At 63.2% G+C, this 110,981-nt stretch carries 110 protein-coding genes and 1 tRNA gene (1 of these 111 running past the window's edge); 54 read left to right on the top strand and 57 right to left on the bottom strand.

Translation table 11 applies throughout. The features are described 5' to 3' along the window. The 4 genes in view from rnr to dapE are tightly spaced (at most 51 nt apart) and all read right to left on the bottom strand, a layout consistent with a single transcriptional unit that may run on beyond the window. Positions 1–869: the start of a ribonuclease R gene (gene rnr, locus AC58NV_RS14395; RefSeq protein WP_497227743.1), read on the bottom strand. Its footprint begins 1,405 nt before the window's first position; the window shows 869 of its 2,274 coding nt (coding positions 1–869); it begins with the start codon at positions 867–869; the stop codon falls past the left edge of the window. Positions 870–920: 51 nt separating this feature from the next. Next, positions 921–1,493, bottom strand: coding sequence for a TIGR04282 family arsenosugar biosynthesis glycosyltransferase (locus AC58NV_RS14390; protein ID WP_497227742.1), 573 nt, complete (start codon positions 1,491–1,493; stop codon positions 921–923). Further along, positions 1,490–1,915: a GNAT family N-acetyltransferase gene (locus tag AC58NV_RS14385; protein ID WP_497227741.1), complete on the bottom strand. Its 426-nt coding sequence runs from the start codon at positions 1,913–1,915 to the stop codon at positions 1,490–1,492. Before AC58NV_RS14385 ends, AC58NV_RS14390 begins: the two co-directional genes overlap by 4 nt. Then, positions 1,912–3,057: a succinyl-diaminopimelate desuccinylase gene (gene dapE, locus AC58NV_RS14380; protein WP_497227740.1), complete on the bottom strand. Its 1,146-nt coding sequence runs from the start codon at positions 3,055–3,057 to the stop codon at positions 1,912–1,914. The genes AC58NV_RS14385 and dapE overlap by 4 nt, the downstream gene beginning before the upstream one ends. Before the next feature lie 442 nt (positions 3,058–3,499). Here dapE and AC58NV_RS14375 point away from each other — a divergent pair, with 442 nt between their 5' ends. After that, complete coding sequence (locus AC58NV_RS14375) at positions 3,500–4,504, top strand: transporter substrate-binding domain-containing protein (protein WP_497227739.1); 1,005 nt, start codon at positions 3,500–3,502, stop codon at positions 4,502–4,504. A gap of 9 nt (positions 4,505–4,513) precedes the next feature. Here AC58NV_RS14375 and AC58NV_RS14370 read toward each other — a convergent pair whose 3' ends face one another. Further along, complete coding sequence (locus AC58NV_RS14370; protein ID WP_497227738.1) at positions 4,514–4,861, bottom strand: DUF8846 family protein; 348 nt, start codon at positions 4,859–4,861, stop codon at positions 4,514–4,516. Between the two features lie 145 nt (positions 4,862–5,006). Here AC58NV_RS14370 and AC58NV_RS14365 point away from each other — a divergent pair, with 145 nt between their 5' ends. Continuing rightward, on the top strand, positions 5,007–5,540 hold the full coding sequence (locus AC58NV_RS14365) for a HutD/Ves family protein (protein WP_497227737.1): 534 nt from the start codon (positions 5,007–5,009) through the stop codon (positions 5,538–5,540). Here AC58NV_RS14365 and AC58NV_RS14360 read toward each other — a convergent pair. The 4 genes from AC58NV_RS14360 to AC58NV_RS14345 all read right to left on the bottom strand — a co-directional run bounded on the left by AC58NV_RS14360 (position 5,537) and on the right by AC58NV_RS14345 (position 9,550). Continuing rightward, positions 5,537–6,904: a formimidoylglutamate deiminase gene (locus tag AC58NV_RS14360; protein WP_497227736.1), complete on the bottom strand. Its 1,368-nt coding sequence runs from the start codon at positions 6,902–6,904 to the stop codon at positions 5,537–5,539. The two genes, AC58NV_RS14365 and AC58NV_RS14360, sit on opposite strands and share 4 nt — an antisense overlap. Positions 6,905–7,043: 139 nt before the next feature. After that, a complete protein-coding gene (gene dapD / locus AC58NV_RS14355) occupies positions 7,044–7,871 on the bottom strand; it encodes a 2,3,4,5-tetrahydropyridine-2,6-dicarboxylate N-succinyltransferase (RefSeq protein ID WP_174146888.1) in 828 nt (275 codons plus the stop codon). A 120-nt stretch (positions 7,872–7,991) separates the two neighbouring features. Further along, entirely contained in the window at positions 7,992–8,591 is a 600-nt protein-coding gene (locus AC58NV_RS14350) for a GntR family transcriptional regulator (protein ID WP_497227735.1), read from the bottom strand. 38 nt (positions 8,592–8,629) lie between these two features. Beyond that, the gene (locus tag AC58NV_RS14345) at positions 8,630–9,550 is read right to left on the bottom strand and encodes a threonine/serine dehydratase (RefSeq protein ID WP_497227734.1); all 921 of its coding nucleotides are present in this window, start codon (positions 9,548–9,550) and stop codon (positions 8,630–8,632) included. 148 nt (positions 9,551–9,698) lie between these two features. On the opposite strand from AC58NV_RS14345, the gene AC58NV_RS14340 reads away from it, so the two are divergent. Next, positions 9,699–10,547 (top strand): LOG family protein, encoded by an 849-nt coding sequence (locus tag AC58NV_RS14340; protein WP_497227733.1) that lies wholly within the window; start codon positions 9,699–9,701, stop codon positions 10,545–10,547. Positions 10,548–10,574: 27 nt separating this feature from the next. Here the strand turns inward: AC58NV_RS14340 and AC58NV_RS14335 are convergent, their stop codons facing one another. After that, a complete protein-coding gene (locus tag AC58NV_RS14335) occupies positions 10,575–10,775 on the bottom strand; it encodes a hypothetical protein (RefSeq protein WP_497227732.1) in 201 nt (66 codons plus the stop codon). 341 nt (positions 10,776–11,116) lie between these two features. On the opposite strand from AC58NV_RS14335, the gene AC58NV_RS14330 reads away from it, so the two are divergent. Then, positions 11,117–12,358, top strand: coding sequence for a type I secretion protein (locus tag AC58NV_RS14330; RefSeq protein ID WP_497227731.1), 1,242 nt, complete (start codon positions 11,117–11,119; stop codon positions 12,356–12,358). Positions 12,359–12,397: 39 nt separating this feature from the next. Here the strand turns inward: AC58NV_RS14330 and rlmN are convergent, their stop codons facing one another. The 3 genes from rlmN to AC58NV_RS14315 form a co-directional block, all read right to left on the bottom strand. After that, entirely contained in the window at positions 12,398–13,585 is a 1,188-nt protein-coding gene (gene rlmN / locus AC58NV_RS14325) for a dual-specificity RNA methyltransferase RlmN (RefSeq protein ID WP_497227730.1), read from the bottom strand. Between the two features lie 105 nt (positions 13,586–13,690). Further along, the gene (locus AC58NV_RS14320) at positions 13,691–14,086 is read right to left on the bottom strand and encodes a lysozyme inhibitor LprI family protein (protein ID WP_497227729.1); all 396 of its coding nucleotides are present in this window, start codon (positions 14,084–14,086) and stop codon (positions 13,691–13,693) included. A gap of 100 nt (positions 14,087–14,186) precedes the next feature. Beyond that, the gene (locus AC58NV_RS14315; RefSeq protein ID WP_222477169.1) at positions 14,187–14,717 is read right to left on the bottom strand and encodes an invasion associated locus B family protein; all 531 of its coding nucleotides are present in this window, start codon (positions 14,715–14,717) and stop codon (positions 14,187–14,189) included. 192 nt (positions 14,718–14,909) lie between these two features. Between AC58NV_RS14315 and AC58NV_RS14310 the strand changes: the two genes are divergently transcribed. After that, on the top strand, positions 14,910–15,908 hold the full coding sequence (locus tag AC58NV_RS14310; protein WP_497227728.1) for an asparaginase: 999 nt from the start codon (positions 14,910–14,912) through the stop codon (positions 15,906–15,908). Positions 15,909–15,946: 38 nt separating this feature from the next. Here AC58NV_RS14310 and AC58NV_RS14305 read toward each other — a convergent pair whose 3' ends face one another. The 5 genes from AC58NV_RS14305 to serB all read right to left on the bottom strand — a co-directional run bounded on the left by AC58NV_RS14305 (position 15,947) and on the right by serB (position 18,760). Then, complete coding sequence (locus AC58NV_RS14305) at positions 15,947–16,267, bottom strand: YciI family protein (RefSeq protein ID WP_366660146.1); 321 nt, start codon at positions 16,265–16,267, stop codon at positions 15,947–15,949. A 33-nt stretch (positions 16,268–16,300) separates the two neighbouring features. Next, positions 16,301–16,738, bottom strand: a complete 438-nt coding sequence (locus AC58NV_RS14300; protein ID WP_497227727.1) for an SRPBCC family protein — start codon at positions 16,736–16,738, stop codon at positions 16,301–16,303. Next, on the bottom strand, positions 16,735–17,055 hold the full coding sequence (locus tag AC58NV_RS14295) for an ArsR/SmtB family transcription factor (RefSeq protein ID WP_497227726.1): 321 nt from the start codon (positions 17,053–17,055) through the stop codon (positions 16,735–16,737). The genes AC58NV_RS14300 and AC58NV_RS14295 overlap by 4 nt, the downstream gene beginning before the upstream one ends. A gap of 63 nt (positions 17,056–17,118) precedes the next feature. Then, positions 17,119–17,877, bottom strand: coding sequence for a TSUP family transporter (locus AC58NV_RS14290; protein WP_497227725.1), 759 nt, complete (start codon positions 17,875–17,877; stop codon positions 17,119–17,121). Between the two features lie 7 nt (positions 17,878–17,884). Beyond that, positions 17,885–18,760 carry a phosphoserine phosphatase SerB gene (gene serB / locus AC58NV_RS14285; RefSeq protein WP_497227724.1) on the bottom strand — a complete coding sequence of 292 codons (876 nt, stop codon included), beginning with the start codon at positions 18,758–18,760 and terminating at the stop codon, positions 17,885–17,887. Positions 18,761–19,040: 280 nt separating this feature from the next. Here serB and AC58NV_RS14280 point away from each other — a divergent pair, with 280 nt between their 5' ends. Continuing rightward, positions 19,041–20,195, top strand: coding sequence for a phosphoserine transaminase (locus tag AC58NV_RS14280; protein WP_497227723.1), 1,155 nt, complete (start codon positions 19,041–19,043; stop codon positions 20,193–20,195). Positions 20,196–20,258: 63 nt separating this feature from the next. Further along, entirely contained in the window at positions 20,259–21,854 is a 1,596-nt protein-coding gene (gene serA, locus AC58NV_RS14275; protein WP_497227722.1) for a phosphoglycerate dehydrogenase, read from the top strand. Here serA and AC58NV_RS14270 read toward each other — a convergent pair. Continuing rightward, positions 21,826–22,305 (bottom strand): hypothetical protein, encoded by a 480-nt coding sequence (locus AC58NV_RS14270; protein ID WP_497227721.1) that lies wholly within the window; start codon positions 22,303–22,305, stop codon positions 21,826–21,828. The genes serA and AC58NV_RS14270 overlap by 29 nt on opposite strands. Positions 22,306–22,460: 155 nt before the next feature. Here AC58NV_RS14270 and AC58NV_RS14265 point away from each other — a divergent pair, with 155 nt between their 5' ends. Next, on the top strand, positions 22,461–23,189 hold the full coding sequence (locus tag AC58NV_RS14265) for a metallophosphoesterase family protein (RefSeq protein ID WP_497227720.1): 729 nt from the start codon (positions 22,461–22,463) through the stop codon (positions 23,187–23,189). 134 nt (positions 23,190–23,323) lie between these two features. Here the strand turns inward: AC58NV_RS14265 and tdh are convergent, their stop codons facing one another. Together tdh and AC58NV_RS14255 are read right to left on the bottom strand one after the other, a co-directional pair. Beyond that, the gene (gene tdh / locus AC58NV_RS14260) at positions 23,324–24,352 is read right to left on the bottom strand and encodes an L-threonine 3-dehydrogenase (protein WP_497228149.1); all 1,029 of its coding nucleotides are present in this window, start codon (positions 24,350–24,352) and stop codon (positions 23,324–23,326) included. A 17-nt stretch (positions 24,353–24,369) separates the two neighbouring features. Further along, positions 24,370–25,554, bottom strand: coding sequence for a glycine C-acetyltransferase (locus AC58NV_RS14255; RefSeq protein ID WP_497227719.1), 1,185 nt, complete (start codon positions 25,552–25,554; stop codon positions 24,370–24,372). Between the two features lie 161 nt (positions 25,555–25,715). On the opposite strand from AC58NV_RS14255, the gene AC58NV_RS14250 reads away from it, so the two are divergent. Then, positions 25,716–26,117: a VOC family protein gene (locus AC58NV_RS14250; protein WP_497227718.1), complete on the top strand. Its 402-nt coding sequence runs from the start codon at positions 25,716–25,718 to the stop codon at positions 26,115–26,117. Between the two features lie 64 nt (positions 26,118–26,181). On the opposite strand, the gene AC58NV_RS14245 is transcribed toward AC58NV_RS14250, so the two are convergent. Together AC58NV_RS14245 and AC58NV_RS14240 are read right to left on the bottom strand one after the other, a co-directional pair. Beyond that, positions 26,182–26,388: a cold-shock protein gene (locus AC58NV_RS14245; protein WP_039184356.1), complete on the bottom strand. Its 207-nt coding sequence runs from the start codon at positions 26,386–26,388 to the stop codon at positions 26,182–26,184. 245 nt (positions 26,389–26,633) lie between these two features. Continuing rightward, positions 26,634–27,200 carry a helix-turn-helix domain-containing protein gene (locus AC58NV_RS14240; protein WP_497227717.1) on the bottom strand — a complete coding sequence of 189 codons (567 nt, stop codon included), beginning with the start codon at positions 27,198–27,200 and terminating at the stop codon, positions 26,634–26,636. A gap of 198 nt (positions 27,201–27,398) precedes the next feature. Between AC58NV_RS14240 and AC58NV_RS14235 the strand changes: the two genes are divergently transcribed. Next, positions 27,399–28,574 (top strand): acetyl-CoA C-acyltransferase family protein, encoded by a 1,176-nt coding sequence (locus AC58NV_RS14235; RefSeq protein ID WP_497227716.1) that lies wholly within the window; start codon positions 27,399–27,401, stop codon positions 28,572–28,574. Between the two features lie 212 nt (positions 28,575–28,786). After that, positions 28,787–29,173: a response regulator gene (locus tag AC58NV_RS14230; protein ID WP_497227715.1), complete on the top strand. Its 387-nt coding sequence runs from the start codon at positions 28,787–28,789 to the stop codon at positions 29,171–29,173. Between the two features lie 13 nt (positions 29,174–29,186). On the opposite strand, the gene AC58NV_RS14225 is transcribed toward AC58NV_RS14230, so the two are convergent. The 5 genes from AC58NV_RS14225 to ubiE all read right to left on the bottom strand — a co-directional run bounded on the left by AC58NV_RS14225 (position 29,187) and on the right by ubiE (position 36,807). Then, positions 29,187–30,314: a sensor histidine kinase gene (locus AC58NV_RS14225; protein WP_497227714.1), complete on the bottom strand. Its 1,128-nt coding sequence runs from the start codon at positions 30,312–30,314 to the stop codon at positions 29,187–29,189. A 122-nt stretch (positions 30,315–30,436) separates the two neighbouring features. Next, a complete protein-coding gene (locus AC58NV_RS14220; RefSeq protein ID WP_497227713.1) occupies positions 30,437–33,712 on the bottom strand; it encodes a chemotaxis protein CheB in 3,276 nt (1,091 codons plus the stop codon). Positions 33,713–33,811: 99 nt separating this feature from the next. Further along, positions 33,812–34,201 carry a response regulator gene (locus AC58NV_RS14215; protein ID WP_366660117.1) on the bottom strand — a complete coding sequence of 130 codons (390 nt, stop codon included), beginning with the start codon at positions 34,199–34,201 and terminating at the stop codon, positions 33,812–33,814. A 320-nt stretch (positions 34,202–34,521) separates the two neighbouring features. Further along, the gene (gene ubiB / locus AC58NV_RS14210) at positions 34,522–36,051 is read right to left on the bottom strand and encodes a 2-polyprenylphenol 6-hydroxylase (RefSeq protein ID WP_366660115.1); all 1,530 of its coding nucleotides are present in this window, start codon (positions 36,049–36,051) and stop codon (positions 34,522–34,524) included. Between the two features lie 3 nt (positions 36,052–36,054). Then, positions 36,055–36,807 carry a bifunctional demethylmenaquinone methyltransferase/2-methoxy-6-polyprenyl-1,4-benzoquinol methylase UbiE gene (gene ubiE / locus AC58NV_RS14205; RefSeq protein WP_497227712.1) on the bottom strand — a complete coding sequence of 251 codons (753 nt, stop codon included), beginning with the start codon at positions 36,805–36,807 and terminating at the stop codon, positions 36,055–36,057. 86 nt (positions 36,808–36,893) lie between these two features. Here ubiE and mutM point away from each other — a divergent pair, with 86 nt between their 5' ends. The 5 genes from mutM (at position 36,894) to rarD (ending at position 42,092) form a co-directional block, all read left to right on the top strand. Next, positions 36,894–37,745 (top strand): bifunctional DNA-formamidopyrimidine glycosylase/DNA-(apurinic or apyrimidinic site) lyase, encoded by an 852-nt coding sequence (mutM, locus tag AC58NV_RS14200; RefSeq protein WP_497227711.1) that lies wholly within the window; start codon positions 36,894–36,896, stop codon positions 37,743–37,745. Positions 37,746–37,808: 63 nt separating this feature from the next. Next, the gene (acuK, locus tag AC58NV_RS14195; protein ID WP_174146863.1) at positions 37,809–38,585 is read left to right on the top strand and encodes an acryloyl-CoA hydratase; all 777 of its coding nucleotides are present in this window, start codon (positions 37,809–37,811) and stop codon (positions 38,583–38,585) included. 212 nt (positions 38,586–38,797) lie between these two features. After that, positions 38,798–39,061, top strand: coding sequence for a 30S ribosomal protein S20 (gene rpsT, locus AC58NV_RS14190; RefSeq protein ID WP_019295144.1), 264 nt, complete (start codon positions 38,798–38,800; stop codon positions 39,059–39,061). A gap of 545 nt (positions 39,062–39,606) precedes the next feature. After that, on the top strand, positions 39,607–41,019 hold the full coding sequence (gene dnaA / locus AC58NV_RS14185) for a chromosomal replication initiator protein DnaA (RefSeq protein WP_497227710.1): 1,413 nt from the start codon (positions 39,607–39,609) through the stop codon (positions 41,017–41,019). A gap of 170 nt (positions 41,020–41,189) precedes the next feature. Further along, positions 41,190–42,092 carry an EamA family transporter RarD gene (gene rarD / locus AC58NV_RS14180; RefSeq protein ID WP_497227709.1) on the top strand — a complete coding sequence of 301 codons (903 nt, stop codon included), beginning with the start codon at positions 41,190–41,192 and terminating at the stop codon, positions 42,090–42,092. An 8-nt stretch (positions 42,093–42,100) separates the two neighbouring features. Here the strand turns inward: rarD and AC58NV_RS14175 are convergent, their stop codons facing one another. Together AC58NV_RS14175 and rbfA are read right to left on the bottom strand one after the other, a co-directional pair. Next, the gene (locus tag AC58NV_RS14175) at positions 42,101–42,829 is read right to left on the bottom strand and encodes a phosphodiester glycosidase family protein (protein WP_497228148.1); all 729 of its coding nucleotides are present in this window, start codon (positions 42,827–42,829) and stop codon (positions 42,101–42,103) included. 17 nt (positions 42,830–42,846) lie between these two features. After that, positions 42,847–43,242, bottom strand: coding sequence for a 30S ribosome-binding factor RbfA (gene rbfA / locus AC58NV_RS14170; protein WP_019295139.1), 396 nt, complete (start codon positions 43,240–43,242; stop codon positions 42,847–42,849). Between the two features lie 86 nt (positions 43,243–43,328). On the opposite strand from rbfA, the gene dapB reads away from it, so the two are divergent. Further along, complete coding sequence (gene dapB, locus AC58NV_RS14165; RefSeq protein ID WP_497227708.1) at positions 43,329–44,138, top strand: 4-hydroxy-tetrahydrodipicolinate reductase; 810 nt, start codon at positions 43,329–43,331, stop codon at positions 44,136–44,138. Here dapB and AC58NV_RS14160 read toward each other — a convergent pair whose 3' ends face one another. Further along, positions 44,139–44,471, bottom strand: a complete 333-nt coding sequence (locus tag AC58NV_RS14160; RefSeq protein WP_497227707.1) for an NIPSNAP family protein — start codon at positions 44,469–44,471, stop codon at positions 44,139–44,141. Positions 44,472–44,492: 21 nt separating this feature from the next. Next, positions 44,493–44,684, bottom strand: coding sequence for a DUF1674 domain-containing protein (locus AC58NV_RS14155; protein WP_497227706.1), 192 nt, complete (start codon positions 44,682–44,684; stop codon positions 44,493–44,495). A gap of 77 nt (positions 44,685–44,761) precedes the next feature. On the opposite strand from AC58NV_RS14155, the gene AC58NV_RS14150 reads away from it, so the two are divergent. From AC58NV_RS14150 to AC58NV_RS14105, 10 genes are all read left to right on the top strand, one after another. Beyond that, the gene (locus AC58NV_RS14150) at positions 44,762–46,024 is read left to right on the top strand and encodes an RsmB/NOP family class I SAM-dependent RNA methyltransferase (protein WP_497227705.1); all 1,263 of its coding nucleotides are present in this window, start codon (positions 44,762–44,764) and stop codon (positions 46,022–46,024) included. A gap of 98 nt (positions 46,025–46,122) precedes the next feature. Continuing rightward, complete coding sequence (locus AC58NV_RS14145) at positions 46,123–47,865, top strand: heparinase II/III family protein (protein WP_497227704.1); 1,743 nt, start codon at positions 46,123–46,125, stop codon at positions 47,863–47,865. A gap of 24 nt (positions 47,866–47,889) precedes the next feature. Then, positions 47,890–49,479 carry a bifunctional phosphoribosylaminoimidazolecarboxamide formyltransferase/IMP cyclohydrolase gene (gene purH, locus AC58NV_RS14140; RefSeq protein ID WP_497227703.1) on the top strand — a complete coding sequence of 530 codons (1,590 nt, stop codon included), beginning with the start codon at positions 47,890–47,892 and terminating at the stop codon, positions 49,477–49,479. Positions 49,480–49,495: 16 nt separating this feature from the next. After that, on the top strand, positions 49,496–49,978 hold the full coding sequence (gene lspA, locus AC58NV_RS14135) for a signal peptidase II (protein ID WP_497227702.1): 483 nt from the start codon (positions 49,496–49,498) through the stop codon (positions 49,976–49,978). Positions 49,979–50,033: 55 nt separating this feature from the next. Then, a complete protein-coding gene (locus AC58NV_RS14130; RefSeq protein WP_366660097.1) occupies positions 50,034–50,555 on the top strand; it encodes a DUF3035 domain-containing protein in 522 nt (173 codons plus the stop codon). Positions 50,556–50,730: 175 nt separating this feature from the next. Continuing rightward, positions 50,731–52,074, top strand: a complete 1,344-nt coding sequence (locus AC58NV_RS14125) for a M16 family metallopeptidase (RefSeq protein WP_497227701.1) — start codon at positions 50,731–50,733, stop codon at positions 52,072–52,074. Beyond that, positions 52,071–53,390 carry a M16 family metallopeptidase gene (locus tag AC58NV_RS14120; RefSeq protein WP_497227700.1) on the top strand — a complete coding sequence of 440 codons (1,320 nt, stop codon included), beginning with the start codon at positions 52,071–52,073 and terminating at the stop codon, positions 53,388–53,390. The genes AC58NV_RS14125 and AC58NV_RS14120 overlap by 4 nt, the downstream gene beginning before the upstream one ends. Positions 53,391–53,613: 223 nt before the next feature. Further along, positions 53,614–55,758, top strand: a complete 2,145-nt coding sequence (gene pnp, locus AC58NV_RS14115) for a polyribonucleotide nucleotidyltransferase (protein ID WP_497227699.1) — start codon at positions 53,614–53,616, stop codon at positions 55,756–55,758. Between the two features lie 81 nt (positions 55,759–55,839). Then, a complete protein-coding gene (locus tag AC58NV_RS14110) occupies positions 55,840–56,718 on the top strand; it encodes a glycosyltransferase family 2 protein (protein WP_497227698.1) in 879 nt (292 codons plus the stop codon). A 51-nt stretch (positions 56,719–56,769) separates the two neighbouring features. Continuing rightward, positions 56,770–57,924 carry a rhamnan synthesis F family protein gene (locus AC58NV_RS14105; protein WP_497227697.1) on the top strand — a complete coding sequence of 385 codons (1,155 nt, stop codon included), beginning with the start codon at positions 56,770–56,772 and terminating at the stop codon, positions 57,922–57,924. Between the two features lie 69 nt (positions 57,925–57,993). Here the strand turns inward: AC58NV_RS14105 and AC58NV_RS14100 are convergent, their stop codons facing one another. Further along, on the bottom strand, positions 57,994–58,644 hold the full coding sequence (locus AC58NV_RS14100) for a peroxiredoxin (protein WP_174146847.1): 651 nt from the start codon (positions 58,642–58,644) through the stop codon (positions 57,994–57,996). Positions 58,645–58,911: 267 nt separating this feature from the next. On the opposite strand from AC58NV_RS14100, the gene AC58NV_RS14095 reads away from it, so the two are divergent. Beyond that, positions 58,912–60,351, top strand: coding sequence for an aldehyde dehydrogenase family protein (locus tag AC58NV_RS14095; protein ID WP_497227696.1), 1,440 nt, complete (start codon positions 58,912–58,914; stop codon positions 60,349–60,351). A gap of 169 nt (positions 60,352–60,520) precedes the next feature. On the opposite strand, the gene AC58NV_RS14090 is transcribed toward AC58NV_RS14095, so the two are convergent. Then, entirely contained in the window at positions 60,521–60,814 is a 294-nt protein-coding gene (locus tag AC58NV_RS14090; RefSeq protein ID WP_497227695.1) for an AzlD family protein, read from the bottom strand. Then, positions 60,807–61,520, bottom strand: coding sequence for an AzlC family ABC transporter permease (locus tag AC58NV_RS14085; protein ID WP_497227694.1), 714 nt, complete (start codon positions 61,518–61,520; stop codon positions 60,807–60,809). The genes AC58NV_RS14090 and AC58NV_RS14085 overlap by 8 nt, the downstream gene beginning before the upstream one ends. A gap of 105 nt (positions 61,521–61,625) precedes the next feature. On the opposite strand from AC58NV_RS14085, the gene AC58NV_RS14080 reads away from it, so the two are divergent. Next, positions 61,626–62,180 carry a helix-turn-helix domain-containing protein gene (locus AC58NV_RS14080; RefSeq protein WP_497227693.1) on the top strand — a complete coding sequence of 185 codons (555 nt, stop codon included), beginning with the start codon at positions 61,626–61,628 and terminating at the stop codon, positions 62,178–62,180. A gap of 9 nt (positions 62,181–62,189) precedes the next feature. On the opposite strand, the gene AC58NV_RS14075 is transcribed toward AC58NV_RS14080, so the two are convergent. Beyond that, entirely contained in the window at positions 62,190–62,843 is a 654-nt protein-coding gene (locus AC58NV_RS14075) for an RluA family pseudouridine synthase (protein ID WP_497227692.1), read from the bottom strand. Positions 62,844–62,980: 137 nt separating this feature from the next. Here AC58NV_RS14075 and truB point away from each other — a divergent pair, with 137 nt between their 5' ends. Further along, a complete protein-coding gene (truB, locus tag AC58NV_RS14070; RefSeq protein WP_497227691.1) occupies positions 62,981–63,907 on the top strand; it encodes a tRNA pseudouridine(55) synthase TruB in 927 nt (308 codons plus the stop codon). Between the two features lie 106 nt (positions 63,908–64,013). On the opposite strand, the gene AC58NV_RS14065 is transcribed toward truB, so the two are convergent. Beyond that, on the bottom strand, positions 64,014–65,303 hold the full coding sequence (locus AC58NV_RS14065; RefSeq protein ID WP_497227690.1) for a calcium-binding protein: 1,290 nt from the start codon (positions 65,301–65,303) through the stop codon (positions 64,014–64,016). A 118-nt stretch (positions 65,304–65,421) separates the two neighbouring features. On the opposite strand from AC58NV_RS14065, the gene AC58NV_RS14060 reads away from it, so the two are divergent. The 3 genes from AC58NV_RS14060 (at position 65,422) to rpsO (ending at position 67,508) form a co-directional block, all read left to right on the top strand. Continuing rightward, on the top strand, positions 65,422–65,943 hold the full coding sequence (locus AC58NV_RS14060) for a DUF1643 domain-containing protein (RefSeq protein ID WP_497228147.1): 522 nt from the start codon (positions 65,422–65,424) through the stop codon (positions 65,941–65,943). Positions 65,944–66,063: 120 nt separating this feature from the next. After that, the gene (locus AC58NV_RS14055) at positions 66,064–67,074 is read left to right on the top strand and encodes a calcium-binding protein (RefSeq protein ID WP_497227689.1); all 1,011 of its coding nucleotides are present in this window, start codon (positions 66,064–66,066) and stop codon (positions 67,072–67,074) included. Positions 67,075–67,238: 164 nt separating this feature from the next. After that, positions 67,239–67,508: a 30S ribosomal protein S15 gene (rpsO, locus tag AC58NV_RS14050; protein ID WP_019295116.1), complete on the top strand. Its 270-nt coding sequence runs from the start codon at positions 67,239–67,241 to the stop codon at positions 67,506–67,508. Positions 67,509–67,770: 262 nt separating this feature from the next. Here rpsO and AC58NV_RS14045 read toward each other — a convergent pair whose 3' ends face one another. Next, positions 67,771–70,107 carry an aldehyde dehydrogenase family protein gene (locus tag AC58NV_RS14045; protein WP_497227688.1) on the bottom strand — a complete coding sequence of 779 codons (2,337 nt, stop codon included), beginning with the start codon at positions 70,105–70,107 and terminating at the stop codon, positions 67,771–67,773. A gap of 11 nt (positions 70,108–70,118) precedes the next feature. After that, a complete protein-coding gene (gene deoC / locus AC58NV_RS14040) occupies positions 70,119–71,108 on the bottom strand; it encodes a deoxyribose-phosphate aldolase (protein WP_497227687.1) in 990 nt (329 codons plus the stop codon). A gap of 244 nt (positions 71,109–71,352) precedes the next feature. Here deoC and mutL point away from each other — a divergent pair, with 244 nt between their 5' ends. The 4 genes from mutL (at position 71,353) to AC58NV_RS14020 (ending at position 76,429) form a co-directional block, all read left to right on the top strand. After that, on the top strand, positions 71,353–73,299 hold the full coding sequence (gene mutL / locus AC58NV_RS14035; protein ID WP_497227686.1) for a DNA mismatch repair endonuclease MutL: 1,947 nt from the start codon (positions 71,353–71,355) through the stop codon (positions 73,297–73,299). 31 nt (positions 73,300–73,330) lie between these two features. After that, positions 73,331–74,713 carry a DNA recombination protein RmuC gene (locus tag AC58NV_RS14030; protein ID WP_497227685.1) on the top strand — a complete coding sequence of 461 codons (1,383 nt, stop codon included), beginning with the start codon at positions 73,331–73,333 and terminating at the stop codon, positions 74,711–74,713. Beyond that, complete coding sequence (locus AC58NV_RS14025; protein ID WP_497227684.1) at positions 74,714–76,018, top strand: adenylate/guanylate cyclase domain-containing protein; 1,305 nt, start codon at positions 74,714–74,716, stop codon at positions 76,016–76,018. Between the two features lie 87 nt (positions 76,019–76,105). After that, positions 76,106–76,429, top strand: a complete 324-nt coding sequence (locus tag AC58NV_RS14020) for a DUF3775 domain-containing protein (protein ID WP_366660068.1) — start codon at positions 76,106–76,108, stop codon at positions 76,427–76,429. A gap of 70 nt (positions 76,430–76,499) precedes the next feature. Here AC58NV_RS14020 and AC58NV_RS14015 read toward each other — a convergent pair whose 3' ends face one another. From AC58NV_RS14015 to AC58NV_RS13995, 5 genes are read right to left on the bottom strand one after another with little or no spacing between them, the layout of a single operon-like run. Further along, positions 76,500–77,642, bottom strand: coding sequence for a saccharopine dehydrogenase family protein (locus tag AC58NV_RS14015; RefSeq protein ID WP_497227683.1), 1,143 nt, complete (start codon positions 77,640–77,642; stop codon positions 76,500–76,502). After that, the gene (locus AC58NV_RS14010; protein ID WP_497227682.1) at positions 77,639–77,905 is read right to left on the bottom strand and encodes a SemiSWEET family sugar transporter; all 267 of its coding nucleotides are present in this window, start codon (positions 77,903–77,905) and stop codon (positions 77,639–77,641) included. The genes AC58NV_RS14015 and AC58NV_RS14010 overlap by 4 nt, the downstream gene beginning before the upstream one ends. Further along, positions 77,902–78,954: a saccharopine dehydrogenase gene (locus AC58NV_RS14005; protein ID WP_497227681.1), complete on the bottom strand. Its 1,053-nt coding sequence runs from the start codon at positions 78,952–78,954 to the stop codon at positions 77,902–77,904. Before AC58NV_RS14005 ends, AC58NV_RS14010 begins: the two co-directional genes overlap by 4 nt. Positions 78,955–78,965: 11 nt before the next feature. Continuing rightward, positions 78,966–79,580 (bottom strand): glutathione S-transferase family protein, encoded by a 615-nt coding sequence (locus AC58NV_RS14000; RefSeq protein WP_497227680.1) that lies wholly within the window; start codon positions 79,578–79,580, stop codon positions 78,966–78,968. 21 nt (positions 79,581–79,601) lie between these two features. After that, the gene (locus AC58NV_RS13995) at positions 79,602–80,252 is read right to left on the bottom strand and encodes a histidine phosphatase family protein (RefSeq protein WP_497227679.1); all 651 of its coding nucleotides are present in this window, start codon (positions 80,250–80,252) and stop codon (positions 79,602–79,604) included. A 144-nt stretch (positions 80,253–80,396) separates the two neighbouring features. On the opposite strand from AC58NV_RS13995, the gene AC58NV_RS13990 reads away from it, so the two are divergent. After that, entirely contained in the window at positions 80,397–81,596 is a 1,200-nt protein-coding gene (locus tag AC58NV_RS13990; protein WP_497227678.1) for a hydantoinase/carbamoylase family amidase, read from the top strand. A 73-nt stretch (positions 81,597–81,669) separates the two neighbouring features. Here AC58NV_RS13990 and AC58NV_RS13985 read toward each other — a convergent pair whose 3' ends face one another. From AC58NV_RS13985 to AC58NV_RS13970, 4 genes are all read right to left on the bottom strand, one after another. After that, the gene (locus AC58NV_RS13985; RefSeq protein WP_222504269.1) at positions 81,670–81,897 is read right to left on the bottom strand and encodes a WGR domain-containing protein; all 228 of its coding nucleotides are present in this window, start codon (positions 81,895–81,897) and stop codon (positions 81,670–81,672) included. 41 nt (positions 81,898–81,938) lie between these two features. Further along, on the bottom strand, positions 81,939–82,337 hold the full coding sequence (locus tag AC58NV_RS13980) for an MAPEG family protein (protein ID WP_497227677.1): 399 nt from the start codon (positions 82,335–82,337) through the stop codon (positions 81,939–81,941). 67 nt (positions 82,338–82,404) lie between these two features. Continuing rightward, complete coding sequence (locus tag AC58NV_RS13975; RefSeq protein ID WP_497227676.1) at positions 82,405–83,109, bottom strand: response regulator transcription factor; 705 nt, start codon at positions 83,107–83,109, stop codon at positions 82,405–82,407. After that, positions 83,106–85,007 (bottom strand): PAS-domain containing protein, encoded by a 1,902-nt coding sequence (locus AC58NV_RS13970; protein ID WP_497227675.1) that lies wholly within the window; start codon positions 85,005–85,007, stop codon positions 83,106–83,108. The genes AC58NV_RS13975 and AC58NV_RS13970 overlap by 4 nt, the downstream gene beginning before the upstream one ends. 455 nt (positions 85,008–85,462) lie before the next feature. On the opposite strand from AC58NV_RS13970, the gene AC58NV_RS13965 reads away from it, so the two are divergent. After that, the gene (locus tag AC58NV_RS13965; protein WP_497228146.1) at positions 85,463–87,427 is read left to right on the top strand and encodes an AMP-binding protein; all 1,965 of its coding nucleotides are present in this window, start codon (positions 85,463–85,465) and stop codon (positions 87,425–87,427) included. A 53-nt stretch (positions 87,428–87,480) separates the two neighbouring features. On the opposite strand, the gene AC58NV_RS13960 is transcribed toward AC58NV_RS13965, so the two are convergent. Beyond that, positions 87,481–87,666: a hypothetical protein gene (locus tag AC58NV_RS13960; RefSeq protein WP_174146817.1), complete on the bottom strand. Its 186-nt coding sequence runs from the start codon at positions 87,664–87,666 to the stop codon at positions 87,481–87,483. A gap of 88 nt (positions 87,667–87,754) precedes the next feature. Here AC58NV_RS13960 and AC58NV_RS13955 point away from each other — a divergent pair, with 88 nt between their 5' ends. Next, on the top strand, positions 87,755–88,573 hold the full coding sequence (locus AC58NV_RS13955; protein ID WP_366660048.1) for an ABC transporter ATP-binding protein: 819 nt from the start codon (positions 87,755–87,757) through the stop codon (positions 88,571–88,573). Between the two features lie 102 nt (positions 88,574–88,675). Then, entirely contained in the window at positions 88,676–89,662 is a 987-nt protein-coding gene (locus AC58NV_RS13950; protein ID WP_174146815.1) for a branched-chain amino acid ABC transporter permease, read from the top strand. Positions 89,663–89,689: 27 nt separating this feature from the next. Here the strand turns inward: AC58NV_RS13950 and AC58NV_RS13945 are convergent, their stop codons facing one another. Next, a complete protein-coding gene (locus AC58NV_RS13945) occupies positions 89,690–90,022 on the bottom strand; it encodes an SHOCT domain-containing protein (protein WP_174146814.1) in 333 nt (110 codons plus the stop codon). A gap of 102 nt (positions 90,023–90,124) precedes the next feature. On the opposite strand from AC58NV_RS13945, the gene AC58NV_RS13940 reads away from it, so the two are divergent. From AC58NV_RS13940 to AC58NV_RS13915, 6 genes are all read left to right on the top strand, one after another. Then, positions 90,125–90,388: a hypothetical protein gene (locus AC58NV_RS13940; RefSeq protein ID WP_260016919.1), complete on the top strand. Its 264-nt coding sequence runs from the start codon at positions 90,125–90,127 to the stop codon at positions 90,386–90,388. A 74-nt stretch (positions 90,389–90,462) separates the two neighbouring features. Beyond that, positions 90,463–91,539: a branched-chain amino acid ABC transporter permease gene (locus AC58NV_RS13935; protein ID WP_497227674.1), complete on the top strand. Its 1,077-nt coding sequence runs from the start codon at positions 90,463–90,465 to the stop codon at positions 91,537–91,539. 94 nt (positions 91,540–91,633) lie between these two features. Beyond that, complete coding sequence (locus AC58NV_RS13930; RefSeq protein WP_497227673.1) at positions 91,634–92,917, top strand: ABC transporter substrate-binding protein; 1,284 nt, start codon at positions 91,634–91,636, stop codon at positions 92,915–92,917. 118 nt (positions 92,918–93,035) lie between these two features. After that, positions 93,036–93,884, top strand: a complete 849-nt coding sequence (locus AC58NV_RS13925) for an ABC transporter ATP-binding protein (protein WP_366660042.1) — start codon at positions 93,036–93,038, stop codon at positions 93,882–93,884. A gap of 17 nt (positions 93,885–93,901) precedes the next feature. Next, positions 93,902–95,119: a phenylacetate--CoA ligase family protein gene (locus AC58NV_RS13920; protein WP_497227672.1), complete on the top strand. Its 1,218-nt coding sequence runs from the start codon at positions 93,902–93,904 to the stop codon at positions 95,117–95,119. 159 nt (positions 95,120–95,278) lie between these two features. Next, complete coding sequence (locus AC58NV_RS13915) at positions 95,279–96,958, top strand: ABC transporter permease (RefSeq protein WP_497227671.1); 1,680 nt, start codon at positions 95,279–95,281, stop codon at positions 96,956–96,958. A gap of 21 nt (positions 96,959–96,979) precedes the next feature. Here the strand turns inward: AC58NV_RS13915 and AC58NV_RS13910 are convergent, their stop codons facing one another. The 4 genes from AC58NV_RS13910 to AC58NV_RS13895 all read right to left on the bottom strand — a co-directional run bounded on the left by AC58NV_RS13910 (position 96,980) and on the right by AC58NV_RS13895 (position 99,657). Further along, the gene (locus AC58NV_RS13910; RefSeq protein WP_497227670.1) at positions 96,980–97,840 is read right to left on the bottom strand and encodes a CobW family GTP-binding protein; all 861 of its coding nucleotides are present in this window, start codon (positions 97,838–97,840) and stop codon (positions 96,980–96,982) included. A gap of 221 nt (positions 97,841–98,061) precedes the next feature. Beyond that, positions 98,062–99,078, bottom strand: coding sequence for a Fe(3+) ABC transporter substrate-binding protein (locus AC58NV_RS13905; RefSeq protein ID WP_497227669.1), 1,017 nt, complete (start codon positions 99,076–99,078; stop codon positions 98,062–98,064). A 299-nt stretch (positions 99,079–99,377) separates the two neighbouring features. Then, positions 99,378–99,503, bottom strand: coding sequence for a type B 50S ribosomal protein L36 (gene ykgO / locus AC58NV_RS13900; RefSeq protein WP_005648635.1), 126 nt, complete (start codon positions 99,501–99,503; stop codon positions 99,378–99,380). A gap of 79 nt (positions 99,504–99,582) precedes the next feature. Further along, positions 99,583–99,657 (bottom strand) — tRNA-Val (locus tag AC58NV_RS13895). Positions 99,658–99,820: 163 nt separating this feature from the next. Here AC58NV_RS13895 and AC58NV_RS13890 point away from each other — a divergent pair. Beyond that, positions 99,821–100,681: an N-formylglutamate amidohydrolase gene (locus AC58NV_RS13890; RefSeq protein WP_497227668.1), complete on the top strand. Its 861-nt coding sequence runs from the start codon at positions 99,821–99,823 to the stop codon at positions 100,679–100,681. A 15-nt stretch (positions 100,682–100,696) separates the two neighbouring features. Here AC58NV_RS13890 and AC58NV_RS13885 read toward each other — a convergent pair whose 3' ends face one another. Further along, positions 100,697–101,950, bottom strand: a complete 1,254-nt coding sequence (locus tag AC58NV_RS13885) for a DNA polymerase IV (RefSeq protein WP_497227667.1) — start codon at positions 101,948–101,950, stop codon at positions 100,697–100,699. 87 nt (positions 101,951–102,037) lie between these two features. On the opposite strand from AC58NV_RS13885, the gene AC58NV_RS13880 reads away from it, so the two are divergent. Beyond that, positions 102,038–102,460: an NUDIX hydrolase gene (locus AC58NV_RS13880; protein ID WP_497227666.1), complete on the top strand. Its 423-nt coding sequence runs from the start codon at positions 102,038–102,040 to the stop codon at positions 102,458–102,460. Between the two features lie 396 nt (positions 102,461–102,856). Here the strand turns inward: AC58NV_RS13880 and pyrF are convergent, their stop codons facing one another. Continuing rightward, the gene (gene pyrF, locus AC58NV_RS13875) at positions 102,857–103,573 is read right to left on the bottom strand and encodes an orotidine-5'-phosphate decarboxylase (RefSeq protein WP_497227665.1); all 717 of its coding nucleotides are present in this window, start codon (positions 103,571–103,573) and stop codon (positions 102,857–102,859) included. Between the two features lie 341 nt (positions 103,574–103,914). On the opposite strand from pyrF, the gene clpB reads away from it, so the two are divergent. The 3 genes from clpB (at position 103,915) to AC58NV_RS13860 (ending at position 108,520) form a co-directional block, all read left to right on the top strand. Beyond that, positions 103,915–106,533, top strand: a complete 2,619-nt coding sequence (clpB, locus tag AC58NV_RS13870; protein WP_497227664.1) for an ATP-dependent chaperone ClpB — start codon at positions 103,915–103,917, stop codon at positions 106,531–106,533. A 159-nt stretch (positions 106,534–106,692) separates the two neighbouring features. After that, positions 106,693–107,466 carry a hypothetical protein gene (locus tag AC58NV_RS13865; protein WP_497227663.1) on the top strand — a complete coding sequence of 258 codons (774 nt, stop codon included), beginning with the start codon at positions 106,693–106,695 and terminating at the stop codon, positions 107,464–107,466. Between the two features lie 412 nt (positions 107,467–107,878). Then, positions 107,879–108,520, top strand: coding sequence for a TVP38/TMEM64 family protein (locus AC58NV_RS13860; protein ID WP_497227662.1), 642 nt, complete (start codon positions 107,879–107,881; stop codon positions 108,518–108,520). A 33-nt stretch (positions 108,521–108,553) separates the two neighbouring features. On the opposite strand, the gene AC58NV_RS13855 is transcribed toward AC58NV_RS13860, so the two are convergent. Next, the gene (locus AC58NV_RS13855) at positions 108,554–109,123 is read right to left on the bottom strand and encodes a hypothetical protein (protein ID WP_497227661.1); all 570 of its coding nucleotides are present in this window, start codon (positions 109,121–109,123) and stop codon (positions 108,554–108,556) included. A 276-nt stretch (positions 109,124–109,399) separates the two neighbouring features. Here AC58NV_RS13855 and msrP point away from each other — a divergent pair, with 276 nt between their 5' ends. Together msrP and msrQ are read left to right on the top strand one after the other, a co-directional pair. After that, positions 109,400–110,320: a protein-methionine-sulfoxide reductase catalytic subunit MsrP gene (gene msrP, locus AC58NV_RS13850; RefSeq protein ID WP_497227660.1), complete on the top strand. Its 921-nt coding sequence runs from the start codon at positions 109,400–109,402 to the stop codon at positions 110,318–110,320. An 11-nt stretch (positions 110,321–110,331) separates the two neighbouring features. Beyond that, positions 110,332–110,955, top strand: a complete 624-nt coding sequence (gene msrQ / locus AC58NV_RS13845; protein ID WP_497227659.1) for a protein-methionine-sulfoxide reductase heme-binding subunit MsrQ — start codon at positions 110,332–110,334, stop codon at positions 110,953–110,955. Positions 110,956–110,981 lie beyond the last annotated feature (26 nt).

Here is a 110,981-nt window from a genome sequence, read left to right as displayed (position 1 = left end):
ACCCAGATCACATGGCCGCCGGGGTTCTTCGGGTCGTCGTCGGCGTGGGCATAACACGCGTCGTCATGATCGCGCGCGTCCGCCGGGTCAATGGTGACCAGCGGCAGTTCGCGCAGGTCCTCGCGGCCCTTCAGGCCCACCGGCTTGGCGGCATCGGCCTCTGCCATCACAGGATCGGGGAAGTGGTCTGGAATGCCGTGCTGGTGAATGGCGATCAGCGACACTGCCTTGGGCGCCGTCGGGTCGCCCAGCCGTTCCACGATGCGCGCACGCGGCAGGCCCATGCGGCCCTTGGGGCCGGCCTGCTCGGCCTCGACCAGTTCGCCGTCCCGGGCGCCGTTGATGGCGTCCGGCGCCACCATCCATTCATTCGACGCAGCCTTGTCGATCGGCACGATCCGCCCACCCTCGGATCCTTTGCGGAAGATGCCCAGCACCCGCTTGGGGTTTGTTCCGATCCGGCGGATCAGGCGCGCCTCGTAATTGTGATCCTGATCCGGGACCATCTGCAGCTTCACCAGGATCTTGTCGCCCTCTCCCAGTGCCGAGTCCGACGCCTTGGTCAGGATCAGGATGATGGGTTCAACGCCTTCGCCATGCCATTCCAGCGGCCGTCCGTACAGGTCGCCGTCCTCGTTCGGCGCCTTCACCTGCAGCACTGTCACCGGCGGCAGCTGGTCCGGGTCGCGGTAGGTCTTCTTGCGCTTTTGCAAATGCCCTTCGGCCTCCAGCTCCTTGAGGATGCGCTTGAGGTCGATGCGATCGGCGCCCTTGATGCCAAAGGCCTTGGCGATGTCGCGCTTGGAGGTATGGGTCGGGTTGGCGGAGATCCAGTCGAGGATTTCGGCTTTGGAGGGAATACGGCTCATACTTCCCGCGTAGCATGGCGCGGGGGCGGCGTCATGGTGAAAAGCGAAGCGTCACCACCGCGGCAGATCCGCGGCGGTGTCGACATCCCGCAGGGTATCGGTCAGCGCTATGCGCCAGCCGGGCAGGGTTTGCAGCGTGTCGGCAAGGGCGTGTTCAGTGGACCAGCGGACGTTCTCGAACATGTCCTGCGGCAGGCGGGAGGGATGTTTGGCGCCGACCAGCCAATAGCCGCCGTCCGCTGCCGGACCGAACACCGCGTCATGATCGCCAAGGGCTGCAAAGGCGCGGGTGATATGGGCCCGGGTGATACCGGGGATGTCGGCGCCGATGAGGCAGACTGGACAGGTCACGGATTGAAGCATCCGTTTCATCCGCTGTCCAAGATCGCCATTGCCCTGAGGCAGGCGTGCCAGGTCCGCTGGCCAGTATTTGGAACTCACCGCATTGTCCGGCGCGACAGCCAGCACAATCTGCCAGCGCGGGTCCCGCAGGGACCGGATCAGCCGGGCGGACTGATGCCGGAACCACCAGGTGGCGGGGATCACACCGATATCCCGTCCCAGCCGGGTTTTGACCCGGCCCGGGCGCGGTTCCTTAACCATGATGATCAGGGTGCGTTTCACGTGAAATCGCGCACCATGTCCCGGTGGTCGATACCCGCATCGTCATAGTCCGGGCCAAAGGCGGTGAAGCCGAGCTTCTCGTAAAACCCGACGGCGTGCAGCTGCGCGCCCAATTTCGCTCTGGCAATGCCGGGGATGGCCTGCGCTGTTCCCATGGCCGCCTCGATCAGCTTGGCACCCAACCCGGTGCCGCGGGTGGAGGGCAGCACGCAAACCCGGCCGATTTTGGCGGTATCACCTTTGAACACAATCCGTGCCGTGCCCACCGGGACGCCGTCCTGCACCGCCAGCAGGTGCGTGGCAGTGGCGTCCAGCGCATCCTGTTCCTCCTCCAGCGGCACGCCTTGTTCCTCGACAAACACCTGGTGGCGCAGAGCGAAACAGGTCTCCAGATCCTCAGTGACCGAAATGTTCAGGTTCATGCGAAATAGTCCTGCAGAATGCGGGAATAGATGGCTTTCAGTTGGTGGATCTGCGCAACCTCGACCCGCTCATCCACCTGGTGCATGGTCTTGCCGACCAGCCCGAATTCGACCACCGGGCAGAGGTTCTTCACGAACCGCGCATCCGATGTACCGCCCGTTGTCGACAGCTCCGGCTTACGGCCGGTCTCTGCTTCAACTGCTGCTGACACCAGATCAGACAGCGGCCCCGGCGGGGTGATGAAACTCTCGCCGGAGACTTTCACCTTCATACCGATCTTCACGTCAAATTCCGCGGCCACTTTGTCCGCCTCGCCCTGCAGCCAATCCGTCAGGCTGGCGCCGGAATGGGCGTCGTTGAAGCGGATGTTGACGGCAGAGGTGACCTGCGCCGGGATCACGTTGGTTGCTGCGTTTCCGGTGTCGATGGTGACAACGGCCAGGGTGGACGCATCGAAATGCTCGGTCCCCTGGTCCAGCTCATGGCTCGCCAGCCGGTCCATCAGCCGCGCCATTGCGTTCAGCGGGTTATTGGCGCGGTGAGGATATGCCGAATGCCCCTGCACACCGGTCACCGTGAACCATGCCGTCATTGAGCCGCGGCGGCCGATCTTTATCATTTCGCCCATCTCATTGGGGCAGGTCGGCTCGCCCACCAGGCAAACTGACATCTGCTCACCCTCCCGGTCCATATAGTCCAGCAGCGCGGTGGTGCCGTCCACTGCGTCGCCTTCTTCGTCGCCGGTGATGGTCAGAATGATGGCCCCGTCCGGCGGTGTTTCCCGCACGAAGTCCACAGCAGCCGCGGCAAAGGCCGCAACCCCCGATTTCATGTCGGTGGCGCCGCGCCCGTACAGGAAGCCGTCCTGCTCATCCGCACCAAAGGGCGGCATGGTCCAGGCGGCCTCATCCCCCAGCGGCACCACATCGGTGTGGCCGTTGAAGCCGAAGGTTCTGGCGTGGCCCTTGGCGCCCCAGCGGGCAAACAGGTTGGAGACTTCGCCGCGGTCGGTTCGGGTGCAGGTGAAACCAGCCTCGCTCAGCAGTTTTTCCAGCAGCACCAGCGCGCCGCCTTCTTCCGGCGTGACCGACGGGCAGCGGATCAGATCTGCGGTCAGGCGGGCGGGATCGGTATGCGGCATCGGCGGGCTCCTCAGGTTCCGGTTGGCACAGGCCTAGCGCGGATCGGGACGCGGTGCAATTCACTGGGGCTGCCGTAAATGCGGCTTTAGAGCAGCGGTTTTGAATGGAGCTGAGAAGTGCCTGACGAGAAGCGCGGATTTTTGATTTCATCACACCCCAGGCAGAAAACCCCGGGAGGAGAAGCGCCGCAATTGCGGGGCGCTAACAATAGACTCACGGGCCGCACACCCGCCGCAGCAGGTCCGCCAGTGCTGCTGAGCCGGCCGCACGGCGGGCGGTCTGACACAGATGCAACCGCATTTTCGGCTTCCACGGCCAAGGCGCTTGCGTGAAAACCGCGATCCGCCTAAGGACGTTGAAACCCTTTCAGAGGCCAACCCGAGCGTTTCCGTGTCGTATCTCCGCCTGATTCCTGCTGTCCTCTTTCTTTTTTGGGGGCAAATGCTGCCGGCGCAGGTGCTGACGGTCAATACTGTCACCCGGCCGCCGTTTTCCATGCTGGAAGAAGGGCGCGACACCGGGTTCTCATTGGAACTGTTCAAGATCCTGGCAGAGCGTCTGGATTGGGATTACCGCATCAACCGCACCGGCAGTTTTGCGGACATGCTGGAAGGTGTCCGCAGCGGCGAGGCAGACCTGGCCGCCGCCAATATCTCGATCACCGCTTCGCGCGAGATTCAGATGGACTTCAGCCATCCGATCTTTGAAAGCGGGCTGCAGATCATGGTGCAGGCCGATGACATTCGCGAACCGTCGCTTCTGCGGGCGCTGCTGTCCTGGGACCTGGCCGCGGCCATCGGCATCGCCTTTCTGCTGCTGTTCGGCGGCGGCATGATGATGTGGACCTTTGAACGCCGCGCCCAGCCCTATTTCGACCGCCCCCTTAACGAGGCCTGGTTTCCCTCCTTCTGGTGGGCTCTGAACCTGGTTGTGAACGGCGGCTTCGAGGAACGGGTGCCGCGCACGCCCGTCGGACGCATGTTCGGCGTGGTGCTGGTTGTCTCATCGCTGTTTATCGTCTCGATCTTCGTCGCCAAGATCACTGCGGTGATGACGGTGGAGGCGATCAGCGGTTCTGTGAATTCGGTGAATGATCTTTATGGCAGATCGGTCGGCACCATCGGCGGCTCAACCGCAGCCGGTTTCCTGGACCGGCGCGAGATCGACTACGCAGCCTTCTCCGGGCTGGAGGAGATGATTGCTGCGTTCGAGGCGTCTGAAATCAAGGCGGTGGTCTTCGACGCGCCGGTGCTGAACTTTTACGAGCAGCAAGGCGGGCACAAATTCGGCCAGACCATCGGACAGCCGTTCCTGCGGGAAAACTACGGGCTGGTGTTTCCGGCTGGTTCACCGCTGGTGGAAGAGGTCAACCAGGCGCTGCTGACGATGCAGGAGGACGGCAGCTATGACGCCCTCTACCGCAAGTGGTTCGGCAGCCAGAAATGACGCCGACCCTCAGTGATATACCGGTTCTTCGCCGTCGAAGAACGGTGTCATCTGCGCGACAATCACCGCGTTCTCTTCCAGCGCCCGCTGCATCAGATCGCGCTCCTCGTCACCGATTTCATGGCCTTCGGCCTCGCGCTCTTCCAGCGTGCCGTATCCAGTGACATCCAGCGGCGCGGTGTCGGCCTGTTTGAGAATCGCCACGGTTTCCCGCACCGCCTCTGCTTCGTCAATGCCCGAGGCATAGATCATCAGCGCCGCGCCGGTGGCGCCGTCGGGCAGGCCGTCGCCGTCCTTGCGGCCGATCTGGACAAGCAGGGTATAGACTTGCTGGCGGGAGGGTTTCTTCTTTTCCATGCCGCCGCCATAGCGCCGGGGCAGGGGGATGGTCAATCAAATAGCGCGGGCGGCGCGGGCCGGATGAGCGGGAAACGGAAGCCTTGCGGTCTTTTACCATCGGGCTTTATGTCCAAGCTTAATGATTGACCTTAAGGATACCCCGATGCGCATCTCTGCTCTCACCGCCCAGGCAGTGCCCTGGAAGAACGGCGGCGGCGTGACCCGCGAGATGGCCGTGCACGAAGCAGACGGCCGGATGGTCTGGCGCCTCAGTCTGGCGGATATTGCCCGGAGCGGCCCGTTTTCCGCCTTTCCCGGCCTCGCCCGCATCCATTGCGTGGTCGAAGGCGCTGGTCACACCCTGTCAAATGAAAGCATGCGGCTGGAGGCCCGGCCGCTGGAGCCGTTAAGCTTTGATGGCGGAGCGGACTTGCACTGCCGCTTGCGCGACGGGCCCTGCAGGGCGTTCAACGTGATTTATGACCCGGAGCGGGTGACGGCAGACCCCAGGATACTGGCAGACGGCACGGTTCCGGATGCTGCAGGCTGGCTAGTGCTGTTCGTGGTCTCCGGCAGCCTGGACATGGCAGGCTCAAACCGTCTCGGCCCAGGAGAAGGGATCGTGACAGAAAGCGCCGCCGGCGCGGTGGTCACCGGCGGCGGTGCTGTTATCCAAGTGCGGTTTTTGCCTGTTTAGAGACTGTTCAACAGCTCTTTGACCGCGGTTTTGTAGCCTGCAACCACGCTGTCCCGTGCGATATGCCGGCCCTGCTGCACCACATGGCGGCCGGCACTCCAGACGTCGGTCACAGTGTCATCGCCTGCCACAAAGCAGAGGCCGTCCAGCATCTGCTCCGGTTTCAACGCGCAAAGAGCGGGCACGCCGCTGTCAATTGCCACCAGATCCGCCAGCGCGCCATCCTCGATCCGCCCGGCATCGCGGCCCAGGGCCTGCGCCCCGCCTTTGGCCGCGCCCAGGTACAGGGTTTCGCCAACCGAGCCCTCGCCCGGCACCAGCACGTTGCGGGCCAGGTCGCGCAGGCGCTGGGAATACTCCAGCGTGCGCAGCTCTTCCGGCAGCGAAATCCGCACGTTAGAGTCGGATCCGACCCCGAAAGCACCGTCATGCGTCAGGTATTCCACCCCGTTGAACGGCCCGTCGCCCAGGTTGGCTTCGGTGATCGGGCAGAGGCCGGCGACTGCGCCGGAGCGGGCCATGCCGACGGTTTCGGAGCTGGTCATATGGGTGGCGTGAATCAGGCACCAGTTGCCATCCACAGGCGTGTTATCCAGCAGCCATTCAACAGGCCGCGCACCCAGCCAGTCGCTGATATCCGCCACTTCCTTGGGCTGTTCGGCGATATGGATGTGCACCGGCAGCCCGTCCTGGATCCGCAGCACTTCCGCCAGATCCTCGGCGCAGGTGGCGCGCAGCGAATGCGGCGCGATGCCGACGCGGGCATCTTCGGGCAAGTCCCGTGGGGCAATGTCCCGGGCGCGGGTTACGAGCTCTGAGAATTCCGCTACCGAGTTGCAAAAACGCTGCTGGCCCCCGTTTAGTGTCTGTTTCCCGGCCCCGCCGTAGGTGTAAAGCACCGGCAGATGGGTGAGACCGATGCCGGTCTGGCTGGCAGCGGCAAACACCCGTTCGCTGAGCTCCGTCATGGACCCGAAATGCGCACCGCCCGGCTGGTGGTGGACATAGTGGAACTCTCCCACCGAGGCATAACCGGCCTCCAGCATCTCCATGAACACCAGCGCTGCAATGGCCTCGTACTGCTCAGGCGTGATGCGGTCCATGAAACGGTACATCAGCTCGCGCCAGGTCCAGAAGCTGTCCTTGCCGGCCGCGCGGTATTCGGTCATGCCGGCCATGGCGCGCTGGAAGCTGTGGGAGTGCAGGTTGCCCAGCGACGGCAGCAGCACGTCCACCCGTGCGTCCTCAGGCTTTGGTCCGGTCCCGGTTTCGATGGAAGAAATCCGGCCGTTAACAACCGTCAGCCGGAGGTTCTCAACCCATCCCTGGGGCAGGCGGGCGCGCTGGGCAAATATGGTCTGCATCTGACTCTCTTATGTGTAGATGTAATACCATTAGCGCCATGTTTATTTTGCGGCAAGAGTTTTACTCAGGAGAGGAAGCAGCCCAACAAAAAACGCGCCCGTGCAGGGCGCGTTCAATGGGCTGGCGTTGCCGTGCGGATCAGTCGCGCAGCAGCTCGTTGATGCCGGTCTTGGAGCGGGTTTTTTCGTCCACCCGCTTCACGATCACCGCGCAGTAGAGGCTAATGTTGTTCTTCGACGGCATCGAGCCGGCCACAACCACCGAGTAGGGCGGCACTTCGCCGTACATCACTTCGCCGGTTTCGCGGTCGACGATCTTGGTCGACTTGCCGATGAACACGCCCATGCCCAGGACCGAGCCTTCGCGCACGATGCAGCCTTCGACCACCTCGGAACGGGCGCCGATGAAGCAGTTGTCCTCAATGATGGTCGGGCCTGCCTGCATCGGTTCCAGCACGCCGCCGATGCCGACGCCGCCCGACAGGTGCACGTTCTTGCCGATCTGGGCGCAGGAGCCGACGGTGGCCCAGGTGTCGACCATGGTGCCCTCATCGACATAGGCGCCGAGGTTCACGAAAGAGGGCATCAGCACCGCACCGGGCGCGATATAGGCGGATTTGCGGACGACGCAGTTCGGCACTGCGCGGAAGCCTGCGGATTTCCAGTCAGCTTCGCCCCAGCCGGCAAACTTGCTGTCGACCTTGTCCCACCAGCCGCCGGCCTGCGGGCCGCCTTCGTGGATTTCCATGTCCTTGATGCGAAAGCCCAGCAGCACCGCTTTCTTGGCCCACTGGTTCACATGCCAGTCGCCGTTCTCCAGCTTTTCGGCCACCCGCAGCTGACCGGAGTCGAGCGCGTTCAGGGTGTCTTCGATGGCTTCACGCTGCTCGCCGGTGGTGGCGGGGGTGATGGTGTCGCGCGCCTCCCAGGCGGCTTCGATCGCTGCTTCCAGCTGGGCGTTGGACATGGGTGTTCCTCCGGCATCGGTTAGATTCGCAGCTTCATACCGGCAAACCGCCCGCAGGTCATGTCCGGATTGCGTCCAAAATGCCGCGCCTGACGGCGTTTTGCCCGCTGCCTGGGGCCGTCAGCGCACCCGGCGCAGGTGGCGGCGCAGAATCTCGCAGGCTCCGGCGGCATCGCGCCGGGCCATTGCTTGAACGATGGCGGCATGGTCCGCATCCACGCGGCGGTTCCATTGGTGCTGCCAGTTGGCAAACAGGTGGCGCGCAGCGGCAATATGCAGGTCGTCGATGGACGCAAGCAGCCGGGGCATTGCGCAGGGTGCCAGGATCACGTGGTGAAAGGCGCGGTTGAGCCGTTCCCAGCTGGCCATGTCCTCAGCAGCATCGCAGGCCAGGCGGGCGGCGTCGGCGGCTTCTATGTCCTCCGCTGTCAGGCGGGGGAAGGCGTGGGTCAGGGCCAGAACCTCCAGCGCCACCCGCATCTCAATCACCTCGCGGATCTCGGCGGGGTTCAGTGCGCTGACCCTTGTGCCGCGCCGCGGTTCGGACACCGCCAGCCCGTGCGCCTCCAGCCGCAACAGCGCTTCGCGCACCGGCACATGGCTGGCTTCGAACTCGCGCGCGATATGATCCTGGCGCAGCTTTTCGCCAGCCGGAAGCGCACCGGTGATGATGCGCTCGCTCAAGCTCTGATAGATCGTATCGGCGATAGTTGCGGACATGCTATTCCGATAGGGCCGCCTGCGCTTTCCCGCAAGAGTTATCCCAGCGGATCCGGAGCGATGTTGCCGCCGCAGACCAGGACCGCAACGCGTTCACCCGGCTCCGGCCGGTAGGCACCGCACATCATCGCTGCCAGCGCGGTGGCGCCTGCAGGCTCTACCAGGATCCGGCGTTCGCGCCACAGGGCGGTCTGAGCCTGCGTGATAGCGCTGTCCGGAACGGTGAGGGAGGTGATGCCCTGCGCCGCGGCCAGTTCAAAGCAGATGCCGCCGATCCGCTTGGCACCCAGCGCGTTGGCGGCAACGCCGGAGACTTCCACATCCACTGGCTGCCCGGCCGCCAGTGCCGCATTCAGCGCGCAGGAAGTTTTCGGCTCCACCGCGACGATTTTCCTAACCCCTTGGAACCAGGCCAGTGCGCCGCCGATCAGCCCGCCGCCGCCCACCGCAATCAGCAAGGTATCAGCCTCCAGCCCCTGGGCCTGCCATTCGGCAAAGCAGGTGCCTTGACCGGCCACGGTGGCGGGGGCGTCATAGGCGTGAACCTGCATGGCCCCGGTTTCCTGCTCATAGGCCTGCGCCTGCTCCAGCGCGTTGGCATAGGCGCCGGGCACCACCTGCAGATCGGCGCCGGTGCGCTCGATCAGCGAAATCTTGGCGGGGCCGGCCATCTCCGGCACATAGATCCTCGCCCTGTGGCCCAGCTGATGCGCGGCAAAGGCCGCCGCGGCACCGTGGTTGCCGCCGGAGGCCGCGACCAGGCCGGCCGCGGGCACCTCCTGGCACAGCAGCGTGTTGAAGGCGCCGCGGGCCTTGAAGCTTCCGGTGTGCTGCATGTGCTCCAGTTTCAGCTCCACAGGGAACTCCAGTCCGAAGCCCTGCGTCTGCATCACCGGAGTGCGCTGCACATGGGGGCGGATGCGCTCTGCCGCTGCGGTGATTTCACTCTGCCAGTCCATGCGCTGCCCTCCTGCCTGCTGCGCCGGAACCTTAGCCGCACAGGGTCCGGGTGCAAGCGGAACGGCGCGTTCTGATGCATTCTTGATTGGCGCTAACAGCCAAGGACGGTTACAAAGGAAGTCCTGTTATTTTTTACCTGGATTGCCCATGACCGAAGACCGCCACAGCCGTTTCAGCGATGCCCATACCGACCGGAACCGGGCAGAGCATGTGCCCGCCACGCCGCAAACACGGTCACCTGCCTACCGTCTGGCTTTTGCCGACCAGGATTTCATGTACCGGGAAGAGCTGCGCCCGGTGCGGCTGCAGCTGGAACTCCTGAAACCGGAGCTGATGCTGAACGAGCATGGCATCGAAAGCACGATCGTCATGTTCGGAGGCGCCCGCATCCCGGACCCCGCTCACAAGGAGAAGGCGCGCACGCAGACTCTGGCGGATCTTTCGCATTTCTATGACGAAGCGCGCGAATTTGCCCGGCTGATGACTGAAAAGTCGAAGCAAAGCGGCGGCCGTCAAAATGTTGTGGTCACCGGCGGCGGACCCGGCGTGATGGAGGCAGGCAACCGCGGCGCGCAGGATGCCGGCGGCCATTCCATCGGCCTGTCAATCGTGCTGCCGCATGAGCAGGCGCCCAACGGCTATGTGACCCCGGACCTCAGCTTCAATTTCCACTACTTCGCGATCCGTAAAATGCATTTCCTGATGCGGGCGCGGGCGATCACCGTGTTCCCGGGCGGTTTCGGCACCCTGGATGAGCTGTTCGAAAGCCTGACGCTTATTCAGACCGGGCGGATGGAGCGGGTGCCGTTCCTGCTGTTCGGCAAGGAGTTCTGGGACCGGATCATCAACTGGGAGGCACTGGCCGATGCCGGCACCATCTCGGATCAGGATCTGGACCTGTTCCGTGTGGTCGATACCGCGCAGGAAGCTGTGCAGATCATCGATAATTGGGAGCCCGCGCCGCCGCGCGACAGCCTGCCAGGCCGCGAGCGCTGAGCGCAGCGTGAACTGCTGCTGTCGGGATCAGGCGAATTCCGGTGGCAGTCTGCCCACTTCATCTCCGGTTGTCAGCCGGGTGAGGATCTGGGTGCCTTCCACGGTTTTCACTGCATAACCGTAGCCGCGCAGGCGGAATTGCCATTCCCGCGGGCTCAGCGCCTTTTGGCATTCACTGCGGATCAGGTCCAGAACACTGGGGTCAATCGGGGCGGTCTTTCGTTCCATCGGAGCCATCTGCGTTCCCTTCTGAAATTTTGATTGTCCGTAATCTGGAAACTGTTTGCGCCAAGTGGCGGAATTTGAGCCGGATTGGGGAAAGAATGCGGCAGCCTGAGCAGCGGCGCTTACTGTGCCCGTCAAGCAACAGGCGGGCAGCCAAGTGATCTGATTGCAGACGGCCCGGCATTTCCGGCAGAAAACCGCGTTCCGCCAGCCAGTGCACCCGCTGGTATTTGCCATTTTCCGAAAACTCTCTGGTGTTCGCGCCTCCTGCGCCCGGAAACCGGCCAAACTTGGCCACATTTGCAAACAAAAACTTATCGGCGGTGGAGCAGTGGAGATTTCCGATGTCCGAAGTAACAGACTACACCGCGCTTCTGGCCTATACCTCGAACAGCAATTACCGCTGGAACAGCCAGGTCAAGCTCGGCACCCAATCCGTCGTTACGTACAGTTTTCTCAGCAATAGCGAACTGGGAAATGCGTCCAATGACCCTTACGGCGCGACCAGCTACTGGTCATTCAACAGCACCCAGCGCAGCTATTTCAGGCAGGCACTGGAAGAGTTCGAAGAAGTCTCAGGCCTGACTTTCGTTGAAACCGATGGTCCGGCGATGATTGATGTATTCGGCTACAACGGCGGCTCAGCGGCCGGCTGGGCGAATTATGCCTGGGCCAGCGCCACTTCCACCGGCAAGGGGGACCTGGCAATCCAGGGCAGCAGCATGGCGCCGGGCACCTACGGCTATGAAACGATCCTGCATGAGATCGGCCACGCTGTAGGTTTGGAACATCCGCATGATGGCGATCATACGCTGGCCGATCATCTGGACGACCAGGCGCACACGGTGATGACCTACAACTATGCCGGCTACAATGCCACGGAACTAGGCACTTTGGACGTCCAGGCGCTGCAGCATATCTATGGAAACTCGTCAAAAACCGATGGCTGGAACGCGTACAAAAACTCTGACGATATCGTTGTAATCAAGACCAGCGGCCGGTCCGAGGTCATTCTGGCAACCGGCGAGGATACCAGGATTTTCGCCCATGGCGGCAATGACACGGTCAAAGGCCGCGAGGCAGATGACATGCTTGCCGGCTGCAAAGGAGCGGACAAGCTGTTTGGCGGTTACGGCAATGATACGCTGAAGGGCGGCGGCGGCGCCGATGTCCTGATTGGCGGGCTCAACAAGTCGAATTATTCAGGCGCCAATGGCGAACACGATGATCTGCGCGGCAATTCCGGAAATGACAAGCTCTATGGCGGGCGCGGCAACGACACACTGCATGGCGGCAGCGGCCGGGACCGCCTGTCCGGCGGTGACGGGTCCGATGTTCTGACGGGCGGAACAGGCGACGATGTTTTTGTGTTTGTTTCCGCTGACTACTGGGATTCGAACACAATCACCGACTTCGGCAATGGCAATGACAGGATCCGGTTCTCAGGAACCAGTCCTGACAGTTTCGATGATCTGACAATTTCTCAGCAAAACGGCAATACGCTGATCAGCTATTACGGCAATCACAACGTCGAGCTCACCGGCTACACCGGCGGGCTGTCCGCAGACGATTTCCTGTTCAGTTAAGGCAGCCGGGGACCCTGCCGCAGCGGGGCCGGAGCCGGGTTACTTCATCCCGGCTTCGGCCTCAATCTGCTTGCGGCTCTTGCGGGCGCGTTCGGTCGCCGATTTCAGCTGGCCGCAGGCGGCCATAATGTCATCACCGCGGGTCTTGCGGATCGGCGAGGCATAGCCGGCCTGATAGATAATGTTGGCAAAGGCATGGATGCGGTTGTTGGAGGACCGCTTGTACGGGCTGCCCGGCCATTCGTTGAACGGAATCAGGTTGATCTTGGCCGGGATGTTGTAGCGCTTGATGTGGTCGATCAGACGGTGCGCATCCTCGTCGGTGTCATTCACCCCGTCCAGCATCACGTATTCAAACGTGATCCGTTCCGAGTTCGACGCCTTGGGATAGTCCGCCAGCGCTTGCAGCAGCTCGTCGATGTTCCAGCGCTTGTTGATCGGCACCAGCACGTCGCGGGTCTCGTTGGTGGTGGCATGGAAGGAGATCGCCAGCAGGCATCCGATTTCCTCGGCTGTCCGCGCAATCTCCGGCACCACGCCGGAGGTCGACAGCGTGATCCGGCGGCGGCTGAGCGAGATGCCCTCCGGGTCCATCGCGATCTTCATCGCGTCGCGGACGTTGTCGAAGTTGTAGAGAGGCTCGCCCATGCCCATCAGCACGATGTTGGACAGAAGGCGGGTTTCCTCCTTGGGCGCCCCCGGCACCGGCCATTCCTCCAGATCGTCGCGCGCCATCATCACCTGGCCGACAATCTCCGCCGGGGTCAGGTTGCGCACCAGCTTCTGGGTGCCGGTGTGGCAGAAGGAGCAGGTCAGGGTGCAGCCGACCTGGGATGAGATGCACAGGGTACCGCGGTCATCCTCGGGGATATAGACCACCTCGACCTCGTGGCCGCCGTTGATCCGCACCAGATACTTTCGGGTACCGTCGGTCGACACCTGCTTGCTCACCACCTCGGGGATGCGGATCTCAAAGATCTCCGCCAGCTGCGCGCGGTAGGCTTTCGCCAGGTTGGTCATGTCGGCAAAGTCGCGCTTGCCCCACTGGTAGATCCACTGCCAGATCTGGCCGACCCGCATCTTGGCCTGCTTTTCCGGCGTGCCGTGCTCGATCAGCACTTCACGCATCCGCTCGCGGGTCAGGCCGACAAGATTGATCTTGCCGCCCTCGGGCTCCTTGCGGGGCAGGGTCATTACATCCTGAGTGATCGGCGCGCTGGCGGTCATGGCAAAAGCCTCGGTGCTGGTGGGCGGATGCGGCTCTATATAGGATTTCAGCCGAAGATCAAAAGGAATCCGCGGAAATCAGGTTTCGCGTTGGCGGCCGGGCGGTCACTGGCTCATCCGCACCAGCTCGTCGACCCGCTCCCGTCCCAGAGTTGTCCAGCAGGCCCGCGTGGCGATCCCGGCGTCTTCCGGCACCGGATGCGCAGTCCCGATATAACTGCAGTGAGCGGCGCGAAACGCTTCCCAGGCGGTTTGGCTCGCCATCAGCGCAGCCTCTGTCTCTGTCCCGCCTCTGTTATTGTCGCGCTCGGCAGCCGTGACCATTGCTGCTTCCAGCGCGTTGAACAGCGCCGCTTCCACTCCCTCCTCATCCTCGGCGACGCAGCTGCCGACCTCCTCCTGGCTGCCGTCGCCGCATTCCAGCGCCGGATTGGCTTGGGCGGGCAAAGCAAACAGTACAACCGCAAGGCAGGGGATCGGGAGAAAGGCAGAGTTCAGCATGGCAGGCACCTCCTGTCCCCATGCTACGCGCCCCGCGGCTTTCAAACAAGAAAACCCCGGCGCGGGCCGGGGTCTTGTCGCTCCGCATACATGCAGAGGGTTACTTGCTGCAGCGCTTCTCTGCGTCTTCCACCGCCGCGGTGAAGCCCAAAAGCGAGAAGGTGTCCTTGGTCTGGGTGCCGCGGGCCGAACGCGCGGTCAGCACCGCATCGGCGCCGCGCTTCATGGCGGTGACGATCTTGGCATCATCCGCAGGCGTTGCCGGCCAGGCCCATTCGCCCTCGGTGAACAGTTCGAACTCGGATTCGCCGATCGCCATGTTCACGGTCGAGCCCGGCGCAAACGGATAGCCGCCGGTAAAGCTCACCTCGCCCTTGGGCGCATCGCCGCTGCGGAAGGTGACAAACAGCTGGATCTCGCTGCGGCGCACCGCCACGACGCGGCCGTCGCGGGTGTTCACGGTCTCCTTCGGCGCGGAAACCCCCCAGCATTCGTTCGGATCGTTGCCTTCGAAAACGCTCCAATCCACCTTGGCCGCAACCCGGTTGTTCGACGTTTCCTGCGCAGTTGCGGTTGTTGCCAATGCTGCCAGACACAGGCCCGCAGCCACGCGGGCGAGTTTCAATGCCATTTGTCCCGACTCCAAGACTGTTCTTTCATACCTCAAAACCAAGCAAGGGGCCCGCAGCGTTCATCCGCTGTCTGGTCCCGATCCCCTCGCTTGCGCTACACAAGCACACTAACGTAACTAGCACCACGGGCGAAAGTGCGTTTTGGCGGGATTTCGCCCAGAAATCCGCACGCAAACATGAGGGGAGATATCATGCCGAAACCAGTGCCCATGGCCGAAGTCTGGCGCGGCCCGCTGCTGGAAAGCCTGCACCTGGGCCATGCCGTCATTTGCGACGCCTCCGGCCAGGTGGTGCGCAGCTGGGGTGATCCGGACGCGGTGATCTATCCGCGCAGCTCCGCCAAGATGATCCAGGCGCTGCCGCTGATCACCTCCGGTGCCGCCGCGCGCTACGGTCTCACGTCCGAGCAGCTGGCGCTGGCCTGTGCCTCCCACAACGGCGCGCATATCCACACCGACCGGGTCAACGCGTGGCTGGGTCAGCTGGGCATGGGGGATGACGACTTCCGCTGCGGCCCGCAGCTGCCGGACGATATTCCCGCCCGCAACGAACTAATCAAGACCGACAGCAGCCCCTGCCAGGTGCACAACAACTGCTCCGGCAAGCACGCAGGCTTCCTGACCCTGAACCAATACCTGGGGGGCGGCGCGGAATATATCGAGATGGACCACCCGGTGCAGCAGGCCTGCCTAGCGGCGTTTGAGGAAACCACCGGCCAGGACAGCCCCGGCTATGGCATCGACGGCTGCTCGGCGCCGAACTTTGCCACCACCGTCACCGGACTGGCGCGCTCGATGGCCTGGTTTGCCAGCGCCGCGGACCGTTCCGACCGCGCCTCCGAGGCGGCGCAGCAGCTGGTTGCCGCCATGACCGCGCATCCGGAGCTGGTGGCCGGCGAAACCCGCTGCTGCACCAACCTGATGCGCGCCATGGGCGGCAAGGTTGCCATCAAGACCGGGGCCGAGGCGGTGTTCATCGCCATCCTGCCGGAACAGAAACTGGGGGTCGCGCTGAAGATTGCCGATGGCACCACCCGCGCCAGCGAATGCGCGATTGCGGCGCTGATGGTCAGCCTGGGCGTGCTGGAAGCGGATCACCCGGAGACCCGCAAATACATGAACAAGATACTCTACAGCCGCCGCGGGCTGGAGTGCGGGTCAATCCGCCCCGCTGCCGAGCTGCTGTTTTGAAAACAAAATGCCCCGGGCTCAAACCCGGGGCATTTGCATTACATCTCCATATCGATGATCTCGGCCACTTCAACCGAACCGCTGCCATCCGCCACCATCGGGCAGCCCTTGGCCATCTCGCAAGCGGAGTCCTGATCAGACGCTTCCACCACCGAATAGCCCGACAGCGGATTGGCGCCGCCATTGTCCGCCACCCCGCCGGCGCTGACGGTCTTGGACAGGCCCACCGGGGCGCCCGGCACTTTCAGCGCGTCCCCCATTGCCCCCATCCAGTCCTTCCAGGCCTGCATGACCTTGGCGCCCTCTTCCTCGCTCTCCGGAGTCTTGCCGCCGTGATAGGCAAAAATGAACTGTGGCATTGGTCTTCTCCCTTGGTTGCAGTGAAATACGTTTCAGGAAGCTGCGCCCAGCTGTGCCTCCAGCTTGCGCAGGGTCGAGGTCCAGCCTTCTTCATGGCGCGCAGCCATGCTGTCGTCGCCAAGGTCGCGGTGATCGACCAGCAGCAGGGCGCCGTCCCCGGCGGCTGCGATGGTAAAGGTCACATGGCTCTCGGCGCCGCGGCTGCCGTCCTCCTCGTGCCAGGCCCAGGTGAAGCCAACGGATTTCGGCGCATCCACGTGGGTCACCTGGCCAGAGACATGGAACCGCTGGCCGTCGCTGTTCTGCATGACCGAATACCAGGGGCCGGTGCGGCTCAGATCGAGGTCATGCTCGGGAATGGTGACACCTTCCGGTCCCCACCATTTCATCAGCTTGTCGGGCGTTGTCACCCAATCAAACAGCTTCTCCGGCCTGACCGGAAATGTCCGCTTCAGCTGCAGGTCGCTCATGCCTCGTCCTCCATCAGCGCCGCTTCCAGCCGGTCCAGGCTCCCTTCCCAGAAGGCTTTGCGCGACTGCGTCCATTCAGCGATCATCTGCAGCCCCTCCGGGCGGGCAGAGTACAAGCGTTTGGTGCCCTCGGCCCGCTGGGTTACCAGTCCGGCCTCGCGCAAAACCTTCAGATGGCGCGAGACTGCGGGCGCAGAAATACCCGCACCTGGGGCCAGATCACCGGCAGGCAGTTCGCCTTCGGCAATCAATTGATCCACGATCATCAGGCGGGTTTCGTCCGACAGCGCGGCAAAGGACTTCAGAATCGGTGTCATGCCTTTTATTAGCATGAATGTTAATTAAAGGAAATGTTAAATACAGGCGGCCAGGACCAGCCTTCACGCCATATCCCACAGAAGCTTGACCGCGAGCGAGACAGAGGTCACCACCAGCAGCGGCTTGATCACCTTTGCCCCCTGTTTCTTGGCCAGACCGGCACCCGCGCGCGCACCGGCAATCTGGGCGCAGCCCATCAGCAGGCCGGTGATCCACCAGGGAGTCGCAAAGAAGGAAAACGCCAGCAGCCCGCCCGCGTTGGAGGCGAAATTCAGCAGCTTGGTATGGGCGGTTGCGCGCAGGATGCCGTAGCCCGCCAGCGACACAAAGGCGAGCATGTAGAAGCTGCCCGCCCCTGGTCCCAGCAGCCCGTCATAGGCCCCGCACAGCGGAACGATGAGGGCAGTGAACAGGGCAGGGGACAGGCGGCGGTGCCGGTCCAGATCATCCAGCCCCTTCTTCAGCGCAAAGAAAATGGCGATCCCGATCAGCAGCACCGGCAGGATCACCCGGATCCATTCTGTTGGCAGGTAGGCCACCAGAAACGCGCCCGCAACTGCCGCCGCAAAGGCAATCAGCGCAGGCCCGGTCTGTGTCTTCAGGTCAACATGCCCGGCGCGCGCATAGGTGGCCGCCGCGGTGCCGGCGCCGAATAATGCCTGAACCTTGTTTGTTGCAAGCGCGGTGACCGGATTGGCGCCGGCGAGCATCAGAACCGGGACCGTGACCAGCCCGCCGCCGCCCGCAATTGCGTCAATGAACCCGGCGGCAAACCCAGCCGCCAGCAACAGCAGCAGGGCTTCAAAACCCACTTCCAGCATGCGGTGATCAGCCTTTGAATTCGTCCTGGGCGTAGCCCTGGATGTACAAGAGCGCGGTCAGGTCGCCGTAGTTGATGCGGATATCGCATTCCGCCGCGACTGAGGGCTTGGCGTGCAGCGCCACACCTGCGCCCGCGCGCGTCAGCATCCCCAGGTCATTGGCGCCATCACCCACCGCGATCACATCCGCCTCCGCGATGCCCAGCCGCGCGCTGATCTGCTCCAGCGCCTCCACCTTGGCCTCCCGCCCCAGGATCGGCCGGCCTGCCTCGCCGGTCAGCTTGCCGTCCTCGGCCAGCAGCGTATTTGCGCGGTTCTCGTCAAAACCCAGTTCTTCCGCCACCCGCGCGGTAAACGCCGTGAAGCCGCCGGAAACCAAGGCCGCATAGGCGCCTTCCGCCTTCATCGTCGCCAGCAGCTGCTTGCCGCCGGGCATCGGCGTGATGCGCTCTTCCAACACTTTGCTGATCACCGTTTCCGGCAGTCCCTTCAGCAGCCCGACCCGCTCTGTCAGCGCGCCTTCGAAATCCAGCTCGCCGTTCATCGCCCGCGCGGTGATGTCCTTCACCCGCGCGCCGACGCCGGCCTCCTCGGCCAGCTCGTCGATGCATTCCTGCTGGATCATGGTGGAATCCATGTCGGCCAGCAGCATCTTCTTCTTGCGTCCGGCGCTGGGCTGAATAACCAGATCCACGCCCATGCCCTGCAGGTCCGCCCAGACGTCCCAGCGGTTGTCCGGCATTTGCTTCAGCGGAAACTCGGCCGCTGCTCCCAGCGCCAGCCACACCGCCTCATCACCGCCCCAGGCGTTGCGCAGCGATTCGATCAGCGCGGGCTCCAGCACCGGTTGGGCAGGGTTGCAAAGCAGGGTGGCGGTGTACATCGGCAGGCTCCGTTCCAGCGCTGTTTGCCTATGTCATAGCGCCGTCCCGCGGGAACGGCCAGACAGCAAAAAACTGCGGAAACCCGGGGGTATCATAAGGAGCGGCCCTTTGCGCCATTTCAGCGCGGCTGTTTCCGATGGTGGAAATTCATGTCGCAAAAAACAGATGAACAGCCGCATTTTTTCGAAATATCTGTTGCGTGCCGCGCTGCAGCACACTAGCTCTGATCACGGGACACCCCTCCCCAACGAGGGGCGCTTATCTGGAAGGGTAGCATTTATGGCTATTGAACAACCTGCCGCGCGGCCGGCCAATCCGCGTTTTTCGTCCGGCCCTTGCGCCAAACCTCCCGTCTTTGATCTGAGCAAACTTGCAGGCGCGCCGCTGGGCCGCTCGCACCGCGCTGCGGTGGGCAAGGACAAGCTGAAAGCAGCGATCGAAGGCACCCGGGAAATCCTGAACATCCCCGCCGATTACAAAATCGGCATCGTGCCCGCCTCCGACACCGGCGCGGTGGAAATGGCGATGTGGAACCTCCTCGGCGCACGCGGGGTTGAGATGCTGGCCTGGGAAAGCTTCGGCTCCGGCTGGGTGACAGACGCGGTCAAGCAGCTGAAGCTGGACGCCAACGTCAAAACCGCCGACTACGGCCGGATCGTCGACCTCTCCACGGTCGATTTCGCCAATGACGTCGTCTTCACCTGGAACGGCACCACCTCCGGCGTGCGCGTCCCGAACGGCGACTGGATTGCAGCAGACCGCGAAGGCCTCACCATCTGCGACGCCACCTCTGCCGCCTTTGCGCAGTACCTGCCCTGGGACAAGCTGGATGTGACCACCTTCTCTTGGCAGAAGGTGCTGGGCGGTGAAGCCGCGCATGGCATGATCATCCTCAGCCCCCGCGCAGTGGAGCGGCTGGAAAGCTACACCCCCGCCTGGCCGCTGCCCAAGATCTTCCGCCTGACCAAGGGCGGCAAGCTGATCGACGGCATCTTCCAGGGCGCCACCATCAACACGCCCTCGATGCTGGCGGTGGAGGACTACCTGCTGGCGCTGGACTGGGCCCGCACAGTGGGCGGCATGGAAGGCCTGCGTGAGCGCGCCTACGCGAACCTGGCCGCAGTGCAAAGCTTTGTGCAGGACAACCCCTGGATCGCGTTCCTGGCCGAACAGCCGGAATACCGCTCCAACACCTCGGTCTGCCTCAAGTTCACCGACGAGCGCATCAAGGACGGCGCCGCCTTTGCCAAGGCCGTCGCCAAGCGCCTGGAAGCTGAAGGCGTGGCCTATGACATCGGTGCCTACCGCGACGCGCCTCCGGGCCTGCGCATCTGGTGCGGCGGCACGGTGGAGGCTGCCGACGTGGCAGCCCTGATGCCCTGGATCAAATGGGCCTTCGAGGCCGGGATCGCCGCGCAGACCGAAGCGGCCTGAGCAAATTTAAAGGCGGGCGGCAACGCCCGCCGTCCCAGCACAGACATTCTAAGGACCACAGACATGGCTCCCAAAGTACTCATCTCCGACAAGCTGTCCGAGGCCGCCGTCCAGGTCTTCCGCGACCGCGGCATTGACGTCGACTTCCTGCCCGACGTGGGCAAGGACAAGGAAAAACTGGCGGCAATCATCGGCCAGTACGACGGCCTCGCCATCCGCTCCGCCACCAAGGTGACCGACAAGATCCTGGAGAACGCCGATAACCTCAAGGTGATCGGCCGCGCGGGCATCGGCACCGACAACATCGACAAGGAAGCCGCCTCCAAGCGCGGCGTCATTGTGATGAACACGCCCTTCGGCAACATGATCACCACCGCCGAACACGCGATTGCAATGATGTTCGCGGTTGCCCGCCAGCTGCCGGAGGCCTCCGCCTCCACCCATGCCGGCAAATGGGAAAAGTCCAAGTTCATGGGCACCGAACTGACCGCCAAGACCCTGGGCGTGATCGGCGCCGGCAATATCGGCGGCATCGTCTGCGACCGCGCCCGCGGCCTCAAGATGAAAGTGGTGGCCTATGACCCCTACTTGAGCACTGAAAAGGCCGACAAGATGGGTGTCGAGAAGGTGGAGCTGGATGAACTGCTGGCCCGCGCTGATTTCATCACCCTGCACGTGCCGCTGACCGACCAGACCCGCAACATCCTCTCCAAGGAAAACCTTGAGAAGACCAAGAAGGGCGTGCGCATCATCAACTGTGCCCGCGGCGGCCTGGTGGATGAGGGCGCGCTGGCGGAACTGCTGACCTCCGGCCATGTGGCAGGCGCCGCCTTCGACGTGTTCTCGGTTGAACCGGCCAAGGAAAACGCCCTGTTCGGCCTGCCCAACGTGGTCTGCACCCCGCATCTGGGCGCCGCCACCACCGAGGCGCAGGAAAACGTCGCCCTGCAGGTGGCCGAGCAGATGTCCAACTACCTGCTGACCGGCGCCGTTGAAAACGCGCTCAACATGCCCAGCGTGACCGCGGAGGAAGCCAAGGTCATGGGCCCGTGGATCAAGCTGGCCGACCACCTCGGCAGCTTCGTCGGCCAGATGACCGACGAGCCGATCAAGGCGATCAACATCCTTTATGACGGTGTCGCCGCAGGCATGAACCTGGATGCGCTGAACTGCGCCGTGGTCGCAGGCATCATGAAGCGCGCAAACCCCGAGGTGAACCTGGTTTCCGCCCCGGTGGTCGCCAAGGAGCGCGGCATCCAGATCTCCACCACCAGCCAGGACAAATCCGGCGCCTTTGACGGCTATATCAAGGTGACCGCCGTCACTTCCAAGCGCGAGCGTTCGGTGGCGGGCACCGTGTTCTCCGACGGCAAGCCGCGGTTCATCCAGATCAAGGGCATCAACATCGACGCTGATGTCGGCGCCCATATGCTCTACACCACCAACGAGGATGTGCCCGGCATCATCGGCACCCTGGGCCACACCCTGGGCGACAATGGCGTCAACATTGCCAACTTCACCCTGGGCCGGTCCGAGGCCGGCGGCGAAGCCATCGCGCTGCTCTATGTGGACGACGAAGTCCCGGCAGAGGTACGCGCCAAACTGGCGGAAACCGGCCTGTTCAACCAGATCAAGCCACTGGCGTTCGACGTCGCCTAAGGGATCTGAAGGTTCCCAGCGAACGCCCCTGCAGTCCAGTGCGGGGGCGTTTTCCCGGTTTGAACACGGCCTTGAATTCCGCCTTTTCCGGCCGCTGCCGCAAAACGACCGCGGCAAAAATCAGCATCGACAGCAAGGCGGCTGCCGACCCCGCCTGCGCCAGCATCTCACCGCGGTCCTGAATGGCCAGCGGAATACCCGGCACCAGCAGAACAAGGGACAGCAGCGCCGTGCCCAGATGCAGCCGCGGCAGCACTCCGGCGGCTGCGGCCGGCGTCAGGTGGTAGTAAAACGCAAAGATCGAACAGCTGACCCAGCCGATCAGATTGAGATGCCCGTGCGCCGGCGACAGCAGGTGGTCCTGGCTTGCTGACATCTGAATACCCCAGACCATGCCGCCAAGCGCTGAAACCACCGCCGCCAGCATGAACCACCGCGCAATTCCTTCCATGACCTACCCTCCCGGCGCTGACTGCCTGCATGAGGCATGCCCAGTAAAATGCGGCGCCGGTGCCGGATTGCCAGCCACCTGCCGCGTTTTCCCGGGGTTGAGCCTGCCGCCGCAATGCGCCATCAATCCGCCACAGCCCGCAGCAAGGAGCCGCCATGACCGCCCCCCTCTACGCCATCGGCGATATTCACGGCCAGCTGGAGATGCTGGAGGAGGCGCTGGCCCGGGTCGAGGCTGACGGCGGCGAGGGCGCCCGCATCGTCTTTCTCGGCGATTACACCGACCGCGGCCCTGACAGCCGCGGCGTGATCGAGCGGCTGGTGCAGGGCCAGGCAGCGGGCCGCAACTGGATCTGCCTCAAGGGCAATCACGACCGCATGTTCTCGATGTTCCTCGAGGACTACCCGCGCAACGATTCCCGGCTGCTTGTCGGCTACCACTGGCTGCATGAGCGGATCGGCGGTATCGAGACCTTGCAGTCCTACGGGGTGGAGGTGGAAGACGGCGACCGCATCTACCAGACCCACGCCCGCGCCCGCGCCGCAATCCCGCAGGCGCATCTCGATTTCCTGGCAGGCCTCAAACCCTATCATCAGGAGGGCGATCTGCTTTTTGCCCACGCAGGCATCCGCCCCGGCCTGCCGCTGGAGAGCCAAAGCGAGGACGACCTGATCTGGATCCGCCAGGAGTTCCTGAACGACGAACGCGCCCATCCCTGGCTGGTGGTGCATGGCCACACCCCGGGCAGGCAGGCCGAGCACCGGGTCAACCGCATCAACCTCGACAGCGGCGCCGGCTACGGCCGCCCGCTCACGGCCGCGGTGTTCGAGGGCCGCGACTGCTGGCTGCTGACGGAAGCGGGTAGGGTGCCGCTGAAACCCTGATCCGCCTATTCATTTTTCCTGAAAAACTCTGGGGGTGAGGGTCGTCCCGGAAATGATCCGAGGGATCATTTCAGACCCGAACGGGCGAAGCCCAGCCGGCAGGCGCGAGGGGGCAAAGTCCCCTCAACCCGTCATCACGTCCAGTCCAGCACCACCTTGCCGCTGGAACCTGATTTCATCGCCGCAAAGCCTTCGGCGAAGTCATCGACGCCGAAGCGGTGGGTGATCACCCGGCTCACATCCAGCCCGTTCTGCAGCATCGCGATCATCTTGTACCAGGTCTCGAACATCTCGCGCCCGTAGACCCCCTTGATGGTGATTGCCTTGAAAACGATGCGCGACCAGTCGACCGGGGATTTGCCCGGCGGAATGCCCAACAGGGCAATCTTGCCGCCCATCACCAGCGCCTCCACCATCTGATCGAGGGCCGCCTGGCTGCCGGACATCTCCAGCCCGACGTCAAACCCCTGTTTCAGGCCCAGTTCCCGCACCACGTCCTGCAGGTCCTCCTGGGCAACGTTCACCGCGCGCACCGCCGGCACCACATGCGCCGCCAGCTTCAGGCGGTCCGCATTGATGTCGGTGATCACCACATGCCGGGCGCCGGCATGTTTCGCCACCGCCGCCGCCATGATGCCGATCGGGCCTGCGCCGGTGATCAGCACATCCTCCCCCAACAGGTCAAAGCTCAGCGCGGTGTGCACCGCATTGCCCAGCGGATCCAGAATGGCGCCGATTTCATCCGGGATATCATCCGGCAGCGGCACCACGTTGAAGGCCGGCAGTTTCAGGTACTGGGCGAATGCGCCCTGCTCATTCACCCCGATGCCGCGGGTGCCGGGGTCCAGGTGGAACTTGCCGGCCCGGGACTGGCGCGAATCCGTCCGGATCAGATGACCCTCGCCGGAGCAGCGCTGCCCCACCGACAGATCCTCCACATTGCGGCCGGTCTCGACGATCTCGCCCGCGAACTCATGGCCGGTGATCATCGGCACCGGCACGGTGTGCGACGCCCATTCGTCCCAGTTCCAGATATGGATGTCGGTGCCGCAGATGCCGGTCTTCCTGACCTTGATCAGCACCTCGTTGGGGCCGATCTCCGGCACCGGCGCCTGCACCATCCACAGGCCTTCCTGCGGATGGCTCTTTTCCAGCGCCTTCATCGTGTTTGGTCGGCTCATCAGATCACCCCTAGTTCCTTGCCCACCTTGCCGAACGCCGCCAGCGCCCGGTCCAGCTCCTCCTGCGTCAGCGCCGCATTCATCTGGGTGCGGATCCGCGCCTGGCCGCGCGGCACGACGGGGAAGAAGAAGCCGGAGACATAGACACCTTCGTCGAACAGCCGCGCCGCCATGTCCTGCGCCAGCTGCGCCTCGCCCAGCATCACCGGGATGATCGGATGCTCACCCGGCAGCAAGTCAAAACCTAGCTTTTCCAGCCCCGCCCGCCAGTATTTCGCATTCTCGAACAGCTGCGCCCGCAGGCCGTCCCCTTCTTCAACCAGCCGGATCGCCTCCAGCCCGGCAGCAACAATCGATGGCGGCAGCGAATTGGAGAACAAATAGGGCCGCGCCCGCTGCCGCAGCAGGTCGATCACTGGCTGCGGCCCGGCGATATAACCGCCGATGGCCCCCCCAAGTGCTTTGCCCAAAGTTCCCGTCAGGATATCCACGTCCACCCCGAAATGCTCCGGCGTGCCGGCGCCCGTCGCGCCCATAAAGCCGGTGGCGTGGCAGTCATCCACCATCACGATGGCATCGTATTTGTCCGCCAGCGCCCGGATCTCCGGCAGCTTCGCCAGGTAGCCATCCATCGAGAACACGCCGTCAGTGGCGATCATGATATGCCGCGCCCCGTCCTCTCGCGCCTGTTTCAGCCAGGCCTCCAGGTCGTTCATGTCGCTGTTCAGGTAGCGGTAGCGCTTCGCCTTGCACAGCCGGATGCCGTCGATGATCGAGGCATGGTTCAGGCCGTCTGAGATGATCGCATCCTCCGGCCCCAAGAGCGGCTCGAACAGCCCGCCGTTGGCGTCGAAACAGGCCGCGAACAGGATTGCATCATCCTTGCCGAGGAACTTCGCCAGCCGCTGCTCCAGCTCCCGGTGAATGTCCTGGGTGCCGCAGATGAACCGGACAGAGGCCATGCCGAACCCTTTCGGATCCATCGCGTCCTTGGCAGCCTTGATCAGGGCGGGGTGGTCGGCCAGACCCAGATAGTTGTTGGCGCACAGGTTGATCACCTCCCGGCCGCCAACTGTGATCTCGCCCCCCTGCGGGGAGGTGATCATTCGCTCGCGCTTGTACAGCCCCTCGGCCTCGATCTGGGCCAGTGTGTTGGAGATGTCGGTCAGAAAAGCAGTGGACATGCGCAAGCTCCTTTGGTGTCTCGAGTCGCGTGTCTATCATAGCGGATGCGTTTCCGAAATACAGGATTTCAGGATTGCGGAAAAAAATCCGTGAAACTGGACGCGGCTGGTGAATTCCCGCCAAACCGGGCTATCTGCCCGGGGAACAGGGAGGGCTTGGGATGGCCAGGGTCACAGGAATTGGCGGTGTATTCATCAAGGCGCGCGGCGACGCCAAGGCGCTGGCCGCCTGGTACCGCGACCTCCTCGGGCTGGAGCTCACGGACTTCGGCGGCGCCGTTCTGAACTGGCAGGAGGACACGGCAGAGGACGGCGGCCTCACCGTCTGGGGCACTGCGGATCCGGACGGCACCTGGTTTGCCCCCAGCACCTCCGGCTTCATGATCAACTACCGGGTCGATGACATGGACGGCATGATTGCCCGGCTGACAGGGGCAGGCATCCAGATTCTGCAAGGGCCTGAGACCCATGAAAACGGCCGCTTCGCCTGGGTCATGGATCCCGACGGCAACAAGGTGGAGCTTTGGGAGCCGAAGCTCTGGGATGAGAAGAACAAGGGCTGACGGCCCAAAAGAAAACGCGGCCCCCTTCCGGGGACCGCGCTTCCAATCAGCAAAGCTGTCTGGCTTATGCCAGTTCCAGGTTCACCGCCGACTCGCGGCCGTCACGGCCGGGCTCGATGTCGAAGGTGACTTTCTGGTTGTCGGCGAGGCCGGTCAGGCCGGAACGCTCAACAGCGGAAATGTGCACGAACACATCCTTGCTGCCGCCCTCGGGCGCGATGAAGCCGTAGCCTTTGGTGGTGTTGAACCATTTTACGGTGCCGGTGGCCATATCCGTAGTCTCCTGTGTGTTTGCTGCCCGCGGAAGTGCGGCAGCCTGGCGTAGTCGGTCTGGATCGAGAGACTGATAACGCCGCGGAACGGGAGACAGTGGATCGACAAGAATAACGTTAGCGGACCACATATGGGCCGGACCCCCGAGTCGTTCAAGGGGAATGTGCATAAAAGGGTAAGGGCGGGGATTTTCTGCCGAAAATTGCCAGTAGGTACTACTGGCGCCGATGGGACGGGTTTGGACTACGCGTTCTTCACAATCAGAAACACCCGTGCAGGCCCCTCCGGCGCAGTGATCGAATGGGCGACATCAGCGGCATAGCGCGCGGTGTCGCCGGCCTGCAGCTGGTCCTTGGCGTTGCCGGACGCCACAGCGATCTCGCCCTCCAGCACCGTCAGCTGCTCCATCGCGCCGCGGGTGTGGGGCTGGCTGATCAGCGCGCCGCCCTGGTCGAACCGGATGTCATAGACCTCATGCCCGCCGGCCTCTTCCGGCGGCGACAGGATGCGGATGCGGCAGCCCTGGCCCATGTTCTCGATCTTGGGCACATCGGCGGCGCGCAGCACCTCGATCCGGTCCTGCATATCGCCCGCCTCCAGCAGGCCCGCAAAATCCACCTGCAAGGCGCGCGTGAGGTTCCACAGCGTCGCAATGGTGGGGGAGCTTTCGCCGCGTTCGATCTGGCTCACCATCGAGCGGCTGACGCCCGACAGGTTTGCCACCGCCTCCAGGCTCAGACCCTGGGCGCGGCGGGCCTCCTTCAGGCGGGCGGGCAGCAGGGTCAGGATATCGTCTGTGTTTTCCGTCATGACGGATTCTCTGCGCCGATGGGCGGCATTTGTCAATTGATCCGGCAAAATGCGGATGCTGCGCCGCGGCGGTGCACAGGGGGTGTACAAGGGGTGCACGGGGAGTGACGCCGCGTTTCCATGACGGCACGTCCCGGCAGACAGGTCCATGCTGCGGGCGCATAATGGCGCCAACGCAGGAGTTGAGGAGAAAGACCAATGACAGACATCGTGATCCTGGACGGCGCCCGCACCGCCATCGGCACCTTTGGCGGCGCGCTGGCAAATACCGCGCCGATCGACCTGGCCGCCACCGTGTCCAAGGCGGCGCTGGAACGCTCCGGGGTGGAGGGTGGCCAAATCGGCCATGTGGTGTTCGGCCACATCATCAACACCGAACCCCGTGACATGTACCTGAGCCGGGTTGCGGCGATGCAGGCAGGCGTCCCGGACGTGGTGCCGGCGATGAACGTGAACCGGCTGTGCGGCTCCGGCGTGCAGGCGATTGTCTCCGCTTATCAATCGCTTGCCCTGGGCGATGCGGAATTTGCGCTGGCCGGCGGCACCGAGAACATGTCGCGCAGCCCCTACATCCTCCAGCAGAGCCGCTGGGGCGCCAAGATGGGCGATGTGAAATCGCTCGACATGATGCTGGGCGCGCTGAACTGCCCGTTCGGCACCGGCCATATGGGGGTGACAGCCGAGAATGTCGCTGATGAGCATGGCATCACCCGCGAGCAGATGGACGAGTTTGCCCTCACCAGCCAGACCCGCGCCGCGGCGGCAATCGAGGCGGGCCATTTCAAGTCCCAGATCACCCCGGTTGAGGTGAAGGTGAAACGCGACATGGTGCCGTTCGAAGTCGACGAGCACCCCAAACCCACCACCCCGGAGGCGCTGGCCGGGCTGAGGGCGGTGTTCCAGAAGGATGGCCGGGTAACTGCCGGAAATGCCAGCGGAATCAACGACGGCGCCGCTGCCATGGTGCTGGCCACGGCGGCTGCGGCAGAGAAGGCCGGGCTGAAGCCCAAGGCCCGGATACTGGGCTATGCCCATGCCGGGGTGCGGCCTGAGGTGATGGGCATCGGCCCGGTGCCTGCGGTGCGCAACCTTTTGGAGAAGACCGGCCTGTCTGCCGGGGATTTCGATGTGATCGAGTCGAACGAGGCTTTTGCCTCGCAGGCGCTGGCGGTGAACAAGGAGCTTGGGTTTGACCCCGCCAAGGTGAACCCCAATGGCGGAGCAATTGCGCTGGGCCATCCGGTGGGGGCAACCGGTGCCATTATCACCTTGAAAACGCTATATGAGCTGGAGCGTACCGGAGGGTCCAAGGGGCTGATCACCATGTGCATCGGCGGCGGCCAGGGCATCGCGCTGGCGATAGAACGGATGTGACGGAAAGCGGTGCGGGGCCCCGAAATGCGGAGCCCCGTGTCCCGCCGGAACCTTTGGATGAACCGGCTTTTACGGGCGTTTTATGCTTCTTTCATATACATATCATTCAATTTAAAGTAGAAATTTTCAAATGGCAAGAATCGCCAGTTATTAACTGTTTCGTGCCGGAATTGCGCTGAAGTGGACGTTTTTAGGGTTGGTAAGGGGGGGCTATGCCAGCGAAAATCCTGCTTCTGGAAGATGACCAGGGTGTCCGTTTCACGTTCCAAATGGCCTTGCAGGACGCCGGTTATGATGTCACCGCGGTAGCCAGCTGTTCTGAGGCGATTTCTGCGCTCTCCGATATTGAAACCGCCATTCTGATCCTTGATCTGAAAATCGGAGAAGAAATGTCCTTGCCAGTGGCCGATTATGCCGCCCTTATGCGCCCGGATATCCCGGTGGTCTATATCACCGGCAGCCGCCTGTTTACCGGCGGGGAGCTTTTTGGCCTGAGCCGCAATATCCGCTGGGTGCTGCACAAGCCGGTCAACCTGCCTGACCTTGTGAGCATGGTCGACTATGTGAGCGGACAGAGTATCGCTGCGGCAGCAAGCTAAGCCAAGCAGCTCTTTAGCCGAAGGAAATGGTAAACACAGCCCCTTTCCCAGGCTCCGCATCAGCTTTGAGCTGCCAGTTATGGCGGCGGCAAATCTCGGCGCAGGTCGACAGCCCGATGCCATTGCCCTCGATTTCACGGTGTGCACGGTGAAAGGGCTGAAGTATCAGAAGCCGGTCTTCCTGGTCGAACCCGGTTCCATTGTCAGACACTGAAAGCTCCCATTGATCCTGCCCTGCGCCCGCCAATCTGATGGCGATTTTCAGCGGCCGCGCGGGGTGCCGGTATTTGATCGCGTTGGACAGGAGATTGCTCAGGACGAGGTGCAGCAGGGTTGGGTCCGCATGCAATCTGAAATCTTCGCCGCTAATTTTGACCTTGCCGCCGCAGGCCTGCAGGTCCTGGGCCTGGCTTTCGCAGACCTCTGAAACGGCGTCCTGAGCAGATATTTCCTGAATATTGATCTTCGCGGACGTCGATACCGAATGCTCCAGCAATTCCGTTGTCAGCCGGTCCATCTGGCTGGTGGCCCGGGACATGTGCTGCAGGAATTGCCGGGCCGTATCCGGCAACCCGGCAGCGTAGTGTTCAGAGAAATAATGCAGGGCGCCGGTAAGAGTGCTGAGCGGCGTGCGCAGGTCATGAGAGGCAGCCTGGGCAAAGGCCTCCATCGTAAGCAGAGTTTCCTGCAGCTTCAGATTGGCATCCTTGGCGTTGCGCAATTCGCCGCGCAGCCTGCTGCGCAGCTCGTTCATGTGCCGGAGTGCATCCGCTGTGACCCGCAGCTGGTCATGTGTCAGCAGGATCAGCCGTTCGCCCTTGGTATCAGATTTCAGCAGCGAGACGCGGAATTCGGTTTCCTGTGCCACCGATGATCGCATGCTGGCGCTCATGGGCAAGGCCGTGGTGCCCTGTGCCGTCCCTTGCCGGAGCCGCGCGATCACACGTTCAGGCTCCAGCAAGGTCAGGCCGCTGATGCAGGTTCCGTGCAGCGGGCCGCTGCCTGGTGCAAAGCTGCGTTCAGCCCTACGATTGCAGACCTGAATGCGGCCGTTCCAGTCGAGGATGAAGGACGCATAGGGAGCTGCCAGATAGGCGCGCCCAAGGAGCTCTGTGTCCAGGCCGTTTCCTTCAGGCTTCAAAGGGACCACCAGAGTGTACCTGCTTGGAGCCAGCGGGTAGGCCGCCGGGTGTGCGAGCCAGCAGCCAGTGCTTGATCCGCGCGCCGAACCCAAAAACGCTGTTGCTGGCAAACATGCGTACGCTACTCCGGACCGCTCCGGTAGAGTTGCAGGCCGCCGAAGACATGGGTTGTGCGGCCCGCCTTGTCCTGTCGGGCCTGGGCAAACAGCTCACCCCGGTTGTATCTGCCATCTTTGCCCAGCAGCCGCAGCGTGTAGTGGAAGGGCTGGCCTATCGTCAGCACATCCTGCAAACCGTCCTTGGCAAAATCCCGGTCCTCGGGATGGACACGCTCCAGCAGCATTTCCACCGACGGCACGTCGACGCCCTGGGCATACCCCAGCAGCTCAAACATTGGTTTGTTCCAGATCGGCACATTGTTCCTCACATCGAAAGAGAAAGTGCCGACGGAAAGATGGTTCTGAACCGCTGCGCTGCACCCCAGCATCAGGTCCCGTTCGTCGAATTTGGCCTTGTCCCAGCACACACCGATCAGCTGCATGTTCTCGCCATGGGAATCCTGAAATACCATCAGGCTCCCGGCGATGTTGAGCGTGTTGCCGGCGTCGCTGAAAAAGCGGGCTTCGAATTCAAAGGAACCGCCGGCTTCGAAGAGGCCGTCCAGCCGGGATCGCAGGACCGAGCGGTCCTCCGGGTGGGCACGTGCCAGCAGCTGATCCAGGTCGAGGCCGGTTTCGCTGTCCTCGATGCCGAGAATGGCGTGGGTTTCAGGAGAAAGATAAGCCTGATCTGTTTGCAGGTTCTGGGTCCAGAACCCGACATTGGTGACTTTGCTCACCAGCCTCAGGACATCACTGAAAGGCTCGTTGTCGAACCGGGTTACGGTGATGGAGATGCCGATCAGTTTCTGATGCTGGTCCAGAACCGGCGACAGTATCAGGGTATAGTAATCGCTTCCGGACAGGACCGGAATGCGCCGGGTTTCCTGCAGCCGCAGCACGGTATTGGCGATTGGGGCCAGGGCCGGGAAGCCGGGAGGCAGGTGGCACTGGCTGAGGTGAAGGCCGGTCGGGGGCAGCTCGCCGATGCCGAACACTTCCTGCGCGACGCGCGACAGCCGCCGGATGATGAGCGCCTGGTCGGCCAGCGCCACCGCATAGGGGGAGGATGCCAGCATCGCTTCCAGCTCGGAAGCCAGCGCTTGGCGCTCGGCTGAGCTGATCTGCAATTCCTCGTTGACGGTCAGCAGCTCTTCGTTGGTGGATTGCAGTTCTTCATGAGAGGTTTCCAGCTCCTCATTGGTGGCCTGGAATTCTTCGTTGTTTGACTGCAATTCCTCATTGGTGGACTGCAGTTCCTCGTTGGCCGTCTGCAATTCCTCGATGGTTTGCTGCAGCGTCTCTTGGGTGGTTCGGACCTCCAGTTCCATGCGTTCAACATATTCGCGCTGATCGCGATCCGAGATATCTTCGAAGTTGAGCTCTTTGTGCTCCTCGAACTTGGAATTGATAGCAAGCAGGCAATGCAGCTCGCCGCCTTTGTGGCTGAAGAACGGGAAGGCCTGCAGCTGAATGCGATTGCCGGTGGGCAGAGACAGGTTGTGCCATCGCCCGTCGCGGCGCTCTTCCTTGCGTATGGCGACGGCGATCAGGCTTGAGGCTTCGCTGCGCAGCGGGTCAATCAGCATTTTGACGTTCAGCGATGTCGACATGCCGGCCCGAATCTCGCTATAGACGCTGATATCGCCCAGCACTTCGATGATGTCGCCATTGCGGGTGCAGATCAGCCCATTAGGCGCTACTGCCCGGGCCAGAGACAGGCTGACCTGATCCGACTGTTCTGCTGCGGACTGCGTTGCTGACTTGCGCATTTCCAGCGACCGCATGTAAGCGCCGCCTGTTGACGTGGGGGAAATCGTCAGTTCCCTGGAAATTCCGCGGCGTTTTCCAAAGATCTTGTCTGTGCCCTGGCGAGCCTCGAAATAGATGCCCATTTCGCCAACGGTTTCCGAAGTACCCAAAAACAGCAGCCCGCCTGCGGACAGGGAGTAGTGCAGCCGGGTCAGCACGCGTTCCTGCAGTGCCAGATTGAAGTAGATCAGCACGTTGCGGATTGTGATGAGATCGATGTTGATGAAGGGCGGGTCCTGGAAAACATTGTGCCGCGAGAACAGCGTGACATTGCGCAGCTCCTGGCGGACCGAAATGTCGTTTTCACTGAGGATGAAATATTCCTTCAAGTAACTGGCTGGAATATCCTGGACCGCAGAGGCCGGGTAAATGCCCTTGCGCGCGACCTCGATGGCGTTCTGGTCGATGTCGGTGGCGAAAATCTGCACGTTGCTCTTGGTCAGCGCATGGAGACCGCCAAGGAATTCTGCGATCAGGATGGCAATGGAATAGGCTTCCTCGCCAGTGGCGCAGCCGGCCACCCAAACCCGGATCGGGCCGGGGCCGCGGTTCGCGAGCTGCTTTTCGAGCTGGTCGTTCAGTTTGCGGAATTGCTCCGGGTCGCGGAAGAAACGGGTAACGGAGATCAGCAGATCCCGGTGCAGCGCGTCGACCTCGTCCAGGTTTGACCGGCAGTAGTCGACATAGTTCTCGTAGCTCTCGATGCCCAGCGCGTTCATCCGGCGGGCAACCCGGCGGTTGATGGTGTTTTCCTTGTAATTGGCAAAATCCACCTGGGTTCGGGCCATCAGGATGGCAAACAGCTCGCTCAGCTTGCTGGGCTCATCTGTGTCGGGCTTCAGCAGTGCCAGATCGCGCGGGCGGGTCAGGATCTTTTCGAAGTGCTGGCCGATCTGCTCCGGGGTCATCGTGAGGTCGACGCAGCCGGTTTCAATTGCGGAGGCCGGCATGCCGTCGTATTTTGCTGAGGCCGGGTCCTGGGCAATGGTGATACCGCCGCATTCGCGGATGGCCTGCACGCCATAGCTGCCATCGCTGCCGGTTCCGGACAGAACGATGCCCACGCAGCGTTCGCCGCACTCTTCGGCAATGCTTTTGAACAGGCGGTCGGCTGACGGTTTGGGGGAAGCAGGGTGGCCGGCAGGGTTGCGCAGGCGCAAAACGCCGCTTTCCAGCACCACGTCGGTATCCGGTGGCGTTACATAGATAGTGCCGGCCTCCGGCTGGGTTTCGCGCCCGAGTTCCAGAACCGGCAGCTTTGTTTCGCGGGCGATCAGCGATGTCAGCACGCTCTTGTGGGTGGGCGACATATGCTGCGCAATCACATAAATTGCGTTGGCCGAGGGCGGGAGGTTCTGCGCCAGATTCGAGAGCGCCTCCAGGCCGCCGGCGGAGGCGGCGATGCCGACGACATGAAGACCGTTTCCTTCAGCGCCGGCCTGCATGCCATCTTTTTCGGCTGAAGCAGAGGGTCGGGTGGCGCTCATTTTCTGGTCCATGTCTTCCATTCGTCTTTAACCGTATTGCAATGTGCTCATGAAATATGATGCAGGAACAAGGCGTTGCCTTCACCGGGTGTGTGCGGTCTATGCGGCAGCGCAAAATCTGTCGATCAGCTGCAGCAGCCGGCCCGGCGTTACCGGTTTGGGGGCAAACCCGTTCATGCCCAGTTCCTTGACGACTGCGTCATTGTGATAGGCGACATCCGCCGTTACCGCGATAATCGGCACGCTGCTGGGGGGATCCATCGGAGCTTCGCGGATTTGCCGCGCCGCTTCCATTCCTGAAATCCGCGGCATGTGCAGATCCATCAAAACCAGCCCGTATTCGTTTGGCGCGCTGCTGAGCATGTCGATCCCGGCTTGACCGTCTTCGGCGATACCAACCTCAACGCCAAGCGCCACGATGATCTCACGCATCATGTACCGGGTGAATTCGTCATTTTCGACAAGCAGGACTTTCCGCGGGTTGTTCATCAGCAGGTTCCGTTGTTGCGGCGGTGGCCTATGACAGGTACCCGGTCACGGCATGGTGTTGGCGGTTGCCGGAATGCCCCCGCAATGATTCAGCAAAATCAGATATTTCAGCGGGTTTCCTGTTCGAGGCTCCGCTGCCATCATGCTGGTGTTTCCACTTGCGGTCAACGTGTCTGACGTGCGCATAACACACCTTAGGCGCGATATTTGCAGAAAGCACCGCGCTCTGCGCGGGCTGGCCGGCGTTGCAGGATGCGGTGTGTCAGATCCAGCTCACTTCCTCCGGATGCGGGGCATTACCCGAAAACGCTTGTGTTTTCTCAAGCCAGCAAGGCGATGACTGCAAAGACACCGGTGGCGCCGGCCGCACCCAGAACCGCAGGGGCCAGCCAGCCCCTGTTGCCGCGCGGCCGCGCGCCGTTTTGCGCGGCCTGGGCGATCAGCGCCTGTTCCACCAGCGCGGGCAGGCGCGGGCCAAAGCGCGCCATCACCTTGGCGGTGTCCAGCAGGTCAGTGACAACAGCGCGGGGGCCGATGGACTTCTTGATGTAATCCTCGACCACCGGACGGGCGGCTTCCCAGATATTGATCCGCGGATCCAGCGAGCGGGCAACGCCCTCGACCACCACCATGGTGCGCTGCAGCAGGATCAGCTCAGTACGGGTTTCCATCCCGAAGCGTTCTGTCACTTCGAACAGGTAATTCAGAAGGCGGCCCATCGAAATCTGCGAAGCATCCATGCCGAAAATCGGCTCACCCACCGCACGCAGGGCCCGGGCAAATTCATCGACGTCGCGGTTGGCGGGCACGTAACCGGCCTCGAAATGCACCTCGGCCACGCGTTTGTAGTCGCGTTTGATGAAGCCGTAGAGGATCTCGGCATAGACCCGGCGGGTGTATTCGTCGATATGGCCCATGATGCCGAAATCATAGGCAATGATATCGCCGCTGGCGGCGACCTTGAGGTTGCCCTGGTGCATGTCGGCATGGAAGAAACCGTCGCGCAGCGCGTGGCGCAGGAACAGCGACAGCACCCGGTTGGCCAGCAGCTTGCGGTCGTGCCCGGCTGCATCCAGCGCGTCATTGTCGCCCAGCGGAATGCCGTCGGCCCAGCCCATTGTCATCACCCGGCGGGCGGAATAGGCCCAGCGGATTTCCGGCAGCTGGAAGCCTTCGTCCTTGGCCGTGTTGGCGGCAAACTCCGAGGCAGCAGCACTTTCCAGCCGCAGGTCCAGCTCCCCCTGCACCACGCCGTCGAAATGCTCGATCACATCCATCGGCTTCAGGCGGCGGGCGCCGGGGGCGAACAGGTCGACGATGCGGGCCGCAAAATAGAAGGCGTCGACGTCCTTGTTGAAGGCGCGCTCGATGCCGGGGCGCAGCACCTTGACGGCCACTTCTTCGCCGGTTTCCGCCAGCGTCGCCCGGTGCACTTGGGCAATAGAGGCGGCGGCGATCGGGTCGCTGAAGTCCGAGAAGATCTCGGAGACCGGGCGGCCAAGTTCCTTTTCCACTTCGGCCAGCGCTGCGGCGCGGGAGAACGGCGGCAGCTTGTCCTGCAGCACGCGCAGCTGGTTGGCAAGATCCTTGCCCACCACGTCCGGGCGGGTCGAAAGCACCTGGCCGAATTTGATATAGGCAGGCCCCAGCGCGTTCAGCGCGCGGGTTTCCGGCGGCATCGCGGGGTCGCCCTTGTAGCCCAGCCATTTGAACGGCCAGCCCAGGGTTCGGGCCAGCATGCGCAGGGGCTTGGGCGCCTCGAACGCCTCCAGCACCGAATGCATGGCGCCGGTGCGCTCGAAAGTGGCGCCTGTTCGGATCAGGCGCAGGATATTATGGGGGCCGCGCATGGCTCAGATCTTCCAGCCGGAATGCAGGCAGGCGATGCCCATCGACAGGTTGCGGTATTTCGCATTATCGAACCCTGCCTGCTTGACCATGCCCAGGAAGGTCTCCTGGTCCGGGAAGTTGCGGATCGATTCCACCAGGTACTGGTAGCTGTCGTAATCGCCGGCAATCATCTGCCCCATCCGCGGGATCACATTGAAGGAATAGAGGTCATACAGCTTCTGCAGCCCGTCATTCGGCAGCTGCGAGAATTCCAGCACCATCAGCCGCCCGCCGGGGCGCAGCACCCGGTAGGCCTCGTTCAGCGCTTCTTGCGGGCGGGTCACGTTCCGGATGCCGAAGGAGATGGTGTAGACGTCGAAGGTGTTGTCCTTGAACGGCAGCTTCATCGCGTCGCCGGTGACCCAGTCGAGGCTGTCGGCCATCTGTTCGGCCTCGGCGCGCTTGCGGCCTTCCTCCAGCATCGGACGGGTGAGGTCCAGCACGGTGGAATGGCCATGGCCTGCGCGTTTCAGGAAGCGGAAAGAGATGTCGCCGGTGCCGCCGGCCACATCCAGCAGCCGCTGGCCCGGGCGCGGCGCCAGCCAGTCCATCATCGCGTCCTTCCAGACCCGGTGGATGCCGACGCTCATCACATCGTTCATGATGTCGTATTTCGAGGCGACCGAGTTGAAGACCCCCTGCACACGGCCGGCCTTTTCCTCTTCGCGGACGGTTTCGAACCCGAAATGGGTGGTGTTGTCGCTGTTGTTGCTCATGCCACTTGCCGTTTGCTGAGTTTGGCCCTTGTTATAAGGCGCTGTGGGGCAGGCACAATGCGGCCCGTTGGTTCAGGAGGGGTGTAATGCCAGAATTGCCCGAGGTCGAGACGGTGAAACGCGGTTTGGCGCCTGCGATGGAGGGGGCGGTGATCACAAAGGCGGCAGTGAACCGCCCGGATCTGCGCTGGCCGTTTCCGGAGCGGATGGCCGAGCGGCTGACAGGCGCGCGGGTCAATGCCCTCAGGCGGCGGTCGAAATACATTCTGGCCGATCTCGATACAGATGAGACCCTGCTCATTCACCTCGGCATGTCCGGGCGGATGACGGTGTCGGGCGATCCGCTGGGGCAGTTCGTGCATGAGCACCCAAAAGCGGAGAAGCATGACCATGTGGTCTTGGACATGGACAATGGCGCCCGCATCACTTTCAACGATCCGCGCCGGTTCGGGGCGATGGATCTGTTTGCGACTGCCACCGCCGAAAGCCACAAGCTGCTATCGGTGTTGGGGCCGGAACCGCTGGGCAATGATTTCCACGAGGATCATCTGGTGGCTGCCTTCAAGGGGCGCAACACGCCGGTGAAATCGGCATTACTGGATCAGGGAATCATCGCGGGCCTCGGTAACATCTACGTCTGCGAAGCGCTGTTCCGTGCGGGAATTTCGCCACGCCGCAAGGCCGGGCAGATTGCCGCGCATCGGGTGGCGGCGCTGGTGCCGATCATCCGCGAGGTGCTGCAAGATGCCATCCGCGCGGGCGGCTCGTCGCTCAAGGATTTCAGGCAAGCCTCTGGTGAACTTGGATATTTTCAACACAGTTTTGATGCATACGGACGCGAGGGAGAACCCTGCCGCCGCGAGGGTTGCGCGGGGTCAATTGCCAGAATCACCCAGTCGGGGCGCTCCACCTTCTACTGTGTAAAGTGCCAAAGATAGCTTGATCAGAGGGACCCTTTTGGTAAGGACTCGGATCTGAACGGAACAACCGAAAGAGAAATCATGGCCTACGAGACGATCAACGTCGATGTGCAGGACCACGTTTGCCTCATAAAACTGAACCGCCCTGAGGCGATGAACGCTCTCAACAAGGAGCTCATTGGCGAGCTCTGCGATGCTTTGGAAGAGGCCGATGCCAGCGACAAGGTGCGCTGCATCGTGCTGACTGGCTCGGAAAAGGCCTTTGCCGCCGGTGCCGACATCAAGGAGATGTCGGAGATGAGCTTTACTGAGGTGTTTTCCACCAATCTGTTTGCCGATGCCAACGACCGCATCTCGGCGATCCGCAAGCCGGTTATTGCCGCGGTTGCCGGCTATGCGCTGGGCGGCGGCTGCGAGCTGGCGATGCTGTGCGATTTCATCATCGCCGCGGAAACCGCCAAGTTCGGCCAGCCGGAGATCAACCTGGGCGTTGTGGCCGGTATCGGCGGCACCCAGCGGCTGACCCGCTATGTGGGCAAGTCCAAGTCGATGGACATGAACCTGACCGGCCGTTTCATGAACGCTGAGGAAGCTGAGCGCGCGGGCTTGGTGTCGCGCGTGGTGCCGGCCAAGAAGCTGATCGAGGAAGCCACCGCAGCGGCCCAGAAGATCGCCGAGAAATCGCTGCTGACCGCGATGGCGGTCAAGGAAGCCGTGAACCGCTCTTATGAGCTGCCGCTGAGCGAGGGCATTCTGTTCGAGCGCCGCGTGTTCCATTCGATGTTTGCGACCGAAGACCAGAAAGAAGGCATGGCCGCCTTCCTGGAAAAGCGCGAGGCGCAGTTCCGCGACAAGTGAGCTGCCTAAGCAGACAAAGGAACGGCGGGCAGCACAGCCCGCCGTTTCGCATTCCGGGCCGGTGCCCTTGCATTTCCGTGCAGAGTTAGCTAAACGCCGCCCTCATACATGCGCGTGCAGCCCGCTCAGGCTAGAATCACACCGGTGAATGATCCGGGGCTGGCTGGCATTGCGTCCGATAGAAACAGAACCCGAAGATAAGGTCAGACACCATGGCAAATTCGCCCCAGGCCAAGAAGCGCGCACGTCAGAACGAGAAGCGCTTTGCCGTCAACAAAGCCCGTCGTTCGCGCATCCGCACCTTCCTGCGTAAAGTTGAAGAAGCCATCGCTTCCGGCGACAAAGAAGCCGCAACTGCCGCTCTGCGCGCCGCTCAGCCTGAGCTGATGCGCGGCGTCACCAAGGGTGTGTATCACAAAAACACCGCTTCCCGGAAAATCTCGCGCCTGTCCGCACGCGTGAAGGCGCTGGCCTGAGATTCGCTCTGCTGAGCAGGCTCACGGGCCGTTGAGAAGTTGTTAGGGCGCTGCAGATTGCAGCGCCTTGTTTTTTTGGAAAACCCTTGTGCGGACTCGCTGGGCGCCGGAGATTCTTTACCGCCAAAGGCAGAGTCAACATCATAGTTTCGTTGCCGCTGCCCCCCTCAAATTGCTACCACTGTTACAGCGATTCACTCGCTGGGGGGACAGGCTGCTCGCGGCAATCTTGACGGGCATCAAGATTGCCAGGTTGCTCGGCACGAGGCGTATTTGATGCGCTTATCTGGCCGGGATCCACTGCTGTATCGGTTATGGTCAGCAGCCTTGTCTCAATTGTGTGCGATACTGTTCGTAACGGCGAATCTGCCGCTTTTTGCGGCTGTTTTTTCCGTGCAGTCGAACGTCTAGCCTTCGGGTAATGCGGCCACTGCTGGCCCGCACGCGGTAAACCTGTGCGTGAATGCCCCCCGGGTGGTTGGGGGAAAGAATAGAACTGGCCCGGCAAATGGGCCGCTGCTTTTTGGGGATGCGTGAGGCGCAGCATGACAGAAGAAAAATGGGGACAGCTCAGAAACCGGCTGTTGAAGACGGTCGGCCAGAACAATTTCACGACCTGGATCGAGCCTCTTGAATTTGACACCGTGGACGGCGGGGTCGCCGTCTTCAAGGTACCAACGAATTTCATGGGCAACTATGTCAGCCAGAACTTTGCAGATCTCATTCTGCATGAGCTGACGATGTCCGGGGAGCAGGTGCAGCGCCTGGCCTTCCGGGTTGCAGCCAACAGCCCGGCCCGCCCGGCAGAGCCTGCAGCTGCTGCAGAGGCTTATGGCAGCGCTGAAGGCGATGTGGCTGTCATGACCGCGCCTACGGCCTCTGCTGCTTCTGCCTCTGGCAAGGACACTCTGGAAGCGCTGCAGGCGGCGCCGCTGGATCCGCGCTTTACCTTTGACAGCTTTGTCGTCGGCAAGCCGAATGAACTGGCCCACGCTGCTGCGCGCAGGGTTGGCGAGGGCGGCCCTGTCACCTTCAACCCGCTGGTTCTGTATGGCGGCGTGGGCCTGGGTAAAACCCACCTGATGCACGCCATCGCCTGGGAGCTGAAGGAAAAGAACCCGTCCCTGAACGTGCTTTACCTGTCTGCGGAACAGTTCATGTACCGCTTTGTGCAGGCCCTGCGCGAGCGCAAGATGATGGACTTCAAGCACCTGTTCCGCTCGGTCGACGTGCTGATGGTGGATGACGTTCAGTTCATCGCCGGCAAGGACTCCACCCAGGAGGAGTTCTTCCATACCTTCAATGCGCTGGTGGACCAGAACAAGCAGATCATCATCTCCGCCGACCGCGCCCCGGGCGAGATCAAGGATCTGGAGGACCGGGTGAAATCCCGCCTGCAGTGCGGACTGGTCGTGGACCTGCATCCGACCGACTACGAGCTTCGTCTGGGCATTCTGCAGACCAAGGTTCAGCAGCAGCGCGAGACCTACCCGGACCTGCGTATCGCAGACGGCGTGCTGGAGTTCCTGGCGCACCGGATCTCGACCAACGTCCGCGTGCTCGAAGGCGCCCTGACCCGGCTGTTCGCCTTTGCCTCGCTGGTGGGCCGTGAGATCGACATGGACCTGACCCAGGACTGTCTGGCCGACGTGCTGCGCGCCTCAGAGCGCAAGATCACCGTCGAGGAAATCCAGCGCAAGGTGTCCGAGTACTACAACATCCGCATGTCCGACATCATCGGCCCCAAGCGGCTGCGCTCTTACGCGCGTCCGCGCCAGGTGGCGATGTACCTGTGCAAGCAGCTCACCAGCCGCTCTCTGCCCGAGATCGGCCGCCGCTTCGGCGGGCGCGACCACACCACCGTGATGCACGGCGTCAAGCGCATCGAGGAGCTGAAGCTGACCGACGGCCAGATTGCCGAAGACGTGGAAATGCTGCGCCGCTCCCTGGAAGCCTGACGCGCATCCGCACCCCAAGTTCTACTGCGGCTCCGGTTTCCGGGGCCGTTTTTTCTGTCGGGGCAGGGGGGCCTGCGGCCCATAACGCAGCTGAATACCCGGTATCACGGAAAACAAAGTTCCATCCGGTTCAAAATCAGCCATAAGTGCGCTCTGAACAGGAGCGCCGCATGACACCGCAACCCGCTGAAAACCTGGATACGCCCCGCGGTCTGGCCTTTGCCGTCACCGCCTATCTGCTGTGGGGGTTCCTGCCGCTGTACATGAAGGCGCTGTCGCATGTTCCAGCGGCTGAGATCGTTACTCACCGGGTGATCTGGTCGGTGCCGGTGGCGGGCGCGCTGCTGATCGTGCTGCGCCGCACCAAGGATTTGCGGGCGGCGCTGAAGAACCCGCGGATGCTCGGCATGGCCTGCATCACCGCGGCGCTGATTTCGGTAAACTGGGGCATCTATGTCTGGTCGATTGCGGCCGGCCGGGCGCTGGACGCCGCGCTTGGCTATTACATCAATCCGCTGTTCAGTATTGCGCTCGGAGCGCTCCTGCTTCGCGAACCGCTCAGCAAGGCGCAATTGGCCGCCGTGGCGCTGGCTGCTGCTGCGGTGGTGGTGCTGACGCTGGAAGCGGGCCGGGTGCCTTGGGTGGCAGTCGGCCTCACCCTGACCTGGGGTTTCTATGCCTTCTTCAAGAAGTCGCTTCCTATCGGCCCCAACCAAGGCTTCCTGCTGGAAGTGCTGATCCTTCTGCCTCCGGCGCTTGGGTACTTCGGCTACCTTACCTTCACTGGAAACAGCAATATTGGCGCCTCTCTCCCGGACACCGCGCTGCTCTTGGGCTGCGGCGTCGTCACCGCCGTGCCGCTGATTGTCTATGCCAATGGCGCCAAGCTAGTGCGGCTGTCGACCATGGGAATCCTGCAGTACATCGCGCCGACGATGATCATGCTGGCAGCGGTGCAGCTGTTCGGGGAAGAATTCGGCCACGCCCGGATGATAGCCTTCCCGATGATCTGGGCTGCGCTGGTGATTTATACTGTGCCTATGGTGCGCCAGATGCGCAAACGTCCCGGCTGAGGCGGCTCTTACCCGCCTGCCGGCGCCTTCTCGACCACACCCACGATCGGTCCCATCATGAAGCCGGCATCGCTGCGTCCCAGCTGCGGCGCGTGCAGGCGCGAGATATTGCCGTCAAAATACAGCGCATTGGGGAGTTTCAGGTAGTCCCGGAACAGGCTGCCGAACTGATGGAAGGTCACCGCATTGCGCGAGATAGCAAAGACCGCGCGGCTGCCATCCGCCGAGGTGCCGACTCCGTTGCGGATATAGTAGCTGTCCGAATCCGGCAGGAACCGCGGATGCAGCTCTCCGCCGATCACCAGCATCGGCCCGGACTGGGTAGCATAGGAGCAGGCAGGGGCATCCTGTTCAAATGCCAGGGTTTCAAACACATCCGCCCGGCCGTCGCGGATGCAAAGCACACCGTTCGGCAGCAATCCGAAGTTGCCGGGGCCTGCGTTGGTCACAAGGCGCATTTCCTCGCCGTTTTCATCGGCGTAGAGGCCGACGGGCGAGCGGTCGCTGTGATACATGCCGGCGTTGGTGGCAAAGGCCAGCGTCTTGCCGTCCTTTGCCAACGCCTCTTCCAAGGTCGAGAAATGGCCGTAGACCTGGCCGTCGCCATCGCGCAGGAACAGCTGCAGCTGCTCCTTGGCTGCGTCGGTCTCGCAGATCGTGTACCGGCTGCCCTCATAGGCGACATCGCTGCATTCGACCGCGCCGGCGGCCTGGCCGGTCCAAAGCGCAGTCAACAGCAATGCGGCCCTGCGGATCACTCTTCGACGTCGCGGCGCACCGCGTCCTGGCTCAGCATCCGGCGGGTTTCATCCATCTGGTCGAAGGTCTCATCCAGCCGGAACCGCAGATCAGGGGTGAACTTCAGACCCAGCTTCTTGCCGACCATCCGGCGCAGTTCGCTCTTGTTGCGGGCCAGGAGCTTCAGCACGTCCTCCTGCCCCTTGCCGCCCAGGGGCAGCACAAAGGCGGTGGCGATTTTCAGATCAGGCGAGGTGCGAACCTCACCCACAGTGATCGACATGCGGTTCAGGTCCGGGTCATGCACATCGCCGCGCGCCAGCACTTCGGAGAGCGAGCGGCGGATCAGTTCGCCGACGCGAAGCTGGCGCTGGGAGGGCCCGGGGCCATCGTGGAATTTGTTCTTTGCCATAGTTCCGATCTATGCCGGATCGCAGGCTTTGCCAAGCGCTGCCCGGCGATGTAGGACAAAACCAGCTTGAACAAGGAAATGGGCCAATGACTCACAAACCAGGGATCGTGATTACCGGCGCATCGGGCCGCATGGGGCAGATGCTGATCAAGACGGTGCTGGAGAGCGATAAGGCCACGCTAGCCGGAGCCGTGGAGCGTGAGGGCCACGATTGGGTCGGCCGCGACGTCGGGGAAGCCATGGGCGGCGCGCCGGTTGGCGTCACCGTGACGTCCGACGCGCTGGAGGCGTTTTCCAAGGCGCAGGCTGTGATCGATTTTACCGCGCCGGAAGCGACGCTGGCATTTTCCAAGCTGGCAGCCCAGGCCCGCGCGGTGCATGTGATTGGAACCACCGGCATGACGGATGAGCAGATCGCTCAGCTGGAGCCAGCCTCGCGCCATGCGGTGATCATCCGCGCGGGTAACATGAGCCTGGGTGTGAACCTGCTGGTGCAGCTGACCAAGAAGGTCGCCGCCGCGCTGGACGAGGATTTCGACATTGAGGTGATCGAGGCCCATCACCACCATAAGGTGGATGCGCCCTCTGGCACAGCACTGATGCTGGGGGAAGCTGCTGCCGAGGGCCGCGGTGTGAAACTGGCGGATGTGCGCGATTCCGGCCGGGACGGCATCACCGGTGCCCGCAAGCGCGGCGATATCGGGTTCACCGCCATCCGCGGCGGCGACATCGTGGGCGAGCATGACGTGCTGTTTGCTGCAGCGGGAGAGCGGATCGTGCTGCGCCACCTGGCCACCGACCGGGCGATCTTTGCCCGCGGCGCGCTGAAAGCCGCGCTGTGGGGCCAGGACAAGGGGCCGGGCCAGTATGACATGGTGGATGTACTGGGGCTTTGATTACAGCTCCGGGGTTCCCTTGAACCCCTCAAAACCTTTAGTGGTTGAGACAACCGAAGCCTCGAAATGCGCAATCAGGGGCATGACAGTTGGCTCAACCACTTCAGCCCAAACCGGGCCGCCATAGAAAGCTTCCTTGATCCGTTCGCGTTCTTCCATGTTCTGGAATGCGCGCATCCAGTGAACCTTGTCCGGATCCTCGGTATCGCGCATCGGGCCGAAGACCAGCATGCCGGCCGCTTGCAGCGCAGGACGGTTCACCGCTTCAAAAAACCGGATGAACTCTTCGCGTTTTCCGGGATGCAGCGTGTACCTGCGGATTTCCAGGATCATGACGTTTCAGGCTCCGGCTGCTTAGAAGTCGATGGCGATGCCCTTTTTCTCCCAGTCGCCATAGCGGGCGGGGTCGGGGCCGTCGCGGCCGCCCAGCTCCTTGGGGCGCGGCTCCTTCACCTCGGCTGCCTTGCGGCGCTCTTCTGCCTCGGCCAGGGCGCGCAGGGCGGCGGGGGGCAGGTCTTTCAGTTCAGTCGCGGTATCGTAGCTCATCGCGGGTTCCTTTATGCTCCGCCCATGATATACGCCCCTGTCCCGCGCAAACAAGCCGCGCCCTGAGGAGTTGCCAGATGTCCGATGCCAATCACGCCCGCCGCACTGCGGTATACCTGCTGGATCAGGTTCTGGGAGAGGGGCGGCTGCTGGCGGAATGCTATGCTGCAGGCGCGCTGGATAAGCTGGCACCGGAGGACCGCGCCCGGGCGCAGCGGCTGGCCGCGGAAACCCTGCGCAGCCTGGAACGCGCTGACAGGGTGCTGAAAAAGCACCTCAAAAAGTCACCGCCGCTGCTGGTGATGAATGCGCTGCGGCTGGGGACGGTGGAGCTGTGCTCGGGCGGTGCGGCGCATGGTGTGGTGAATGCGATGGTGGCCATCGTCTCCAAGCACCGCCGTCATGGTCAGCTGAAGGGGCTGGTCAATGCGGTGTTGCGCAAGGTGGCAGACGAAGGCCCGGCGGAATGGGCCAAGCTGCGTACGCCCCGTTTGCCGAACTGGCTGCGCAAGCCGCTGGTGCAGGCTTGGGGGGCTGAGGCGATGCTGGGGATGGAGGCTGCTCATTTTGCCGGCGCGCCGCTGGATATCACCGGCAAGCTGGATGCGGATCTGAGCGCGCTTGGCGGTGAGATGCTGCCCACCGGATCGGTGCGGCTTTCCAATGCCGGCCAGGTTTCTGCGCTTCCGGGCTATGCCGCCGGCGACTGGTGGGTGCAAGATGCCGCCGCCGCGCTGCCTGCCCGGATTCTGAATATCCAGCCCGGTGAACAGGTGCTGGAGCTGTGCGCCGCGCCGGGCGGCAAGACCATGCAGTTGGCCGCCGCGGGTGCCACGGTGACGGCCGTGGACGTCTCGGAAGGCCGCGTTGCGCGGCTCAGGGAAAACCTGCAGCGCACCGGGCTGCAGGCTGAGCTGATCGTGGGGGACGCACTGGATCAGACCGGCCAGTATGACGCGGTGCTGCTGGACGCGCCATGTTCCGCCACCGGCACCATCCGCCGCCACCCGGATTTGCCGCAGGCCAAGGACGGCAGCGAGTTCGGGGCGCTGATCGAATTGCAGGCGCAAATGCTGGCCCATGCCTGGAGTCTGGTAAAACCCGGCGGAAGGCTGATGTTCTGCACCTGCTCGCTGCTGCCGGACGAAGGCGAATGCCAGGTCGAGGATGCGCTGGACATGTTCCCGGACATGGCGCCAGACCGCGATGCGCTGGCACTGCCTGGTGTTGATCCGCAGTGGATCACCGAGGAAGGCGGCCTGCGCCTGCGCCCGGATTACTGGCCGGACCGCGGTGGCATGGACGGATTCTACATGGCCCTTTTGCGCAAATCCGCGTGACCCTGGGACGTCACTGGCATTCGCCGGTGACTTGATGCAAACCCCGCGCTATGCTCCTGCCAAAACGCCCTGGCAAACCTGGCGTGAGGCAAAAGAGCATGTCCACATATGACAGAATGGCAGGCCGCGGCACCCGGCTGCTGAACCGGTATTACGCCTGGCGGGCGCGCAGCCAGCCAGCGGCAACCGGCTTTGTCTCGCAGCCCGAGCCGCGCACCATCGGCAGTTTTGCCCGCGGGCGGCAGCTGGTGGCGGGAAATCTGCTGTTCGCCGGCTATCTGGTCGAATCGCCTGACACCGGGCTGTGGGAGGTTGCCGCGCCGGACACGGCCTTTGACGCGGAGCGGCACGGGTTTGCCTGGCTCGACGATCTGGCAGCAGTTGGCGACTTTAAAGCCCGCCTGAAAGCGCAGAAATGGGTTTGGGGCTGGATTGCGCAGCATGGGCGCGGCAGCGGTTTGGCCTGGCTGCCGGACTTGACCGGGCGGCGGGTGATCCGCTGGATTAACCACGCGCTGTTCCTGCTGAGCGGCAAGGAAAAGGAAGACACCGAGGCGTTCTATGGCTCTCTGGCGCAGCAGACCTGGTATCTGTCGCAGCGCTGGCAGGGGGCCGCGCCCGGCCTGCCGCGGTTCGAGGCGCTGTGCGGCCTGATCTATGCGGGTCTTGCCTTGCAGGGGCGGGAGGAACTGGCGGATCCGGCGGTCAGGGCGCTGGCGGCGGAATGCGAGTCTCAGATCGACGAGCAGGGCGGTCTGCCGACCCGCAATCCGGAAGAGCTGCTGGAAGTATTTACGTTGCTGACCTGGGCTGCCGCGGCCCTGCATGAGGCCGGCCGCACGGTGCCTGCTGCCCATATTGCCGCGATCGAACGGATAGCGCCGACCCTGCGCACCCTGCGCCACAGCGACGGCGGGCTGGCACGGTTCCATGGCGGCGGCCGCGGACTGGAGGGGCGCCTGGACCACGCGCTGGCCGCCAGCCATGTGGCAGAGCGTCATGCAGACGGGCTGGCGATGGGTTTTGCCCGGCTGTCGGCGCGGCGCACTTCGGTGATCGTGGATGCCTCGGCGCCGCCCAAGGGCAAAGCATCCTATAACGGCCATGCCTCGACCCTGGCGTTTGAACTGACCTCGGGACGCCGGCCGCTGATCGTGAATTGCGGTTCGGGCGAATCCTTCGGCGTGGAATGGCGCCGCGCCGGGCGGGCGACGCCGTCGCACAGCACTCTGTGCATCGAAGGCCACTCCAGCGCCCGGCTGGCCGCGCCGCATAAGACCACCGGTCATGAGGAGCTGATCGAGGCGCCGGACGACGTGCCGTTGGACACCATGGATCTGGAAGACGGTTTCCGGTTTCAGGGCGGCCACAACGGTTATGCCGCGCATTTCGGCCTGACCCATGCCCGCACCCTTGATCTGTCCTTTGACGGCCGCGCCCTGGCGGGAGAGGACATGCTTCTGGCCCTGGAAGATCCGGCCAAGGCCCGCTTCGACAAGGTAAGCCGCGGCAACCCGGATGGCGGGGTGAGCTTCGATATCCGCTTGCATTTGCACCCGGAGGTGGATGCAACCCTTGACTTGGGCGGCGCAGCAGTATCCATGGCGCTCAAGAGCGGGGAAATCTGGGTGTTCCGCCATGACGGCGCCTGCCGGCTGCGGCTGGAGCCAAGCGTTTTCCTGGAAAAGACCCGCTTGAAGCCGCGTGCGGCAAAGCAGATCGTTTTATCCGGGCGGGCGATGGGATATGCCACCCGCGTCCGGTGGACGCTCAGCAAAGCGCAGGAGACTGCCATTGCCGTGCGAGACCTGAACCGGGACGAACCCGAGACGTTAGACTGAGCCTTCAAAAGGACCTGCCCTGCCATGACCGACCTTCACCCCGTACGCCGTGCGCTGCTTTCCGTATCCGACAAGACCGGCCTGATCGAGCTGGGCCAGGCGCTGGCCGCGCGCGGTGTCGAGCTGCTCTCGACCGGCGGTTCCGCCAAGGCGCTGCGTGACGCAGGGCTCACCGTGAAGGATGTCTCCGACGTTACCGGTTTCCCGGAAATGATGGACGGCCGCGTCAAGACCCTGCACCCGATGGTGCATGGCGGCCTGCTGGCGCTGCGCGACAACGACACCCACGTCGCCGCGATGACCGAGCATGGCATCGGCGCCATCGACCTGCTGGTGGTGAACCTTTACCCGTTCGAGGCCACCGTGGCCAAGGGCGCGGACTATGATACCTGCATCGAGAACATCGACATCGGCGGCCCGGCGATGATCCGTGCGGCGGCCAAAAACCATGCCTTCGTAAACGTGGTTGTGGATGTCGAGGATTACGAAAAACTGCTGGGAGATATGGATCAGCACGACGGCGCAACCTGCCCGCGCTTCCGCCGCAAGCTGGCGCAAAAGGCCTATGCCCGCACCGCAGCCTATGACGCGGCAGTTTCCAACTGGCTGGCGGGCGAGCTGGACCTGCAAGCGCCCAAGCGCCGTGCCTTTGCCGGCGAGCTGAAGCAGACGCTGCGCTATGGCGAGAACAGCCACCAGACCGCGACCTTTTATACCGATGGCTCGAACCGTCCGGGCGTTGCAACTGCGGTGCAGCTGCAGGGCAAGGAACTGAGCTACAACAACATCAACGACACCGATGCAGCCTATGAGCTGGTGGCGGAGTTCGATCCGGCCGAAGGCCCCGCTGTTGCGATCATCAAGCACGCCAACCCTTGCGGCGTCGCCAAGGGCGCGACTCTGGCCGAAGCCTACCAGAAAGCCTTCGACTGCGACCGCACTTCGGCCTTCGGCGGTATCGTGGCGCTGAACCAGCCACTGGACGCGGAAACCGCCGCCAAGATCACCGAGATTTTCACCGAGGTGGTGATTGCTCCGGGTGCGTCTGATGAAGCCAAGGAAATCTTTGCCGCCAAGAAGAACCTGCGCCTGCTGCTGACCGACGGCCTGCCGGATCCGCGCAAGCCGATCGTGGCCTACAAGCAGGTGGCCGGCGGTATGCTGGTCCAGGACAAGGACGTGGGCTACGTCGGCATGGAGGACCTGAAGGTGGTGACCGAAAAGGCGCCGTCCGATGCCCAGATGCAAGACCTGCTGTTTGCCTGGAAGGTCGCCAAGCACGTGAAATCCAACGCCATCGTCTATGTGAAGGACAACGCCACCGTCGGCGTTGGCGCAGGGCAGATGAGCCGCTTGGACAGTGCCAACGTGGCGGCTGCCAAGGCAGGCCGCATGGCCGCCGAACTGGATTTGGAGGAAAGCCTTGCCAAGGGCTGCGCAGTGGCTTCCGATGCCTTCTTCCCCTTCGCGGACGGTCTGCTGGAAGCGGCCGCTGCAGGCGGCGCCTGCGTGATCCAGCCGGGCGGCTCGATGCGCGATGACGAGGTGATCAAGGCGGCCAACGAGAAAGGCCTCGCCATGGTCTTCACTGGCATGCGCCACTTCCGCCACTAAGCAGAGCGACTAAGTCATGGCAGCACGTTGGATGATTTGGGGCGCGGCCCTTTCCTTCCTGGCGGACCAGGCCAGCAAATACCTGGTGGTCCACTGGATGGGGCTGGACCAGCGCCACCGGATCGACGTGCTGCCGCCCGTCCTCAATTTCCGCTACGGCGAGAACACCGGCATCAACTTCGGCCTGTTCGGCGGCGGCGACGAGGCCGCCCGCTGGATCCTGATCGGATTGTCGGTGGTGATCTGCATTGCCCTGGCCGTTTGGATCCACCGGGGCCATGACAAATCAAGAGGTATGCAACTGTCAGCCGGGCTGGTGATCGGCGGGGCCCTTGGCAATGTCGCGGACCGGCTGCTCTACGGCTATGTACTGGATTTCCTCAACACGTCCTGCTGCGGAATCCAGAACCCGTTTGTGTTCAATGTCGCCGATATCTTCATCTTTGCCGGCGCAGCCGGGCTTATCTTCTTTGACGGGCGCCGTAAAAAGCCTGCGTAGACCTCGCCAGGCAATTGCGTTACAAGCGCTGGGAAACAGGCAGGAGTTTGGGGCAATGCGGATCCCGTTCGGAGTGATCGTTCTGGCTGGCGCGCTGGCAGTGTCCGGCTGTGCGCAAAAAGGGCTGCGCGTCCTGCAGAAGCCGGGGTCCGGTCCGGATGAGTTTCTGATCCTGCCCTCCAAACCGCTGAGCGCGCCTGAAAGCTATGCCTCGCTGCCGGCGCCGACCCCTGGCGGCAGCAACCTGACCGATCCAAACCCACAGGCTGATGCGGTAGCCGCACTGGGCGGTAAGCCGGGGGCGCTTGTGCCCGCTGCAGGCGTGCCGTCGGGCGATGCGGCGCTGGTCACCGCCTCCAGCCGTTATGGTGTCGAACCGGGCGTACGCGAGACGCTGGCCTCGGAGGACGCAAAGTTCCGCCACCGCAACCGCCATCTGGGCCGGATCAAGATCGTGCCGGTGGACCGCTACGAGCAGCTGTACCGCAAGCAGAGCATTGACCCGTTTGCCGTCAGCGAACAGTTCCGCAAGGCCGGCGCGGCCACCCCCTCTTCGCCGCCTGAAGAAGAGTCCTGAACGCTCACTTTTGTGCCAGCCGGTCTTGCATGACGCCAGCAGCGACGTAGGTTGACAGCAGTCTTTCTGCTGGCAATGGGCGGCGAATTGTGGCTGCATTGAACAAAATGAACAATAGAGCAGTAACCGCATCCTGCCGGGCAAGGGCTACGGTGCAGAAATTGGAGGATGCCAGATGATCCCAAGGATCACATTGGCCGCCGCAGCGCTGAGTGCCGCCTTGTCCGCCCCGGTACGGGCTGAGGATGAGGCAGTGACCGCGTTTACCCTGGACAATGGCATGGATGTGGTGGTGATCGAGGACCACCGCGCGCCCGTGGTGCAGCAAATGGTCTGGTACCGGGCCGGCTCCGCGGATGAGCCGCCGGGCCAGTCCGGGGTCGCTCATTTCCTGGAGCACCTGCTGTTCAAGGGCACCGACAAGCTGGCGCCGGGCGAGCTGTCCGCTACGGTTCGGGCCAACGGCGGCCAGGACAATGCCTTCACCAGCTATGACTACACCGCCTATTTCCAGCGTGTCGCCGCCGACCGGCTGGAGCTGATGATGCAGATGGAAAGCGACCGGATGACCAACCTCCGCCTCAGCGAGGAGGACATCGCCACCGAGCGTGAGGTCATTCTGGAAGAGCGCAACCAGCGCACCGACAACGATCCCGTGGCGCTGTTCCGCGAGCAGCTGCAGGCGGTGCAGTACCTTAATCACCGCTATGGCCAGCCGGTAATCGGCTGGCGGCATGAGATGGAAAGCCTGGACATGGAGGACGCGCTGTCCTTCTACCGCACCTATTACGCGCCCAATAACGCCATCCTGGTGGTGTCCGGAGATGTGCGGCCGGACGAAGTGAAGACGCTGGCGGAACAGTATTACGGCGTGATCCCGGCCAACCCGGACTTGCCGGAACGTTTCCGCAGCCAGGAACCGCCGCAAACCGCCGCCCGTCGTCTGACCTTCGAGGACCCGCGCGTGGCGCAGCCTTATGTGCAGCGCTCCTATCTGGCACCGGAGCGGGATAGCGGTGACCAGCAGAAAGCCGCGGCACTCTACCTGCTGGCGAAGCTTCTGGGCGGCGGAAACACCTCTTATCTGGCAAATGCACTGCAATTCGACCAGCAGGTCGCGGTCTACACGGGTGCCTTCTATTCCGGCGGCACATTGGATGATACCTCCTTCACCCTGCTCATTGTGCCCGCCGAGGGCACCGGGATGGAGGAAGCGGAGGCGGCGCTGGACGCCACCATTGCCCGTTTCCTTGAGGAAGGTGTGGACGAAGCCCAGCTGGAGCGGATCAAGCTGCAGCTGCGCGCCGCAGAGATTTATGACCGGGACAATGTGAACGGGATTGCCAACCGCTATGGCCAAGCGCTGAGCATCGGGCTGACGGTGCAGGATGTGCAGGACTGGTCGAAGATCCTGCAATCAGTCACCGCAGATGAAATCATCGCTGCTGCAAGTGAAGTCCTGCGGCCGGAAACATCGGTTACGGGCTGGATGACGCGCAGCCAAGAGGTGACCCAATGAACCTGCTGAAGTTTGTCACCGCTGCGCTGCTCGCCTGGTTCCTGGCGCTGCCTGCCTGGGCTGAAATCAAAATCCAGGAAGTCACCTCTCCCGGCGGCATCACCGCGTGGCTGGTGGAGGATCATGCGATTCCCTTCTCTGCGCTCGAATTGAGCTTCCGCGGCGGCACTTCACTGGATGCGCCGGGTAAGCGCGGTGCGGTCTATTTGATGACAGGATTGTTGGAGGAGGGCTCCGGCGATCTCCGTGCGCAAGACTATGCACGGGCCTTGGAATCCCTGGCGGCGGAGTTCAGCTACGACGCCGACAAGGACTCGGTGTCCATCTCTGCCCGCTTCCTGACAGAAAACCGCGAAGAAGCCGTGGATTTGCTGCGTCAGACACTGCTGCAGCCGCGATTCGACCAGGATGCGCTGGACCGGGTCCGGGCGCAGGTGCTGGCCGGTCTGCGGTCGGATGCCAAGAACCCGAATAATATTGCAGGCCTTGCGTTTGCCAAAATGGCTTATGGCGATCACCCCTATGGCAGCGACGGCAAAGGTACACTGGATTCTGTTGCCGCGCTTGGCCGCCAGGATATTTTTGATGCTTACGAGGCCGTTTTTGCCCGCGACAGGCTCTATGTCAGCGCCGTTGGCGACATAACTGCCGAAGAGCTTGGCGTGTTGCTGGACGATCTTCTGGGCGCGCTGCCGGAACAAGGCGCACCGATCCCCGGCCCGGCGCAGGTGAGCATCGAGGGCGGGGTGACCGTTGTCGATTTCGACACCCCGCAATCGGTGGCGCTGTTCGGCCAAAAGGGTATTGAGCGCGAGCACCCGGATTTCTTCACTGCTTATGTGATGAACCAGATCCTTGGCGGCGGCTCTTTCGAAACCCGGCTGATGACAGAAGTCAGGGAAAAACGCGGACTGACCTACGGGGTTTATTCCTATCTGGTCCCGCGGGATCTGGCCGCGGTCTACATGGGGTCCGTGGCCTCGGCCAACGGCAAGATGGCCGAGGCCGTGGAGGTTATCCGTGGCGAATGGCGCCGGATGGCAGAGGAAGGCGTGACGGAGCAAGAGCTTAAGGATGCCCAGACCTACCTGACCGGCGCCTACCCGCTGCGGTTTGACGGCAACAGCCGTATCGCCTCGATTCTGTCGGGAATGCAGATGGATGATCTGCCGATCAGCTATGTGGAAACCCGCAATGATCGCATCAACGCCGTCACGCTGGAAGATGTGAAGCGTTTTGCGGCGGAGTTCCTGGACCCCGACGGTCTGCATTTCACCATCGCGGGCCGCCCCGAGGGGCTGGAATCCACCAACTGACCCGGGACAGGCGCGGCTCAGCTCCGCGCCTGCACCCCCTGCACAGCACGCTGCCGCTTTCCCTTTCATTTTGCCTGAAACTCCTGTATGGGCGGGCCTGTCTGAGACGATGTGCCAAGGCCCCGGCACGCGAAAGCAAGATAGATGGGGCCGGCGGCAATGGGGCCGCCACGCAAACGGGAGACCCGGAGGGCCGGGAGTGCTCCCAATTAGGATACGCTAGATGTTTAACGTCACCAAAAAATCGATGCAGTGGGGCGAAGAGACGCTCACACTGGAAACCGGCAAGGTTGCCCGCCAGGCTGATGGCTCCGTGATTGCCACCCTGGGCGAAACCTCGGTCATGGCCAACGTGACCTTTGCCCGTCAGCAGAAGCCCGGCCAGGACTTCTTCCCGCTGACCGTGCACTATCAGGAAAAATACTATGCTGCGGGCAAGGTGCCCGGCGGCTTCTTCAAGCGCGAAGCGCGCCCGACCGAAAAAGAAACCCTCACCGCGCGTCTGATCGACCGTCCGATCCGCCCGCTGTTCGTCCCCGGCTTCAAGAACGAAGTGCTGGTGATGTGCACCGTGCTGAGCCACGACCTGGTCAACGACCCGGACATGGTTGCAATGATCGCTGCTTCGGCTGCACTGACCCTGTCGGGCGCGCCGTTCATGGGCCCGATTGCAGGCTGCCGCGTTGGTTTCGAGGATGGCGAGTACGTCCTGAACCCGACCGTCGACGACATGCAGGACCTGCGCCTGAACCCGGAACAGCGTCTGGACTTGGTTGTTGCCGGCACCAAAGACGCCGTGATGATGGTGGAATCGGAAGCCTACGAACTGTCCGAAGCAGAAATGCTGGGTGCGGTGAAATTTGCCCACGAGCAGATCCAGCCGGTGATCGACCTGATCATCTCACTGGCCGAAGAAGCCGCAAACGAGCCGTTCGACTTCACCCCGCCGGATTACTCCGAGCTGTATGAAGCCGTTAAGGCGGCTGGCGAAACCGAGATGCGCGCAGCCTTCGCGATCAGCGACAAGCAGGAGCGCACCGCCGCTGTTGCCGCCGCCCGTGAATCCATCAAGGGTGCTCTGACCGAAGAGCAGCTGGAAGACGCCAACCTGGGGTCCGCGCTGAAGAAGCTGGAAGCCAGCATCCTGCGCGGCGACGTTGTCAAAACCGGCAAGCGTATCGATGGCCGCAAGACCGACGAGATCCGCGATATTGTTGCTGAAACCGGTCTGCTGCCGCGTACCCACGGTTCGGCGCTGTTCACCCGCGGTGAGACCCAGGGCCTGGTCGTGACTACCCTGGGCACCGGCGACGACGAGCAGTTCATCGACGCGCTGCACGGCAACTTCAAATCGAACTTCCTGCTGCACTACAACTTCCCGCCGTACTCGGTTGGTGAAGTGGGCCGTGTCGGCTCCCCGGGCCGCCGCGAAATCGGCCACGGCAAGCTGGCGTGGCGTGCGCTGCAGGCTGTTCTGCCCGCGGCAACCGACTTCCCCTACACCATCCGCGTTGTTTCCGAGATCACCGAATCGAATGGTTCGTCCTCGATGGCATCTGTCTGCGGCGGCTCGCTGTCGATGATGGACGCAGGCGTTCCGCTGAAGGCACCGGTGGCTGGCGTCGCAATGGGCCTGATCCTGGAAGACGACGGTTCCTATGCGATCCTGTCCGACATTCTGGGTGACGAAGACCACCTTGGCGACATGGACTTCAAAGTGGCTGGTACCGAGAACGGCATCACCTCGCTGCAGATGGACATCAAGGTTGCCGGCATCACCCCGGAAATCATGGAGAAAGCCCTGGCCCAGGCCAAGGACGGCCGTCTGCACATTCTGGGTGAGATGGGCAAAGCCCTGACCGAAGCCTCTGAGTTCTCGGTCCACGCACCGCGCATCGAGACCATGCAGATCCCAACCGACAAGATCCGCGAAGTGATCGGTTCCGGCGGCAAGGTGATCCGCGAGATCGTCGAAGTGTCCGGCGCCAAGGTCGACATCAACGACGACGGCGTGATCAAGATCGCCAGCCCGAACGGCGAGGCCATCAAGAAGGCATATGACATGATCTATTCGATCGTGGCAGAGCCGGAAGAAGGCCAGATCTACACCGGCAAGGTCGTGAAGATCGTCGACTTCGGCGCCTTCGTGAACTTCTTCGGCAAGCGTGACGGCCTGGTGCACGTCTCCCAGATCGAGAACCGCCGCCTGAACCATCCGTCGGACGTTCTGAAGGAAGGCCAGGAAGTGAAGGTTAAGCTGCTGGGCTTCGACGACCGCGGCAAGGTCCGCCTGTCGATGAAGATCGTTGATCAGGAAACCGGCGAGGAAATCCAGCCGGAAAAGAAAGAAAAGGCAGAGCAGGACTAATCCCCTCCTCTGACCGGACATAAACAGCCCGGGGCACGCATAAGCCGTGCCCCGGGCTATTCAATTTCTGCCGGGACGCTTATGGACCAGCCTTTGAATTCCCGTATTTCCATCGTCACGGTCACCTATAATTCCTCGGTGATTGTTGAAAACCTGCTGCGCTCCATCCCGTCCGGGGTTTCCGTTATCCTGGTCGACAACGCGTCACGAGATGCCGATGCAACCCGGACCCTGGCCGAGGAACATGGCGCCCGCTTAATTGCCAACTCTGAAAACGCGGGTTTCGGCCGCGCGTGCAATCAGGGTGCGAAGCAAGCCGATACCGAGTTCTTGTTCTTTGTGAACCCGGATGCCGAGCTTTTCCCGGACACACTGGAGCACCTGCTGGCCGCCGCGGATACCCATCCGGAGGCCTCAGCCTTTAACACCCGTATCGTCAAAGGCGACGGGTCGCTGTTCTTCAAGCGCCGCAGCAAGCTGATTGCGAAATCGCTCTGGCTGGGCCGCGACGCTGCAAAACAGGATGGCGAGGTGCCGGTTTTGTCCGGGGGCGCGCTGCTGGCGCGCAGATCCGCCTTCGAACAGGTGGGCGGGTTTGATCCCAAGATTTTCCTGTTCCACGAGGACGACGACCTCAGCCTGCGCCTGAAGGCAGAGTGCGGCCCGCTGCGGTATGTCTATAGCGCGCAGGTCCGCCACCTCCTGGGTCATTCTACCGAGCGTTCCGCCAAAACTGCGGCGCTCAAGGCCTGGTATATGGGGCAGTCGCGGGTTTATGCCGCCCGCAAGCATGGCCAGCCCTTTGGCTTTATGCGCGCTCTGGGAGAGGCTGCACTGCAGCTGATCTCGCCGCTCAACCTCCTGTCGGCACGCAAACGGGCCAAGGCCTGGTATTACTTCCGTGCCATCCTCAGCAGCCGCGGAAAGCAGAGTGCCGACAGGCAGCCGCCCTGGGTATAAGACCTGGCCCGGAAGCGCCAGATCTTTGAAGACAAAAAGAGGCCAGAAAAGATGAAACTGCCCCCGCTTTGGAAGATCACCAGAGAGCTGAAGCGCCCGCTGGCGCAGCTGAAGCTCTTGCCCAGCCGGATCGGCACCTATGTCTTCGGAAATAAGTACTACGACTGGTTCCTGGCGAAAAACTCCCGCTGCACCGCGGGCAAGGCGGTGCCCAGCCCGCGGATTGCCGTCTATCTGATCTTTCCCAGCCAGGGTGTTCTGGCTTCGCACATTGAAGCCCTGCAGTACCTCATCTCCCGCGGATATGCGCCCTTGGTGGTGTCGAACCTGCCGCTGCCGGAAGCAGACCGGGCCCGGGTTCTGGATCTTTGCTGGCTGTGCCTGGAACGGTCCAACTACGGTTATGACTTTGGCGGCTACCGCGACGGCATCCTGCTGGCCAGGGACAAGGCGGCGCAGATCGACCGCTTGGTGCTGCTCAACGATTCCTCCTGGTTCCCGCTGCCGGGGGCGCAGGACTGGCTCGCCGAAGCAGAAAGGACCGGGCTGGATTTTACCGGGGCGGTGTCAAACTATGGCCATGCCCGGGTCGATCCCGAGGATTTCCGGAGCATCCGGTGGAGCTACACCACCTCGCACCGGAACTTCCATTATTGTTCCTTTGCGCTGATGATGTCGGGCCGGCTGATGGCAGACCCGAAGTTTATCAAGTTCTGGGAACGGTTCCCGCTGACCAGCGACAAGAAGGTGACGGTGCGCCGCGGCGAGATCGGCCTCAGCCAATGGATCACCTCCAGCGGTTACTCCCATGGGATGACAAATGACCCAAGCGACCTGGATCAACGGCTGGCAGAACTTTCGCACGAGGACATCAAGGCCGCGGTGCGGGGAGCGGTTTTTCTGGACCGCCCGCGTCTTGATGCGCTGCGGGAGCGGCTGCTGGCGGATGATGCATCCGCCGAGGACCTGACGGCTTTTCTGCTGACAGCAGTAGCGATTCAAGGCGCGAGCTACGTGCAGCCGGACCTGATGCGGCGGCTGTATGGCGCGGCCTTCCTGAAGAAGTCGCCATGCTGGCTGGACGAAAAAGGCTCGGAAACAACGATCCGGTTCGCCAGGACCCTGAGCGGTGATTTCGGTGCTGTCATTGCCAGGGAGGCCGAGACCCTTCGCCGGGATAAGGCACCGGGGTTTCCGGCAATCTGACCCCTGGTCCCTGATCCGGAGTGCGGCGGCTGCGCAGGTTTACCTGCACAGCCGTATTGATTTGCGGCGTTATTCCGGCGCCTTCACCTTGCGCAGGTAGGGGAAGATGGTCTCGAACTCGCCGAATTTCGCCTTGGCCTCTTCATTCGAAACGGTGGGCGGGATGATCACATCCTCGCCGGGCACCCAGTTCGCCGGGGTGGCGACGCCCTTGGCAGTCATCTGCAGCCCGTCCAGCGCCCGCAGGATCTCGGCAAAGTTGCGGCCCACGGTCATCGGATAGGTCATCGAGAGCTTCAGCTGCTTGTCCGGGCCGATGATGAAGACAGAACGCACCGTGGCGCTGTCGGCAGGCGTGCGGCCATCGGGTAGGTAGGCCTCAGCCGGCAGCATGTCGAACGCCTTGGACACTGCCAGGCCATCGTCTGCAATGATCGGGAAGCCCGGTGCGGCCTTGCCGTATTCCTCGATGTCCTTCTTCCACTTCTTGTGGTCCTCGACGCCATCGACCGAAACGCCGATCACTTTGGTGTTGCGTTTGGTCCATTCGTCGCCCAGCTGCGCAACAACCGAGAATTCTGTGGTGCAGACCGGGGTGAAATCCTTGGGGTGGGAGAACAGAATCGCCCAGCTGTCGCCGATCCAGTCATGGAAAGTAATGGTGCCTTGATCCGTTTCCGCGGTAAAATCGGGGACCGTGTCGTTAATGCGCAAACCCATGGCGGCGTCTCCTTGTCAGTTAAGTATTGAGTCGTCTTGGCTGATACTTAAGTACTCTAACGCAACGATAAAGCCGCCGTACAAGGAAACCGCAAAATATCACCTGTTCGCGGTGCCGTCGAATGCCGAAGCTGAGGATTGACAGGGTGTGCGATAATTTGATCAAATTATGCGCAAATCCCCTTGCCCACTCCAAAGCGCAGTGACAGAGTGGCCGCCAAACCGGCAAGCCGGGACCAGAAACACCTCTGAATTGGGAGTTCCCAGATGATCGAGAAACGCGACTTTTACATCAACGGCCAGTGGGTCGCCCCTTCTGCCGCCAACGATTTCGAGGTGATCAACCCCTCGACCGAAGAACCCTGCGCAGTGATCTCGCTGGGCTCTGAAGCCGACACCAACGCTGCCGTGGCGGCGGCCAAGGCGGCCCTGCCTGGCTGGATGGCCACCCCGGTGGCGGAGCGCATCGCATTGGTCGAGAAACTGATCGATGTGTATGAGGCCCGCGCCGAGGACCTGGCTCAGGCGATGTCGCTGGAAATGGGCGCGCCGATCGATATGTCGCGCACTTCGCAGGTGGGCGCCGGCAGCTGGCACCTGCGCAACTTCATCGCCGCGGCCAAGGAGTTTCCCTTTGACGCGCCGTTGAACGACCGCAGCCCCAACGACCGCATCATTCACGAGGCGGTGGGCGTCTGCGCCCTGATTACGCCCTGGAACTGGCCGATGAACCAGGTGACGCTGAAGGTCGGCGCTGCGGCGGTGGCCGGCTGCACCATGGTGCTGAAACCGTCCGAGCAGAGCCCGCTCAACGCGATGATCTTTGCCGAGCTGATGGACGAGGCCGGCTTCCCGGCAGGTGTCTTCAACCTGGTGAACGGTGACGGCCCGGGCGTCGGCTCGCAGCTGACCACCCATCCGGACGTGGACATGATCTCCTTCACCGGCTCCACCCGCGCGGGCATCGCGATCACCCAGGCTGCCGCGCCGACGCTGAAAAAAGTGGATCTGGAACTGGGCGGCAAAGGCGCCAACGTGATCTTTGAAGATGCCGATGAAAAAGCCGTGAAGCGCGGTGTGCTGCACATGATGCAGAACACCGGCCAGAGCTGCAACGCGCCCAGCCGGATGCTGGTGCAGAACAGCATCTATGACCGGGTGGTCGCCGAGGCGGCGGAAGTGGCCGCCAAGGTCGAGGTCGGCCCGGCAGACCAGCAGGGCCGCCATATCGGCCCGGTGGTGAACGAGATGCAGTGGAACAAGATCCAGGACCTGATCCAGAAAGGCATCGACGAAGGCGCCAAACTGGTGGCCGGCGGCACGGGCCGCCCGGACGGGCTGAACAAGGGCTACTACGTGAAGCCCACGGTCTTTGCCGATGTGAACAACCAGATGACCATCGCGCGCGAGGAGATCTTTGGCCCGGTGCTGTCGATCATCCCCTTCGAGTCCGAGGAAGAAGCCATCGAGATTGCCAACGACACGCCCTATGGCCTCACCAACTATGTGCAGACTCAGGACGGTGCCCGCGCCAACCGCATGGCCCGCGCGCTGCGCTCCGGCATGGTGGAAATGAATGGCAAGTCCCGCTCGGCAGGCTCGCCCTTCGGCGGCATGAAACAGTCCGGCAAGGGCCGCGAAGGCGGCAAATGGGGCATCGAGGACTTCCTGGAAGTGAAAGCCGTCGGCGGCTGGGCAGCCGAGTGAGCCCTTCGCTTTGGACGTAACGGAGAGCCGCCCCTCGGGGCGGCTTTCTTTTTTGCCCAGATGTGTTCAGGAGGGGTAGCGCTCCCGCGCCCTCAAGCCCCCCGGCTGCGCCGGGCTGCATTCGGACTTGGGTGTGGCCCGTGCTGCGCACGGGCAAGGGGTCATGAGATCAGAAAAAGGCTCTAAGCAGGCAGATTGCAGCGATTCCAGTACCCATCGTCAGCGGCAGGCTGCGGGTGATCAGCGCCACAATCAGCGCTGCAGTCCCAGCCGCCCATTCCTGAGGCCCGCCCTGCATCAGCAGATAGGTGACCAGCGACAGGATCAGACTGCCCGGCAGTGCCTGCAGCCCGCGCGCCCAGGGGCCGTGGTCCGGCAGCCGCCGGCCCAGCAGATAGCCCGAAAGCCGCACGGCAAAGGTTGCCGCTGCCAGGCCGAGGATCAGGGTCCAAGTCTCAGTCATTGCCCAGCACTCCGGCAATGGCTGCACCGGCCGCGCCGCCCAGGATCAGCGTCCAGGTGGGATCCAGCGGTGTCAGCAGGCCCGCCAGCAGCACGGTGGCGATGGACCCGCCCCACGGCAGTAGCATGGCCCTGCCGCTCCACAGGGAACGCAGGATGGCGATAAAGGCAGCGGTGAAGGCAAAATCCATGCCCAGGGCCTTGGGCTCCGGCACTGCCGTGGCGACGCTGGCCCCCGCCACAGTGGCCAGCACCCAGACTGCGACCAGCCCCAATCCGCCGCCCACCAGATACCAGTAGCCCGCGCGATGGCCGCGGGCGCGCATGGCGTGCATCAGCGCCCAGTTCTCATCCGTGGCCAGATGCACCCCCAGCAACACCTGCCACCAGGGCCGTCCGGCAAGCTCATCCCGCAGCGAGGCGGTGATCAGCAGGAGCCGCAGGTTCAGCGCAAGGCCCGCCAGCAGGGCGGCGCCTGCTCCTGCGCCCGTCACCAGCCGCTCGACGGCGATGATCTGCGAGGAGCCGGCAAAGACGATGGTGCCCATCACCCCGGTCTGCAGCCCGTCCATCTGCGCCTGCGCGGCAAGCAGGCCAAAGGCAAGTCCGTAGACTGCGACGCCCACCGCCAGCGGCAGAATGTCCCGCAACCCGTCCATCAGCTGGCTGCGGGCGCCGGGCAGGGCGGTGATCTGCTGAACGGCCATTGCTAGGCTCCTATGGTAACAGGTGTGATATTCATCTATACCGAACGTTAGTCTTCCATACCGAACGAACAGGATGTTCGTCAAGTCGAACGATTGGGTGAAATATTGAACGATTCCGCGCCTCACCAGATGATTGCCGCTGCCATCCAGCGCGAGCGCAGCCGCGCCGGGATGTCGCTCTCTGCCCTTGCGGCCAAAGCGGGAATTGCCAAGTCGACCCTGTCCCAGCTGGAGGCAGGCAATGGAAACCCCAGTGTGGAGACGCTTTGGGCCTTGGCGGCGGCGCTAGATATCCCGCTGAGCCTGCTGTTTGAAACCGAGGCGCCGGCCACCAGGCTGATCCGCGCAAGCGAGGGCGAGGTGCTGGCGTCGGAGCAGTCCGATTTCGCCGCGGTCCTGCTGTCGCGCAGCCCGCCAAACGTGCGCCGGGATATCTACCGGGTGGTGATGCAGCCCGGAGAGATCCGCCGCGCCCAGCCGCACCCGCGCGGCACGGTAGAGCATATGCTGGTCTGTTCCGGCCAGATGCAGGCCGGGCCGGAGGGGCAGGAGGAACAGCTGTGGCCCGGTGACTACTACACCTTTCCGGGAGACCATCCGCATACCTATGAGGCGCGGCGGAGCGGCACGATGTTCCTGATGGTGATGGAGGCGCCCTGACCGGCGCCCTCAGAAATCAGGCTTCACCCGGAACTTCAGCGACTCGCCGCTGTCGGGGTGCTTGATCCGCAACTCCTCGGAATGCAGCATCAGCCGCGGGTGCTCCAATGCCGCGCCGCTTGCATAAAGCGGGTCGCCCAGGATCGGGTGCCCCAGTGACAGCATATGCACCCGCAATTGGTGCGAACGCCCTGTCTTGGGGGTCAGCCGCACCCGTGTGGCATCGTCCTCATACTTCATTACCCGCCAGTCGGTGACAGCGGGCTTGCCGGTTTCATGGCAAACCATCTGTTTCGGGCGGTTCGGCCAGTCGACGATCAGCGGCAGGTCCACGGTGCCGCTGCGCGGCTCCAGCCGGCCCGCCACTCTCGCGACATAAGCCTTCTTCGCGCTGCGCTTCTCAAACTGCATCGACAGGTGGCGCTGCGCATGCGGAGTGAGGCCGAATACCATCACGCCGGAGGTATCACGGTCCAGCCGGTGCACCAGCAGCGCCTCGGGGAACACTGCCTGGATGCGGCTGATCAGGCAATCGGCCAGATGCTCCCCGCGCCCCGGCACTGACAACAGTCCGGCAGGCTTGTTCACCGCCAGCAGTTCGGCGTCATGGTGCAGGATCTCCAGCGGGTCCTGCGGCGGAGTGTATTCGCTTGATACGGCCATAGGCGCTTGCCTACTGCGGGATCAGGGCAAGGGCAAGCGGCGCCGCGCGGCTTTCCCGCAGGCGGCGCCTTTGTTAAATTGACACTGTCCCGGCGATCCGGTAACCGGCGCGCCTCACTGACACATGGGGACGATGCATGGCACGCAAACGCAAAGGGCGCGATATTTCCGGCTGGCTGGTGGTGGACAAGCCCGCAGGGCTGACCTCGACGGCGGTTGTGAACAAGGTGCGCTGGGCGCTGGAGGCCAAGAAGGCCGGCCATGCGGGCACCCTGGACCCCGAAGCAACCGGCGTTCTGGCGGTGGCGCTGGGCGAGGCGACCAAGACCGTTCCCTATATCACCGACGCATTGAAGGCCTATACCTTCACTGTGCGGCTGGGGCAGGCGACCAATACCGACGATGCCGAGGGCGAGGTGATTGCCGAAAGCACCGAACGCCCCACCGATGAACAGATCAAGGATGCGCTGCTGCCCTTCCTGGGTGAGATCATGCAGGTGCCCCCCAATTTCTCCGCCGTGAAGATCGACGGCCAGCGCGCCTATAAGCTGGCCCGCGATGGCGAGGATGTGGAGATCGAGGCCCGCCCGCTGTGGGTCGAGGAGCTGATCATGGTGGACCGCCCGGACGAAGACCACGTGGTGCTGGAGATGACCTGCGGCAAGGGCGGCTATGTGCGCTCGATCGCCCGTGACCTGGGCGCAGCGCTGGGCTGCCATGGGCATGTCAAGGAACTGCGCCGGATCTGGTCTGGTCCCTTTGATGCGGCTGAAGACGGGATTTCGCTGGAGGAGATCGACCGTCTGGCGCGCACGCCGGAGCTGGACGCCTACCTGCGCCCGCTGGAGGAAGGGCTGGCCGATTTGCCTGAGGTCAAATGCACCCCCGAAGGTGCAGTCCGGCTGCGCAACGGCAACCCGGGCATGGTAATGCCCAGCGATGAAGTTGAATACGGCGATGAGGCCTGGGCCTCGCTCGACGGCCAGGCGGTGGCGGTTGGCGTCTATAAATCGGGCGCCCTGCATCCCAGCCGGGTCTTCAATCAGGAAACAAGCGCCGGTTAACAAGGCGTAACTTTTTGGGTCAGCAGCTTTGACCGGATGTTTCGCGCGCGAAACATTTGGACAGCAACGCTGACCTATTTCCCCATTGGGTGTTCTGCGGCCTTGTCTAGGCTGGAGTGGCCGTTTCGTTGATTCCGAACACAGAATAAAACTCCTGCGCGGTCAGGATGATACTGGCCTGCGCGCCCTCTTCGGCGCTGATTTGGTTGCCGGCCGCATCGCGCCAGCGGTCCTCGCTGGTGGAGTAATCGTCATGGAAGGCGATACTGATCCCCGGCTGATCCCCGGGCAATGTTGCGATGGCAATACCGTCCATGGCGATCAGAGTGCTGTCCTGATCCGCGTCGTATTCGACGCTCAGCCCGGCAATGGCATCTTCCAGGGTGGAATCCGGAAGCGTGCTGTGGCTGGTGACAACCGGAAAATCGATCCGCAACTGATCCTCTGACGGATCGAAATCGGTGATCTCCGCCGCCGGGGTTCCTGCCTCGTAAACATTGGTATAGGCGTGGAAGCTGTCCGCCCCCTCGCCGCCGGCGGCCGTGGTGCCGGGACCGATCCACAGCAGGTCATCCCCGGCGCCGCCATGGAGCACATCGCCGTCGTCGCCAACCTGGGTCAGGTCGCCCGGGTAGTGATTGTAGGAGCCGTCATAGTGGACCGCGCCGCTGCCGCTGAAGAGCGTGTCGTCGCCTGCGCCGCCGGACAGGGTATCAGCACCGCTTTCGCCAAAGATCACGTCGTCGCCTGCAGTGCCACTTAGACTGTCGCCGCCCGATGTGCCGCGGATCGCATCCAGGGTGAACGGCGCGGTTCCGCCGGGGCCTTCAAAGTGCACCGTGCGGTCAACGTCGCCACCACTGGTCAGAAAATCCACTTGCAGAGTTTCACCTTCACCCAGGGAAACGCCCGGCAGGGTCAGGATCGTTTGGTTGTTGAGGGTGTCGATGAAGCGCAGGCCGATGCCGTCTTCGGCCTCGATCAGCTCAACGTAACCAGTGTTATAGGGCGTCAGGGCCAGCCGGTCGGCGCCCAGTTCAAAATCCGCGATCAGCGTTTGACGGCTGCCCTCATCGTCCAGGACAAAGCGGTCTGCCCCCGCGCCGCCCCGGGCGGTATTGTCCGCACCCAGATGCAATTCATCATCGCCGCTGCCGCCGTCCAGCAGATCCAGGTCGCCGGCATTGCCCGTCAGCGTGTCGTTTCCATCCCCGCCGTCCAGCACGTCGTCTGTTCCCGCGGTGCCGGACAATTGGATGGATTGGGGCGGCGGGTCTGGTTCAACCGGAGTGTCCGGTTCCGCCGGTCCGGCGGTTTCTTCGCCGGAATTTTCTGCTCCGTCAAAGCCAGCTGCTATGGCGGTGCCTGCAAGTGCAAGGAAGAAAAGAAGTTCCATATCACCCAGGTCAAAAAAACCGATCAATGCCATCGCGGTAAAAATGCGCCCGCAGTTCTTCTGCAGGCTGCGGGAAACCTGCTTGGAACGCAACCTGTGCCGGTCTAAATACGCCGCCATGATCATCCGCAGCCACACCAAGGGCGATGCGCCCTCGACCGCCGTTTATTCCGACTGCGAAACCTACCGCTACAGCCTGACCAGGGTTTGGGATCCGGCCGGGCCGCTGGTGATGTTCGTGATGCTGAACCCCTCGACAGCAACCGAAGTGCAGAACGACCCCACCATCGAGCGCTGCGAGCGGCGCGCCCGGGCACTGGGGTTCGGCGGGTTCCGGGCCACCAACATCTTTGCCTGCCGGGTGACCGACCCGCGGGAGATGCGCAGGCTGGAGGCGCCGGAGGGGCCGGACAACATGGCCGCCATCCTTGAAGGCATGGAGTGGGCGGATATGGTGATCTGCGCCTGGGGTATCCATGGCGCACATCGCGGTCAGGGCGCGCGGGTGGAAGGCGTGCTGCGGGAAACGGGCAAACCGCTCCATCACCTTGGTCTCAGCAAGGCGGGTCATCCGAAGCATCCTTTGTACATCGCCTACAGCCAGCAGCCGCAGCCGTGGCTTGCGGGCACCGGGTCCTGAATTCAAACACCCGTTAACTGATGTTCTTGTTTTGTTTTGCCATTCAGCTTGCAGCATGAGAGTGTTTCTTTGATTGGGTTTGTGTCTTGGGGTTGAGTGGCGATGTTGTGGCTGGCGAGCATGTTGGGACTGATGGCGGTGGGCGGAGCCGTCCTGGCGGAGACCGGGACCGATGAGGATGAGGGCAGCAGCGCCCCGTCCGGCCCTGAGGCGGAGGGTGACGGTCTGGACGGCGGCTTCATCGAGCCCGGCGGCGAGGCGGTGGCAGACGGGGGCAGTGCGGAGTCAGCAGGCACGGAAGATGGCGAAACCCTGACCGGCACCGAACACGGCGATGTGCTGGCAGGCAGCGGCCAGGCCGACAGCATCAGCGGCGGCGGCGGTGATGACCAAATCGGCGGGTACGGCGGGGAAGACTGGCTGGAGGGCGGTTCCGGCAGCGATGTGCTGCACGGCGGTGCCGGAGATGACAGCCTGCTTGGCGGTGCAGATGAGGACCTGCTGCATGGCGAAGACGGAGATGACGTCCTGCAAGGCGGGGAAGGCGGCGACACACTGTACGGGCATTTCGGCAATGATAGCCTGCTGGGCGGCGGCGGCGCGGATGTGCTGCATGGCGGCCGGGAGGAGGATAGGCTGGAAGGCGGAGACGGCGCGGATTCGCTGCATGGCAATGACGGCGACGACAGCCTGACTGGCAGCGCCGGTGAAGATGCGTTGTTCGGCGGCAGCGGCAATGACGTGGTATCCGGCGCCGGGGATGGCACTGACCAGGATTTTGTCAACGGCGGTGATGGTGATGACACGCTGATAGCCGGGGCTGGCGATGTGCTCACCGGCGGCGCAGGTGCCGATCTCTTTGCAGCGGGCAGCTGGACCGGCACTGCCGGAGCCGTGCAGCTGATGGATTATGATGCCGCAGAGGACCAGCTGGTGCTGGTCTGGGACTTCGAGGGCGGTGCGGAACCGCAGGTGGCGGTGCAGCAGAATCCGGAAGCCGAAGGAGAGCGGCTGATACTTGTGAACGGGGAACCGGTTTTGCGGGTCTCGGGCGCAGAAGGCCTGACCGTGGCCGACCTGGTGCTGATCGACACTGCATCGGCTGCGGCGGCCGGAATGCTGCCGCAGTAGGCTGGACAGCTGATGCCGGACCGCCTCACATAGTCTTTGCCTTTGCAGCGGAAACAGCTTATACGCCCGCATCTGCCGCGATTCTGCGGCAGGTATCTCCACGGGCCTGTGCTGGACGACATCCCGGCCTGAGCCATCCACTCTAACCTATGAAGGAGACCCCGATGTCGATCACTGCGGAAGAAAAAGCGCGCCTGATGAAAGAATTCGCAACCAAAGAAGGCGACACCGGTTCCCCGGAAGTCCAGGTTGCAATCCTGACCTCGCGCATCAACACCCTGACTGAGCACTTCAAAACCCACAAGAAGGACAACCACGGCCGCCGTGGCCTCCTGAAAATGGTTGCTCAGCGCCGCAAGCTGCTGGACTACACCAAAGGCAAGGATGAGGCCCGTTACCAGGACCTGATCAAGCGCCTGGGCATCCGCCGCTAATCCGCGCTTATCCGGATTTTCTGCGCCCGTTCCGAAAGGAGCGGGCGTTTTCTTTTGCACCTGCCTTGCAATACAGCGGTGTGCTCCCGCGCCTGCAGGCCCCCCGGCTGCGCGGGCAGCCTTTGGCCTTGGGCGTGGCCCGTGCTGCGCACGGACGGTTGCTGCCTGCGGCACGCAGGCCTTTGCGGGCCCGTGGCCGGTTTGAAAACGAAACGCCGCCCCGGATGGAGCGGCGTTTTGTCTTTGCCGGAAGCGGCGCGGGCTATTCGCCGTAGGGCACCCAGATGTTCTTGACCTCGGTGGCCTCCTGCAGGAAGCGCTTGGTCCGGTCCTGCATCCAGTCGGTTGCGGTGCCGTTGTTGACCCAGGTGCGCTTCAGGTTCCCTGCCGAAGCCGCCTCGATCCCTGCGGACAGATCGGTGGAGGAGAAGCTCCAGACCGCATCCACGTTCAGATGCGACGCCAGCGGTTTCGCCAGCTCCGCATGGCTGCCGGTCAGGATGTTGACCACACCGCCAGGCACGTCCGAAGTGTCCAGAACCTGGTAGAAATCGGTTGCCGCCAGCGGGAAGGGCTCGGAGGCTGCCAGCACCACCCGGTTGCCCATGGCAATCGCCGGCGCCATCACCGAGACCAGACCCAGCAGCGGCGCCTCATCTGCGCAGAGCGCGCCGATCACGCCAACCGGCTCTTTCATTGCCAGCGCCACGCCGCGGATCGGCACGCCATGCACCTGGCCGTCGTATTTGTCGGCCCAGGCCGCAGCGGAGAACAGGCGCTGGATCGAGGCTTCGACCTCTGCCGCGCCGCCTTTCTTTCCGGTCATCGTGTCGATGCGGGCTGCAAACTCATCCGCACGGGCGGAAAGGTTTTCGCCGATGTAATAGATAATCTGCGCCCGCAGGTGCCCGGTGGTCTTGGACCACTTGCCAGCCCCCGCCGCAGCCTCCACTGCGTTGCGGACATCCTTGCGGTTGGCAAGGCCAACGTGGCCCAGCAGCGCGCCGGACTTGCCATAGACGGCCTGGCTGTAGCCGCCATCCGGGCGTGCCTGCTTGCCGCCAACGTAGAGCTTGGCGGTGCGGTCCAGCGGGTCGACCGGGGCGCCATTGCCGGCAAACGCCTCAACCTTGGCCAATTGCTTGGCCTTCGATTTCGGACGGGTATAGGCGGCAAGCCCCTCCCAGCCGCCTTCGCGCCCGAAGCCGCTTTCGCGCACACCGCCGAAACCGGCGGCGGCGTCGAACATATTGGTGCCGTTGACCCAGACCACGCCCGCGGCCAGTTGCGGCGCCATGTCGAGGGCCAGGTTCACGTTTTCGGTCCAGACGGTCGCAGCCAACCCGTAACGGGTGTTGTTGGCCAGCTCCACCGCCTCTGCCGGGGTGCGGAAGGTGCAGGAGACCAGCACCGGGCCAAAGATCTCCTCCTGCATCAGCGGATCGGCGGGCGACAGGCCCTCGATCAGCGTCGGCGGGTAGAAGCAGCCTCCCGCGGGCATCTCGACCTGTGCCTGGTGCATGGTGCCTGCGGTGTTGGCCGCAACCATGCCGCTGATGGTGTCCAGCTGCACCGGGTCGACCACGGCGCCGACGTCGATGCATTTGTCGAGCGGGTTGCCGACGCGCAGCCCGTCCATGCGGGCCTTCAGCTTGGTGTGGAAGCGGTCAGCGATGCCTTCCTGCACCAAGAGGCGCGAGCCGGCGCAGCAGACCTGGCCCTGGTTGAACCAGATCGCATCCACCAGGCCTTCGATGGCGGAATCAATATCGGCGTCGTCAAAGACGATGTAGGGCGACTTGCCGCCCAGCTCCAGCGTCAGCGCCTTGCCGCTGCCTGCGGTGGCCTCGCGGATCTTGCGGCCGACGGAGGTGGAGCCGGTGAAGGCGATCTTGTCCACATCCGCTGCGGTGATCATCTCGCCCGCGGCGCCGTCGCCGGTGACGATGTTGACCACACCCTTGGGCAGGCCCGCCTGGCGGCAGATGTCGGCGAACAGCAGCGCGGTCAGGGAGGTGTATTCCGCCGGTTTCAGCACCACCGTGTTGCCCATGGCGATGGCCGGGGCAATCTTCCACGCCAGCATCAGGAGCGGGAAGTTCCACGGGATGATCTGGCCGCAGACACCGAGGGCTTCTGCGTCCGGCAGCTCGCTCTCCATCAGCTGCGCCATGCCCGCGTGATAGTAGAAATGCCGCTGCGCCAGGGGGATGTCGATGTCGCGGCTTTCGCGGATCGGTTTACCGTTGTCCAGCGTCTCCAGCACCGCAAAAAGGCGGGCGTGTTTCTGCAGCAGGCGCGCGATGGCATAGAGGTACTTGGCGCGTCCTGCGCCGCCAAGACCGGCCCAGCCGCCCTGCGCCTTGCGGGCGGCCTCAACTGCGGCATCCACATCACCTTGCGTGGCCTGGGTCAGGGTGGCCAGCACCTCGCCGGTGGCCGGGTTCCTGCTGTCGAAACCGTCGCCGGGGGCAGTGAACCCGCCGTTGATGAAATGGCCGAACCGGCTGCCTTGATCAACCAGCCAGGCCAGTGCCTCGGCAGCGCCTTCGGGGGCGGGGCCGTAGTCCATGGTGTCGAAAATCTCTTTGATGGTCATGTGTTCAGCCCTCAGCCCATGGAGTGGCGGTAGCCGGCGGAGTATGCCCCGGTGACATGATGTTCCAGCTGGCGCTCGATATCGCCCAGCAGCGACGAGGCGCCAAAGCGGAACAGGTCGGGCTGCAGCCAGCGGTCGCCCAGCTCATCTTTCATCAGCGCCAGATAGACCAGCGAGTCCTTGGCCTTGGAAATACCGCCCGCAGGCTTGTAGCCGACGCGGTAGCCGGTGCGGTCATAATAGTCGCGGATCGCGCGGATCATCACCAGCGAGACCGGCAGGGTGGCGTTGACGCTTTCCTTGCCGGTGGAGGTTTTGATGAAGTCGGCGCCGGCCATCATGCAGACCAGCGAGGCGCGCGCCACGTTGCGCAAGGACCCCAGCTCGCCAGTGGCCAGGATCGCCTTCACATGGGCGTCGCCGCAGGCCTGGCGGAAGGCTTTCATCTCGTCATAAAGCGCCTGCCAGTTGCCCTGCAGCACATGACGGCGGGTGATCACGATGTCGATCTCCTCGGCACCGTCCTTGACGCTTTCCTCGATCTCAGCGACTCGCAGGTGGAACGGCGAAAGGCCGGCCGGGAAGCCGGTGGACACAGCGGCGACCGGAATGCCGGTGCCTTCCAGCGCCTTGACAGCGGTCGGGATCATGTCGTGGTAGACGCAGACCGCGCCGGTGGTGAGGCCCTCCATCCCCAGCCTGCGCAGGAGGCCGGCGCTGACCGGCTGGCGCGCCTTGGCGCACAGGCGGCGGACGCGGCCTTCGGTGTCGTCACCGGACAGGGTGGTGAGGTCGATCAAGCTGATGGCTTTCAGCAGCCAGGCAGCCTGGTGGTCTTTCTTGACGCTGCGGCGGCCTGGCAGGGTGGCGCAGCGGCGTTCGATGGCCGATGTGTTGGCCTGCACGGCAGCGACCCAGTCCAGGTCCAGATCCATGCCCGGATTGCGCGGCTCTGCCAGCTGCGGCAGCTGCGCGCTTCGTTCAGCGGTTTGGCTATCCATTGGAAATCCTCGGAAGAGTTCCGTGCGAAAATCGCACGGGTGCGGCATATTGGCAAGCGAGCGGCCCCGCAGACGGGTATTTTTTTGACTAAATGGACAAAAAATTCAAGAGGCAGGGCCTGTGCCCGCGCGGAAAGCCGCTGGGAAATGGCTCCATTGGGGCACTTTTCAGCTAAACTCAATCGCAGCTCGGCGGTTGCGCATTCCGGTGGCAGAATCGCCCATACATGCTAAATTTAGGGGTATGAGCAGTGCAGAACCCCATATCGGCGAAGAAAACGCCCTGAACAGCCGGCCAATCATCCGCCAGCTGGATGACAGCGCCATCAACCGGATTGCCGCGGGCGAAGTGGTGGAACGCCCCGCATCAGCCGTGAAGGAGCTGGTGGAAAATGCCATTGACGCCGGTGCCACTCGGATTACGGTGGAGATCGCTGATGGCGGCAAAACGCTGATCCGGGTGACGGATGACGGCTGCGGCATGACGCCGGAGGACCTGCCGCTGGCACTGAGCCGCCATGCGACCTCCAAGATCGACGGCTCGGATCTGCTGAACATTCACACCTTCGGCTTCCGCGGCGAGGCATTGCCTTCACTCGGCGCGGTCGGGCGGCTGACGATCACAAGCCGGGCGCAGGGTCATGAGGCGGCGCAGATCCGGGTCTCCGGCGGCAAGCTGGAGCCGGTGAAGCCGGCCGCCTTGCGCGCGGGCACCATTGTTGAGCTGCGCGACCTGTTCTTTGCAACGCCGGCGCGGCTGAAGTTCATGCGCACCGACCGGGCCGAGTCGCAGGCGATCGGGGACACGATAAAGCGCCTGGCGATGGCTGAGCCTTCGGTGGGCTTCACCCTGCGCGACGTCTCGGGCGGCGGCGAAGGGCGGGTCACTTTCCGCGCCGATCCCTTGAGCGGCGATCTGTTTGATGCGCTGCACGGGCGGCTGGCCTCGGTGCTGGGACGGGAATTTGCGGAAAACGCGCTGAAGATCGACGCCACCCGCGAAGGCATCCGGCTTTATGGCTATGCGGCTTTGCCGACTTATTCCCGCGGCGCGGCAGTGGCCCAGTTCCTGTTTGTGAACACCCGGCCGGTGAAGGACAAGATGCTGACGGGTGCGCTGCGCGCCGCATATTTCGATTTCCTCAGCCGCGACCGCCACCCGGCGGCGGCACTGTTCATCGATTGCGACCCGCAGCTGGTTGACGTGAACGTGCATCCGGCCAAATCCGAGGTCCGGTTCCGCGATCCCGGACTGGCGCGCGGGCTGATCGTTTCCTCCCTGCGCCATGCGCTGGCGGAGGCCGGGCACCGCGCTTCGACCACCGTGGCGGGGGCCACGCTCGGGGCGATGAAGGCGGAGCAGCCCACGGCAACCGGTGCCCCCCGGATCTATCAGATGGACCGTCCCTCCTTAGGCGCTCGGACGGCATCTTGTGCGGGGCAGCAGCCGGACAGCTTTGCGCCAGCGCCCGCCCATCAGCCCCCGGCGTCTCCGGGCTTTGCAGAGCTGGCCGGCGCCTACAGCGGCCGGGTGACAGAAACGCCGGAGGCCCCGATGGCCCCGGGTCAGCCCTCGGATGCGCCTGAAGCCGCCGCGCCCGGGGCCGAAGCTCTGCCGCTTGGCGCGGCGCGCGGCCAGGTGCATGAGAATTACATCATCGCCCAGACCACCGACGGCATGGTGATTGTCGACCAGCACGCCGCGCATGAGCGGCTGGTCTATGAGAAGTTGAAACGCCAGATGGCCGAAAACGGCGTCGCGGCGCAGGCGCTGCTGATCCCGGAAATCATCGAACTCAGCGACAACGACTGCGCCTGCCTTTTGGGGGTGGCCGATGAAATGGCAAAGTTCGGGCTTGGCATCGAGGCGTTCGGCGGCAACGCCATTGCGGTGCGGGAAACCCCGGCGATCCTGGGCGAAGTGAACGCCGAGGCAATGATCAAGGACATCCTGGATGAGCTGTCGGACCAGGGCGAAAGCCAGCTGGTGCAGGCGCGGGTTGAGGCGATTCTGAGCCGGGTCGCCTGCCATGGCTCGATCCGCTCCGGCCGCCGGATGCGGGGGGAGGAGATGAACGCGCTTTTGCGGGAGATGGAGGCAACCCCCCATTCCGGCCAGTGCAACCATGGCCGTCCGACCTATGTGGAATTGAAACTGGCAGATATCGAGCGCCTGTTCGGGCGCACATGAACAAGAACCCCCGTTTAAGGGAGGACGAGCAGTGACATTGGAACAGGCCCATTGGGCGATTTACGCGCTGGCCGGATTGGCCGCGCTTCTGGCGCTGGCAGGGTTGCGGCTGCGCGGCGCGGCGCGGCAGCTGGAACAGATGAACGCGGATCAGCGAAGCCATATCGCCGGACTGAAAGCGGAAGTCGCCCGGCTGCCGGAGCTGACGGACGAGTTGGCCACCCTGCGCCGCGTGCATGAGAACGAACGCGCTGGCCGCTATCAGGCCGAGGCGCAGGTGCAGGCGCTGAAGGCAGAGCACGCCGCGCGGCTCGAAGAGCTGAAGCACATGAACCAGCAAATGGAGCACAAGTTTGCGTCGCTGGCCTCGGGTGTGCTGAAGCAGAATTCCGAGAGCTTCCTGAGCCTGGTCAGCGAGCGGTTCCAGGCGCACAGCAAGACAGCGGATGTGGATCTGGCCAAGCGCCACGCCGCGATTGAGAGCCTGGTAAAGCCGCTGGATCAAAAACTGGGCCAGTTCGGCGAGCGGATCAAGGAAATCGAGCAAGCCCGCAACGAGGCCTATGGCGCAATCCAGGCGCAGGTGAAGCATCTGGCGGAGGGCCAGGCGGCGCTGGGCGGCGAGACCCGCAAGCTGGTGCAGGCCCTGCGGGCGCCCAAGACCCGCGGCCGCTGGGGCGAGATGCAGCTGCGCCAGGTGTTCGAGATGGCCGGCATGGCCGAGCATGTGGATTACGAGCTGGAGAAAAGCGTCGGCACCGATGAGGGCCTGCGCCGCCCCGACGCGGTGGTGCGTATTCCCGGCGGCAAGAACATCGTGGTGGACGCGAAAACGCCACTAGAGGCCTATCTGGATGCGCTGGAGGCGGAGACGCCCGACGCTCAGCAGGCGGCACTTGCCCGCCACGCAAACCATGTGAAGACCCATGTGCGGCAGCTGGCCTCCAAGTCCTATCAAAGCGCACTGGGCGAGACTCCGGATTTCGTGGTGATGTTCATCCCTGGCGAAACCTTTGTCTCGGCTGCGGCGGAAGCGGACCCGGGCCTGATCGAATACGCCTTTGAGAACAAGGTTCTGATCGCCACGCCGACCACGTTGATGGCCCTGGTCAAGTCGATTGCCTATGGCTGGCAGCAGGAGAAGATGGCGGAGAACGCGGTTGAAGTGCAGAAGACCGCCAAGGAGCTCTATGACCGGCTGGCGACCTTCTCCAAGAATCTGGCGTCGGTCGGGCGGTCGCTGTCCTCTTCGGTGAACAACTACAACAAGGCGGTGGGCTCGCTGGAGGCCCGGGTGCTGCCGTCTGCCCGGCGGTTCGAAGCGATGGGGGTGGTTTCCAATGGCGCTGAGCTGGAAGATCCGGGCCAGGTGGAAGTCGAACCGCGCCAGGTGGCGCTGCTGGCGGAAGAGTAGATGCGGCTGCCGACGGCATTGCGTGCAGCGGCTGCGGGAGAGGCAGCGCTGTTGAACGCAGCCGAGGTGGAAGCCGAACGCATCGTTGCGCTTTTGCGGATTGCCGTGGCAGTGGGGCTTTTGCTGGCGATGATGCTGGCAGTGGAGTCCGTGCGCGTGATTGACGAGCCGCATTTGCGGCGCCAGATCGGGTTGGCGGCAGCCACCATGCTTTCTTATCTGGCGGTCGGAGTGCTGATCTATTGGATGATCGGCAGAGGGCTGTTCAAGCCCTGGATGATTTGGCTGGCGGTTTTGACAGACTGCTCATTCCTTCTTTTGAACACCTTTCTGTCGCTGGTGAATACCGGTGTGCCAGGCGGCGCGGTCTTTGCCATGCCCTCCGTTTGGATGGCCCCCGTTGTGCTGGCCTTCGGTGTGCTGCGGCTCAGCCCCTTGCGTCTTGCGGTGATGCTGCTGCTGATTGCAGCCGGGTTTGGCTGGATGATCCTGTGGCAGCCGCCTGAGGCTGCCCCGGATCTGGTGGGAAGGATCAGGCTGACATTGGATTCGCCGCCGAATTTCATGCGCCTGGTGATGCTGTGCTTGGCTGGCGCGGTATTGGTGGTGGCTGCGGTGCGGATGCGGGCTCTGCTGCATCGCTCCATCGAAGAGGCCCGCCAGAAGGCAAATCTGACCCGCTACCTGCCGGCACAGCTGGCAGACCGCCTGGCCGGGGGCGGGCTGGAGGCGCTGCGGGAAGGCCGCCAGCTCCAGATGGCGATCCTGTTCATCGACATCCGCGGCTTCACCAGCTGGTGCGAGGGCCGCGAGCCGCAGGAAGTGAGCCGCCTGATCACGGAATTCAGGGCGCGGGTGGAAGATGTGTCGGCCGGGACCGGAGGTCTGATCGACAAATACATCGGCGACGCCGCGATGATCCTGTTTGATGGTGAGCGGGCCGCAGTGCGGGCGCTGGATTGCGCGGAGGGGCTGCTGGCGCAAATGAAGGGCTGGCGCCGGGAGCGGGAGACGGCCGGGGAAACCGGTCTGGGCGTGGGGATCGGAGTGCATTGGGGCGAGGTGTATTCGGGCGTGACCGGCACGCCGAAGCGCTTGGAGTATTCTGTTTTTGGCGACACGGTGAACACTGCGGCGCGGCTCGAGCAGCTGACCAAGGCGCAGGGCATGGCGGTGATTGCCTCTGCCGCGCTGCTGCGGGAGGCCGGGGCAGAGCCCGCGCGCGACGGCTGGACCGCACTGCCGGCGGAGGTGTTGCGCGGGCACAGTAAGGGGCTTGCGCTCTTCGGGAAGGCGCAGGGGTAGCCGCCGCCCCATTTGCCCCAGATCAAAGACTTAGGCGTTTTGCCTGCGGTTTGATATGCTGAGGCAGCGAACAGAAGGAATGGAGCAATGCTGGAGATCTCAGTCCGCAAAGTGGCGCAGGTGGCGATGATGGCCCGGGAACTGGGCCGGGCGGAAGGAGAGCTGCGCGCCTTCATCGACCGGATGAGCGAGGACCAGCAATCGGAGCTGGTCGGCATCATGTGGGTCGGCCGCGGCAGTTTCGAGCCTGAGGAACTGGCGGATGCGATCTATACCGCCCGCCAGGAAGCTACCACGCCGACTGTCGATTACCTGCTTGGCACGCCGCATTTGGCCGACAATCTGGAGGCCGGACTGGAAGCGCTGGGGATCGACGTCAATGATGTCGAGGACGATGTGATCGGCCGCTGAACCCGCAGCTTCGGTTCGCAATGCAAAAGGGCGCCGCAATCCGGCGCCCTCTGCATTTTGCAACGTGCTATCAAGCCTTGCTGTCAACGACCTCAAGATGCTGGGCCAGCTTGCCGATCTCAGCCATCCACTTTTCGACCAGGGCTGGGTCGCTCGGCGCGGCGTGGACGCCGGCGGCGATCTTGCCGTTCATCGCGGCCTCGATGGCAAAGGACACCGGATAGGAGACCAGACGCGCCATGGCGGTGCCGCGCTCGTCGCCCCAGGCGTCCATGACATAGGTCTTGTGCCAGACCTCGGCGCCGCTTTTCTCGGCTTTCAGGCCGACGCAGAGCACCACCCGGTCCGGCTCACCTTCGTCATAGGCATTCTCGGCCCAGAACTGATCGGACATTTCCTTGAGGCGGGCGTTGCCTTCGGGGCCGGAGAGGGTTTCGACCTCCTTGAACACATCCGCCCAGGCATCGGCCCAGCCGTTGAGGCGCAGGGTGCCGCGGACGAATTCCTTCACTTTCCAGTCTTTGCCGAACTCGTACTGCGCCATGAAGGGGATCGAGTCGCGGTTCGGGTAGACCTCGAAGCTTTCCGGCGCAGGCAGCGGCGCCTCGTAGGAGGAGATCGCGTCCCAGGGGCGGGCAACGTCCAGCTCCTTGAAGTCGCGGATCGACTTGGAGGGTGAGCGCAGCGCCTTCAGAACGCCAAGCGGCGACCAGCTGAACTTGTAGCGGAACGGGTTCGGCGTCTTGGGGATGCCGCCGCAATAGGAGATGAAGCTGATCTCGTTTGCCGGATCAAAAGCATCGGAAGCCTTGTAGTCCGCAACTAGCGCATGCGCCATCAGGTGGTCGATGCCGGGATCCAGGCCCACCTCGTTTATCAGGCAGACGCCGGCATCCTTGGCCTTCTGGTCCAATGTTCGCATTTCCGGCGCGATGTAGGAGGAGGAGACGAAATGCGCGCCGTGCTTGATGGCCAGCTCTGCCAGCGGCACATGCCAGTCGCCGGGCAGCATGGAGACGATGACGTCCTTGGGGCTCAGCATCTGGCCCAGGTTGGCGATGCTGAAGGCGTGGATGTTGGTGGTCAGGTCGCCCACGGCCTCGCGCGCCTTGTCCGTGGTCCGGTTCCAGACCGCCACGTCATGGCCCGCTTCCAGCAGGCGGCGCAGGCCGGGAATTGCCGACAGGCCGGTGCCGCACCAGTGAATAGTCATATGTCAGTCCCTTTCTTGTATTTCAGGATCGCCGCGATGATCGCCAGAACAATGACGATGGAGCAGGCATTGGCAAGGATGATGGGCGCATCGCCCATCAGCAGCCCATAGATCAGCCACAGACTGACGGTTCCGAGAAACATCAGGTTTGCAGGCAGCGACAGTCCTGCCGTGTCGCGCGTGGCCCAGGCCTTCCAGGCTTGGGGGAGCCAGCAGATGGTGCCGAGGATGGCCGCCAGAAATCCGATGGAAGTTGCGGTCATTCCGGCAGGTGCTCCAGGAAGGTGGCCTTGGCCCGGCCCCAGACGCCACTGTCCAGATCGGTCAGGGCCAGCAGCGAAGGCAGCAGCTGGGCCGCGTAATCCTCGGAGCTTTCCACCGGCAGCATCGACGGCAGGTTGTCGATCGCCATCACGTCCAGCACCGGGTTTTCGGCCACGCGAAGGGCGGGGGCCTCCCAGGTTGTTGCACGGTCATAGACCGGCACCGGGTTGTAGTCGCTGTCCGGGTCGCAGGCGACATCGCCGATGGCGGTCAGCTTGCGGTCCGCGCTCAAAGCTTCACGGGGCACAAAGACCGGGGTGCCCGGGCGCGCGAAGATGCAGTTCAGGAACAGGTCATGGGCAAGGATTTCCGGGAACGGGCCGCCGCTTGCGGTCTCGGCCATGTCCCATTTGGTAACGGCGACGCCCATTGCCTCGCAGAGGTCGGCCGCACCGGTGCCGACTCGGCCAAGCGCGCCGATCACGATGGCGGTCGGGCGGTCCATGTTCAGCGCGTCAAGTTCTGCGCCCAGATCTGACAGCAGCGCGTCCTTGCCGGGATAGACGCCAACCGGCCCGCACAGCTCGCCGCGCTGCTGGGCCGCCCAGGATTTCAGTGTCACTGCGGCGCCGGCATAGCCCGCCCAATAACCGAATGCAGCCACCCGGCGGCTGGCCTCATCGACCAGATACTCCAAATCATAAAGCGTGCCGCCGCCGGCCTTGAACCGCTCCAGCAAAGCCTTGCCGGAGTGCTGGCCCTTAAAGGCATGGCCGAACATGATGTGGCGGTGCGGCAGCGGGGTGCCATCCTCGGGCAGCTCCTTGAGGCCGAAGATGATCGCGTCCGCGGGCGCCTGCGGCCAGGAGTTCTCCGGCGCAATCTCGCAGCCTGCATCGATGTAGCCCTGCAGCGGGATTGCCCGCACCGAGCTTTCCTCGACCGTGACCTTGATGCCCGCGGCAAGCAGCGCCTTGGCGCCTTCGGGGGTGAGGCCCACCCGGTCTTCGTTGGGGCGCTGCTCGGCCCGTACCCACAGATGCGTCATTGTCATGTCCTTCAAAGCATTCCCTTGGCATAGACGGCGCGCACAGATGCGCGCTGTTCCATTGCCGTCATAAAGTTCTGGATTTTCGGGAAGTCTGCCACGTTCACCCCGTCACCTTCCAGCCATGTGCAAACTACGTAAAGGTAGCAATCGGCGAGGCTGACCGTGTCACCCAGAACAAAAGGCCCGCGCAGGCCAAACTGGCTGATGTAGCCGCAGGAGGCCGCCATGGTCTGGGGCACCATCTTCTGCATGTCTTTCCAGCTCGAGCGTTCCTTGGCCCAGCGGTGGCCGCGGCGCATGTGGGCGTGATTCACATGCATGGTGGAGGCGAGGTAGAACATCACCTCGCGCATCCGGGCCAGCAGCACCGGGTCCTGCGGGCGCAGACCGGCGTCCGGAGCCATATCGGCGATGTACTCCAGCAGCGCGCCGGTTTCGGTCAGGATGCCGCCCTCCACCGCCAATGCGGGCACCCGGCCCTTTGGGTTGATCTGGGCATAGGCCGCACCGGTCTGTTCCTTGGCGGCAAAGTCGATCTTCACCGCCTCATAGTCTATCCCGGCTTCTTCGAGCGCGATGGCCACGGCCACCGAGATGGTATTGGGGGCGTAGTAGAGCTGCATGTCTTCCCTCCCGTTCATGTCTCAGAAATGTGTTTGGGCAAAATGCCGGTCCGGCGCTTCCAGATGCGGCACCGCGTTGAACAAAACCGGGCTCCAGTGGCCACCGATGGGGAACAGCCGGTGCATCGAGGTGTTCATCACCGCCAGGGCAATCCGGGCCATGCCCGCCGTGTCCAGCCCCATCGCCTGCCGCAGCGCCATCGAGATCAGCCCGCCGGAGGTCACCACCAATGCCGGGCCGTCTCCCGCCGCGATCTCTTCCAGCGCCTGCCGGGTGCGGGTCTCGAAGTTTTCCCAGCTTTCGTATGGTTCGGCAATGTCGCCGGCCGCCCAGGCGGTAAAGACCTTGGGCAGGTGCTCGACGAACCCCTCGCGTTCCTCTGGAATCGGCAGCCCGTGCTGATCGCGCATCGCCTCGGCGAGGGCGAAATACTCCATCTCGTTCAGCCGGGCGTCCTGCACCGCATCGGCAAAGCCCATCGAGGCTGCGGTTTCGGTATGCCGGGTCAGCGTGCCGCAATAGATACGCGGATGATGGCTGCCGCTGGCCCGCAGATGGTCACCCAGCCAAGCTGCCTGCTGGTGGCCCAGATCGCTGAGCCGGTCATAGCTGGCCTCGTCGCGGGCCTGGGTGTTTGCCTGGCCGTGGCGGATCAGCGTGATGTGGGACATGGGCGGGCGGCTCCGTTGTTACCGGGGGAGTCTTAGGGGAGCTTGCAGGCAGAGAAAAGGGCAGGCTTGCCGCCGCCAAGATCAAATTCGTTGAGGCCAAGGAAAACTTGGCCCAGTGTGCTGTTGCCAGCTAGGAGACCTGCCATGACCCTCGACCCTCAGCGCTTTCTCGATGACCTGCACAAGCTGCGCAGCTTTGGCGCGTCAGGCGTGGGCAAGGGGGTGGTGCGGCAGGCCTACTCGGATGCCGACATCGCTGCGCGCAAATGGCTGGCGGGACAGATGAAAGAGGCCGGGTTAGAGCCGCATTTCGACCCTCTCGGCAATCTCTTTGGCCTGGCCGGGGAGAAGAGCCTGCTTGTGGGGTCGCACAGCGACAGCCAGCCCGAGGGCGGATGGCTGGACGGGGCGCTGGGCGTGGTGGCCGGGCTGGAGGTTGCCCGCGCGGCCAAGGAAGCAGGCGGGCCGCCCATCTCCTGCGTCAGCTTCCAGGATGAGGAGGGGCGGTTCGGAGTGCTGACCGGCTCGGATGTCTGGACCGGCAAGCTGGCGCTGGCTGAGGCGGACGGCTTTGCCGACAACACTGGCAATACCCTAGCGGACATGCGGGCGCAGATGGCGGAACCGGCCGGGGATTTCCTGCCGCACAGCCGGTTCAGCGGCTTTCTGGAGATGCACGTCGAGCAGGGCCCGTACCTGGAGGAAACCGGTCTGGCAATTGGAGTGGTGACGGATATCGTCGGCATCCGCGACATGCGCATCACGTTTGAAGGCCGCCAGAACCACGCTGGCACCACGCCGATGCATATGCGCCGGGATGCGTTCCAGGCGCTTTCCGCCTTCAATGCGGCTCTAAACAGCCGGTTTGCCAATGCGGTGACACTCGCCACGGTCTGGACCATCGGAAATGTGGCGCTGCACCCCAATGCGTCCTCTGTGGTGCCGGGGCGGGTGGAGTTCTCCATGCAGTGGCGGGATGCGGATGCCGGCCGGCTGGCACGCATGGAAGCCATAATCAAGGACACCGCGCAGGAGATAGCTGCCAGCCACGGCGTGACGGCGAAGCTTGGTCCGGTGATGGGCATAGAACCGGCCGCGATGGATGCACGGTTTCAGGCGGAACTGGCAGACGCGGCGGAGGTGCTGGCCCCTGGCAAGTGGCAAAAGATGCCCTCCGGCGCGCTGCATGATGCGGCCAATCTGGCAACGGTGATGCCTGCGGGGATGCTATTTGTCCCGTCCATCGGCGGCATCAGCCATGCCTTTGACGAGGACACCGATGAAGCGGATCTGGTGCTTGGGCTGAAGGTGCTGGACCGCACTGCCCGGGCCTTGGCCGGGTGATCTCCCGCCTGTTTCCAGTCCCCCTGGTGGAGGCCCGTCACATTTGGGCCGGACGCCGCTGATGCTGCGCGGGTCAGGCCCGGCCGTAGCCGCGTTTGATCATCCGGTTGCGGTGTTTGTCGGCGGCCAGCGAGGCCTCGCGCAGGTTGCCGTAGATATTGATCACGCTTTGCCCGTTGCCGCCGGCCACGCCCCATTCCCGCAGCACGGAGACTTCGGAGAACAGGTTCATCGCCAGCTCAATGCGGTAGAACCGCGACGGGCGCGAGGGGGCTTGGCGGTAGAGCAGACAGGTGGCCATGGGCTGATTCTATGCCAAGTGATTCACCCGGGCAAGAATCCCTATGCTGCGCCGAGAAGGGTGAGGCCCAGAATCGCGGAAGACAGTGCCGCCACCGAAAAGGCCAGCGTGCGCAGGACCGGGAGGCCGATGGTGTAGATGATGTAATGCGCCGCCATGCCGAAGAAGAAGGTGAGGCCCAGGGTGCCGGGCTGATCCTCTGGCGGCAGCACCAGCATCGCCAGGATGGAAAGCGGCGCGAAGGCGGCAAACAGCTCGACGCCGACGATATGCGCCCGGTGCGCGCGCTGCGCCCACAGCGATTGCGGCAGGTCGCTGGGGCCAGGGTTGGCCATGGCCCCCATCAGCCCGCGGACCATGACCCGGTCCAGGATGTAGGGCAGCCAGGCCAGCGCCACCCAGAGCCCGGAAAGGGCGGTAAAATACTGCAGCTGCGTCATCTTTCGCTCCTTCTGATTGATCAGATTGAGCGTAGTGCAGGGCGGGCGGTTTTCTACCTGAAGGGGGTCAGGCCCACTCAACATCACCCAGAAAGATGTAGCCGGCGCCGTAAATCGTCTTGATCAGCCGCGGGTTCTTGGGGTCTTCGCGCAGCTTGGTGCGCAGGCGGGAAATGCGCACATCCATCGCCCGGTCAAAGCTGTCGCCGGCTGCACCGCCCAGCATCTCCTGCATCTGGGCGCGGGAGATCAGCCGCTTGGGGCTGTCCAGAAACAGCCGCAGCACTTCGCCCTCCGCGTGGGAGAACGGGGTTTCTGCGCCGTTTTCGTCCTCCAGCACGTAGCGGTCGAAATGGGCGGTCCAGCCGGCAAACCGCGCGGTGTTGCTGGCAGGAGCTGCGGTGCGGGGGCCGCTGCGCAGCCGGGCGCGGACGCGGGCCACCACTTCGGCCGGATCGAAGGGTTTGGTGATGTAATCATCGGCGCCCAGCTCCAGTCCGGTCACCCGGTCCTGCACCTGCGCCCGGCCGGAGATGATGATCACAGCGGCGCCCTGTTCCAGCGCCAACCGGTGCACCAGCGCCAGCCCGTCGGTGTCGGGCAGCGACAGGTCGACCAGGCAGACATCAGGCGTCACCCGGTTCAGCGCGGCCTCGAACTCGCGGGCGCGGGCAAAGCTCTGGGTGCGGAAACCTGCGTCCTCCAGAGTTTCGGTCAGGATCTGCCGGATTTCCGGCTCGTCATCCAGAATGGTGACCAAGGGCGATGTCATGCGGCGCGCTCCGGTTGGATCAGCTCGGACAGCTGGTGGATGGTGAAAGGTTTGCGCAAAACCGGGCCGCATTTCAATGCCTTGCGGAACAGCGGGTCGCTCACTGGCAGAGAAGTCATCAGGATGCAGGGCAGACCGGAGCCGTCCAGCCGGGCCGCCAGATCGACGCCGGTGGCGGTGCCTTCGAGCTTGATATCCGACAGCACGAGGGCAATGTCCGGCAAGTCAGCTGTCAGCGCGCAGGCCTCATCAACGCTGGCGGCCTCGATCACCGAAAAGCCGAGGTCGATCAGCATGTCACGGAAAGCGGCGCGCAGCTCCTCGCTGTCCTCGACCAGCAGCGCCATGCCGCCGCCTGCATCCGGGGCAGGGCGGTAAGGCAGGCGCAGGGTGATCGCGGCGCCGCTGATGCCATTGCCGAGCCGCATGTCGCCGCCGGCCAGCTTGGCCATGTCATAGACCATGGGCAGGCCGAGGCCGGAGCCTTCGCTGCCCTTGGTGGTGAAAAACGGATTGAGCGCCTGTTCCAACGCTTCCGGTGAAAAGCCGGGCCCGGTGTCGGTGACAGTGATTTCGACCCAGGTCTGGCCGACGGCATGGGCGCTGACGGTGATCTGGCCGGAGGTGCCACAGGCGTCGCGGGCGTTCAGTATCAGGTTCAGCAGCGCATCCTGCAGCTTGCCGGCGTCCAGCAGCAGCACCTGATCCGGCAGATTATCAAGAATGCTGAGCCCGACGCCCTGCGGCAGCGAGGGCGAGGCCAGCACTTTCAGCTCATCCAGAAGCGCGTGCATATCGGTGGCCTGCGGGCGCAGTGTGCGCTGGCTGGTCATCTCGGCAATCCGGTTCAAAAGCCGGCCGCCGCGCCGGGCAGCTGAGAGAGTGCCTTGAACCAGATCCCCGGCTTCGCCGCCCAGCCCCATCTTCTCAAGCTTGCTTTGCATGCCCAGAATGATGGTCAGAAGGTTGGAGAAATCATGCGCCAGGCCGCTGGTCATCTGCGCGGCCATCTCGCGGCGGCGGGCCTGCTGCAGGGCGACACGGGTCTGGGTTTCCTCGGTCACATCCATTGACAGGATATAGACACCGCCCTGCTGATCCGGGGTGAAGGCCACCCGGATCCGGCGGCTGCCGTGGCTTTCGGTGAACTCGAATACCGGGCTGCTGCCCTTGTAGGCGGCCAGCAAATGCGGCTCGATCCGCTCAAAGGCGGCCTCTCCCAGCGCGTCGGAGATATGCATCCCGAGAATCTCTGACGGGCGGCCCGGAAACACCGCGCTGAGACGGCGGTTGGTATAGGTGTAATGACCGTCCGCATCCACATGGGCGATATGGGCGGGCATCATCTCCGTCGTCAGGCGGGTGCGGCCTTCGATTTCGGTCAGCTGGCGCTTGGCCTCTTCCAGGGCAGTATTTGCTGCTTCCAGCTGGCGGTTGGCTGCAGACAGCTCCTCGGTATGGGTAATCAGCTTTTCCGACAGCTCCTCTGACCGGGACCGCAGCAGCTGCTCCGCCCGTTTGGCGCGGGAGATATCGGTATAGACGGTGACCCAGCCGCCTTGCGGCAGCGGTGAGCCTTCGATTGAAATCGTTTGGCCGTTGGGCCGCTCGCGCTCCAGATAGTGCGGCACGAAATCCAGCGCCTGATCGACCCGGCTCTGCACGATCTCCTCGATATCACTTTCCGGCGCGTATTCACCGGCTTCGGCCAGGTAGCGGATGGTGTCGGAAAAGGATGCGCCGGGCTGAACCAGATGATCCGGCAGGTTGAACATCTCCTGGAAGCGCCGGTTGCAGACCGCCAGCCGCAGATCGTTGTCATAGATCGACAGCGCCTGGGCGATCAGATTCAGCCCGGCGGTGGTCATGGCGGCGTGCTGTTTGCTGGTCCGGTTCATGGCTCTCCCCGGTTCATGGCTAGCACCGGGGCGGGTGCGGGGCAAATTGCCATTCGGCCGCGGGGGTTTCAGATGCCGTGGCGTAAAAGGGGTGATCGTCCTCTGGTTGCCGGGGGGTCTGAATACAGAACCCGGGCAGCAAGCCGCCTGACCGGATGTTTCAGAAATCGCCTGCCGAAGTTTGATTCGAAACATCATCTTTTCGTTCGCATCGCGCGCGAATATGCCCGGTTGGTTTATCCGCAACGCAAGGTTCGGCTTTTGCGGAGTGTCAGCTGCCAGCGTAACAGGCTTTAAAACAAGGGGAATTGCGCTGTTACAATTCGTAAGATTTGGGAAAACATCAGGAAAAAGTTGACGGGCTAACCTGCCGCTGTCCCTAATCGGGGCCAGAGCCGCGGGCAGCGGCCAGTCCGGCAGTGACGCCGGAAAGGGAGGAGAGAAAGTTGGCTCAGATGCAGACGGGCGCCGAAGGGATGCAATCCCTGCCGGCGCTGCTTCAACGCAATGCGGCGCAATTCGCGGACGCGCCGGCCTACCGGGAAAAGGAATTCGGCATTTGGCAATGCTGGACCTGGGCCGAGACGGCAACGGAAATCGAGGCGCTGGCGCTGGGTCTCATCAACCTAGGCGTGAAGGAAGGCGATTTCGTTGCCATTATTGGCCGCAACCGCCCCTACCTCTACTGGTCGATGGTTGCCGCGCAGGCTGTGGGTGCCGTGCCGGTGCCGCTGTATCAGGACGCGGTGGCCGAGGAGATGGCCTATGTGCTGGGCCATTGCGGCGCGCGCTTCGTGATCGTTGGCGACCAGGAGCAGGCCGACAAGGTGATCGAAATCCAGGATCAGCTGCATCAATTCGAGCACATGATCTATCTCGATCCGCGCGGCATGCGGAAATACGACCACACCCAGCTGCACCAGTTCAGCCACATCCAGGACCAGGGCCGCGCTGCACATGACGAACTGATCGGCGAGCTGCAGTCGCGCCAGGCCAAGCTGGATTATGACAGCACCTGCGTGATGCTTTATACCTCCGGCACCACTGGCAAGCCCAAGGGCGTGGTGCTGTCGAACCGCAACGTGATCCAAAGTGCCAAGAACTCTGCCGAGTTTGATCATCTGACTCAGGGCGAGAATATCCTTTCCTATCTGCCGATGGCCTGGGTGGGGGACTTCATCTTCTCGATCGGCCAGGCCTACTGGTGCGGCTTCTGCGTGAATTGCCCGGAAAGCCAGGACACCATGATGACCGACCTGCGCGAGATCGGGCCGACCTATTTCTTCGCTCCGCCGCGGGTGTTCGAAGGCCAGCTGACCAACGTGATGATCCGGATGGAGGACGCAGGCGCCCTGAAGCGCAAGATGTTCCACCACTTCCTGGCGCACGCGAAAAAGGTCGGCGGCAATATTCTGGACGGCAAGCCGGTGGGCCTGATGGACAGGCTGAAATACGCGCTGGGCAATGCGCTGGTCTACGGCCCGCTCAAGGACACGCTGGGCTATGGCCGCATCCGTGTGGGCTATACCGCGGGGGAGGCGATCGGGCCGGAGATCTTCGATTTCTACCGCTCGCTGGGCATCAACCTGAAACAGCTGTACGGCCAGACCGAGGCCACCGTGTTCATCACCGTGCAGCCGGATGGCGAAGTGCGTGCCGATACCGTTGGCGTGCCGGCGCCGGAGGTCGAGATCAAGATCGACGACAACGGCGAGATCCATTACCGCTCGCCCGGCACCTTTGTTGAGTATTTCAACAATCCGGATTCCACCGCCTCGACCAAGGACCCGGAGGGCTGGGTGGCCACCGGCGATGCGGGTTTCTTCGAAGAAGGCTCCGGCCATCTGCGGATCATCGACCGCGCCAAGGACGTGGGAAAGATGGCCGATGGCAGCATGTTTGCGCCCAAGTATGTTGAAAACAAGCTGAAATTCTACCCGGACATCCTGGAGGCAGTGCTGTTCGGCAATGGCCGCGACCGCTGCGTCGCCTTCATCAACATCGACCTGACGGCGGTGGGCAACTGGGCGGAACGCAACAATATCGCCTATGCCTCCTATCAGGAGCTGGCAGGCCATCCGAAGGTTCTGGAAACCATCCGGTCGCATGTGTCTGCGGTGAACAAGTCAGTGGCCGAGGACCCGATGCTGTCGGGTTGCCAGGTGCACCGCTTTGTGGTGCTGCATAAGGAACTGGATGCCGACGACGGCGAAATGACCCGTACCCGCAAGGTGCGCCGTCGCATCGTCGAGGAGAAATTCGACGATATCATCACTGCGCTCTACGATGGCTCGGAAAAGGTCTCGACCGTCACCGAAGTGACCTATGAGGACGGCCGCAAGGGCTCAATCAAGGCGACGCTGACCATCGTCGATGCCGAAGTAAAACCGGCAGCGGTTCACAAGGTGGCCGCGGAATGATGCACGTTTCACCGGAGAATCTCCTGCCCCGTGCCGGGCAGGCCGGAAGATCCTCAGATCAGGTCGGGGTTGAGGCCGGGATTGTAGGCCGTGTTGACCACCTGCTGGATCTTGAAGGGGGAGCTGAACCCGTGTGTCTGCTCAATGATGGAGGCCAGGCTTTCGGATTGGCTGAGGCCCATCTGTTTGCATTCAAGTGCCATCTTCAAAAGGCAGGAATGCTCAAGTTCGCCGAACATAACGTCGATCTCCTTGCTGCTCGTTTTGAACAAGTATCGCATGGAAATCTTAAAATTTCTATGCGGCAGAAATATGGAGGCCGTTGTTATGCTTGACAATTCCGAGAGCTACGTGACTGATGACGGCCGCACCATCGGCGGTGTGGTGATGGAGATGAAGAACATCACCCTGCGGTTCGGCGGTGTGGTGGCGATCCAGGACATCTCCTTTGACATCCGCGAGGGCGAGATCCGCGCGATCATCGGCCCCAACGGCGCCGGCAAGTCCTCGATGCTGAACGTGATCTCCGGCTTCTACGTGCCGCAGGAAGGCGAAGTGCTGTTCCACGGCAAGCGCCGCCCGCCGATGCGCCCCTATGAGGTGGCACGCCAGGGCATTGCCCGCACCTTCCAGAACATCGCGCTGTTCGAAGGCATGAGTGTGCTGGACAACGTCATGACCGGACGGCTCAACTACATGAAAACAGGCCTGTTTTCCCAGGCGCTGTGGAAGGGCAAGGCAGAGGCCGAAGAGACCGAGAACCGGGAAGTGGTGGAGAAGATCATCGACTTCCTGGAGATCCAGCACATCCGCAAGACGCCCGTTGCGCGGCTGCCCTACGGCCTGAAGAAACGGGTCGAACTGGCGCGCGCGCTGGCGGCGGAACCGAAGCTGTTGCTGCTGGATGAGCCGATGGCCGGCATGAACGTCGAGGAGAAGGAGGACATGTCCCGCTTCATCCTGGATGTGAACGACGAGTTCGGCACCACCATCGCCCTGATCGAGCATGACATGGGCGTGGTGATGGACCTGTCCGACCGGGTCGTGGTGATGGATTACGGCAAGAAAATCGGCGACGGCACCCCGGATGAGGTGCGCAACAACCAGGATGTGATCGACGCTTACTTGGGGGTCAGCCATGACTGAGTTGCACCGCAGCAACACCCGGCCCCGGCAGGGTGACACCCGTACACCCCCTGTGCACCGCCTGTGCACCGCCGCAGCGCAGAATTCCGAGGAGAGCCTCTAATGCCCGAACAACTCGTCTTTGCGATGGAAGTGACGCTGAACGGCCTGATGGCGGGCGTTCTCTATGCGCTGGTCGCGCTGGGGTTCGTCCTGATCTACAAGGCCTCCGGTATCTTCAACTACGCCCAAGGTGTTCTGGCGCTGTTTGCGGCGATGACGCTGGTGGGGATCATGCAGGGGCAGGTGCCGTTTTCGCATCTGATCAACGCGGTCTTTGGCGGCCATATCACCCATTTCGGCTGGAATGTTCCGGGCGCCGTGGCGATTGCGCTTACCGTCGGCGTGATGGTGCTGCTGGCCTGGCTGGTTCAGGTCCTTGTGATGAAGCACCTGGTGGGTCAGGAGCCGATCATCCTGTTCATGGCCACCATCGGTCTGGCCTACTTCCTGGAAGGCGTTGCCGACCTGATGTGGGGCTCCGAGATCAAGACGCTGGACGTGGGCCTGCCGCAGGGCATCAACCTGTGGATCGATGAGACCACCTTCAACATCTTCGGCTACGGCTTCTTTATCGACAATCTGGATATCGTGGCGACGGTGATTGCAGCGCTGCTGGTGGCGGGGCTGGTGGCCTTCAGCCAGTACACCAAGCAGGGCCGGGCCATGCGCGCGGTGGCGGATGACCACCAAGCGGCGCTGTCGGTCGGCATCTCGCTGAACTTCATCTGGGTTCTGGTGTGGTCGGTTGCCGGTTTCGTGGCGCTGGTCGCGGGCATCGTCTGGGGCACCAAATCCGGCGTGCAGTTCTCGCTGTCGCTGATCGCGCTGAAGGCGCTGCCGGTGCTGATGCTGGGCGGCTTCACCTCGATCCCCGGCGCCATCGTCGGCGGGCTGATCATCGGCGTGGGTGAAAAACTGTTCGAATTCGCGGTCGGCCCGCTGGTGGGCGGCGCGACCGAGAACTGGTTTGCCTATGTGCTGGCGCTGCTGTTCCTGGTGTTCCGCCCGCAGGGGCTGTTCGGGGAGAAGATCATTGAACGGGTCTGAGGCTCATATGATCTGCTCCCGGCACATTCAGCCCTCCAGCCGGCGGAAGGCGGCGACGACGATTGCGGCGCAGACCGTGGCAACCAGGGTGAAGGCAATGGTGATGTTGCCGATCAGCTGCCCGGCCACAAAGGTCAGCAGCCCGGCCATCAGCAGCCCGATCAGCACCGTTCCCCACGGTCCGGGTGCTGCGCCGGAGACCCGCCGCCGCGGCTGCTCAAACTCGAAGGGTGGCAGGACGGTTGCGTCTTCCACGGTTTCCAGCAGCCGGCCCTTGGCCCTGGCAAATTCGGCTTCGGATATGTCGCCCTTCTTCCGCGCGGCCTCCAGCCGCCGGATTTCCTCGAAAATCACGGTCATTAGTTCCACTCACTCTACCCAAGCGCAGGGTTCCACAAAGAAGTGGGCAAAATGTGTCCAAGCCCGGAAATCTGACAAAGTGGTTAACGCCGGGGGGGCGGCATGACCAAGCTGATCGCCGTCATCAACGTCATTGCCTGGGCCGGGTTCTGGGCCTTCGGCTACCTGGCGCTGTCGGCGGAAAGCTACAGCGAGACCCAGGTGGTGACCGCGGCGCTCTTGGCCTCGGCCGGGCTGATCACTGGCATCATCGCCTATCTGCGGCTGGTGCGCGGCAGCGAGCGCAGCGGCTATGCCAAGCCTTCGAACCGGATGACGCGCGATCAGCGCGATGCGGCGCAGGCCCAGTGGGGGCAGATCGAATGAGCGCCGCCGTAACAAGAAACAGTATCCGCGCAGGCAGCACCGCCCACGCGCAACAGAAAGGGAGCATCTGAGACATGTTCTACCGTGAAGCCGGGGATTTCAAAGTCTCCTATGCCGATGACAGCCAGACGTTTCCGATCAAGTTCGACCGTTACCGGTACTATGTCGTGCTGGCGGTTGCGTTCGGCCTTATCCCCTTCCTGATCAATGACTACTGGGCCAATGCGATCCTGCTGCCCTTCCTGATCTATTCGATCGCGGCGATCGGGTTGAACATTCTGGTCGGCTACTGCGGGCAGGTGTCGCTCGGCACCGGCGGCTTCATGGCTGTGGGGGCCTATGCCTGCTACAAGCTGATGACCGCCTTTCCGGAAGTCAGCATGTTCATCCATGTGCTGCTGGCGGGCGGCATCACCGCAGGCGTCTGCGTGCTGTTCGGCCTGCCCAGCTTGCGCATCAAGGGGTTCTACCTGGCGGTGGCGACGCTGGCGGCGCAGTTCTTCCTGGTGTGGCTGTTCAACCGGGTGCCGTGGTTCTACAACTACTCCGCCTCCGGCCAGATCAACGCGCCTGAGCGTGATACCTTCGGCATCATCATCACCGGCCCCAATGCGCCGGCCTGGGCCACCTATCTGTTCTGCCTGATTTTCCTGACCATCTGCGCGCTGATTGCCCGCAACCTGACCCGCGGCACCGTGGGCCGGACCTGGATGGCGATCCGCGACATGGACATCGCCGCCGAGATCATCGGGGTGAACCCGCTGAAGGCGAAACTGACGGCCTTTGCGGTCTCCGGCTTCTTCATCGGCATCTCCGGCGCGCTGTTCTTTGCCGTCTACCTGGGCGCGGTCGAGGTCGGCGAGGCGTTCGGCATCCAGAAATCGTTCCTGGTGCTGTTCATGGTGATCCTGGGCGGGCTGGGCTCGATCTTCGGCTCCTTTGCCGGTGCCGCCTTCCTGGTGCTGCTGCCGGTGGTGCTGAAAGTGGTCGGCGTCGACCTGATGGGCTGGCCCACCGACATCGTGGCGCATTTCCAGCTGGTGATCGTGGGGGCGCTGATCATCGTCTTCCTGATCGCCGAGCCGCACGGGATGGCGCAGCTGTGGCGCGTCGCCAAGGAGAAACTGAGACTGTGGCCCTTCCCGCACTGATGCGGGCGGCCTTCGAGAGCTGGCGGGGAGAACAAGAAGACTACCCCCGTTTGAAGACAACCATCGGATAAGACCAAAGGGAGGATTTAAGCCGATGAAAAAGACACTGACCACACTGGCGCTGGGCGCCGCGATGGCAGCCGGTCCGGCAATGGCGGACCTGGTGTTCCCGGACCTCAGCTACCGGACCGGGCCTTATGCGGCGGGCGGCATCCCGTTCTCGGACGGCTACAACGACTATTTCACCCTGCTGAACGAGCGCGACGGCGGCATCGGCGGCGTCAAGGCAAAGGTCATCGAATGCGAGACCGGCTATAACACCGAAAAGGGCGTTGAATGCTACGAGTCCACCAAGGGCCAGGGCGCGCTGATCTATCAGCCGCTGTCCACCGGCATCACCTATCAGCTGATTCCCAAGGTTACCGCGGATAACATCCCGCTGCACACCATGGGTTACGGCCGCACCTCGGCTGCTAACGGTGAAGTGTTCAGCCATGTTTTCAACTACCCGGCAAACTACTGGAACGGCGCGTCGGGCGTGGTGAACTACCTGCTGGAAGCCAATGGCGGCGATATCAGCGGCAAGAAGATCGCGCTGATTTATCACAACTCCGCCTATGGCAAGGAGCCGATCCGCACTCTGGAAGAGCTCTCCAAGAAGCACGGCTTTGAGCTGATTGCTCTGCCGGTCGACCATCCCGGCCAGGAGCAGAAGTCGCAGTGGCTGCAGATCCGCCGTGACCGTCCCGACAACGTCGTGATGTGGGGCTGGGGCGTTATGAACCAGGTGGCGATCCAGGAAGCCGCCAACATCCGCTTCCCGATGGAGAACTTCATCGGCGTGTGGTGGTCCGGTGCCGAGCATGACGTGATGCCGGCAGGCGCCAAGGCCGACGGTTACAAGGCGGTGACCTTCCACAACGTGGGCCGCGACTTCCCGGTGTTTGACGACATCCAGAAATATGTCGTGGATGCGGGCAAGGCCGCAGGTGCAGGCGATCAGGTGGGCAACGTGCTCTATAACCGCGGCATGTACGCGGCGATGCTGGCAGCAGAGGCCGCCAAGACCGCACAGGAAATCCACGGCACTGCGGATATCACCGCGGCGATGATGCGCGACGGCATGGAAGCGCTGGTGATCGACGAAGCCAAGATGGCGGCGCTGGGGATGCCGAACTTCGGCCCGGCCTTCAACGTCTCCTGCGAAAACCACGGCGGCCCCGGCCTGGTGGGCGTGACCCAGTGGGATGCCGAGAGCAAGACCTGGTCGCTGATCTCGGACTTCAAACCGTCTGATACCGAAGTGATCGGCAAGCTGATCGAAGAGGACTCGGGTGCCTACGCGTCTGAGAACAACATCGAGCCCCGCTGCAACTAAGGGCTTTCACCGGCCCTGCCTAGGCAGGGCCGGAAGCAACCGGTGCGGCGGGGAGCCGCCGCGCCACGCAAACAGGGTCCCGGGACAAGATCCGGGACAGGTATGAGGACACGCTTTGATGCTGGATGCAGCGAACACCGCCGCCGATACTTCCGACGTGCAGGCCGAGACCCTGCTGGAGGTCAACAATATCGAGGTGATCTACAATCACGTGATCCTCGTTCTGAAGGGCGTGAGCCTGAATGTGCCGAAGGGCGGCATCACCGCGCTTTTGGGCGGCAACGGGGCCGGCAAGACCACGACGCTGAAGGCAATTTCGAACCTGCTGCATTCTGAACGCGGCGAGGTGACCAAGGGATCGATCAAGTACCGCGGCGAGCACGTTCATGAACAGGACCCGGCGGAGCTGGTGAAGAAGGGCGTCATTCAGGTGATGGAAGGCCGCCACTGCTTTGAGCACCTGACGGTGGAGGAAAACCTGCTGACCGGCGCCTATACCCGCCGCGACGGCGGTGCCGATATCCAGAAAGACCTGGAGATGGTCTATCATTACTTCCCGCGCCTGAAGGAGCGCCGCAAATCGCAGGCGGGCTATACCTCTGGCGGCGAGCAGCAGATGGTGGCGATGGGCCGTGCGCTGATGTCCCGGCCGGAGACGATCCTGCTGGACGAGCCCTCGATGGGGCTGGCACCGCAGCTGGTGGAGCAGATCTTCGAGATCGTGAAGTCGATCAACGAGCAGGAGGGCGTGACCTTCCTGCTGGCGGAGCAGAACACCAACGTGGCGCTGCGCTATGCCCATTACGGCTACATCCTGGAATCCGGCCGGGTGGTGATGGACGGGCCCGCGGCAGAGCTGCGGGAGAACCCGGATGTGAAGGAATTCTACCTCGGCATGTCGGATGAGGGACGCAAGAGCTTCCGCGACGTGCGGTCCTACCGCCGCCGCAAAAGGTGGCTGAGCTGATGCGGGATGGTGATGTGATGAGCTATTTTGACACGCTTGAAACCCGCAGCGCAGACGAACGCGCCGCAGACCTGGCCAAGGCGCTGCCGGAGCAGATTGCCCGCGCCAAAACCGCAGCCGGATATGCCGGGCTGCTGGACGGGGTGGACCCTGCAGCGGTGAATTCGGCTGAGGCGCTGGCGGCACTGCCGGTACTGCGCAAATCCGAATTGAGCCGCGCCCAGGCGGCAAACCCGCCCTTTGGCGGCTTCACCGTGAAGCCTGCAACCGGCTTTGCCCATATCTTCCAGAGCCCCGGCCCGATTTACGAGCCGGGCGGCGTGGACGGCGACTGGTGGCGCATGGGGCGGTTCCTGAACGCCGCCGGGATCGGCCAGGGCGATGTGGTGCAGAACTGTTTCGGCTACCACCTGACGCCTGCCGGCATGATCTTTGAAAACGGCGCGCGGGCGGTTGGCGCCGCGGTGCTGCCGGCCGGCACCGGCCAGACCGAGTTGCAGGTGACCGCCGCGCATGATGTCGGTGCCACCGCCTATGCCGGGACGCCGGATTACCTGAAGGTGATCCTGGACAAGGCCGACGCCATGGGCGTGGAGTTGATGTTCTCCAAGGCGGCGGTGGGCGGCGGCGCGCTGTTCCCGAGCCTGCGCCAGGAATACGCCGACCGCGGGATCTCCTGCCTGCAGTGCTATGCCACCGCGGATCTGGGCAATATCGCCTATGAAAGCCCGGCGATGGAGGGGATGATTGTCGACGAGCATGTGATCGTCGAGATCGTCACCCCCGGCACCGGCAACCCTGTCAGCCCTGGCGAGGTGGGCGAGGTTGTGGTGACCACGCTGAACCCGGATTACCCGCTGATCCGGTTCGCCACCGGCGATCTGTCGGCGGTGATGCCGGGGGTTTCCCCCTGCGGCCGCACCAATATGCGGATCAAGGGTTGGATGGGCCGCGCCGATCAGACCACCAAGATCAAGGGCATGTTCGTGCGCCCGGAACAGGTTGCGGCGCTGGTCGAGAAGCACGGCGAGATCGTCAAGGCCCGGGTGATTGCCAGCCGCGACGGTGAAATGGACGCGATGACCGTGCAGATCGAAGCCGCAGGCGGCGACGAGGCGGCCTATGCGCGGTCGGTGATCGAGTTGCTGAAGCTGAAGGGCAAGGTCGAGGTGGTCGCGCCCGGGGCGCTGCCCAAGGACGGGCTGGTGATCGAGGATCAGCGGACCTACGACTGAGATGTCTGCTTTGCAGGCAAGCACGGGCGCCGGATGCGGGCGCCCGTTTTCTGTTTTGAGGGGCCGAAGAGCGGGGCCGCGCTTTCCGGCTGGAATTTCTGACTGGAATAGTCGAAATAGAGTGCCGAGAGACTTCTGCCGGACCCAAGACCGCCGCACATGACAGCTGCCAATGATCCCATAGAATATGCCCCGCACGGGCGCCGCCGCGGCGGCAAGGCCGGTGGCGGTGTCTTTGCTGTGCTGGCCTGGGCGGTGGCGCTGTCCTGCCTGCTGCCGATGGTGGCAGTGGCGCTGGCGGCGGCGTTCGGCGGCACCGATACCATCAGCCATCTGGCCGGGACCGTGCTGCCGGGGTATTCGCTGACCACGCTGGCGCTGGTGGCGATGGTGGCGCTTGGCACCTTTGCGATAGGCACCGGTGCAGCCTGGCTGGTGACGATGACCCGGTTTCCCGGCGCCCGGCTGCTGGAGATCGCGCTGGTCCTGCCGCTGGCCTTTCCGGCCTATGTGCTGGCCTATGCCTATACCCATATCCTGGATCATCCCGGCATCGTGCAGTCCACGTTGCGTGAGGTCACGGGCTGGGGGCCGCGAGATTACTGGTTCCCGGAGATACGCTCCACCGGCGGGGCGGCGGCGATGCTGGTGCTGGTGCTGTACCCCTATGTCTACCTGCTGGCGCGGGCGGCCTTCATGCAGCAGAGCGCAGGCGCCTTTCTGGCGGCGCGCGCGCTTGGCAAGAACTCCTGGCAGGCGTTCTGGCTGGTCAGCCTGCCGATGGCGCGGCCGGCCATTGCCTCGGGCGTGCTGCTGGCGGTGATGGAGACCATCGCGGATTTCGGCACGGTGTCCTACTTCGGGGTGCAGACCTTTGCCACCGGCATCTACACCAGCTGGTTTTCGCTGGGCGACCGCGGCGGTGCTGCGCAGCTGGCGCTGTGCCTTTTGGGCTTTGCGCTGACGCTGGCGGTGGTGGAGCGGGTCACGCGGGGGCGGGCGAAATACCACCACGCGGGCAAGCATCACAACCAGATGCCGCCGGCCGAGCTGGGCGGGATCAAGGCGGCGGTAGCGGTTTTCTTCTGCGCGGTGCCGGTGGTGCTGGGCTTCCTGCTGCCGGTGGCGGTGCTGTTTGCGATGAGTTTTGATTCCGAGCAGAACCTGTTCAGCCGCCGCTACATCGATTTCACCACCAACTCGATCACCCTGGCCGCGGCGGCGGCGGTGCTGACCGTGGCGGCGGCGGTTTGCCTCGGGTTCTATCAGCGGCTGCGGCCCGGGCGGCTGTCCGCGACCGCGGCCTATTTCGCGCGGCTGGGTTATGCGGTGCCGGGCGGGGTGATCGCGGTGGGGCTGATCGTGCCCTTTGCCGCCTTTGACAACGCGCTGGACGCCTGGATGCGGGAGAGCTTCGGCATCCGCACTGGGCTGCTGGTCACCGGCTCGATCTGGCTGCTGGTGGCGGCCTATGGGGTCCGGTTTATGGCGGCTGCATTGGGGGCGTATGAGGGCGGACAGGCCACGATGCATTCGAACATGGATGCGGCGGCCCGGTCGCTGGGACAGGGGCCGATGGGAATGCTGCGCCGGGTGCATCTGCCGATCCTGACGCCCAGCCTGCTGACGGCGCTGCTGATCGTCTTTGTCGACGTGATGAAGGAGCTGCCCGCGACGCTGATCATGCGGCCCTTCAACTTTGACACCCTGGCGGTGCAGGCGCACCGGCTGGCCGCAGACGAGCGGCTGGAGGGGGCCGCGGTGCCGTCGCTGGTGATCATGGCGGTGGGGCTGCTGCCGGTGATCCTGATCTGCCGCCAGGTGGGGCAGCGGCGCTAAAGAGCAGCGGTTTGGGGCGGCTTATGCCGCCCACCAGGCCTCGATCTCGTCACGGGAAATCCGGTCTGCCGGTCCCAGGCCGACCAGGACGGTTTCCTCCGCCGCGCAGCGTTTGGCTTCGACATGGCGGCCGACAACATGCAGCTCATAGGCGCCGCCGGTGGTCAGCACAAAGCCCTTCATCCGGTAAAGCCCCGTGGGCCGCGCCGCCAGCTTGTCCCCCAGCGCGCGGCGGTCCAGAACAGTGCTGCTGCGGTGCTGCCAGGTGGTGTAGGCGGGATGCGCCGCCACCGCGCGGCCCTTGGGCAGCGGCACCACGTCAAACAGCAATTCCGCCGCCGGCGAGTTGTTCAGCACGGTGGGCGTGCGGGCGCCTGCCTTGGCCAGCAGCGCGCTGAGCGCTTCGTTCAGTTCATCGCATTTGGTGGCGATCACCAGGTCGGCGGCGCGGATCTGCTGTTCCGCCTGCGGTGCCAGCAGCGGGTCGTTCAGCAGGGTCCCGGCATTTTCCGCATCCACCAGGGAGACGATGCCGCCGTAGCTGAGGCCGGATTCATTCAGGACGGAGTTGGCGATGGCCACCGGGTCGGAAATGCCGCTGGCCTCGATCACCAGGTGATCCGGACGCTCGGGTCGGTTCAGAACATCGCGCAGGGCAAGCGCGAGATCATCGCCCATGGTGCAGCAGACGCAGCCGTTGGTCAGGGCGATCTTGCCGCCATCCGCGTCCTGAATCAGGGCGTCATCAATATTGACTGCGCCAAAGTCGTTGACGATCACGGCCAGTTTCAGCCCGTGATCCTCAGCCAGCAGGCGGTTGATCAGGGTGGTTTTCCCCGCACCCAGATATCCGCTGATAATCGTTACTGGCAACCGGTTCATAGGCTCTGTTCCTCCAGAGCGCGGCGTGCTCCCGACTGCATGTTTCCCCCGAATTTCAAGATGCGCGAACCTATAGGCATGTGGTGCAAGCGGGTCTAGGAAAAGCTGGGATTGCTTCGAACTTTTGCCAAACTGGCGGCTGCTGTGCCATTTGGGAAACGTACAGGCATAAGAAAAGCGCGGCCAGGGCCGCGCTTTTCCAGTTTCTTTGAGGGCTGGCGTTACTTCCAGCCGACGTCGTTGAAGATCTTCTGCGCTTCGGGGAGGTTCTTGGCGACCTCGGACAGGTTCACGTCATCCGGCTTGAAGTGGCCAAGCGCCGCAATCGACGGGGCCAGGCCAACGCCGGAGACTGCCGGGTATTCATCATTGCCGGCCGAGAAATACGCTTGGGCGGAATCACTGGCGAGGTATTCCAGGAACTTGATGGCGTTGTCCTTGTTCGGTGCGTGCAAAGCAACACCGCCGCCGGACAGGTTCATATGCGCGCCTTCCTCGTTCTGAGAGGGGAACAGCCAGCCGATCTGGTCACGGTGTTCCGACACGCCCTTGACCTCCTTGCGGATCGAGCGGGCGAAATAATAGCTGTTGGCAACCGCGATATCGCACTCGCCGGAGACCAGGCCGCGAATCTGGTCGGTGTCGCCGCCCTGCGGGTCGCGCGCCATGTTGGCGACCACGCCTTCGGCCCAGCCGCGGGCCTTCTCGGCGCCGTGATGGGTCACGATCGAGGCCAGCAGGGTCTGGTTGTAGGTGTTCTTGGAGGAGCGGATGCAGACCTTGCCCTTATAGGCGGGGTCGGCCAGGTCCAGGTAGGTCAGCGGCGGATTGGCGACCTCGTCCTTGTCATAGAAGATGATCCGCGAGCGCTGGCTGAAGCCGAACCACTGGTTGTCCTCGTCCTGCAGATAGGCGGGCACGCGGGCCTCCAGCACGTCGCTCTCGATGCTTTGCAGCACGCCGGCATCCTTGGCCCGGGTCAGGCGGGAGGTGTCGACGGTGATCAGGATGTCCGCCGGGGAGTTTTCGCCTTCGGCGTTCATCCGGGCGATCAGCTCATCGGCGTTGCCTTCGATCCGGTTGATGGTGATGCCGGTGGCCTCTTCGAATTCAGAGTAGAGCTGCTCGTCAGTGTCGTAGTGACGCGAGGAGTAGATGTTCAGCTCGCCCTCGGCAGCAGCGGAGGTGGCGACAGCTGCGCTCAGCGCGCCGGCCAGTACAGTTGTGGCTTTCAGCATGTGATGTCCCGTTCGTTAGTGGCTCTTTTTCCGACTGAAATAGTCAATTAAGGAGTTTTCCGGCGGATGCAATCAATTTCCGACAAAAGAAATCGGATAATTTGCCGCGGCGGTGCACGTCAGGGGGTAGCCCTGCTGGTTCCGGGCCCTAGGGCCGCCAAACATTGCCCGGCAGCAGCCGGGGCATCTGGGGGGGCATGGGAGTGCCGCCCTGGCCTGGTTTGAAAAAGAAGGCAGCCCCAAAACGCAAAAAAACCGCATCGGATGATGCGGTTTTCTGCATGTCGCTGTGGCGGATCTTAGCCCTGGCGCGCTTTGAACTTGCGCTGGGTCTTGTTGATCACGTACACGCGGCCTTTACGGCGCACAACCCGGCAATCGCGGTGCCGGTTCTTCAGCGAACGGAGCGAGTTCTTGACCTTCATGGCCTCTCTCCTTGTCTGCGGCGCGAACCAGCGCCTGGGTTAGCGGGTGCCTTGGCCGTGGCCAGGGCAGTGAATGGAATGGTGGGCGATACAAGGATCGAACTTGTGACCCCTTCGATGTCAACGAAGTGCTCTACCGCTGAGCTAATCGCCCACTCTGGCCTGCGCGCCGTTCCTGCCCCTTAGAAGTGAAAGGGGCGCGGGGTGCCGCGCCGGTGAGGGGGTCTATAAATAGAGTCGCCGGCGGGCGCAAGAGCTTTTGACCGCAGAAATTTCCGCGATATGCTGTTTCTTGCACAAGAAGCACCGGAGCAAGGATGCCTGATACAGCGTTTTCCGTGATTTCCCCGCAGAAACTGGCTTCGGCGGTGGTTTTTGCCTCTCCGCACAGCGGCACGGACTATTCCGATTCCTTTCTGGCACAGTCGATTCTGGGGCGGCGGGAGATCCGCAGCTCGGAGGACGCCTTTGTTGACCAGCTGTTCCTAGCCGCGCCGGAGTTCGGGGCGCCGCTGCTGAAAGCCCTGAAACCAAGGGCCTATCTGGACCTGAACCGCTCTCCCGATGAGCTGGACCCGGCGGTGATCGAGGGGGTGCAGCGGCGCGGGCAGAACCCGCGGGTGGCTTCCGGCCTTGGGGTGATTCCGCGGGTGGTGGCCAATGGCCGGGCGATCTACAGCGGCAAGCTGCCGCTGGCAGAAGCGGAGCGGCGGATCAGGTGCTGCTGGCATCCCTACCATCAGGCTCTGAAAGGGCTGCTGGATCAGGCGCACCGGCAGTTCGGGCAGGCGATTCTGGTGGATTGCCATTCAATGCCGCATGAGGCGGTGGAGGCGATGGCCCCGCGGGGCGCGGGCAAGCCGGAGGTGGTGCTGGGCGACCGGTTCGGGGCAGCTGCGGACAGCGGCGTGGTGGACCGGATCGAGGCGGCCTTTGCCGCGGCCGGGCTGAAGGTCGCGCGCAACACGCCCTTCGCCGGGGCCTATATCGCCCAGACCTATGGCCGCCCGTCGCGGCGCCAGCATGCGGTGCAGATCGAGCTCGACCGGGCGCTTTACATGGATGAGGCCAGCATCCGGCCCAATGCGAATTTCGATGGCTTGCAGCAGCTGCTGCGCCAGGTGGTGGCTGAGATCGCCGCAATCGGGCGGGAGGAACTGCCTCTCGCGGCGGAATAATCCTGTGCCGTGATTTCAGCGCAGGGCGCGGCCTTTCAGAATCGCACTGTCGCCGAATCTCTTGCGGATGGCGTCGGTGGCGCGTTCGGCCTCTGCCCGTTTGCCCGCATTCGGATCCAGCAGGTCGCCGGTTTCATCGGCATGCGATTCGGGAACCAGGTCTGAAATCCCGCAGCCCAAGAGCCGGTAGGGGCCTTCGTCGCCCACCTGATCCAGCAGGCTGCGGGCGGTGCGGTAAATGCGATCGGCAATCTGGGTCGGGCTGCGCAGGGTGACACGCCGGGTCAGCGCGGAATGGTTGGCGCGTTTCAGTTTGAGCGTCACCACCCGGCCCGCCAGTTCCCGCGCCTTGGCCCGGTCCGAAACCTTTTCAGCCAGCCGCCACAGGTGGCCGTCCAGCACCTCAAGGCAGGCGGTATCCTCAAAGAAGGTAGTCTCGTTGGAGATCGACTTGACGGGCTCATGCGCAGAGACCCGGCGCCGGTCCTGGCCGCGGGCCAGATGCCAGAGCCGGTCGCCCATGGAGCCGAAGCGGACGTGCAGTGCCTCGCGGTCCCAGCGCAAGAGGTCGGAAAATGTGCGGATGCCGGCCTTGTCCAGGCTCTCCTGTGCAGCCGGGCCGATGCCCCAGATCAGCCGCACCGGTTTTTCGCGCAGGAAATCACCCGTCTCGGCCTTGCCGATCACCGAGAATCCGCGCGGCTTGTCGAGGTCGGAGGCGACCTTGGCCAGGAACTTGTTATGGGAAAGGCCGATGGAACCGGTGACACCCAGCTCATCCTTCATCCGCTTGACCAGCCGCGCCAGCATCACCGCGGGTGGCGCGCCGTGCAGTTTTTCGGTGCCGGTCAGATCCATGAAGGCCTCGTCCAGCGACAGCGGCTCCACGTCCGGGGTCAGCTCATTCATCATCTTGCGGATTTCGCGGCTGACCTCGACGTAGACATTCATCCGCGGCTTGATCACCACCGCGTCGGGGCAGAGCTTGAGCGCCTGAAACATCGGCATGGCGGAGCGCACGCCGCGGATGCGGGCGACGTAACAGGCGGTGGAGACCACGCCGCGCTTGCCGCCGCCGATGATCACCGGCTTGGTGGCGAGTTCCGGGTTGTCGCGTTTTTCGACGCTGGCATAGAAGGCATCGCAGTCCATATGGGCGATGCTGAGCGAGAACAGCTCCTCATGCGCCTTGATCCGCGGGCTGCCGCAATGGGGGCAGCGCCGGGCGGGAGTGATCTGGCTCAGGCAGTCTCGGCAGAGGGCGTGCATCGGGCGGGTCGCTGATTTCGGGCAGGGTAAGTCTAGCTTGCGTCGGAGGCCTTGTCTTTAGCGCGGCGGGTTGCCAAGTGACAGGTCATGACATCAGCAGGCGAAGATTTTGCCGGCGCAAAGCTAGCGGTGTTTCTGGGGCAGGATCTGCTGGTCATCCAGCGCGATGACAAGCCGGATATCCCCTATCCCGGGCACTGGGACCTGCCGGGCGGCGGCCGTGAGGCGGATGAAAGCCCGGCGGACTGCGCGTTGCGCGAGACATATGAAGAAGTCGGGCTGGTGCTGCCGCCGGAGCTGCTGATCTGGTCCAGAGTGTATCAGCGGCCGCACGGGCGGGTCTGGTTCTTTGCCGCGCATCTGCCTGCGCAGGCTGTCAGCGCGATCCGGTTCGGCAATGAGGGGCAGGGCTGGGCGCTGATGGCGCCGGAGGCCTATTGCGTGCACCCTTTGGCGGTGCCCCATTTCGCGGAACGGCTGCGGGAATATCTTGCCGTGCGGCCGGAGTGACTGAGGGCTGAAAAGAAAGATCCCCCGCTGGTATGCGGGGGGAAGGTGACGGGTCTCAGGAAGAAAAGCCCGTCTGGGGAGTGTCTCAATTTGAGAATCTCCCACATGGCGCTGTTTCGCAAAGTTTGCGGGGCCGTGCATTGGCTGCGGGTTCTGCGGGTGTGCTTTTTGAGGCACAGGACGATTTGGCGCAGAAATCGCCTCTGCGGCGGGTTTCGTCAGCGAAAAGAGCGGCTTGACGTTACGTCACTGGCGGGCGGAGGTGCGCTTGGTCAGGAAATGGTGCACCTGCCGCACATTTTTCTTTCTGCCTGAATTTTAGGCAGAAGCGAAGCTGTACCGGTTACGGGACGTGCGGTTTCCGCTGTCTTCCCCGTTTCCGGCAGTGTCCGGGGGCTACGCTTTTACCCCGGCCAGCTCTGCCAGGATGGCTTCTGCTGCGGTGCGGGGGCTGTCTGCTTTCCAGATCGGTCGGCCCACCACGATGTGATCGGCGCCATCGGAAATGGCGCTGGCCGGGGTTGCGACGCGTTTCTGGTCGCCCAGGTCCGCTCCGGCCGGGCGCACGCCCGGGGTGACGATCAGTTTGCCATTCGCCTCGGGCAGGGCGCGGATCAGGGCGGCTTCCTGCGGGCTGGCGATGACGCCGTCGGCGCCGGCGGCAAAGGCATTGCCTGCGCGCTCCAGCACCAGATCCTGCACCGCACCGTCCTTGATCAGCGCACCGTCCAGATCCTGGCGGTCGAGCGAGGTGAGGATGGTGACGGCGAGGATTTTGAGATCCTTGCCTGCCGCGCCTTCCTTGGCGGCGCACACCACATAGGGGTCGCCGTGCACGGTGAGGAAGTCGAGGTCGAACTGCGCGAGGCCGCGCACCGCGCTTTCCACGGTGGCGCCGATGTCAAAGAGTTTCATGTCGAGGAAGATGCGCTTGCCGTGCTCCTGCTTCAGCTCATTGGCGAGCGCCAGCCCGCCGCCGGTGAGCATGCCAAGGCCGATCTTGTAGAAGGAGACCGCATCGCCCAGCTGCTCGGCCAGCTTCAGCCCCGCCAGTGCATTGGGAACATCCATGGCAACAATCAGGCGGTCATCGGCGCGCGGAGCTTGGGTCATGGCGGGGTCCTCTTGTGGCGGGTTCGGCGTGAAACTGGCGTTTCATACGCAAGGGGCTGCGAATGGGCAAGGCGCAGCAGGCGCTCCCGCAACTGAAGCTGCCCCTTGCGGGACAGATTACAGTTTTGGGCCCTGCGTCGCGCTGGCGCGCGGCGGGGCTGCGCCCGGCGGCGGACTGCCCGGGTGCAAAGTTGACGCAGGTCAGGGATTTACTCATCTTTTCCGGCGAGTATGGGTTGAAGCGGCGGGATCGCTTCCCAAATTGAACCTTGAGGCCCGGACCGGGGCGTGCCGCCAGGCGGGCGCTGCCAAAAACTGGGCGCTTGAAAAAGGAGAGCAAGATGGACTTGAACAAGTTCACGGAGCGTGCACGGGGTTTTGTGCAGGCGGCGCAGACCATTGCGATGCGCGAGGGGCACCAGCGGCTGGTGCCGGAGCATATTCTGAAAGCATTGATGGACGATGATCAGGGGCTGGCGAGCAACCTGATTTCCCGCGCGGGCGGGGTGCCGTCGCGTGTCGTCGAGGCCGTCGAGGCCGCTGTTGCCAAACAGCCCAAGGTGAGCGGTGATGCGGCCCAGATCTATCTGGACGGGCAGACCGCCAAGGTGCTGGATGAGGCCGCAAAGATTGCCGAGAAGGCAGGCGACAGTTTTGTGCCGGTCGAGCGGCTGCTGATGGCACTGTGCATGGTGAAGTCCAAGGCCAAGGATGCCTTGGAGGCCGGTGCCGTCACTGCGCAGAAGCTGAATGAAGCGATCAACGATATCCGCAAGGGGCGCACAGCGGACTCTGCCACGGCTGAGGAAGGCTATGACGCGCTGAAGAAATACGCCCGCGACCTGACTGAGGCGGCGCGTGAGGGCAAGATCGACCCGATCATTGGCCGGGACGAGGAAATCCGCCGCTCGATGCAGGTGCTGTCGCGCCGGACCAAAAACAATCCTGTGCTGATTGGCGAGCCGGGCGTTGGTAAGACCGCGATTGCCGAGGGCATGGCGTTGCGCATTGTGAATGGCGATGTGCCGGAATCTCTGCGTGACAAGAAGCTTTTGTCTTTGGACATGGGTGCGCTGATTGCCGGCGCGAAATACCGCGGCGAGTTCGAGGAGCGCTTGAAGGCAGTGCTGACGGAAGTCACCGAGGCTGCGGGCGAGATCATCCTGTTCATCGACGAGATGCACACGCTGGTAGGTGCCGGCAAATCCGACGGCGCGATGGATGCGGCCAACCTGATCAAGCCGGCGCTGGCACGCGGCGAGCTGCACTGCGTCGGAGCGACCACGCTGGATGAATACCGTAAATACGTGGAGAAGGACGCCGCCCTTGCCCGCCGGTTCCAGCCGGTGATGGTGACGGAGCCGACCGTGGAGGACACTGTGTCGATCCTGCGCGGCATCAAGGAGAAGTATGAGCTGCATCACGGCGTGCGCATCGCCGACGCGGCGCTGGTGGCGGCGGCAACGCTGTCGAATCGCTATATCACCGACCGTTTCCTGCCGGATAAGGCAATCGACCTGGTGGACGAGGCGGCTTCCCGACTGCGGATGCAGGTGGATTCGAAGCCGGAGGAGCTTGATGCGCTGGACCGGCAGATCCTGCAGATGCAGATTGAGGAAGAGGCGCTGAAGCTGGAAGAGGATGCGGCTTCGAAGGACCGGCTGGAGAAACTGCAGAAGGAACTGGCTGAGCTGCAGGAGCAGTCTGCCCAGATGACTGCGCAGTGGCAGTCGGAGCGGGACAAGCTGGCCTCGGCCCGCGACCTCAAGGAGCAGCTGGAACGCGCCCGTGCGGAACTCGACATTGCCAAGCGGGAGGGCAACCTTGCCAAGGCGGGGGAGCTGTCCTATGGCGTCATTCCGGGGCTGGAGAAGCAGCTGGCGGATGCCGAGAAGAAGGAAAAGCAGGGGCTGATGGTCGAGGAGGCCGTGCGGCCTGAGCAGATTGCGGCCGTTGTCGAACGCTGGACCGGCATTCCGACTTCCAAGATGCTGGAGGGCGAGCGCGAGAAGCTCTTGCGCATGGAAGATGAGCTGCACCGCCGGGTGATCGGCCAGAATGCCGCCGTAACTGCGGTTGCCAATTCGGTGCGACGGGCGCGGGCGGGTCTGAATGACGAGAACCGGCCGCTGGGGTCGTTCCTGTTCCTCGGTCCGACCGGTGTGGGTAAGACGGAGCTGACCAAGGCGGTTGCCGGGTTCCTGTTCGACGACGAGCACGCGATGGTACGCATCGACATGTCGGAGTACATGGAGAAGCACTCGGTCGCCCGGCTGATCGGCGCGCCTCCGGGCTATGTCGGGTATGACGAGGGCGGAGCGCTGACCGAGGCCGTGCGCCGCCGCCCCTATCAGGTGGTGCTGTTCGACGAGGTCGAGAAGGCGCATCCGGATGTGTTCAACGTTCTGCTGCAGGTGCTGGACGATGGTGTCCTGACCGACGGCCAGGGCCGTACCGTGGACTTCAAGCAGACGCTGATCGTGCTGACCTCCAACCTGGGGGCACAGGCGTTGAGCCAGCTGCCAGAAGGGGCTGATGCCTCGGACGCGCGGCGTGATGTGATGGATGCGGTCCGGGCGCATTTCCGGCCCGAGTTCCTGAACCGGCTGGATGAGACCATCATCTTCGACCGGCTGGCCCGCGCCGACATGGACGGTATTGTCGAGATCCAGCTGGCCCGCCTGCTGAAGCGCCTGGCAGGTCGCAAGATCACGCTGGAGCTGGACGAGGCGGCCAAGACCTGGCTGGCGGATGAGGGCTATGATCCGGTGTTCGGCGCCCGGCCCCTGAAGCGGGTGATCCAGCGCGCCCTGCAGAACCCGCTTGCCGAGGCGCTCTTGGGCGGGGAGATCAAGGACGGCGACACCGTCCCGGTCTCGGCCGGCAGCGACGGGCTGATCATCGGCGAGCGGCTGGGGACTTCAGAACGACCAAGGCCCGACGACGCCGTGGTGCATTGAGGGTAGAGAATGAGGAAAGCCCGCCGGAGACGGCGGGCTTTTTCGTTTGTGAAGGAACCTTTCTGGCATTACCTTTTGGTGTAAGCTTTGCGATTCTTTCAATCTTAGATTGTTGCGAGGCGCATACTTGTTGTGAAATTGGCTTATTGGAGGATGTCCATGAAAAGATTTTTAGCCATATTGCTGCCTCTTGCGTTGGCTGGTTGCGATCAAGAAGAGTTGAGAGAAGGGCATGTGAATTTTGCATATGCCAAACCCAACAATTTGGGTATGTATGATCCTCAAGCGACCCCGGCTGGAACTTTTTACAGCTGGAACACTCAGACAAACCGTCTTACTGCTTTAGGCGAAGTGCAACTGAAACCAGGAACTCCTTCAAAGCCAAGGAAAGTATTTTCCAATAGATTGGCAGGGTTTGGTGTAGAGGGGCTGCCAATAAAAGATGTTTCAATTGTACAGGCGAAAATAGGCGGGCAGTTCAAAGCAACTGTAAGTGATTCTGTTCGTCAGAAGTTTTACAATCCTGTAACTGCGCTTCGTGACTATGTGATCGAACGAAAGGATGAAGGGGCGACGGAAGCAGATATTCTTGATTTGTTTCACCCAAAGGATGAAAACTACAGGACTGTTATTTTTGTTTCAGAAGAACGGTCAAGTTCGGCGCAGTTCCACGTCGGCGCTAGAGAGGATGAAGGTAAGTCCGTAGCAAAGTTCAAAGTAGAATTGCCAGGTCAGGAGATTGTTACGGTGACTGCTGATGCCGTCAGTTCCGCAGATTGTGGGGCGCCCGATGGTGGAGATGATGGTCGGCCAGTGTGTTTTACTGATGTAAAGGTCTACAATCCCTTCATTCAAGGCAACGGAAATCTGGGGTGGCGGATCGATGACAGTTTTAACCAAGCTGATCTTTCAGAGGCACTCAGAAACCTGTAGGACTTTGCGACTGAAATCGACTATGTGTTCAAAATCGCAAGGATAAGTTAAGTAGAATTTGAACCCTGTTGTTGCATTAAATAGGCTGCCAGCGTCTCGCTCTTGGTATGTTGGGCCGGTCGCTGGCGGTGCTTTTTTAGCTAAGGTAGTCTGGTTTAACCCTCGACCCTTTGCCGCTTCCTTGGCCATCCGGCTCTCATACTTGCGGCGCAGAACCTTCAGCCGCGGTTCCTGGTCGCAGCCGGGGGTCTCGGTGGTCTCCGAACAGTAGACCTTGCCGCCATACCGCCAGGGGTCAGCCGGGAAGCCCTGCTGGGATAAGCGGGCAATTCATGGCTGCTTCGCCCTTCGTTTTGCGGCGGTGGCGGAAAGCATTAGACTGGCAGCTGTTCCTAGCAAAGGCGCCGGTCCCATGATCCGCATCAGGCGCAGAACGGCCTTTGCCGCATTTCTCCTCGTGCTGCTGTGCGGCACGCTGGCGGCCTATGTGCTGGGTGGGCAGGCGCGCCCGGTGGAGGACATGGTTGCCTGGCTGCGCAGCACCGGCGCCTGGGCGCCGCTAGCGGTGATCGTCCTGATGGTGGTGCATTCCTTTGTGCCGTTTCCGGCGGAAATCCTGGCGCTGTGCGCGGGGGCGGTTTTTGGCACGCTTTTGGGGGCGGCGCTGATCTGGGCCGGGGCGATGCTGGGGGCGCTGGTGGCCTTTTGGCTGGCGCGCCGGCTGGGGCAGGAGACGGTCCGGGCCTGGCTGAGCGAAACGCAAGCGCGGCAGTTGGATGCCTGGACCGAGGAGCGGGGGGCGCTGGCGCTTCTGGCCGCGCGCCTGATCCCGGTGATCGCCTTCAATCTGATCAACTATGCCGCAGGGCTGACCCGGGTCAGCCTTTGGACCTTTGTGTGGACCACGGCGCTGGGCATCCTGCCGGTGACACTGCTGTCCACATGGTTCGGGGCGCAGATGCTGGATATGGGTTGGCCGGTGCTGGCGGCGGTTTCGGCCGGGTTGCTGATTGTCCTGTTTGCCATGCACCGCCTGGCGCGGCCCTGGATCTGATACCGGGCCAAGCCGCGCGGACTTGTGTAAGGACTAGGTGCCCGCCGCCGCTTCCTTGGCCATCTGGCGCTCATACTTGCGGCGCAGGACCTTCAGGCGCGGTTCCCAGTCATAACGGGGGTCGTCGGTGGTGGCCGACCAGTAGAGCTTGCCGCCATAGCGCCAAGGGTCGAGCACAATGCCCTCGTAGATGCCGTCGCCCCTGGCGGCGATCACCGCCGTCGAGTGGTCGATGCGGAACTCGTTCTTGGGCTCGGCAATGGCGCGCAGCATTGTGAGCGTCTGGAAGTTTTCCTGATCGAGGCGCGCTTCCATGTCCTCGGCGTAATGCACGCAGATGCCGCGCTCCTTGACGCCGCTGTTCACCAGCGTGTTGTGGATGATCGGAGAGGTGGTGACATTATACTGTTCCGCCAGCCGGGCAGAGTGGCTGTACGCAAGCTCAGCCGCGCGGCGGGCCTCGCCGGCGTCCACCTGCGGATCAAGGGATTGGATGGCGAGCGAGAGCGCCTCGACATCGTTTTTGGTCGCGGTCGGGGCGGCCGTGCAGGCAGCCAGTGCCGCGGCGGCCAGCATCATCAGGGGTGCAACTAGGGATTTCATCGTGGTCTGCCCGAAGCGGTTTTGATTTCCAGCCAGCATAGTGAAATCGCTCCCGGGGTGCAGCGGGGAATTTTCCGGCCTCCGGGGAAATTCCGGCCTCTTGACCGGGCATGGCTTCACATTTCTGTCAGCAGAGGCGCATGCGGCCGGTTTTTCGCGGATACTGGCAGGGCTTGCAACGTTACATCTCTCTCGCGCAGTCGTGACGGGATATGTTTTGGGTTTTGCGCCCGGGACCGTTACCTCAGGAGAGACCCGCAAAATCAGGAGACGCAGATGGCGCGCCGCTGGACCAATGACTTGACTCTTGCCGATGCAACCACGGAGGCTGCGTTCTGGAACCGGCGCCGGATCATGGCCGGCCTGGCAGGCAGCGGACTGGCGGCAGCGCTGGGCGGCCGCGCACAGGCGGAAGAGGAGAATGGCAATCAGGTGCTGGAGCCCAACACCTGGGAAGAGGTGACCAGCTATTGCAACTTTTATGAATTCGGCACCGGCAAGGGGGATCCGTCCAAGTACGCGGACCGGATGACAACGAAGCCCTGGAGCGTGAAGATCGACGGGCTGGTTGATAACCCCGGTGACTATTCCTTTGAGCAGATCCTGGGGGAGATGACGCTGGAGGAACGCATCTACCGGTTCCGCTGCGTCGAGGCCTGGTCGATGGTGGTGCCCTGGCAGGGGTTTGAACTTGCGGACCTGCTGAACCTGGCGGGGGTGCAGGACGGCGCCAGGTACGTGGCCTTTGAGACCCTCTACCGCCCGACCGAGATGCCCGGCACCGCCTATAAGGTGCTCGACTGGCCCTATCGCGAAGGCCTGCGCCTGGATGAGGCGATGCATCCGCTGACGATCATGGCGGCCGGGATCTTCGGCAAGCCGCTGCCCAACCAGAACGGCGCGCCGCTGCGGCTGGTGGTGCCATGGAAATACGGCTTCAAATCGATCAAGTCGGTGGTGCGGATCACCTTGACCGAAGAGGAGCCGCCAGCCAGCTGGAACATGGCCAACCCGCGCGAATACGGCTTCTATAGTAATGTGAACCCGGATGTTTCGCATCCGCGCTGGAGCCAGGCCAGCGAGCGCCGCATCGGCGGCGGGCTGTTTGCGCGCCGCCAGCCGACGCTGATGTTCAATGGATACGAGGACGAGGTCGCCGTCCTGTATGAAGGCATGGACCTGCGCGAATATTTCTGAGGAGGCCGCGGATGGAATTTGCAAACCAGCTTTTCCGGCGCCTGCCTGTCTGGGCGGTCTACCTTCTTGGTGCGCTGCCGGGGCCCTGGCTGTTCTGCCTTGGCCTGACGGGCGGCCTCGGCGTGGAGCCGATCAAGGCGCTGGAGCATGAATACGGCGAACTGGCGCTGCAGCTTCTGATCCTGACGCTGGCCATTTCCCCGCTGCGCCGCCTGCTGGGCCTCAACCTGATGAAGTTCCGCAGGGCGGTTGGGCTTCTGTGCTTCTTCTATGTCCTGTGCCACCTGCTGGTCTGGCTGGTGCTGGATGTGCAGATCCTGGGCCAGATCCTCACCGATATTGCCAAGCGTCCTTATATCACCATTGGAATGGGCGCCTTTGTCCTGATGCTGCCGCTGGCGCTGACCTCCAACAACCTCTCGGTCCGCAGGCTCGGCCGCGCCTGGTCCCGGCTGCACCGGCTGACCTATGCCGCTGCCGTGCTGGGTGCCGTGCATTTTGTGATGGTGTCGAAGGGATTTCAGATCGAGCCGCTGATCTACCTGGGGCTGGTGCTGTTCCTGCTGGCACTGCGCCTGGCGGGCAGCCGCTGGCTGAGACAGGCATCGGGAGCGCTGGTCTCGGGCCGGACCTAGATCCGGAGCTTCTGGAAGACGTCCGG

This window comes from Leisingera sp. ANG49 (genome assembly GCF_059694505.1).
The sequence above is the reverse complement of the archived record's forward strand: the minus strand, read 5'-3'. Positions and strand labels throughout refer to the sequence as shown.

Bases quoted from the DNA above. Each gene is read 5' to 3' on its own strand.
- AC58NV_RS14385 (WP_497227741.1), bottom strand. From the start codon at position 1,915: ATGAACCTGAACATTTCGGTCACTGAGGATCTGGAGACCTGTTTCGCT.
- dapE (WP_497227740.1), bottom strand. From the start codon at position 3,057: ATGCCGCATACCGATCCCGCCCGCCTGACCGCAGATCTGATCCGCTGC.
- AC58NV_RS14375 (WP_497227739.1), top strand. From the start codon at position 3,500: ATGCTGCCGGCGCAGGTGCTGACGGTCAATACTGTCACCCGGCCGCCG.
- AC58NV_RS14370 (WP_497227738.1), bottom strand. From the start codon at position 4,861: ATGGAAAAGAAGAAACCCTCCCGCCAGCAAGTCTATACCCTGCTTGTC.
- AC58NV_RS14365 (WP_497227737.1), top strand. From the start codon at position 5,007: ATGCGCATCTCTGCTCTCACCGCCCAGGCAGTGCCCTGGAAGAACGGC.
- AC58NV_RS14360 (WP_497227736.1), bottom strand. From the start codon at position 6,904: ATGCAGACCATATTTGCCCAGCGCGCCCGCCTGCCCCAGGGATGGGTT.
- dapD (WP_174146888.1), bottom strand. From the start codon at position 7,871: ATGTCCAACGCCCAGCTGGAAGCAGCGATCGAAGCCGCCTGGGAGGCG.
- AC58NV_RS14350 (WP_497227735.1), bottom strand. From the start codon at position 8,591: ATGTCCGCAACTATCGCCGATACGATCTATCAGAGCTTGAGCGAGCGC.
- AC58NV_RS14345 (WP_497227734.1), bottom strand. From the start codon at position 9,550: ATGGACTGGCAGAGTGAAATCACCGCAGCGGCAGAGCGCATCCGCCCC.
- AC58NV_RS14340 (WP_497227733.1), top strand. From the start codon at position 9,699: ATGACCGAAGACCGCCACAGCCGTTTCAGCGATGCCCATACCGACCGG.
- AC58NV_RS14335 (WP_497227732.1), bottom strand. From the start codon at position 10,775: ATGGAACGAAAGACCGCCCCGATTGACCCCAGTGTTCTGGACCTGATC.
- AC58NV_RS14330 (WP_497227731.1), top strand. From the start codon at position 11,117: ATGTCCGAAGTAACAGACTACACCGCGCTTCTGGCCTATACCTCGAAC.
- rlmN (WP_497227730.1), bottom strand. From the start codon at position 13,585: ATGACCGCCAGCGCGCCGATCACTCAGGATGTAATGACCCTGCCCCGC.
- AC58NV_RS14320 (WP_497227729.1), bottom strand. From the start codon at position 14,086: ATGCTGAACTCTGCCTTTCTCCCGATCCCCTGCCTTGCGGTTGTACTG.
- AC58NV_RS14315 (WP_222477169.1), bottom strand. From the start codon at position 14,717: ATGGCATTGAAACTCGCCCGCGTGGCTGCGGGCCTGTGTCTGGCAGCA.
- AC58NV_RS14310 (WP_497227728.1), top strand. From the start codon at position 14,910: ATGCCGAAACCAGTGCCCATGGCCGAAGTCTGGCGCGGCCCGCTGCTG.
- AC58NV_RS14305 (WP_366660146.1), bottom strand. From the start codon at position 16,267: ATGCCACAGTTCATTTTTGCCTATCACGGCGGCAAGACTCCGGAGAGC.
- AC58NV_RS14300 (WP_497227727.1), bottom strand. From the start codon at position 16,738: ATGAGCGACCTGCAGCTGAAGCGGACATTTCCGGTCAGGCCGGAGAAG.
- AC58NV_RS14295 (WP_497227726.1), bottom strand. From the start codon at position 17,055: ATGACACCGATTCTGAAGTCCTTTGCCGCGCTGTCGGACGAAACCCGC.
- AC58NV_RS14290 (WP_497227725.1), bottom strand. From the start codon at position 17,877: ATGCTGGAAGTGGGTTTTGAAGCCCTGCTGCTGTTGCTGGCGGCTGGG.
- serB (WP_497227724.1), bottom strand. From the start codon at position 18,760: ATGTACACCGCCACCCTGCTTTGCAACCCTGCCCAACCGGTGCTGGAG.
- AC58NV_RS14280 (WP_497227723.1), top strand. From the start codon at position 19,041: ATGGCTATTGAACAACCTGCCGCGCGGCCGGCCAATCCGCGTTTTTCG.
- serA (WP_497227722.1), top strand. From the start codon at position 20,259: ATGGCTCCCAAAGTACTCATCTCCGACAAGCTGTCCGAGGCCGCCGTC.
- AC58NV_RS14270 (WP_497227721.1), bottom strand. From the start codon at position 22,305: ATGGAAGGAATTGCGCGGTGGTTCATGCTGGCGGCGGTGGTTTCAGCG.
- AC58NV_RS14265 (WP_497227720.1), top strand. From the start codon at position 22,461: ATGACCGCCCCCCTCTACGCCATCGGCGATATTCACGGCCAGCTGGAG.
- tdh (WP_497228149.1), bottom strand. From the start codon at position 24,352: ATGAAGGCGCTGGAAAAGAGCCATCCGCAGGAAGGCCTGTGGATGGTG.
- AC58NV_RS14255 (WP_497227719.1), bottom strand. From the start codon at position 25,554: ATGTCCACTGCTTTTCTGACCGACATCTCCAACACACTGGCCCAGATC.
- AC58NV_RS14250 (WP_497227718.1), top strand. From the start codon at position 25,716: ATGGCCAGGGTCACAGGAATTGGCGGTGTATTCATCAAGGCGCGCGGC.
- AC58NV_RS14245 (WP_039184356.1), bottom strand. From the start codon at position 26,388: ATGGCCACCGGCACCGTAAAATGGTTCAACACCACCAAAGGCTACGGC.
- AC58NV_RS14240 (WP_497227717.1), bottom strand. From the start codon at position 27,200: ATGACGGAAAACACAGACGATATCCTGACCCTGCTGCCCGCCCGCCTG.
- AC58NV_RS14235 (WP_497227716.1), top strand. From the start codon at position 27,399: ATGACAGACATCGTGATCCTGGACGGCGCCCGCACCGCCATCGGCACC.
- AC58NV_RS14230 (WP_497227715.1), top strand. From the start codon at position 28,787: ATGCCAGCGAAAATCCTGCTTCTGGAAGATGACCAGGGTGTCCGTTTC.
- AC58NV_RS14220 (WP_497227713.1), bottom strand. From the start codon at position 33,712: ATGAGCGCCACCCGACCCTCTGCTTCAGCCGAAAAAGATGGCATGCAG.
- AC58NV_RS14215 (WP_366660117.1), bottom strand. From the start codon at position 34,201: ATGAACAACCCGCGGAAAGTCCTGCTTGTCGAAAATGACGAATTCACC.
- ubiB (WP_366660115.1), bottom strand. From the start codon at position 36,051: ATGCGCGGCCCCCATAATATCCTGCGCCTGATCCGAACAGGCGCCACT.
- ubiE (WP_497227712.1), bottom strand. From the start codon at position 36,807: ATGAGCAACAACAGCGACAACACCACCCATTTCGGGTTCGAAACCGTC.
- mutM (WP_497227711.1), top strand. From the start codon at position 36,894: ATGCCAGAATTGCCCGAGGTCGAGACGGTGAAACGCGGTTTGGCGCCT.
- acuK (WP_174146863.1), top strand. From the start codon at position 37,809: ATGGCCTACGAGACGATCAACGTCGATGTGCAGGACCACGTTTGCCTC.
- rpsT (WP_019295144.1), top strand. From the start codon at position 38,798: ATGGCAAATTCGCCCCAGGCCAAGAAGCGCGCACGTCAGAACGAGAAG.
- dnaA (WP_497227710.1), top strand. From the start codon at position 39,607: ATGACAGAAGAAAAATGGGGACAGCTCAGAAACCGGCTGTTGAAGACG.
- rarD (WP_497227709.1), top strand. From the start codon at position 41,190: ATGACACCGCAACCCGCTGAAAACCTGGATACGCCCCGCGGTCTGGCC.
- rbfA (WP_019295139.1), bottom strand. From the start codon at position 43,242: ATGGCAAAGAACAAATTCCACGATGGCCCCGGGCCCTCCCAGCGCCAG.
- dapB (WP_497227708.1), top strand. From the start codon at position 43,329: ATGACTCACAAACCAGGGATCGTGATTACCGGCGCATCGGGCCGCATG.
- AC58NV_RS14160 (WP_497227707.1), bottom strand. From the start codon at position 44,471: ATGATCCTGGAAATCCGCAGGTACACGCTGCATCCCGGAAAACGCGAA.
- AC58NV_RS14155 (WP_497227706.1), bottom strand. From the start codon at position 44,684: ATGAGCTACGATACCGCGACTGAACTGAAAGACCTGCCCCCCGCCGCC.
- AC58NV_RS14150 (WP_497227705.1), top strand. From the start codon at position 44,762: ATGTCCGATGCCAATCACGCCCGCCGCACTGCGGTATACCTGCTGGAT.
- AC58NV_RS14145 (WP_497227704.1), top strand. From the start codon at position 46,123: ATGTCCACATATGACAGAATGGCAGGCCGCGGCACCCGGCTGCTGAAC.
- purH (WP_497227703.1), top strand. From the start codon at position 47,890: ATGACCGACCTTCACCCCGTACGCCGTGCGCTGCTTTCCGTATCCGAC.
- lspA (WP_497227702.1), top strand. From the start codon at position 49,496: ATGGCAGCACGTTGGATGATTTGGGGCGCGGCCCTTTCCTTCCTGGCG.
- AC58NV_RS14130 (WP_366660097.1), top strand. From the start codon at position 50,034: ATGCGGATCCCGTTCGGAGTGATCGTTCTGGCTGGCGCGCTGGCAGTG.
- AC58NV_RS14125 (WP_497227701.1), top strand. From the start codon at position 50,731: ATGATCCCAAGGATCACATTGGCCGCCGCAGCGCTGAGTGCCGCCTTG.
- AC58NV_RS14120 (WP_497227700.1), top strand. From the start codon at position 52,071: ATGAACCTGCTGAAGTTTGTCACCGCTGCGCTGCTCGCCTGGTTCCTG.
- pnp (WP_497227699.1), top strand. From the start codon at position 53,614: ATGTTTAACGTCACCAAAAAATCGATGCAGTGGGGCGAAGAGACGCTC.
- AC58NV_RS14110 (WP_497227698.1), top strand. From the start codon at position 55,840: ATGGACCAGCCTTTGAATTCCCGTATTTCCATCGTCACGGTCACCTAT.
- AC58NV_RS14105 (WP_497227697.1), top strand. From the start codon at position 56,770: ATGAAACTGCCCCCGCTTTGGAAGATCACCAGAGAGCTGAAGCGCCCG.
- AC58NV_RS14100 (WP_174146847.1), bottom strand. From the start codon at position 58,644: ATGGGTTTGCGCATTAACGACACGGTCCCCGATTTTACCGCGGAAACG.
- AC58NV_RS14095 (WP_497227696.1), top strand. From the start codon at position 58,912: ATGATCGAGAAACGCGACTTTTACATCAACGGCCAGTGGGTCGCCCCT.
- AC58NV_RS14090 (WP_497227695.1), bottom strand. From the start codon at position 60,814: ATGACTGAGACTTGGACCCTGATCCTCGGCCTGGCAGCGGCAACCTTT.
- AC58NV_RS14085 (WP_497227694.1), bottom strand. From the start codon at position 61,520: ATGGCCGTTCAGCAGATCACCGCCCTGCCCGGCGCCCGCAGCCAGCTG.
- AC58NV_RS14075 (WP_497227692.1), bottom strand. From the start codon at position 62,843: ATGGCCGTATCAAGCGAATACACTCCGCCGCAGGACCCGCTGGAGATC.
- truB (WP_497227691.1), top strand. From the start codon at position 62,981: ATGGCACGCAAACGCAAAGGGCGCGATATTTCCGGCTGGCTGGTGGTG.
- AC58NV_RS14065 (WP_497227690.1), bottom strand. From the start codon at position 65,303: ATGGAACTTCTTTTCTTCCTTGCACTTGCAGGCACCGCCATAGCAGCT.
- AC58NV_RS14060 (WP_497228147.1), top strand. From the start codon at position 65,422: ATGATCATCCGCAGCCACACCAAGGGCGATGCGCCCTCGACCGCCGTT.
- AC58NV_RS14055 (WP_497227689.1), top strand. From the start codon at position 66,064: ATGTTGGGACTGATGGCGGTGGGCGGAGCCGTCCTGGCGGAGACCGGG.
- rpsO (WP_019295116.1), top strand. From the start codon at position 67,239: ATGTCGATCACTGCGGAAGAAAAAGCGCGCCTGATGAAAGAATTCGCA.
- AC58NV_RS14045 (WP_497227688.1), bottom strand. From the start codon at position 70,107: ATGACCATCAAAGAGATTTTCGACACCATGGACTACGGCCCCGCCCCC.
- deoC (WP_497227687.1), bottom strand. From the start codon at position 71,108: ATGGATAGCCAAACCGCTGAACGAAGCGCGCAGCTGCCGCAGCTGGCA.
- mutL (WP_497227686.1), top strand. From the start codon at position 71,353: ATGAGCAGTGCAGAACCCCATATCGGCGAAGAAAACGCCCTGAACAGC.
- AC58NV_RS14025 (WP_497227684.1), top strand. From the start codon at position 74,714: ATGCGGCTGCCGACGGCATTGCGTGCAGCGGCTGCGGGAGAGGCAGCG.
- AC58NV_RS14020 (WP_366660068.1), top strand. From the start codon at position 76,106: ATGCTGGAGATCTCAGTCCGCAAAGTGGCGCAGGTGGCGATGATGGCC.
- AC58NV_RS14015 (WP_497227683.1), bottom strand. From the start codon at position 77,642: ATGACTATTCACTGGTGCGGCACCGGCCTGTCGGCAATTCCCGGCCTG.
- AC58NV_RS14010 (WP_497227682.1), bottom strand. From the start codon at position 77,905: ATGACCGCAACTTCCATCGGATTTCTGGCGGCCATCCTCGGCACCATC.
- AC58NV_RS14005 (WP_497227681.1), bottom strand. From the start codon at position 78,954: ATGACGCATCTGTGGGTACGGGCCGAGCAGCGCCCCAACGAAGACCGG.
- AC58NV_RS14000 (WP_497227680.1), bottom strand. From the start codon at position 79,580: ATGCAGCTCTACTACGCCCCCAATACCATCTCGGTGGCCGTGGCCATC.
- AC58NV_RS13995 (WP_497227679.1), bottom strand. From the start codon at position 80,252: ATGTCCCACATCACGCTGATCCGCCACGGCCAGGCAAACACCCAGGCC.
- AC58NV_RS13990 (WP_497227678.1), top strand. From the start codon at position 80,397: ATGACCCTCGACCCTCAGCGCTTTCTCGATGACCTGCACAAGCTGCGC.
- AC58NV_RS13985 (WP_222504269.1), bottom strand. From the start codon at position 81,897: ATGGCCACCTGTCTGCTCTACCGCCAAGCCCCCTCGCGCCCGTCGCGG.
- AC58NV_RS13980 (WP_497227677.1), bottom strand. From the start codon at position 82,337: ATGACGCAGCTGCAGTATTTTACCGCCCTTTCCGGGCTCTGGGTGGCG.
- AC58NV_RS13975 (WP_497227676.1), bottom strand. From the start codon at position 83,109: ATGACATCGCCCTTGGTCACCATTCTGGATGACGAGCCGGAAATCCGG.
- AC58NV_RS13970 (WP_497227675.1), bottom strand. From the start codon at position 85,007: ATGAACCGGACCAGCAAACAGCACGCCGCCATGACCACCGCCGGGCTG.
- AC58NV_RS13965 (WP_497228146.1), top strand. From the start codon at position 85,463: ATGCAGACGGGCGCCGAAGGGATGCAATCCCTGCCGGCGCTGCTTCAA.
- AC58NV_RS13960 (WP_174146817.1), bottom strand. From the start codon at position 87,666: ATGTTCGGCGAACTTGAGCATTCCTGCCTTTTGAAGATGGCACTTGAA.
- AC58NV_RS13955 (WP_366660048.1), top strand. From the start codon at position 87,755: ATGCTTGACAATTCCGAGAGCTACGTGACTGATGACGGCCGCACCATC.
- AC58NV_RS13950 (WP_174146815.1), top strand. From the start codon at position 88,676: ATGCCCGAACAACTCGTCTTTGCGATGGAAGTGACGCTGAACGGCCTG.
- AC58NV_RS13945 (WP_174146814.1), bottom strand. From the start codon at position 90,022: ATGACCGTGATTTTCGAGGAAATCCGGCGGCTGGAGGCCGCGCGGAAG.
- AC58NV_RS13940 (WP_260016919.1), top strand. From the start codon at position 90,125: ATGACCAAGCTGATCGCCGTCATCAACGTCATTGCCTGGGCCGGGTTC.
- AC58NV_RS13935 (WP_497227674.1), top strand. From the start codon at position 90,463: ATGTTCTACCGTGAAGCCGGGGATTTCAAAGTCTCCTATGCCGATGAC.
- AC58NV_RS13930 (WP_497227673.1), top strand. From the start codon at position 91,634: ATGAAAAAGACACTGACCACACTGGCGCTGGGCGCCGCGATGGCAGCC.
- AC58NV_RS13925 (WP_366660042.1), top strand. From the start codon at position 93,036: ATGCTGGATGCAGCGAACACCGCCGCCGATACTTCCGACGTGCAGGCC.
- AC58NV_RS13920 (WP_497227672.1), top strand. From the start codon at position 93,902: ATGAGCTATTTTGACACGCTTGAAACCCGCAGCGCAGACGAACGCGCC.
- AC58NV_RS13915 (WP_497227671.1), top strand. From the start codon at position 95,279: ATGACAGCTGCCAATGATCCCATAGAATATGCCCCGCACGGGCGCCGC.
- AC58NV_RS13910 (WP_497227670.1), bottom strand. From the start codon at position 97,840: ATGAACCGGTTGCCAGTAACGATTATCAGCGGATATCTGGGTGCGGGG.
- AC58NV_RS13905 (WP_497227669.1), bottom strand. From the start codon at position 99,078: ATGCTGAAAGCCACAACTGTACTGGCCGGCGCGCTGAGCGCAGCTGTC.
- ykgO (WP_005648635.1), bottom strand. From the start codon at position 99,503: ATGAAGGTCAAGAACTCGCTCCGTTCGCTGAAGAACCGGCACCGCGAT.
- AC58NV_RS13890 (WP_497227668.1), top strand. From the start codon at position 99,821: ATGCCTGATACAGCGTTTTCCGTGATTTCCCCGCAGAAACTGGCTTCG.
- AC58NV_RS13885 (WP_497227667.1), bottom strand. From the start codon at position 101,950: ATGCACGCCCTCTGCCGAGACTGCCTGAGCCAGATCACTCCCGCCCGG.
- AC58NV_RS13880 (WP_497227666.1), top strand. From the start codon at position 102,038: ATGACATCAGCAGGCGAAGATTTTGCCGGCGCAAAGCTAGCGGTGTTT.
- pyrF (WP_497227665.1), bottom strand. From the start codon at position 103,573: ATGACCCAAGCTCCGCGCGCCGATGACCGCCTGATTGTTGCCATGGAT.
- clpB (WP_497227664.1), top strand. From the start codon at position 103,915: ATGGACTTGAACAAGTTCACGGAGCGTGCACGGGGTTTTGTGCAGGCG.
- AC58NV_RS13865 (WP_497227663.1), top strand. From the start codon at position 106,693: ATGAAAAGATTTTTAGCCATATTGCTGCCTCTTGCGTTGGCTGGTTGC.
- AC58NV_RS13860 (WP_497227662.1), top strand. From the start codon at position 107,879: ATGATCCGCATCAGGCGCAGAACGGCCTTTGCCGCATTTCTCCTCGTG.
- AC58NV_RS13855 (WP_497227661.1), bottom strand. From the start codon at position 109,123: ATGAAATCCCTAGTTGCACCCCTGATGATGCTGGCCGCCGCGGCACTG.
- msrP (WP_497227660.1), top strand. From the start codon at position 109,400: ATGGCGCGCCGCTGGACCAATGACTTGACTCTTGCCGATGCAACCACG.
- msrQ (WP_497227659.1), top strand. From the start codon at position 110,332: ATGGAATTTGCAAACCAGCTTTTCCGGCGCCTGCCTGTCTGGGCGGTC.